At 56.0% G+C, this 108944-nt stretch carries 103 protein-coding genes and 2 tRNA genes (1 of these 105 only partly in view); 31 read left to right on the top strand and 74 right to left on the bottom strand.

Annotated elements, in window-relative coordinates:
• Window positions 1-160: 160 nt before the first annotated feature.
• The 3 genes from KBX14_RS02180 to KBX14_RS02170 form a co-directional block, all read right to left on the bottom strand.
• A tRNA-Pro gene (locus KBX14_RS02180) sits at window positions 161-234 on the bottom strand.
• A gap of 74 nt (window positions 235-308) precedes the next feature.
• On the bottom strand, window positions 309-674 hold the full coding sequence (locus KBX14_RS02175; protein WP_070362495.1) for a YchJ family protein: 366 nt from the start codon (window positions 672-674) through the stop codon (window positions 309-311).
• Between the two features lies 1 nt (window position 675).
• A complete protein-coding gene (locus tag KBX14_RS02170) occupies window positions 676-1848 on the bottom strand; it encodes an alpha/beta fold hydrolase (protein ID WP_256041759.1) in 1173 nt (390 codons plus the stop codon).
• Window positions 1849-2006: 158 nt separating this feature from the next.
• Between KBX14_RS02170 and secA2 the strand changes: the two genes are divergently transcribed.
• From secA2 to KBX14_RS02145, 5 genes are all read left to right on the top strand, one after another.
• Window positions 2007-4298: an accessory Sec system translocase SecA2 gene (gene secA2, locus KBX14_RS02165; protein WP_256041758.1), complete on the top strand. Its 2292-nt coding sequence runs from the start codon at window positions 2007-2009 to the stop codon at window positions 4296-4298.
• 117 nt (window positions 4299-4415) lie between these two features.
• On the top strand, window positions 4416-4847 hold the full coding sequence (gene odhI / locus KBX14_RS02160; RefSeq protein WP_070362492.1) for an oxoglutarate dehydrogenase inhibitor Odhl: 432 nt from the start codon (window positions 4416-4418) through the stop codon (window positions 4845-4847).
• Window positions 4848-4896: 49 nt separating this feature from the next.
• Window positions 4897-5640, top strand: coding sequence for a MerR family transcriptional regulator (locus KBX14_RS02155; protein ID WP_370687045.1), 744 nt, complete (start codon window positions 4897-4899; stop codon window positions 5638-5640).
• On the top strand, window positions 5615-6217 hold the full coding sequence (locus KBX14_RS02150; RefSeq protein ID WP_256041757.1) for a bifunctional nuclease domain-containing protein: 603 nt from the start codon (window positions 5615-5617) through the stop codon (window positions 6215-6217). The genes KBX14_RS02155 and KBX14_RS02150 overlap by 26 nt, the downstream gene beginning before the upstream one ends.
• 124 nt (window positions 6218-6341) lie before the next feature.
• Window positions 6342-6917: a MerR family transcriptional regulator gene (locus tag KBX14_RS02145; RefSeq protein ID WP_070362489.1), complete on the top strand. Its 576-nt coding sequence runs from the start codon at window positions 6342-6344 to the stop codon at window positions 6915-6917.
• An 84-nt stretch (window positions 6918-7001) separates the two neighbouring features.
• Here KBX14_RS02145 and KBX14_RS02140 read toward each other — a convergent pair whose 3' ends face one another.
• The 6 genes from KBX14_RS02140 to gndA are packed head-to-tail and all read right to left on the bottom strand — an operon-like array spanning window position 7002 to window position 14592.
• The gene (locus KBX14_RS02140; protein ID WP_256041756.1) at window positions 7002-8393 is read right to left on the bottom strand and encodes a hypothetical protein; all 1392 of its coding nucleotides are present in this window, start codon (window positions 8391-8393) and stop codon (window positions 7002-7004) included.
• Window positions 8394-8444: 51 nt separating this feature from the next.
• The gene (locus tag KBX14_RS02135) at window positions 8445-9311 is read right to left on the bottom strand and encodes a 3-methyladenine DNA glycosylase (protein WP_256041755.1); all 867 of its coding nucleotides are present in this window, start codon (window positions 9309-9311) and stop codon (window positions 8445-8447) included.
• The gene (locus KBX14_RS02130; protein ID WP_071572636.1) at window positions 9308-10360 is read right to left on the bottom strand and encodes a hemolysin family protein; all 1053 of its coding nucleotides are present in this window, start codon (window positions 10358-10360) and stop codon (window positions 9308-9310) included. Before KBX14_RS02130 ends, KBX14_RS02135 begins: the two co-directional genes overlap by 4 nt.
• Complete coding sequence (locus KBX14_RS02125) at window positions 10357-11751, bottom strand: hemolysin family protein (protein ID WP_256041754.1); 1395 nt, start codon at window positions 11749-11751, stop codon at window positions 10357-10359. The genes KBX14_RS02130 and KBX14_RS02125 overlap by 4 nt, the downstream gene beginning before the upstream one ends.
• Window positions 11752-11754: 3 nt before the next feature.
• Window positions 11755-13062, bottom strand: a complete 1308-nt coding sequence (locus KBX14_RS02120; protein ID WP_256041753.1) for a DEAD/DEAH box helicase — start codon at window positions 13060-13062, stop codon at window positions 11755-11757.
• Window positions 13063-13107: 45 nt separating this feature from the next.
• Complete coding sequence (gene gndA, locus KBX14_RS02115) at window positions 13108-14592, bottom strand: NADP-dependent phosphogluconate dehydrogenase (RefSeq protein ID WP_070362483.1); 1485 nt, start codon at window positions 14590-14592, stop codon at window positions 13108-13110.
• Between the two features lie 36 nt (window positions 14593-14628).
• Between gndA and KBX14_RS02110 the strand changes: the two genes are divergently transcribed.
• Complete coding sequence (locus tag KBX14_RS02110) at window positions 14629-15051, top strand: PaaI family thioesterase (RefSeq protein WP_070362482.1); 423 nt, start codon at window positions 14629-14631, stop codon at window positions 15049-15051.
• On the opposite strand, the gene KBX14_RS02105 is transcribed toward KBX14_RS02110, so the two are convergent.
• Together KBX14_RS02105 and KBX14_RS02100 are read right to left on the bottom strand one after the other, a co-directional pair.
• Window positions 15048-16121, bottom strand: a complete 1074-nt coding sequence (locus KBX14_RS02105; RefSeq protein ID WP_070362481.1) for a magnesium and cobalt transport protein CorA — start codon at window positions 16119-16121, stop codon at window positions 15048-15050. The two genes, KBX14_RS02110 and KBX14_RS02105, sit on opposite strands and share 4 nt — an antisense overlap.
• Window positions 16122-16263: 142 nt before the next feature.
• Window positions 16264-17601, bottom strand: coding sequence for an NAD(P)/FAD-dependent oxidoreductase (locus KBX14_RS02100; RefSeq protein ID WP_256000175.1), 1338 nt, complete (start codon window positions 17599-17601; stop codon window positions 16264-16266).
• A 135-nt stretch (window positions 17602-17736) separates the two neighbouring features.
• Between KBX14_RS02100 and KBX14_RS02095 the strand changes: the two genes are divergently transcribed.
• Complete coding sequence (locus KBX14_RS02095; RefSeq protein ID WP_256041752.1) at window positions 17737-19065, top strand: class I SAM-dependent methyltransferase; 1329 nt, start codon at window positions 17737-17739, stop codon at window positions 19063-19065.
• A gap of 129 nt (window positions 19066-19194) precedes the next feature.
• Here KBX14_RS02095 and KBX14_RS02090 read toward each other — a convergent pair whose 3' ends face one another.
• Together KBX14_RS02090 and KBX14_RS02085 are read right to left on the bottom strand one after the other, a co-directional pair.
• Window positions 19195-19905: a YceI family protein gene (locus KBX14_RS02090; protein ID WP_070477145.1), complete on the bottom strand. Its 711-nt coding sequence runs from the start codon at window positions 19903-19905 to the stop codon at window positions 19195-19197.
• A gap of 6 nt (window positions 19906-19911) precedes the next feature.
• Window positions 19912-20259, bottom strand: a complete 348-nt coding sequence (locus tag KBX14_RS02085) for a hypothetical protein (protein WP_071572633.1) — start codon at window positions 20257-20259, stop codon at window positions 19912-19914.
• A 128-nt stretch (window positions 20260-20387) separates the two neighbouring features.
• Here KBX14_RS02085 and KBX14_RS02080 point away from each other — a divergent pair, with 128 nt between their 5' ends.
• Window positions 20388-20765, top strand: a complete 378-nt coding sequence (locus tag KBX14_RS02080; RefSeq protein WP_070477143.1) for an RNA polymerase-binding protein RbpA — start codon at window positions 20388-20390, stop codon at window positions 20763-20765.
• A 76-nt stretch (window positions 20766-20841) separates the two neighbouring features.
• Here the strand turns inward: KBX14_RS02080 and KBX14_RS02075 are convergent, their stop codons facing one another.
• From KBX14_RS02075 to pdxS, 14 genes are all read right to left on the bottom strand, one after another.
• Window positions 20842-21714 carry a polyprenol monophosphomannose synthase gene (locus KBX14_RS02075; protein ID WP_256041751.1) on the bottom strand — a complete coding sequence of 291 codons (873 nt, stop codon included), beginning with the start codon at window positions 21712-21714 and terminating at the stop codon, window positions 20842-20844.
• Window positions 21668-23296: an apolipoprotein N-acyltransferase gene (lnt, locus tag KBX14_RS02070; RefSeq protein WP_256041750.1), complete on the bottom strand. Its 1629-nt coding sequence runs from the start codon at window positions 23294-23296 to the stop codon at window positions 21668-21670. Before lnt ends, KBX14_RS02075 begins: the two co-directional genes overlap by 47 nt.
• The gene (locus KBX14_RS02065) at window positions 23293-23832 is read right to left on the bottom strand and encodes an FxsA family protein (protein WP_070363522.1); all 540 of its coding nucleotides are present in this window, start codon (window positions 23830-23832) and stop codon (window positions 23293-23295) included. Before KBX14_RS02065 ends, lnt begins: the two co-directional genes overlap by 4 nt.
• Before the next feature lie 27 nt (window positions 23833-23859).
• Entirely contained in the window at window positions 23860-25074 is a 1215-nt protein-coding gene (locus KBX14_RS02060) for a lipase family protein (protein WP_256041749.1), read from the bottom strand.
• A gap of 12 nt (window positions 25075-25086) precedes the next feature.
• Window positions 25087-26226: a Xaa-Pro peptidase family protein gene (locus KBX14_RS02055; protein WP_070362475.1), complete on the bottom strand. Its 1140-nt coding sequence runs from the start codon at window positions 26224-26226 to the stop codon at window positions 25087-25089.
• 30 nt (window positions 26227-26256) lie between these two features.
• On the bottom strand, window positions 26257-29031 hold the full coding sequence (locus KBX14_RS02050; RefSeq protein ID WP_256041748.1) for an RNA helicase: 2775 nt from the start codon (window positions 29029-29031) through the stop codon (window positions 26257-26259).
• Window positions 29032-29035: 4 nt separating this feature from the next.
• Window positions 29036-29953, bottom strand: a complete 918-nt coding sequence (tatC, locus tag KBX14_RS02045) for a twin-arginine translocase subunit TatC (RefSeq protein ID WP_256041747.1) — start codon at window positions 29951-29953, stop codon at window positions 29036-29038.
• Between the two features lie 115 nt (window positions 29954-30068).
• Entirely contained in the window at window positions 30069-30359 is a 291-nt protein-coding gene (gene tatA, locus KBX14_RS02040) for a Sec-independent protein translocase subunit TatA (protein WP_070362472.1), read from the bottom strand.
• 36 nt (window positions 30360-30395) lie between these two features.
• On the bottom strand, window positions 30396-31337 hold the full coding sequence (locus KBX14_RS02035; RefSeq protein WP_256041746.1) for a YafY family protein: 942 nt from the start codon (window positions 31335-31337) through the stop codon (window positions 30396-30398).
• Entirely contained in the window at window positions 31334-32290 is a 957-nt protein-coding gene (locus KBX14_RS02030) for a YafY family protein (protein ID WP_256041745.1), read from the bottom strand. The genes KBX14_RS02035 and KBX14_RS02030 overlap by 4 nt, the downstream gene beginning before the upstream one ends.
• Complete coding sequence (gene pafA, locus KBX14_RS02025; RefSeq protein WP_070362469.1) at window positions 32280-33695, bottom strand: Pup--protein ligase; 1416 nt, start codon at window positions 33693-33695, stop codon at window positions 32280-32282. Before pafA ends, KBX14_RS02030 begins: the two co-directional genes overlap by 11 nt.
• Window positions 33692-33877 carry a ubiquitin-like protein Pup gene (locus KBX14_RS02020; protein WP_252930888.1) on the bottom strand — a complete coding sequence of 62 codons (186 nt, stop codon included), beginning with the start codon at window positions 33875-33877 and terminating at the stop codon, window positions 33692-33694. Before KBX14_RS02020 ends, pafA begins: the two co-directional genes overlap by 4 nt.
• Window positions 33870-35381 (bottom strand): depupylase/deamidase Dop, encoded by a 1512-nt coding sequence (gene dop, locus KBX14_RS02015; RefSeq protein ID WP_256041744.1) that lies wholly within the window; start codon window positions 35379-35381, stop codon window positions 33870-33872. Before dop ends, KBX14_RS02020 begins: the two co-directional genes overlap by 8 nt.
• A 41-nt stretch (window positions 35382-35422) precedes the next feature.
• Entirely contained in the window at window positions 35423-36307 is an 885-nt protein-coding gene (pdxS, locus tag KBX14_RS02010; protein ID WP_369822092.1) for a pyridoxal 5'-phosphate synthase lyase subunit PdxS, read from the bottom strand.
• A gap of 10 nt (window positions 36308-36317) precedes the next feature.
• On the opposite strand from pdxS, the gene KBX14_RS02005 reads away from it, so the two are divergent.
• On the top strand, window positions 36318-37751 hold the full coding sequence (locus KBX14_RS02005; protein WP_256041743.1) for a PLP-dependent aminotransferase family protein: 1434 nt from the start codon (window positions 36318-36320) through the stop codon (window positions 37749-37751).
• On the opposite strand, the gene arc is transcribed toward KBX14_RS02005, so the two are convergent.
• From arc to KBX14_RS01990, 3 genes are read right to left on the bottom strand one after another with little or no spacing between them, the layout of a single operon-like run.
• The gene (gene arc / locus KBX14_RS02000; RefSeq protein WP_256020417.1) at window positions 37740-39257 is read right to left on the bottom strand and encodes a proteasome ATPase; all 1518 of its coding nucleotides are present in this window, start codon (window positions 39255-39257) and stop codon (window positions 37740-37742) included. The genes KBX14_RS02005 and arc overlap by 12 nt on opposite strands.
• 10 nt (window positions 39258-39267) lie before the next feature.
• A complete protein-coding gene (locus KBX14_RS01995) occupies window positions 39268-40101 on the bottom strand; it encodes a tRNA (adenine-N1)-methyltransferase (RefSeq protein WP_070477125.1) in 834 nt (277 codons plus the stop codon).
• Window positions 40102-40116: 15 nt separating this feature from the next.
• The gene (locus tag KBX14_RS01990) at window positions 40117-41361 is read right to left on the bottom strand and encodes a M18 family aminopeptidase (protein ID WP_256020415.1); all 1245 of its coding nucleotides are present in this window, start codon (window positions 41359-41361) and stop codon (window positions 40117-40119) included.
• A gap of 44 nt (window positions 41362-41405) precedes the next feature.
• Here KBX14_RS01990 and KBX14_RS01985 point away from each other — a divergent pair, with 44 nt between their 5' ends.
• On the top strand, window positions 41406-42215 hold the full coding sequence (locus KBX14_RS01985) for a RecB family exonuclease (RefSeq protein ID WP_070976926.1): 810 nt from the start codon (window positions 41406-41408) through the stop codon (window positions 42213-42215).
• Between the two features lie 29 nt (window positions 42216-42244).
• Here KBX14_RS01985 and KBX14_RS01980 read toward each other — a convergent pair whose 3' ends face one another.
• The 9 genes from KBX14_RS01980 to KBX14_RS01940 form a co-directional block, all read right to left on the bottom strand.
• Complete coding sequence (locus KBX14_RS01980; RefSeq protein ID WP_070976923.1) at window positions 42245-43936, bottom strand: formate--tetrahydrofolate ligase; 1692 nt, start codon at window positions 43934-43936, stop codon at window positions 42245-42247.
• Window positions 43937-43951: 15 nt separating this feature from the next.
• A complete protein-coding gene (locus KBX14_RS01975) occupies window positions 43952-45265 on the bottom strand; it encodes an anaerobic C4-dicarboxylate transporter (protein WP_070362460.1) in 1314 nt (437 codons plus the stop codon).
• Between the two features lie 104 nt (window positions 45266-45369).
• Complete coding sequence (gene aspA / locus KBX14_RS01970; protein WP_070362459.1) at window positions 45370-46791, bottom strand: aspartate ammonia-lyase; 1422 nt, start codon at window positions 46789-46791, stop codon at window positions 45370-45372.
• 101 nt (window positions 46792-46892) lie between these two features.
• The gene (gene hisG, locus KBX14_RS01965) at window positions 46893-47741 is read right to left on the bottom strand and encodes an ATP phosphoribosyltransferase (RefSeq protein WP_070362458.1); all 849 of its coding nucleotides are present in this window, start codon (window positions 47739-47741) and stop codon (window positions 46893-46895) included.
• A 12-nt stretch (window positions 47742-47753) separates the two neighbouring features.
• Entirely contained in the window at window positions 47754-48017 is a 264-nt protein-coding gene (locus tag KBX14_RS01960) for a phosphoribosyl-ATP diphosphatase (RefSeq protein ID WP_252930882.1), read from the bottom strand.
• Between the two features lie 41 nt (window positions 48018-48058).
• Window positions 48059-48727: an HAD family phosphatase gene (locus KBX14_RS01955; protein WP_246814877.1), complete on the bottom strand. Its 669-nt coding sequence runs from the start codon at window positions 48725-48727 to the stop codon at window positions 48059-48061.
• Window positions 48720-49103: a hypothetical protein gene (locus KBX14_RS01950; protein WP_070477117.1), complete on the bottom strand. Its 384-nt coding sequence runs from the start codon at window positions 49101-49103 to the stop codon at window positions 48720-48722. Before KBX14_RS01950 ends, KBX14_RS01955 begins: the two co-directional genes overlap by 8 nt.
• On the bottom strand, window positions 49096-50325 hold the full coding sequence (gene mshC / locus KBX14_RS01945; protein WP_256020411.1) for a cysteine--1-D-myo-inosityl 2-amino-2-deoxy-alpha-D-glucopyranoside ligase: 1230 nt from the start codon (window positions 50323-50325) through the stop codon (window positions 49096-49098). The genes KBX14_RS01950 and mshC overlap by 8 nt, the downstream gene beginning before the upstream one ends.
• 64 nt (window positions 50326-50389) lie before the next feature.
• A complete protein-coding gene (locus tag KBX14_RS01940) occupies window positions 50390-51247 on the bottom strand; it encodes an undecaprenyl-diphosphate phosphatase (protein WP_256041742.1) in 858 nt (285 codons plus the stop codon).
• Between KBX14_RS01940 and KBX14_RS01935 the strand changes: the two genes are divergently transcribed.
• The 5 genes from KBX14_RS01935 to KBX14_RS01915 all read left to right on the top strand — a co-directional run bounded on the left by KBX14_RS01935 (window position 51246) and on the right by KBX14_RS01915 (window position 54950).
• Complete coding sequence (locus KBX14_RS01935; protein ID WP_256041741.1) at window positions 51246-52328, top strand: YncE family protein; 1083 nt, start codon at window positions 51246-51248, stop codon at window positions 52326-52328. The genes KBX14_RS01940 and KBX14_RS01935 overlap by 2 nt on opposite strands.
• A 2-nt stretch (window positions 52329-52330) precedes the next feature.
• On the top strand, window positions 52331-53440 hold the full coding sequence (locus KBX14_RS01930; RefSeq protein WP_256041740.1) for a quinone-dependent dihydroorotate dehydrogenase: 1110 nt from the start codon (window positions 52331-52333) through the stop codon (window positions 53438-53440).
• A gap of 107 nt (window positions 53441-53547) precedes the next feature.
• Window positions 53548-53633 (top strand) — tRNA-Leu (locus KBX14_RS01925).
• 68 nt (window positions 53634-53701) lie between these two features.
• Complete coding sequence (locus KBX14_RS01920; protein WP_070363517.1) at window positions 53702-54358, top strand: TVP38/TMEM64 family protein; 657 nt, start codon at window positions 53702-53704, stop codon at window positions 54356-54358.
• Window positions 54359-54401: 43 nt separating this feature from the next.
• Window positions 54402-54950: a MarR family transcriptional regulator gene (locus tag KBX14_RS01915; protein ID WP_070362453.1), complete on the top strand. Its 549-nt coding sequence runs from the start codon at window positions 54402-54404 to the stop codon at window positions 54948-54950.
• Here KBX14_RS01915 and KBX14_RS01910 read toward each other — a convergent pair.
• From KBX14_RS01910 to KBX14_RS01900, 3 genes are read right to left on the bottom strand one after another with little or no spacing between them, the layout of a single operon-like run.
• Window positions 54928-56133 carry an SPFH domain-containing protein gene (locus KBX14_RS01910; protein WP_176754853.1) on the bottom strand — a complete coding sequence of 402 codons (1206 nt, stop codon included), beginning with the start codon at window positions 56131-56133 and terminating at the stop codon, window positions 54928-54930. The genes KBX14_RS01915 and KBX14_RS01910 overlap by 23 nt on opposite strands.
• A complete protein-coding gene (locus tag KBX14_RS01905; RefSeq protein WP_070977209.1) occupies window positions 56133-56564 on the bottom strand; it encodes an NfeD family protein in 432 nt (143 codons plus the stop codon). The genes KBX14_RS01910 and KBX14_RS01905 overlap by 1 nt, the downstream gene beginning before the upstream one ends.
• Before the next feature lie 26 nt (window positions 56565-56590).
• Complete coding sequence (locus tag KBX14_RS01900; RefSeq protein WP_256041739.1) at window positions 56591-57436, bottom strand: DUF3097 domain-containing protein; 846 nt, start codon at window positions 57434-57436, stop codon at window positions 56591-56593.
• Between the two features lie 33 nt (window positions 57437-57469).
• Here KBX14_RS01900 and KBX14_RS01895 point away from each other — a divergent pair, with 33 nt between their 5' ends.
• Window positions 57470-58219: a hypothetical protein gene (locus KBX14_RS01895; RefSeq protein WP_070362450.1), complete on the top strand. Its 750-nt coding sequence runs from the start codon at window positions 57470-57472 to the stop codon at window positions 58217-58219.
• Here the strand turns inward: KBX14_RS01895 and KBX14_RS01890 are convergent.
• The 3 genes from KBX14_RS01890 to KBX14_RS01880 all read right to left on the bottom strand — a co-directional run bounded on the left by KBX14_RS01890 (window position 58209) and on the right by KBX14_RS01880 (window position 61861).
• A complete protein-coding gene (locus KBX14_RS01890; RefSeq protein WP_256041738.1) occupies window positions 58209-59261 on the bottom strand; it encodes a ferrochelatase in 1053 nt (350 codons plus the stop codon). The two genes, KBX14_RS01895 and KBX14_RS01890, sit on opposite strands and share 11 nt — an antisense overlap.
• Before the next feature lie 19 nt (window positions 59262-59280).
• Window positions 59281-60828, bottom strand: coding sequence for an NlpC/P60 family protein (locus tag KBX14_RS01885; protein WP_256041737.1), 1548 nt, complete (start codon window positions 60826-60828; stop codon window positions 59281-59283).
• Between the two features lie 547 nt (window positions 60829-61375).
• Window positions 61376-61861 (bottom strand): DUF6676 family protein, encoded by a 486-nt coding sequence (locus KBX14_RS01880; RefSeq protein WP_256000198.1) that lies wholly within the window; start codon window positions 61859-61861, stop codon window positions 61376-61378.
• A 288-nt stretch (window positions 61862-62149) separates the two neighbouring features.
• Between KBX14_RS01880 and acnA the strand changes: the two genes are divergently transcribed.
• The 5 genes from acnA to KBX14_RS01855 all read left to right on the top strand — a co-directional run bounded on the left by acnA (window position 62150) and on the right by KBX14_RS01855 (window position 68054).
• Entirely contained in the window at window positions 62150-64930 is a 2781-nt protein-coding gene (gene acnA / locus KBX14_RS01875) for an aconitate hydratase AcnA (RefSeq protein ID WP_256008161.1), read from the top strand.
• Between the two features lie 113 nt (window positions 64931-65043).
• Entirely contained in the window at window positions 65044-65607 is a 564-nt protein-coding gene (locus KBX14_RS01870; RefSeq protein WP_070362446.1) for a TetR/AcrR family transcriptional regulator, read from the top strand.
• Between the two features lie 26 nt (window positions 65608-65633).
• A complete protein-coding gene (locus KBX14_RS01865; RefSeq protein WP_070362445.1) occupies window positions 65634-66362 on the top strand; it encodes a glutamine amidotransferase in 729 nt (242 codons plus the stop codon).
• A gap of 39 nt (window positions 66363-66401) precedes the next feature.
• Window positions 66402-66671 carry an ACT domain-containing protein gene (locus tag KBX14_RS01860; protein ID WP_070362444.1) on the top strand — a complete coding sequence of 90 codons (270 nt, stop codon included), beginning with the start codon at window positions 66402-66404 and terminating at the stop codon, window positions 66669-66671.
• Between the two features lie 12 nt (window positions 66672-66683).
• A complete protein-coding gene (locus tag KBX14_RS01855; protein WP_256000199.1) occupies window positions 66684-68054 on the top strand; it encodes a PFL family protein in 1371 nt (456 codons plus the stop codon).
• A gap of 18 nt (window positions 68055-68072) precedes the next feature.
• Here KBX14_RS01855 and KBX14_RS01850 read toward each other — a convergent pair whose 3' ends face one another.
• The 9 genes from KBX14_RS01850 to KBX14_RS01810 are packed head-to-tail and all read right to left on the bottom strand — an operon-like array spanning window position 68073 to window position 76251.
• Window positions 68073-68321: a PLD nuclease N-terminal domain-containing protein gene (locus KBX14_RS01850; protein ID WP_143000871.1), complete on the bottom strand. Its 249-nt coding sequence runs from the start codon at window positions 68319-68321 to the stop codon at window positions 68073-68075.
• A 24-nt stretch (window positions 68322-68345) separates the two neighbouring features.
• Window positions 68346-69974: an ABC-F family ATP-binding cassette domain-containing protein gene (locus tag KBX14_RS01845; RefSeq protein WP_070362442.1), complete on the bottom strand. Its 1629-nt coding sequence runs from the start codon at window positions 69972-69974 to the stop codon at window positions 68346-68348.
• Between the two features lie 44 nt (window positions 69975-70018).
• Entirely contained in the window at window positions 70019-70411 is a 393-nt protein-coding gene (locus tag KBX14_RS01840; RefSeq protein ID WP_070362441.1) for a metal-sulfur cluster assembly factor, read from the bottom strand.
• Window positions 70412-70423: 12 nt separating this feature from the next.
• Window positions 70424-70867, bottom strand: a complete 444-nt coding sequence (gene sufU, locus KBX14_RS01835) for a Fe-S cluster assembly sulfur transfer protein SufU (protein WP_070362440.1) — start codon at window positions 70865-70867, stop codon at window positions 70424-70426.
• 3 nt (window positions 70868-70870) lie between these two features.
• Window positions 70871-72142 carry a cysteine desulfurase gene (locus KBX14_RS01830; RefSeq protein ID WP_252930870.1) on the bottom strand — a complete coding sequence of 424 codons (1272 nt, stop codon included), beginning with the start codon at window positions 72140-72142 and terminating at the stop codon, window positions 70871-70873.
• Entirely contained in the window at window positions 72142-72897 is a 756-nt protein-coding gene (gene sufC / locus KBX14_RS01825; protein ID WP_070362438.1) for a Fe-S cluster assembly ATPase SufC, read from the bottom strand. The genes KBX14_RS01830 and sufC overlap by 1 nt, the downstream gene beginning before the upstream one ends.
• A gap of 23 nt (window positions 72898-72920) precedes the next feature.
• Window positions 72921-74093: a Fe-S cluster assembly protein SufD gene (sufD, locus tag KBX14_RS01820; RefSeq protein ID WP_070362437.1), complete on the bottom strand. Its 1173-nt coding sequence runs from the start codon at window positions 74091-74093 to the stop codon at window positions 72921-72923.
• 5 nt (window positions 74094-74098) lie between these two features.
• Window positions 74099-75544: a Fe-S cluster assembly protein SufB gene (sufB, locus tag KBX14_RS01815; protein ID WP_070362436.1), complete on the bottom strand. Its 1446-nt coding sequence runs from the start codon at window positions 75542-75544 to the stop codon at window positions 74099-74101.
• Window positions 75544-76251: a helix-turn-helix domain-containing protein gene (locus KBX14_RS01810; protein WP_256041736.1), complete on the bottom strand. Its 708-nt coding sequence runs from the start codon at window positions 76249-76251 to the stop codon at window positions 75544-75546. The genes sufB and KBX14_RS01810 overlap by 1 nt, the downstream gene beginning before the upstream one ends.
• A 138-nt stretch (window positions 76252-76389) precedes the next feature.
• On the opposite strand from KBX14_RS01810, the gene mptB reads away from it, so the two are divergent.
• The 5 genes from mptB to KBX14_RS01785 all read left to right on the top strand — a co-directional run bounded on the left by mptB (window position 76390) and on the right by KBX14_RS01785 (window position 81640).
• Window positions 76390-78039 carry a polyprenol phosphomannose-dependent alpha 1,6 mannosyltransferase MptB gene (gene mptB, locus KBX14_RS01805; RefSeq protein ID WP_370687040.1) on the top strand — a complete coding sequence of 550 codons (1650 nt, stop codon included), beginning with the start codon at window positions 76390-76392 and terminating at the stop codon, window positions 78037-78039.
• 6 nt (window positions 78040-78045) lie between these two features.
• Window positions 78046-78978: an ABC transporter ATP-binding protein gene (locus KBX14_RS01800; protein WP_070477084.1), complete on the top strand. Its 933-nt coding sequence runs from the start codon at window positions 78046-78048 to the stop codon at window positions 78976-78978.
• Window positions 78979-78980: 2 nt separating this feature from the next.
• A complete protein-coding gene (locus tag KBX14_RS01795; RefSeq protein WP_369822163.1) occupies window positions 78981-79742 on the top strand; it encodes an ABC transporter permease in 762 nt (253 codons plus the stop codon).
• 70 nt (window positions 79743-79812) lie between these two features.
• Window positions 79813-80760 carry a heme A synthase gene (locus KBX14_RS01790; RefSeq protein ID WP_256000202.1) on the top strand — a complete coding sequence of 316 codons (948 nt, stop codon included), beginning with the start codon at window positions 79813-79815 and terminating at the stop codon, window positions 80758-80760.
• A 28-nt stretch (window positions 80761-80788) separates the two neighbouring features.
• Window positions 80789-81640: a hypothetical protein gene (locus KBX14_RS01785; RefSeq protein WP_256041735.1), complete on the top strand. Its 852-nt coding sequence runs from the start codon at window positions 80789-80791 to the stop codon at window positions 81638-81640.
• On the opposite strand, the gene KBX14_RS01780 is transcribed toward KBX14_RS01785, so the two are convergent.
• Window positions 81637-82551, bottom strand: coding sequence for a heme o synthase (locus tag KBX14_RS01780; protein WP_071572606.1), 915 nt, complete (start codon window positions 82549-82551; stop codon window positions 81637-81639). The genes KBX14_RS01785 and KBX14_RS01780 overlap by 4 nt on opposite strands.
• 305 nt (window positions 82552-82856) lie before the next feature.
• On the opposite strand from KBX14_RS01780, the gene tkt reads away from it, so the two are divergent.
• The 5 genes from tkt (at window position 82857) to pgl (ending at window position 89366) form a co-directional block, all read left to right on the top strand.
• Complete coding sequence (gene tkt / locus KBX14_RS01775) at window positions 82857-84959, top strand: transketolase (protein ID WP_256041734.1); 2103 nt, start codon at window positions 82857-82859, stop codon at window positions 84957-84959.
• A 69-nt stretch (window positions 84960-85028) separates the two neighbouring features.
• Window positions 85029-86114: a transaldolase gene (gene tal, locus KBX14_RS01770; protein WP_256041733.1), complete on the top strand. Its 1086-nt coding sequence runs from the start codon at window positions 85029-85031 to the stop codon at window positions 86112-86114.
• Window positions 86115-86126: 12 nt separating this feature from the next.
• Window positions 86127-87665 carry a glucose-6-phosphate dehydrogenase gene (gene zwf / locus KBX14_RS01765; RefSeq protein WP_070362428.1) on the top strand — a complete coding sequence of 513 codons (1539 nt, stop codon included), beginning with the start codon at window positions 86127-86129 and terminating at the stop codon, window positions 87663-87665.
• Between the two features lie 32 nt (window positions 87666-87697).
• Entirely contained in the window at window positions 87698-88612 is a 915-nt protein-coding gene (locus KBX14_RS01760; protein WP_070362427.1) for a glucose-6-phosphate dehydrogenase assembly protein OpcA, read from the top strand.
• A gap of 25 nt (window positions 88613-88637) precedes the next feature.
• On the top strand, window positions 88638-89366 hold the full coding sequence (gene pgl, locus KBX14_RS01755; RefSeq protein WP_256041732.1) for a 6-phosphogluconolactonase: 729 nt from the start codon (window positions 88638-88640) through the stop codon (window positions 89364-89366).
• Window positions 89367-89445: 79 nt separating this feature from the next.
• Here pgl and secG read toward each other — a convergent pair whose 3' ends face one another.
• From secG to metK, 19 genes are all read right to left on the bottom strand, one after another.
• Window positions 89446-89682 carry a preprotein translocase subunit SecG gene (gene secG, locus KBX14_RS01750; protein ID WP_070362425.1) on the bottom strand — a complete coding sequence of 79 codons (237 nt, stop codon included), beginning with the start codon at window positions 89680-89682 and terminating at the stop codon, window positions 89446-89448.
• A gap of 113 nt (window positions 89683-89795) precedes the next feature.
• Window positions 89796-90578 (bottom strand): triose-phosphate isomerase, encoded by a 783-nt coding sequence (gene tpiA / locus KBX14_RS01745; protein ID WP_070976872.1) that lies wholly within the window; start codon window positions 90576-90578, stop codon window positions 89796-89798.
• Window positions 90579-90602: 24 nt separating this feature from the next.
• On the bottom strand, window positions 90603-91820 hold the full coding sequence (gene pgk, locus KBX14_RS01740; RefSeq protein ID WP_070362423.1) for a phosphoglycerate kinase: 1218 nt from the start codon (window positions 91818-91820) through the stop codon (window positions 90603-90605).
• Window positions 91821-91925: 105 nt separating this feature from the next.
• Window positions 91926-92939, bottom strand: coding sequence for a type I glyceraldehyde-3-phosphate dehydrogenase (gene gap / locus KBX14_RS01735; RefSeq protein WP_070976869.1), 1014 nt, complete (start codon window positions 92937-92939; stop codon window positions 91926-91928).
• A 381-nt stretch (window positions 92940-93320) separates the two neighbouring features.
• A complete protein-coding gene (gene whiA, locus KBX14_RS01730) occupies window positions 93321-94295 on the bottom strand; it encodes a DNA-binding protein WhiA (protein WP_070362421.1) in 975 nt (324 codons plus the stop codon).
• Window positions 94296-94342: 47 nt separating this feature from the next.
• Window positions 94343-95311, bottom strand: a complete 969-nt coding sequence (gene yvcK / locus KBX14_RS01725; protein WP_070976866.1) for a uridine diphosphate-N-acetylglucosamine-binding protein YvcK — start codon at window positions 95309-95311, stop codon at window positions 94343-94345.
• Window positions 95312-95348: 37 nt separating this feature from the next.
• On the bottom strand, window positions 95349-96239 hold the full coding sequence (gene rapZ, locus KBX14_RS01720; protein ID WP_070477070.1) for an RNase adapter RapZ: 891 nt from the start codon (window positions 96237-96239) through the stop codon (window positions 95349-95351).
• 13 nt (window positions 96240-96252) lie between these two features.
• Entirely contained in the window at window positions 96253-98328 is a 2076-nt protein-coding gene (gene uvrC / locus KBX14_RS01715) for an excinuclease ABC subunit UvrC (RefSeq protein WP_256008153.1), read from the bottom strand.
• A 15-nt stretch (window positions 98329-98343) separates the two neighbouring features.
• The gene (locus KBX14_RS01710) at window positions 98344-98877 is read right to left on the bottom strand and encodes a PH domain-containing protein (RefSeq protein ID WP_256041731.1); all 534 of its coding nucleotides are present in this window, start codon (window positions 98875-98877) and stop codon (window positions 98344-98346) included.
• 45 nt (window positions 98878-98922) lie between these two features.
• Window positions 98923-99411: a 6,7-dimethyl-8-ribityllumazine synthase gene (ribH, locus tag KBX14_RS01705; RefSeq protein WP_256041730.1), complete on the bottom strand. Its 489-nt coding sequence runs from the start codon at window positions 99409-99411 to the stop codon at window positions 98923-98925.
• Window positions 99412-100680 (bottom strand): bifunctional 3,4-dihydroxy-2-butanone-4-phosphate synthase/GTP cyclohydrolase II, encoded by a 1269-nt coding sequence (locus KBX14_RS01700; protein WP_070977199.1) that lies wholly within the window; start codon window positions 100678-100680, stop codon window positions 99412-99414. It lies immediately after the preceding gene.
• An 11-nt stretch (window positions 100681-100691) separates the two neighbouring features.
• The gene (locus KBX14_RS01695; protein ID WP_070362415.1) at window positions 100692-101279 is read right to left on the bottom strand and encodes a riboflavin synthase; all 588 of its coding nucleotides are present in this window, start codon (window positions 101277-101279) and stop codon (window positions 100692-100694) included.
• Window positions 101279-102241 carry a bifunctional diaminohydroxyphosphoribosylaminopyrimidine deaminase/5-amino-6-(5-phosphoribosylamino)uracil reductase RibD gene (gene ribD / locus KBX14_RS01690; protein WP_370687046.1) on the bottom strand — a complete coding sequence of 321 codons (963 nt, stop codon included), beginning with the start codon at window positions 102239-102241 and terminating at the stop codon, window positions 101279-101281. Before ribD ends, KBX14_RS01695 begins: the two co-directional genes overlap by 1 nt.
• A complete protein-coding gene (gene rpe / locus KBX14_RS01685) occupies window positions 102241-102906 on the bottom strand; it encodes a ribulose-phosphate 3-epimerase (RefSeq protein ID WP_256041728.1) in 666 nt (221 codons plus the stop codon). Before rpe ends, ribD begins: the two co-directional genes overlap by 1 nt.
• A gap of 4 nt (window positions 102907-102910) precedes the next feature.
• Entirely contained in the window at window positions 102911-104365 is a 1455-nt protein-coding gene (locus KBX14_RS01680; RefSeq protein WP_256041727.1) for an RsmB/NOP family class I SAM-dependent RNA methyltransferase, read from the bottom strand.
• The gene (fmt, locus tag KBX14_RS01675; RefSeq protein ID WP_070362411.1) at window positions 104362-105294 is read right to left on the bottom strand and encodes a methionyl-tRNA formyltransferase; all 933 of its coding nucleotides are present in this window, start codon (window positions 105292-105294) and stop codon (window positions 104362-104364) included. Before fmt ends, KBX14_RS01680 begins: the two co-directional genes overlap by 4 nt.
• The gene (gene def / locus KBX14_RS01670; protein WP_070477062.1) at window positions 105294-105794 is read right to left on the bottom strand and encodes a peptide deformylase; all 501 of its coding nucleotides are present in this window, start codon (window positions 105792-105794) and stop codon (window positions 105294-105296) included. The genes fmt and def overlap by 1 nt, the downstream gene beginning before the upstream one ends.
• A gap of 42 nt (window positions 105795-105836) precedes the next feature.
• Window positions 105837-107846 (bottom strand): primosomal protein N', encoded by a 2010-nt coding sequence (locus KBX14_RS01665; RefSeq protein ID WP_256041726.1) that lies wholly within the window; start codon window positions 107844-107846, stop codon window positions 105837-105839.
• Between the two features lie 11 nt (window positions 107847-107857).
• Window positions 107858-108944, bottom strand: partial view of a methionine adenosyltransferase gene (metK, locus tag KBX14_RS01660; RefSeq protein WP_070477058.1) — the 3' portion only. It continues 140 nt past the right edge of the window; only the last 1087 of its 1227 coding nucleotides appear in the window; the start codon falls outside the window, past its right edge; it ends in the stop codon at window positions 107858-107860.

The raw sequence follows: 108944 nt of genomic DNA, 5'->3' as shown, positions 1-108944 counted from the left end.
GCTGGACGCAGCTAAACACACACAAAATGTCCCTTATCGCGACACGCCGTAAAAACACACAAAATGTCCCTTAAGCCCTGCAACTGAGTAGCTTACGAAAACTAAAACCCCGCTCAATCAGGAGTTTCGCCTGGTCAAGCGGGGTTTTTGTTGATAGTTGTCGGACTGACAGGATTTGAACCTGCGACCCCCACACCCCCAGTGTGGTGCGCTACCAAACTGCGCCACAGCCCGTTGCCTTCATCCGGCGAATACCGGAACAGCTCCGATAGTTTAGCGCACAGTTACTACAACTATGAAACCAGCTGTTAGAAGGCAGTGCCGTTGAGGTACACCCATGCGCCGCCCTCGCGAATGAAACGGGAATGTTCCCGCTGGGTGCCACTCGGGTGAAGGGCCTCGAAGCGGACCTCTCCGTAGGTATCCGTTGAGCCACCTTGTTCGGAGTGAAGAACTCGCAGCGCAATATATGGTTCGCCACCTGGTGGAAGCTCCAACGACGCCGGTCGAGTGCTCGAAGCCCAGGTGCGCAGCAAGTAATCCGCATCGCCGACGACGAACGCACTGTAGCGTGCCCGCATGAGCGATTCTGCTGTGGGAGCAGGTTTGCCTGCGTGCAGGGCGCCGCAGCACAGGGGATATGGGCGGTCGAGGCCACATGGGCAGCGTTTCACGTCAGCGCACCACGTCGATGGTTGTCTGCACCGAGGCACTGTGAACGTAGCCGTCGACGGTTGAGCGTTTGCCGGCCTCCATGAGCGTCTGGGCCTCGGCGTCGCTGAGGTCGCCGAATAACGTGATGTCACGTGTGAAGTGCCCCTCGCCGAGATGCGTGACCTCCACGCGCACGTCGTTGAGCGCAAGACCTTTCGCGGCGGAACGAATTGCCTGGGAACAAGATACTGCCAACGCGGACATGTACAAGCCTGTCGACGTCACGCCCTGGCCCTTGCCGCCAGCATTCTTAGCCCGGTCAGTTGCGATCGCACGATTAGAGGTGCGAACTACGTCACCATACTTCGTCCCGCGGGCTGAGTAGGAGACTGCGTTGGAGTCGCCGGTGGCATCCGGGACAAATTCGGGGGTGATGTATTGCATGACCCACGAGCCGATAATGTCGGCCGCACGCTGTGCGGTGCCTTGGCGCGTCAATAAATGATCGGCCTTGTCCAGCGCCATGAGTGACTTCGGGTAGCGGGTGAGGCTAAAAATCGACTGGGCGTTATCAATGCCTACCGTCACATCGATAGGCGAGTGGACCAGCAATAGTGGCTTGCGTAGTTTCGGCAGGTATTCTTCGGGATTCGTGTCGGCGAGATCCACAAGGAAGTCGCGTGAAATGATGAGCTCCCTGCCACCGAGGATGACAGGGACATAGCCGTCGCGGTCCGCGTCACCAATCTTGTCCGCATAGTGCAACACCGAGTGAGCAGGGTCGAACGGCGCACCGACTGTCGCTACGGCTTTGAGCGTCTTTTTGAGATCGGGATGGGTCGCCGCTTTCAGTGCTGCAGCGCCCCCGAGCGAGTGGCCCATGATGAGCTGTGGCGCTTTGAACTCTTTGGCTAACCACTTTGCTGCAGCCACGATATCGTCAACGTTTTGTGAGAACGAAGTATCGGCGAATTCACCCTCAGATTGTCCGAGACCAGGAAAATCAAATCTGAGCGTTGCAATGCCGAACTCTGTTAACCGCTTGGAGATTCGCGAAGCACCAGGAGTATGTCTGGACCCCGCAAAACAGTGTGCGAAAATCGCGTAGGCTTTCGCCGGCCCGTCAGGCCGGTCAATCGTTCCGGCTATCATCTTGCCCGTCGACGACGGCACCTTCACGTTCAGCGATAGCATGTGGGCTTTCCTCCTGAGAACGGGGACGCATTCGGTGGTCTTTGTTTGAACAAGGATAGAGTACATTGACGTGAACGAGTGAGAAGCACTTACCATGTAGGCCAGGTAGTGCGAGAGGCAAAAGGCCACTTTTGCCGTGACGAAAGGTCGTATGAGGAATGGCTGCATTTGGCTGGTTTTGGAAAGCAATGGGTGCAACGTCCGAACGCAACAACAAGAAGTCGAAGGGGATCGTGGCGAAAGCCCACGAGCTCATCGCCGAGTTCGAAGCTCTTGACGACGCCGCGCTGAGCGCCGCTGTGCGTGACACCGTGCGTGACGGAGAGGTCGTCGACAAGCCTCGCTTCCTCGCAATTCTGTCGGTTGCCGCCACTCGAACCCTTGGGATGAACCCGTTCGACGTTCAAAACCAGGCGGTTTTGCGCCTACTCGAAGGCGATGTAATTCAGATGGCCACCGGCGAGGGCAAAACGCTCGTTGGAGCTATCGCTGCGACCGGTTTTGCGCTCACTGGTAAGCGGGTGCACCTCATCACTGTGAATAACTATCTCGCTGAGCGCGATGCCACGTGGATGCGGCCGCTTGTCGAGTTCTTCGGGCTCAGCGTTGCCGCTGTAACGGAATCGACGCCACGTGAACAGCGCGTAGAGGCATATCGATGCGACGTCGTCTATGCCCCGGTGACCGAGATCGGCTTTGATCACCTTCGTGACAATCAGATCACGCACCGCTCTCAAACCGTTCAGCTACCAGCCGAGGTCGCTCTTGTCGATGAGGCCGATAGCGTCCTTGTCGACGAAGCCCTCGTCCCGCTCATCCTGGCTGGTTCTGAAGGTACGCAGCAGCCCACAGGCAAGATCACCGAAGCGGTCTCGCACCTTGACGAAGAGAAGGACTACGAAACTGATGCCGATGGTCGCAATGTCTTCCTTACCGAGGAGGGGGCGAAGAAAGTTGAACGTTTGCTCGGCATCGACTCGCTCTATTCCGATGAACACATTGGCACTACGCTTGTCCGGGTCAACCTTGCATTACACGCTCGAGCACTGCTGATCCGCGACGTGCACTACATCGTTGAGGACGGCAAGGTGGCACTTGTCGACGCCTCCCGCGGCCGCGTCGCTGAACTGCAGCGTTGGCCTGACGGATTGCAGGCAGCAGTCGAGGCAAAAGAGGGGCTGAAGGTCTCCGAGGGGGGCCGAATTCTCGACTCGATCACGCTGCAAGCACTTATGCGTCGCTATCCGACGGTCTGTGGCATGACTGGTACCGCCGTAGAAGCCACCGATCAATTGCGTTCATTTTACGACCTGCACGTATCTGTTATTGACCGCGCAAATCCGTTGCAGCGATTTGATGAAGCCGACCGGATCTACGCAACGATGGAGGAGAAGAACCAAGCGATCGTCGAAGAGATCGCGCTGCTCCACATGAACGGTCAACCTGTTCTTGTAGGGACTCATGACGTTGCAGAGTCTGAGGCTCTCGCAGAGGCATTGAACGAGCGTGGGATCAGCGTGAACGTGCTCAACGCGAAGAATGACGCTGAGGAAGCACGCATTGTGGCTGAGGCTGGAGATTTAGGGCGGGTGACCGTGTCTACACAAATGGCAGGCCGCGGTACCGATATTCGTCTAGGTGGCGCTGACGAAGGAGATCACGACAAGGTTGCGAACCTGGGCGGTCTCGCCGTTATCGGTACAGCACGCCACCGCACAGCGCGGCTCGACAATCAATTGCGCGGACGTGCAGGGCGTCAGGGCGACCCTGGCCTGAGCCTGTTCTTTGTCTCCCTGGAAGACGACATTGTTGTTACCGGGGGAGAGGATGAGCGCATCACCGTACATCCCGACGCGTCGGGACGGATCGAATCCTCGCGTGCACAGCAGTTTGTTGACCACTGCCAACGCGTTACAGAGGGCCAGCTGCTAGAGATTCACTCGCAAACGTGGAAATACAACAAGCTCATCTCGGATCACCGTACAATCCTTGATGAGCGGCGAGCGTCATTGCTCGATACCGACGCGGCGTGGCGTGAGCTTAGCGAACGAGCACCGGAGCGCGCCACCGAGCTGGATGCCATCGATGCTGACAAACTACGGCAGGCAGCTCGGGAGATAATGCTCTACCACCTGGACCATGAGTGGTCTGAGTATCTCGCGCTCATGGACGATGTTCGCGAATCTATCCACCTGCGCGCCATCGCCCGTGAAACGCCAATCGACGAATACCATCGAATCGCCATTCGTGAATTTAAAGAACTAGCGAATCGTGCCGTAGATCAGGCCGTCGATACTTTCAGGAAGGTTGTGATTGATAACGATGGAGCACACCTCGAAGATGCTGGTTGGAAGCGTCCGAGTGCGACGTGGACCTACATGGTGTCGGATAATCCGTTGGCGGGTTCGGGGAACTCGGTGATCTCCGGGATTGGAAATATTTTCCGTTAATCCTCATGTTGAGGTTCAGAGCGTTACACTAGAACCGCAACAGCACGCTGACCCACAATTGGGTAATATTGCGATTTAGAATTTATTGACTTTCAAAAACACCGTCAGGAGTTTGGAATGGCCGAAAACAAAGATGCAGACATCGTCCAGGTCGAAACGACCTCCGTCTTTCGCGCTGACCTTTTGAAGGAGATGGAGAACGGCGCTGCTGCAGCCAACGATAACGTCACCAGCACGGAGAATTTGCCGGATGGTGTTGCGTTGCTCGTGGTGAAGCGCGGACCGAACGCTGGTGCAAGGTTCCTGTTGGACCAGGACGCAACCACCGCAGGTCGCCATCCTGAGGCCGACATTTTCCTTGATGACGTCACGGTGTCCCGCCGTCACGCTGAGTTCCGCCGCGATGGTGACTCTTTCGAAGTCGTTGACGTGGGATCACTGAACGGCACTTATGTGAACCGAGAGCCAAAGGACTCGCAGGTGCTCTCCTCCGGGGATGAGATTCAGATTGGTAAATTCCGCCTGGTCTTTATCGCCGACGAAAAATAGTATTGTCCGTTTGTCTGCCCCTGCCCATTAGAAGAGATTAATCATCACCGTGAGTGCAATACGTCGAGCTGCTACAGAGCAAATGGGAGCCACCGTCGCCCCGTCAGGGACAAAGACCATGTCTATTGGTGTTGTCCTGAAACAGTTGCGGGAGGAGTTCCCTGATGTGACTGTGTCGAAGATTCGCTTTCTTGAGTCCGAAGGCCTGATCACTCCACAGCGCACTGCGTCCGGATACCGGCGCTTTACAAGTGATGATGTCGAGCGACTTCGCTACATCTTGGTTACCCAGCGAGACAATTACCTTCCTTTAAAGGTGATCCGCGAGCAGCTCGAGGCCATGGATTCCGGTCAGGTCACCGCGATCATGAGCGCGAGCGAAGCTGATCCACTAGTTTCTCCAGATAGCTTCCGCGCACCAACTTCGACGCACTTGAGCGACCGAGACGTTGCCGAGCAGGCTCAAGCAGACCAAAAACTTGTCGATGAGTTCGTGCGTGATGGATTGATCGTTCCTGATGTGGCTGGTCATTTCACCGCCGACGACGTCCGCGTGGTTACTGCAGCCATGGCTCTAGCGGAATTCGGTTTGGATTCTCGCCACCTCAAGACGCTGCGGACTATGGCTCGTCGCCAGGCTGATCTCATCTCTCAAGTAACGGAACCCGTTGCGAAGTCCGGTAAGGAAAATTCAGCACAGCAGGCGGAAGAACTTGGACAGCAGCTTTCTGCCCTGGTCGTATCACTGCATGCTTCGCTGCTCAAGAATGAGCTGCGAAATTCCGGGCGCTGAGATGCGGTCGCTGAATTTGCTCGGGGTCTACCCGGTCGGCCCGGAACACTTTCTGTGCGCGTTGCTGCACACACCAGAGCAGAATCTATTCCTGCCAATTTGGCGTTCGCCATTTTCTGGAGGCAAACTGGCCGCGCTCATTGATGATGTAGGCCCCCTGAACCCGAGTATTTACGAAACGTATTTGGAAACGTTAAAGGATCTCGGCGCTCAAGTGCAGGCCGTGCGCATTGCGAGCTATTACGAAGGCGTGTTTCATGCCGAGGTGTTGCTGAGTACTGGCAGCAAAGTAGACACGAGCATGTCCGACGCGCTGCTTTTGGCTTGGACAGGGGATATTGCTCTCGAGGTTGACCCTCAGGTTTTGCGGCAAGCCGGCATACGGATTTCCGCGGCAGATGCGAAAGGTATCTTTGACCTTGATCTTCCCGTTGTCGAAGGGGACGCTGAAGACGGAAGTGTTTCCGCAAGCGGTGACCCAGAAGCAGACCGCAATTTTGAGCAGCTGATGAAGAGCCTTGGCGCGGATGATCTTTTTACTTCCGATGATGAAGATGGAGACGGGGCTGCCAACTAAACCTCCCTCAATGTAAAGTAAAGGTTGAGACTTCGGCGTGTCGGCCCGAGCTGATAGAGTCAAATGCCTAAGCTATCGGTACAAATACTGTTAGCCGAGACAATAGAAAACGGGAGTATGGAAAATGAGCGATCTGCAACAAGAGCTTGAACTTTCCGCAGTGGAAGGGCCTGTTCAGGAAACGCTGTTTGATATCGGGCCTTCTGACGAAGTGGGGTACCGAGTTCCGATTGCATGCCAGGTAGCAGGCATCACGTACCGCCAGCTCGATTACTGGGCGCGCACTGACTTGGTGAAGCCTTCAATCCGTGGCGCAAAGGGCTCCGGCTCCCAGCGTCTCTACTCCTTCAAGGACATTCTGGTTTTGAAGATCGTGAAAGGTCTCTTGGATACCGGGATCTCGCTGCAGAACATTCGCCTTGCCGTGGATAAGCTCCGTAACCGGGGTGTGAATGACATCGCCGAGATCACGTTGGTTTCTGATGGCGCTACGGTGTACGAGTGCCGTAGCAACGAGGAGGTCATTGACCTTCTCGGCGGCGGCCAGGGTGTCTTTGGTATCGCGGTCCCGCAGATTATGAAGGATCTGACTGGCACAATTGCTGACTTCCCAGCAGAAACCATCAATCCCGAACTCAATGACCCTCAGCCTGCCGGGTTCGATGAACTCGCAGATCGTCGCCGTCGTAAATCTTCCTAGAGAGTTCTGAAAGGCTGCAGCCCCGCCGTTTACTCCCCGGCGGGGCTGCAGCCTTTCGTACTGCTGTGGGTCTAGCGCAAGTGGTTAGTCCACAACGGCGGTCAGAGCGGCACTGACCTGCTCAGCGGATGGAGCCTCTTTCACCACGGATGCGACATCTGTCACAGCCGTATCTGCAGGGCTATCGCCTACACGAACGACGTCAAGCTTGATTCGCTCACCGAGCCGGTCCTGCAGTGCTGCTGCCGCCTGTGGTGAACCATCATCATCGGCGGTGCCGGTGGTAATCAACACGATGCGAATATCGCGATCGAGCTCACGCATGGCATCGGCGGCAGCGAAGAGCGCTTCACGAGTCTGCGGAGCACCACCGGTGCCAAGCAAGCTGGCGGTGTATGCGACGTCCTCGGCATCACTGGTCATAGCAATGTTGCTGCGCCAACCCTTCGTTACACCAGGGTTCAGTGGGGAAGAGTAGTTCCAAAGCGCTACTTGATGGCCAGATTCGGTGACACGGTATGCAGCATCGCGTATCGCGGTGTCGACTGCTGGCTTGAAAGGCTGCATCGCATCTGACGTATCGTACAGGAATAACGTGTCCAGAGCTTGCTGTTGGTTTTCGGAACCAACTTCTTTCTGTTCCTTTTCTGTTTCATCGACCGGAATTTCTGCCACCTGGGACCAAACCTGATCAGGGACATCAACCACCTGTGATTTGCTATCAGTTTTCAGCGTTGACGCCGCGTACTTCATGAGGTCCTGCCCGGCGCGAGACTTATTCTCATCGACGTTATCAGTACTGTTCAGCGGGATACCGACGTAGTTCAAAACTGCATCTAGCGATGTGAAAACCCGGTCACCGGATGCTTGCTCAATTGCTGCTGCGTATAGACTCTGTTCATCTTGTATTGACTCTATATCTTCCACTGCCTGCTGTTGTAGGACATCTACGGCGCCTGCCTCATCTTTGGCAAGCAATGACGCAACAGCAACAGAGGCATCCGAGCGTTCAGGCAACACAAATCGCACTGACTCCAGCTTAAGTGTCGCTGGATCAGTAGAAGTTTGCCCCTCCACGCCGAGGGGTGCTGCGTAAACAATCTGTGGGTCAGGTACCGCCGCCGAGCGTTTTGCGTTCCTAAGTACGGCGTCTGGGTTCGCGGTTTCCGGAGCGAGAAAGATAGCTGCGTCCTCGACCTTATCGACGAGCTCTGCCTGCACACAGTAGTCCCGCACAACACGGTGCGACTCGTTGTACGCGGCTACGATCGCTTCACCGACCGATCGTTCCGTAGACGCTACTGGCAGTGAGAGTTCTCCAGACACGCACTGTGCTTCAGAAGCATCATCGGACTGTTCTGGCTTCAGCTTCATCATCAAAATGGCACTCAAGATCACAGCGAACGCGACCAGAATGACCAGGATCGCTCCACCGGACAAGCGATAGTTACTCTTGCCATCAGAATGTCGGCCCATGCCAATACCGTCCTTACTTCGTGTACAACCCGTCTAGCGTTGTCACACAGTCTATCGCCCTAGAACTACGTCGAGGAGAGCGACGAGCCGGGAGCGTAATTCTTCTCCACGTGCGCTGAGCGCTCGTTGGCGCTGCACATACATGGCTTTTCCCTCAGTAGTCTCCACAGGAACGATGTCGAAGCCGAGTTCCCGGCAGTCGTACGGGGATGCCTCCATATCGAGGCGACGCGCGTCCTTGGCCAATTCGAAACAGTCAAGGAGAAGCTCGCCAGGGACCAATGGGCCAAGTTTCAAAGCCCACTTAAACAGATCCATGGTGGTGTGCACACAGCCTGGTTGTTCCCTCGATACCTGGTCTTCCCTCCGCAACGCCACAACGTTGAGGGGGCGAGCTGGGGGAGTAAAGAAACGAAACGCGTCGAAGTGGCTGCATCGAAGCTGATGAGATTCAACAACTGAGTTCGTGCCGTCTGCTCCGAGACGAAGCGGAAGATCATGGCGAGGGTGTTCCTCGCGATACAACATTGCCCATTCATGCAAACCGAAGCAGTCAAAGTGCGCCGAACGAGAGGCTGTCGCGCGAAGTAGTTCGTCAATTTCCCGAACGTCTTGTTCACGGTGCGCAAGAAACGACGCGATGTCTGCACACACGTGTCTGCTGTCTACAACTTGGTAGTTGCGCCATGAGGCTTGAGGAAGCGTAGAGGCGTCGAGAAGCACTGTATTTGCGCCAGGATGCCACTTCTTAAGGTGTGTGGGGCGGAAACTGTAGTAGTCGAACAGGAAGTCCCACACCGGGTGCTTCTGTGCGCGACGACGGCGAGCTAGGTGTGGCTCGACGAATCCGGCCGCACGTTCCTCATGCGACGCGATTCGAGCCTCGTATTCGGCTGACTCCAGGAACGTGCGAATCATGAATTCTCGTGGGTCCAGTCTGCGACCGTGCCCACGTACTCCTCAATGACGTCCTCAAGAGCAAGTACGCCAACGAGGCGACCTTGATCGCGGACCTGAGCCATGTGTGCAGAGCGACGGTGCAGCGACGTCAGCGCACTATCCAGCGACTCAGAGCCATCAATCACCATCAATGGGCGGATGCGGCTCACCGGTACCAGTGGATCATCCTCATCGGACTCCATCAGGTCCAAAATGTCCTTCACGTGAATATATCCAACGAGAATGCCGGAAGGCCTAGCAACGGGGAAGCGCGAATATCCGGTTTCACGTACAGCTTGCTCGATTATCGAAAGCGCGACGCCCTCAGGGTAAAAGGGGATGGTTGTCAGACGATCGAGCGGGATCATTACCTCTTTGAGGTTCCGCGACTCAGAGCGCAGCGCCTTTGAAAGGCGAGCTGTTTCCTCAGCGTCAAGAAGACCCTCTTCGCGTGATTCACGAATCATGTTTGCCAGCTGTTTCTGGTCCACAGTGGATGAAAGCTCATCGCGCTGTTCAATACCAAACAGAGCCAGCGTCTTACGCGCTACCCAGTTCAAGAAGCGAATAAACGGCCCCGTGGCCTTCATCCAAAGCGTCATAGCGGGGGTAAGCCAAACAGCAGTTGACTCTGGTCCGGCAATCGCAATGTTCTTCGGCACCATCTCGCCGAACAAAATATGCAAGAAGGAGATGAACGCCAGCGCAATCACGAAGGAAACAGGATGCAGCCACTCACCCGGCAACCCCATCGCGAGAAACGGAACTTCAACATAGTGTGCAACCGCAGGCTCAGCGACCTTACCGAGCACGAGCGACGCGATGGTGATGCCCAGTTGGGCACCTGCGAGGTAAATCGAGAGGTGTTCCGTCGCGTACAGCACGCCAGTAACATTTGTCTTGCCTTGTGCCTGCATTGACTCCAATCGATCGCGCCTGGAGGACACGAGTGCGAACTCGGACGCAACGAAGAACGCGTTGAGCGTCAGCAGGACCAAAATGAGAAGGAATGCTACCCAAATATTCACTGTGCTGACCTCCTCTGAAACTCGATTGCTTCCTCTGGAGAAATCGGACTCAAAATTGCCCTGTCGATCCTGCGATCATCCATTGTGGAAACCCTTGCGAGCCAGTGGCCAGCGCTGCCTGTTTCAAACTGTTCCTGGAAATCAGCTGTACCGGAGGGGAGCACTACTTTGTCGCCAACTGTCGGGATATGTCCAAGTGCTGACATAATCAGTCCTCCAAGAGTTTCGTAAGGCCCCTCGGGTGCAACATAACCGAGCTCCTCCTGCAGTTCATCGAGCCGCACCAAACCAGAAATCTCCCACGACGTTCCGACGTGCAAAAAGTCTCGCTCGGATTCGCGGTCGTCGTACTCGTCGTACACCTCACCGAGGATCTCCTCGACTACGTCCTCAATCGTGACCAGACCTTGCGTTCCGCCGAACTCATCCGCAACCAACACTACCTGTGAGCCCGCGGAGCGAACCCGGTTGAGCACCGCATCGCCGTCAAGCGTCCCGGGGATAAACGGAACTGGCTTGGCCAGCGTTGACAGCTTGGTGGTTGCACGCTGCTTCTTATCTACAGAAAAGGCGTCTTTGATGTGGACCACGCCTATTGTGTCGTCCAAGTCACCGCGACGGACGGGGAAGCGCGAATGGCCTGTCTCACGTGCAAACGCAATCAAATCCGCTACGGTGTCCTCGGCGTCAAGCGCATTAATGGTTGAACGTGGCGTCATCACGGCTTCGGCGGTGGTCTCTCCGAACTGCAGCGATCTGTCGATCACCGCTGCGGTATCTGCGTCAAGGTCTCCAGACTCCATCGAGTTTCGGACCACCGCACCCAGCTCTTGGCCAGAACGAGCGGAGGCTAGCTCATCTGCTGGCTCAATCCCGAGTTTTCGCACAACCCAGTTCGCCGACGAATTGAGCCACTTAATAAACCAACTGGCGGAGGTGTTGAACGCATTAACCGGAGGTACCACGACCCGCGCAGTCTTCAGCGGATCCGTAATCGCCATGTTCTTTGGAACAAGTTCGCCAAAAACCATCGAGAGCAATGTCGCAATCGCCAATGCAAGGATCAGCGCTACTGTCGTTGAGGCCGCTTCACTCAGACCAACGAGCTCAAGCAGGGGAGTGAAGAACTTGCCCAACACCGGCTCGGCGAGGAAGCCAGCTGCGAGCGTCGTCACGGTAATACCGAGTTGCGCGCCTGACAACACGAACGAAAGGTTCGCGTGGTCTCGAGCGACGGCTTTCGCCGTGCGGTCGCCGACCTCCCGGACGTGCTCATCGATAGTTGAGCGCTCGAGTCCTGTCATTGCAAACTCGATTGCAACGAACAGGCCCGTTGAGGCCGTCAACAAGATGAAGCCCAAAAGAGCAAAGATTGAAATGACTATATCCATCGACTATGACCGAGGCGTCCGACGCCTACCGCTCCTTCCCGTCGACCGTCGTCGTTGAGCATTCGTACTGGGGCGTTTCGAACGCCTGGTTGCGTTGTGGTTCTTTCGCTGATGTGGTGGCTGGCCACCAGGCGGTGGCAGGGGCTTCCCAGACGGCTGCCGAGCTCCGGTGATCTCAACGACCTCAGGTGTGAGCTCCTGCGCCCGGACTTCGGTCGCTCGCACTCCAGCTTTGTTGAGGAGCGAGCGAACCTCCTTACGCTGTTCATCCATGACCAACGTAACAACGTTGCCCTCAGTGCCCGCACGCGCTGTACGCCCCGCGCGGTGCAAGTATGCCTTGTGTTCTGCAGGCGGGTCGATGTGGACAACGAGTGAGACTCCCGAAACGTCGATTCCGCGTGCTGCGATGTCCGTCGCAACTAAGACTGGAGTTGAACCATCAGCGAACCCCTCTAGTGCGCGAGTTCGAGCACCTTGACCTTTGTCACCGTGAATTCCCTGCGCGTGAACTCCGGCGCGACGAAGCTTCTTCACCTGCCTGTCCACACCATGCTTCGTGCGCATAAACATGATCGTCTTGCCTTCGCGTGCGGCGATTTCCAGCACTCGAGCATTGCGCGACTCGCGGCTGCCACACAACAGGACGAAGTGTTTCATGGTCTTTACAGCTGACTTCGCTGGAGCTGTGGAGTGCGTAACCGGATTATGCATGTACCTGTCAACGATTCTCTGTACATCGCCATCGAGCGTTGCAGAAAACAGTAACTTCTGGGAATCCTTTGGCGCTCGGTCGACAAGCTTGATGACCTGAGGCATGAAGCCCATGTCGGCCATCTGGTCGGCTTCATCAAGCGTGACGATCTCCAGAGCCCGAAAATCGAGGACGCCACGCTGCAATAGATCCTCTGCACGGCCCGGTGTCGCCACCAAGAGGTCGACTGGTGCCGCCAAAGCGCGGATCTGCGTATTGATATTGACGCCACCAACTACATCTAGCACGCGAAGGCCTTGTGCGCTCGCGGGGCTGTTCAATCGCTGTTGAATCTGGCTTGCCAATTCACGCGTCGGTGCGAGCACAAGTCCACGGGGCCGTCCAGGCTGACTTGGCGCACCACTAAGACGCGCCAACATCGGCAAACCAAACGTAAAAGTCTTGCCGGAGCCGGTCGGACCACGCCCAAGCACGTCTCTGCCTGCTAGGGCATCAGGAATAGCCGCTTCCTGAATTGGAAACGGCCGAGTAATTCCTTCTGCGTTGAGCGCGCGCACCAGGGGGTGGGGAAGGCCGAGATCGGCAAAACTTTTCATTGCAAACACCCTAGTGCCTTTTGCGGTCAGGTGCTATCGCCACGCTTAGTAACGAAGCTCCTTGCGGTCGCCAGACCACGCGATATGGAACGTGCCGTCCATATCGACGCGCTTGTAGGTGTGCGCACCGAAGAAATCACGTTGTCCCTGAATCAGCGCCGCAGGCAAGCGGTCTGCACGCAAGGAATCGTAGTAGGAGAGCGAGGACGCGAATACCGGAACCGGAAGCCCGAGCTGCGTAGCCGTTATGACGACGCGACGCCACGCATCAATGACGCCGCCCTCCAGCTCATTGCGGAAGTAAGGGTCGAGCAACAGTGATGGCAGCTCAGGGTTTTTCTCATACGCCTCGGTGATGCGGTCGAGGAACTTCGCGCGGATAATGCAGCCACCACGCCAAATCTTCGCCAGCTCACCAGGCTTCAGACCCCAGTCGTACTCCTCGGAACCCGCAGCAATTTCATCAAAGCCTTGCGCGTACGCAACGAGCTTTGAGGCGTACAGAGCACGCCGGACATCCTCGACGAACTGCGCCTTGTCCAGACCAAGGTCAGCGAACGAAGCTTCTACGCCACTAGGGAGGTTGGCCTCCAAGGCCGCGGTGCGTTGCGCAGTAGAAGAAGAAAGCGCACGAGCAAACACTGCTTCGCCGATGCCAGTGACTGGGACGCCCAAGTCTAGGGCCTCCTTCACAGTCCAGCGACCCGTGCCCTTCTGGCCAGCCGCGTCCACAACGACGTCGACAAACGGTTTGCCTGTTTGCTCATCGACTTGCTTCAGTACCTCAGCGGTGATCTCGATCAGGTAGGAATCCAGGTCACCCTCATTCCACTCGGAGAAGATTTCAGCGATCTCCGCCGGCTCCAACCCAGCTGCGTAGCGAAGCAAATGGTATGCCTCGCCGATGACCTGCATATCGGCGTACTCGATGCCGTTATGCACCATCTTGACGAAGTGTCCGGCACCATTTGGGCCAATGTGGGTCACGCACGGAACGCCATCGACTTTCGCGGCAATATCCTCAAGGAGTGGGCCAAGCGCCTCCCATGACTCGACAGGACCACCAGGCATGATCGAAGGACCAAGCAGTGCACCTTCCTCGCCGCCAGAGATACCTGCGCCGACGAAGTGGCGCCCCTTTTCAGCGACTTCTTTCTCACGGCGGATCGTATCGGTGAACAACGAGTTACCGCCATCGATGATGATATCGCCCTCATCCATCGCTTCGACGAGCTGATTGATCACTGCATCCGTAGCCTTGCCAGCCTGGACCATGATGACAGCACGGCGTGGACGCTCCAGCGAGGCAACAAAGTCCTCAATCGTTTCAGATGGGATAAACGAGCCCTCATCCCCGTGCTCGGCCATTACGGCGCGAGTCTTCTCAGGGGACCGGTTGTAGATAGCAACCGTATGTCCGTTGCGGGCGAAATTACGTGCTAGGTTCGAACCCATCACCGCCATACCGACAACGCCGATCTGGGCGAGATGAGTCTGGGACTGATTCGTATCATGCTCGGTGGTAGTCATGCAGACAATACTACGCTGCTGAGAGGAAAGAACGGAATGAGTTTTCTATTCGAAAAAGTTGATCGCGAGCTCAACGAGGAAGAATTGCGGACCCTCAACGAATACAACAACGGTTACGCCAACACGATCGGAATGGTGATCACGGCGTGTAGCCCAGAGTGCGTAACTGCACATATAGACGTCGGACCCCAGCATCTTCAGCCTGCCGGGATCGTCAACGGGGGAGTCTATGCCGGTCTCGCAGAGACGGTAGGTTCCGTTGCAGCGATGGCGACAGCTGGCAGACCTGCTGTCGGCATGAACAACAACACCGACCTCCTACGAAGCGTCCGTGACGGGCGAATCGAAGCATCCGCGCGCCCAGTTCATGTCGGGCGGCGAACCCACCTCTGGCGCATCGAAATGCATCACGAAGGCAAGTTAGTGGCCCTGACGAATCTGAAGCTCCTCGTACCCTAAAGCCAGCGGTTCTTCCTGAACCACCAATACATCAGTGCCATGGTCAGGATCATTACGCCGAGCACCACCGGGTAGGAGTACTTCCAAGCCAATTCCGGCATATTCTCGAAATTCATGCCATAAACACCGGCAATCATGGTCGGGGCCGCAGCCATACCAACTACTGCAGATATCGTACGCATATCGGAGTTCTGTTGCATCGAAACCTTCGCAACCGAGGCGTCAAGCAGGGAGGAAAGGCGTTCATCGAAGCCTGAGAGGTGGTCACTCACGATCGTCGCGTTGTCCTGCACGTCACGGAAGTAAGATCTGAGCGCTTTCCGCATCAGATCACGGTTGTTGGTCAACCCATTCTTTAACGCCGGTGCAAGTGGATCGATCGCGTGGCGCATCTCCAAGATCTCACGTTTGTAGTTGTAAATCTTGTCAATGTTAATGTCTCGCCGAGGCGTAAACACTTCGTTTTCCAGCTCATCGACGTCGCGGCTCAGGTTGTCTGCGACCTTCAAATAGTTATCGACGATGTAGTCGGACACCACCCATGCGACGGCACTTGGGCCAAGCACCGCAAGCTCCTCCTCGCTCTCTAGTTTGCCAGTCAAATCAGGCAGTGGTGCGCCGTGCCGGATTGTGATCGCAAAGTTCGGACCGGTCACAATTTGGACTTCACCAGTGGAAATGATTTCACGGGCATCCGCAACCTCCTCATCGTCGCGGTAATACACCGAGCGCACGACCATGAACAGCTGCTCATCGTAGCGCTCAACCTTTGGCCTCTGGTGGGCATCGACTACGTCGTCAACGATCAGATCGTCAATGTCGAAAAACGACGAGATCTTGGTCATCTGCTCATCTGTCGGACCTTTCAACGAGACCCACACAAACGCGTTATCGTGCTCCCGTGCGACCTGCAGTGCCTGTGGAATCCGATAGTTGCCAGGGACGCGCTTGCCGTCGACAAATACTTTGCAAAAGTCGATCGAGCGTTCCAGAGGGACCTTCACCGGTATGCGCGATGGTTGAAGCGTGCTTTTCGACGACTTCCTCGACAACGGGATCCTTGGTGGCATAGTGGCCCCCTTTACTACCTGCGTCGCGCCAATCAAGGGCGAGGGATATAACAACGCTCGAGATACTACGCCCTTCGAGAACGGAACACGAACGCGCCTCTCCAACCGTATACAAAGGGGAGAGGCGCGTCAGCAGAGTCATTTAGTTCTCTGCGTTTTCGGAGCTCGCGTGGCGTTGGCCGGGTGTCGTCGGAAGGTTGTATCGCTTCGAGCTCAAAGCGTTGTAAACCCACGTCAACGCTGTGACAGTGCGGTTGCGCAGTCCAGTGAGGAATGAGACGTGGACGTAGAGCCACATCAACCAACCCAAGAATCCAGCGATTTCGACCTTGCCCATCTTCACGACAGCGTTAAAGCGAGTGACGATAGCCATCGATCCCTTGTCAAAGTAGGAGAATGGCTCGCGCTGTTCCGGCGTAATCTCGTCTTCAACCTGTGCCTTCAAGATCTTTCCGACATATTCACCGGACTGGATTGCAACCTGGGCGACGCCTGGCAAGCGGTCGCGGCTCATCATGTCGCCCACGATGAATACATTCGACAGTTCGCCAACGGACAGGTCGGCGTTCACCGGCACCTTGCCGTTACGTTCAGCCTCTACACCAGCTTGCTCGGCGACCTGCTTGCCCAGCGGGGAAGCCTGGACACCAGCAGACCAAATCTTCGTTGGAGTGTAGACAGTGGTCTCTTCGTCGGTCTTGGTGTTCTTGTACGTGACGCTCTCAGCGTCGACGTTAGTCACAATGGCATTTAAGATGACAGTAACGCCTGCCTTCTCCAACTCGCGCTGCGCCTTCCGGCCAAGACGCTTTCCAAATGGTGGCAGAACCTGTGGCATGCCGTCGATAAGAAGGATCTTGGTCTGATCTGGTGAGAACGAGTACTGGCCTCCAGCAAATGCGCGGTGCGCCAACTCGGCGATCTGTCCAGCGAGCTCAACACCAGTTGGACCGGCGCCGACGAGCACAAAAGTGAGCAACCGTTCGCGTTCTTCAGCGGAAGTAGCTAGCTCAGCTTTCTCGAAGGCATCAAGAATGCGCGCGCGCACCTCGAGCGCGTCATCGGCTGTTTTCAAACCAGGTGCGAACTCCGCAAAGTGATCGTTGCCGAAGTAGGACTGGCCTGCACCCGCTGCGAGGATCAATGAGTCGTAGGCATACTGTGACGACGCACCATCATCGGAAGCAGTGACGATCTGATTCGCGGTATCGATCTCGTCAACATTGCCGCGCACAACGCGAACGTTGTCCTGGCTTGCCAAAATCTGGCGAACCGAAGAGGCAATTTCGCCGACAGACAGAAGACCGGTCGCTACCTGATAGAGCAGAGGGGCGAAGATGAAGTGGTTTGTGCGGTTAATAATCGTAATGTCTACGTCTGCATCCGCGAGTGCATGAGCAGCGTTAATGCCACCAAACCCCGCACCTACGATCACGACGTGATGGCGGTTTCCAGCGGGGCGGTATGGTGTCTGAGTCATAAAAGTGTCGCTCCTTGGGAAAGCTGTTTGAATTTTCTTCCCTTTATAGTACGCCCATAATGTTAGAACGGTATGGTTTTGGAGATGAAGCGTCGAAAACTCCGCTGAAAGTTTGACCAAGTAAGGTGGGGAAGCGTGCCGATTCCTGAACCAGTACCAACGCATTTACACACTGTTGACGCCACAAAGTGGCCACGGCTAGTGCAGCCGTTGGATGGGTTTGCTCTGAAAACTCGCGCCAGGCTTGCAGAGGCCGAGTTTGCTCGAGCCTGTGACGCCACGGGTGTAACGCTTTCTGGTGACGACGCCGACATTCTCGTGAACCATGAGCGGCTTTTTGAACGAATCGCGGCTGCTGGCTGGACAGGCCTGGCAGAGGGGTACATGGCAGGCGAGTGGTCAGTGACCTCATCGGATGTACTTGTTGAAGTCATTGCGAAGCTGCTGGGGCAGGGCTACGTACCCCGCCGTACATCGTGGAAGCCACGGCCGGAAACTGTTGGAGCGATGCTGCCGAGTTCTCTCGTACAGCACTTTTCGGGCGATCGTGTGAGTGCTTTCCAGGGTCATTTCGCTACAGGTGTCGCAACTACCGAGCGCAAACTGACCAAGTCCTACCCGGAGCAGCGTGCCAAACAGCGTGGCGCGAAGCGCCGCTATATCGATGTGACCACCTACGAAGCACCGCTCGATGCGGATCGAGCCGACTTGGGCGATATACAGGCGCGGAGCGCTCAGCAGTTGCTGGACCTAGTCGGTGCAGGGCGCGGTACGAGATTGCTCGAGTATCCGAACTCGGGAGGTGCTGTGGCTCTGGCCGCGATAGGGCGCGGAGTGGTGGTTGATACTCTCGCAATTAGCCATGACAGTGCCGCTCATCTTCGGGAATACCTCATTCTTAATGGCGCTGCGAACGATGTGCGCGTTGCCGTGGGCAAACTTGGTGACGCTCAATGGGCCCAGCAGCATGGGCCGTATGATGCAATCGTTTCATTTAGTCAGCTTGAATCATGTCCGAAACGCGATAAAGTGCAGTACCTTCGCGCGATGGACCGCATGCTACTTCCAGGCGGGCGTATCGGTGTGCAATCGGTGATGGCACGTCGCGTGCAATCAAAATCCGTGAACCGAGCGTGTCGGAGTGCGCTTCAGGTGCTTGGTGCGTATGTATGGCCAGGTATGGAGTATCAATATGAAGTCGATTTTCTGAAGCTAGTTGAACAGCAAACGCATCTCCAAGCGATCAGTATTAGCCGTGCGCCGGAACATCTTCGGTTGTCGATTCGTTTGCAGCGTCAAATGTTTGAAGGGCGGCTCCGTGAAGCCGCGGCCGATGGCTATGACGAAGTATTTCGCCGACTATGGCTCTGGCAGTTTGCGGTTCGCGAAGCAGTTGCATCCGTAGGGGGCTTGGATCTGGCGCAGGCGGTATTGGTACGGAAGCACCGGGGTGGGCGCCGATAAGAAGCAAGGGTCAAGTGTCTTAGTTGACATAATGTACATTATCGGACATTTCCACAACTTTGCATATAGATAGCGGAAGCCCGCCCAATAACGTAACGTGACGTAATTGGGCGGGTAATTCTGGACAGTCTACTTGGTCATATTGAGGCGAATATTGAGTAGCCCGCTCTCGGCAATCTTCGCTGCGACAAATTCAGGCGTCTCAACGCCGTAGTCAGCTCTATCAAACGGTACATCGCCCGCGACGATGAGATGGCTGCCAGACAGGGCTACGTCAAAAGGTGCTGTGACGCGATTCGTCTCGCCATGGATGGTCAAGTCTCCGACCACGTTCACGGTTCCAGCGGAACCGTCTGATGGAACCTTGGATAGATCAATCGGCTCGGTGATCGTGAAGCTTGACGTCGGGTATTGATCCGTGTGAAGAATCTTCCGGCGTACGTTGTTGTCTCGAACATCGCTGTCTGTAGTCAAATTCGTCATGTCGACTACGATTTCGCCAGATTGCAGTACACCCGACTCAATATGTACTTCGCCTTCAACGCCTGTCGTCGATCCTGAGGTCGTCTTTGCTTCACCAGGAAGAACTTCATCGAACGTGAACCCAACGGACGTCGAGTTGACGCCAGGACGCTTTTGGATCTTCCAAACGCCGTTGATGTCAGTGTCCGCCGGTTTAAGTCGGTCTGTATCAATTCCTTCTGTCTTGACTCCACCGCCACCAAACATGTTGAGCAGCAATGGGATCATCGCGATCAGGACCGCGAGCACCGCAATTCCCGCAACAATGACCATCAAGAGCTTCTTCTTGCGGTCGCTGGGAGCTTGCACTTCCTTCATGGGTACTTACCTCAACTTCTCAACTGTTCGCGCTAATTCAATTAATTCGTCACACATGTTACGTAATTCATCCGGGTTTGCACCTTCATCCACAGCTGTCCGGATATCTTCCGCTGTACAACGCAAAACGAAAAGGTTGTCGCGGAGCATAGACACAGTTTCCGGTTTAAGGATGGCTGCCCCTTCATCAATCGCAGTGCCGGCTACAAAGTTACGCTGTTCATACGCGCGCTGCTTGCATGACTGGCTGCAATATTTTCGGCGGCGTCCTCTTCCCTGCTGCCGCGCCATTTCTTTGCCACACCACTGACACGTAGGCGATTCGCTCTTCGCGTACACATCACTTTCTGGCATACGGGTCAGCCTAATACACACCTTGAACGGAATGCATGTCCGGTTCAATACTGCGGGAACAAAATCTAAAAGGTGAACGTTATAATAGGGCGACTGCATTTAAATGTGTTTAGAAGGGACAATTGAGTATGGCTGATCGTGTTCTTCGCGGAAGTCGAATGGGCGCTGTGAGCTACGAGACGGACCGAGACCATGATCTCGCGCCTCGGCAGCAAGCGCGATACCGCACTCCGAACGGCGAGATTTTCGAAGTGCCGTTCGCAGATGATGCAGAGATTCCAGAGGAATGGATGTGCAAGAACGGCCAGCTCGGCACCCTTATGGAAGGCGAAGGCGTCGAGTCGAAGCCGACGAAGCCACCCCGTACTCACTGGGATATGCTTCGCGAACGCCGTACTATCGAAGAGCTCGACGTGCTGCTTGAAGAGCGCCTTGAACAGCTGCGGAAACGTCGTCGCGCTGCTGCGCGCTTGGCGAAAGAACAAGCAGCAGAAAACAAGAAGTAAGAGCTAGTTATAGCCCGAAGGCGGGAGGCCACAAATTTTGTAGCCTCTCGCCTTTCGTCTAACTGTCAACGCGAAGCTACTTCCGCTTCGAAGCGATGAATTCCTTGGCAACCTCTACGACGTCGCCCGCGAGCTGAGGCAGGTGGTTCGCCTTGCGCAGCAGCTCGTTTGCTTTAGAGCGCCTGGCCTCATAGCTGAGCATTCGGAATCCCTCTTTTGCCATCTCCCGTGCGGTGCCAAACTTTTCGGTGGCACCCCACTTGGTGACTTCCCAGAGGGAAGTTGTCGCGAAGCTTGCGTCTAGCTTAGATTCGCCCAGCGTGCGGTCCTCGAATGTGATCGGTACTTCGCGAACGTCGAAACCGGCAAGCTCGGCCTTGTGCGCCATATCGACCTGGAAAATATAGCCCTTGTTGGACAACTCCTGGAGGTCGATGGTCTCGAGGACCTCGCGTCGAAAAGCGCGGTAACCTGCGGTCATGTCGCGAACATCGCCACCCAGTGCAAGGGCAACATAGGCGTTTCCCAGCTTGGAAAGCAAGTAGCGCTGCTTCGGCCAATTTTTAACTTCCCCGCCGTCTACATACCGCGAACCGATTACGACGTCTGCGCCGCTTTCGATCTCCTCCAACAAGCGGTGAAGCTCCTCAGGTGCATGCGAGCCATCGGCGTCCATCTGGCAGATAACCTCATAGTCACGCTCGAGTCCCCAGTTGAAACCGTCGCGGTACGCGGCGAGTAGCCCTTCCTTGCCAGCACGGTGCAGGACGTGCAGGCGATCGTTCGTTTCTGCCAGTTCGTCTGCCTTCTGCCCCGTTCCGTCAGGAGAATTGTCGTCGACAATAAGGATGTCTACATCATCGTTTGCATCGAAAACCCGACCGACAATGAGGGGAAGATTCTCAATCTCGTTGTACGTCGGGATGATCACTAATGTCGAATTCGCCACGGTGGCTGCTCCTTTTCCAGCAACGTTTCTCGCCGTTGTTCAAATGTTGTCTAGCATACTCCCTGGGTCGGCGGACTGCTGCACCGAGTATGAGCATGAACCCAAGCCAAACGAACGCAGCCTCGAGGTAGTCCCCAAAACGCACAGCAAATGTCCGCGTTGTATGTAGTGGCAGGCGTTCAATCAGGTGGTTAGCTTCAAAGATAGAAGTTTCTTGGCTCACCGTTCCATCAGGGTGCACGATTGCTGACACACCTGAAGTAGCTGCAACAACTACTGCCCTATCCGTTTCAATGGCCCGCAGCCTGCTCATTGCCAGCTGCTGATAGGTCATATCGCTAAACCCGAAAGTCGCATTATTCGTTGGTGTAGTGAGAATTTGCGCACCATTATTAATTGCCATCCGGTACGCCGGGTCTTCCGCCACTTCATAGCATGTGGCAACCCCAACAGGGATGCCTCCCATGTGGACGACACCTGGGCCATTACCGGGCTTGAAATCGCTGGCGAGGTCCACGAGGTCCGTGATTTTCCGGAAGAAGTCGCGCATTGGCATGTACTCGCCAAACGGCTGCAAAAAGCGTTTATGATGCGTCTCGCCTGGCCCTGTTTCCGGGTCAAACACGACCATCGTGTTGCGCGCACCGACCTCGTCGCGCGTCAGCGTCCCCACCAGCACCGGTGCCCCTACTGCGCTCACAGCGCGTTCGATTGACGACGCCGCCAAAGGATCTTGAAACGGGTTCACGTCCGACGAGTTCTCCGGCCAAATAACGAGGTCAAGCTTTTCACCTTGTTTTTGGGCATCATTCGCTGCGCGAACAGTTTCATCGACGTGATTTTGTAACACGGCTCTGCGCTGAGCGTTGAAGTCAAGCCCGAGGCGCGGCACATTGCCTTGAATCGCTGCGACCAGTACGGAGTTGCCCTGTGCCGTCTGAGCCTCTGTCCCCTCGCCATCGAAACTCGGGCTGATAAGTCCTCCGAGCCCGATCGGGAGCGCGAAACCTAACGCAGCTACCCTGCGGGTTCTCCCACGCGTGATGAGAAACGTCACGAGGCTTACACCAGCGAGACAGGCGGCGAGAGAAACTAGCGCTGGACCACCAATTGAAGATAGCCACACCAGAGGCCCATTGACCTGCCCCCATGCCAGCCGGACCCAGGAAAATCCGCCGAATGGAAGCGACGAGCGGAGGAACTCCACCGCGATATACACAAATGGAAAAGCAAGGAACCCATACTGGCAACGGGCAATGCGGACGCCAACCGCGCCAGTGATAAGCGCTGAGAGCGCCAGCGTGATAGCGAGCGCCACGTAGGGCATCGCGCCGACGAATGCTCCGATCCAGGGCAGGAGGATCAAGTAGCACGTGGCGGCATGGGCAAACCCGAGCAAGCAGCCAAATGCTGCACTTGGCGATGGCTTCGCTGCTGTAGCAAAACGTTGCCACGGCATCAGAGCGAGGTAGAACGCACCAACGCCGAGTACTGCGAGGAACCAGTACCCGAACGGCTCATAGGAGAACGCAACCGCAACGCCGGAAAGTACCGCGAGGACAAGTCGGAGTGACGCATTCACGACCGTGGTCCCTCTTCCCCACCTTCTGATCGGCGTTTGTGCTCTTCGTAGAGCCAGTCTTCAATTTCATCCGTGTCAATGACGGGGTGCTCATCGTCGCTGGCCCCACGCTCAGGAGTTGGCCGCGTGAACGAGCCGTAGGAAGCAGAGTTTCGGGACATCGGCGTCGATTCGTACATCCTGATTCCAACATTTTCCACGCGTTGCCGCAGAGAGCGTGAAAGGTGGTTTCGGAGTATCGAGCGAGTAGGGCTGAAGACCAAGAAGAACCCCAGGATTGAAGAAACGAAGCCCGGGATAATGCAAAAAGCCCAGCCAACCATGAGAAGCGCAGAGTCGCCTGCTAGCTTCCCTACAGATGTTTTGCCACGTGCCGCCTTTGCGAGTTCGCCGCGGAGCGTGAGCGTCGCCAGTGCACCGCCTAGCACCATCAGCGCGAAGATTGCCAGCAAAGCCCAGCCAACGCCGATTGACTTCGCGACAAGGAAAAACGCCAGCGCTTCTACGAGGAAATACGTCAAAATGTAGATTGGCATGCCGACCATCTTAGCCGGACTACACGGTTACTTGCCTGAGGATTCTAGCTGGCTTAATAGCCACAGGACGTCCTTTCGGAGGTGCTGGAAGTATGGGGCGAAGTGGTTGATGCCAGTTCTTCCCGGAAGCTTGGGAAGTTTTCGCATTTGAACGGGCATATCCCACCTCTCCCCTAGTTCGGCGACCACTTGCCACGGGACGATGTCGTCGTGCTTACTGCCCCACAGTCTGAGTGGGATATCGAGTGGTGTACGAGTACCTAATGCTTGATCGTCGAGCGCTGCGGCTGTTTTCGGAAGATCCTCGAGGAGCGTAGACATTGGGATACCTGCTGCCGTCCAGTGTACGGTGCTTGCCCAAGCATGTCGGAGGACCGCGCCCACTGCACAGATGTTCGCATCAAGGATGACAGCGGACATACCAACGGGGCTGAGGTGGGGCATCAGCTCTTCCGTGATCTCTGGGTCGGATGCTAGAAGGGCGGCGACTGCGTAAAGAATCATGATGGACGGAAGCGTCCCATCGATGCGGTCGAGCATCGCAAGCAGATCTGCAGGTGGTGCTCCGACGACTGCGGCACGCAGATGTAGTTCCGGCGCGTACTCGGGTTGCTCTAACCATGAAGCTGCGGCGCCCCCGCCCTGAGAAAAACCCCAGAGACCAAGCTTTTCGACGCTGCAGCCTAGGCCTACGCTGGCGCGAACTGCATCGGCGAGTGCGTGGGCTGCTGCGCGGTGGAAGCAATAGAGCTGCACATTGTCTTCGGGATCTCGTGGATAGTCCGTCAACACGACATTCGCTCCCGCGGCGAGCAACATGTTGATCGCAGGCTGCTCGTAGGCAGCGATAAGGTCCAGTGGTTTGCGTCGAAGTCGAAGTCCCACTGTGCAGGAGTAAGAAGGGTCACATGCCGGGGCAACGCCTTGGGTGGAGGGGGCGAACGCGACGGTTGGACGCTGTCCATTGCCATGCCAGGGACGCTTGCTGAGGAACACCGCGCCGGTAGCAGACATCACGCGTTCCCGCTCGTCGGTCGTGGTGTATTCAATTCTGAATGCGTTGGCACGATTGAGCCTGTACTGCAGCCCTATAGGACGAATCGGCGTTGCTTGCAGCAGTGTGCCAGGACTAGCGCCGACTGCCCAAGTTGCTTTGCCGTACTCCGCATCTGTGAGCGGATGTGAATGTGAGAGGTCAACGCTAAGCGGCAGCAGTGTGCGAAGAGTTAAGCCGAACTCCATGTATGTGCTTTCCTAGATCTTCGGAGTGTCTCGTGGGTGGGGCTGCAAGGTCTTTGGCCTGGTGTTCAGCGCGTGTGCACCGTCTGCCTGGAGATGCACTATGTCCTCGATACGCATTCCCCAGCTGTCTGGTTTGTAAATTCCTGGTTCGATGGAAAAGACCATTCCTTCATCTAGGACGAGATCATTGCCGGTGACCAGGAACGGCGGTTCGTGGCCAGCCAACCCAATGCCGTGCCCGATTCGGTGCGTAAACCACTCGCCGTACCCGTGCTCGGAGATAATGTTCCTCGCAACCGCGTCGAGCTCTTCTGCTCGCATTCCAGGCCGAGCGGCGTCGCAAGCTGCCTGTTGCGCTTGCAAAAGCACTTCGTAGGCATCGAGCTGCTCTTGGCAGCCCGGTGCTCCTTCGACAAGATACGTTCGCGTGCAGTCGGAGTGGTAGCCGCTCGCGATCGTCCCTCCGATATCGACGACGACGATGTCCCCTGCTTCAATGATTCGATCGGAGAAGTCGTGATGAGGGTTTGCGCCGTTGGGGCCAGAACCGACAATGATGAAGTCTACTGCAGTGTGCTCCTCCATGATCGCCGTGTGCAGTGCGTCAGCCACAGCGCGCTCGGTAATACCTGGGGTAAGTAGCGAGGGAACGAGGGCATGAACGCGGTCGATTGCTTCGGCGGCCTGAGCCAATTGCGCAATCTCGTCATCATCCTTGACCATAAACAGACTAGACAATGCGTCCTGCGCAAGACAGGTCTTGAATGGGTATCGCTGCAAAGCCAGCACGTGATCCGCGGTGAGCGTGCTGCCCAGGCCAATGATCGGAGGCGTTGCGCTGTCGGCAGGCGATGCGATGAGTTTATAAACAATTTCATAGGGGTCTTCGCCATCGCGCCACCCAATGGGGATGAGCGCCGGGTCGTCTGAGGGGAAGGAGCCAGCGTCGGTGCTGGGGAGGACAACGGTAGCGTTTCCTTCATCGGTGAGCACGATAGCGGAGAGCCTCTCGTGCGTATCGATTTGTGTACCGGTCAGGTATTCAAATTCCGGGCCAGGGCCGATGATCACGGCGCGCAGGTGATTTGCCGCAAGAAATTTGCAGGCTGCTGCGCGTCGACGTTCAAATGTATCGCTTCCGAAGAAAGTCATACGCCCATCGTAGGCGCACTAGTACTCGCACTAGTTCCCGATTGCTACTACACCGCGTCGAATAGCTTCTATCGCGCGGTTCGCATTGTTGCGAATCTCATCGCTGTAGCCGACCTTCTTCACCTGTTCTAGCAGGTCGATCACCTGCCGGCACCATCGGACAAAGTCGCCCGCGGTCAGTTCCGCGCCAGATTCTGCCGCGGCTGCAAGCGCGTACCCAAGCGGTGCGCCGGCGGTCCATTGGTGCAACGCGAGTGAGAAATGTGGGTCTGGCATTCTGGTGAGTGGAAGCTTGTGACGCTGCTCATCGGAAACGAGTTCGCCGTACACACGCATCGTTTCATTCATTGCGTGGGCCATTGGCTCTGTAGCGGCCTCCGGGGAGCCTCCCGTGGTACGGCGGTTCTCAAACACGACCATCGACGCGACACCGGCGAGCTCGGCGGGGTCCAACTCGTCCCAGATCCCGCGTTTTAGGCACTGCGCAACGAGGAGGTCCGAAACATTGTGCAGCTTTGCTAAACGCTCGCCCTCATCAGTGACTTGGAATTCTCCTTCCACGAGCTCCACGTAGTCGAGTTCTTGCAGCAGCCCGATCAGGCGCTCGAATGTTCTGCCAAGTGTGTCGGTGGCGTTGTCTACTTGCCTGCTCAGCCGGTCAAGTGCGCGCTGCTCACGGGCAAGCTTCTCGCCTACTCGGGCCAGCATTTCGCGGTCCGTGGCCGGCCATGAGTGGACGGGGTGCGCATGAAGCTGCTCGCGAAGTTTGGTGACGGATTTTGGAGTTCGATACCGGGCCTTCTCACGCAGTCGCTTTGGTGCATGCACCGGAGCGTGGCGGAGCTGGCTTGCGATCTTTTTCGCAAATTTGCGTGGTTGGTCCCGCGTATGCCGTGGAACTTTCATTCGCCCTACGACGAGTGGAGTGTTCTTGAAAAAATCAGCGTTGATGCGGCTCGACCAGCCACGCTCGGTGGTGACCCAGGGGCGCGGATCGTCGTGTCTGCCGGCGGGCTGAACCACGACCGCGAGCTCCGGTTGACGTTTACCAGGAAGCGCGATGATCTCGCCGACTTCCAGTCGGGCCAGCACGCGGGCGACCTCGGTGTGCCGGTTGTCGAGCGCGTCTCTGCGTGCTTTCTTCTCCTCCACGCTGAGAGCATGTCGGATGTCCAAGTACTCCAACAGGTCCTCAATCGCGTGATCTGATGGTGGCGCGTACGAAGAGATATCGCGGGATAATTGGGCGCGAAGTCGAGCAACTTTGCCTTCCAGCCGCTCTAGGTCCCTCACCTCGCCAACCACGGATCGGTCGGTTTGGAACTGAGCAAATGACTGCTCGATAAGTCGAATGGAGTCGTCGAAACCATTCATGGCAAGCATGTTGATAGCCATGTTGTAGCCGGGAGCAAATGGTGAAATGAGTGGATACGTTCTTGTCGACGCCAATCCAGCTACATACTGCGGGTCCATCGCTGGCGCCCACTGCACAACAGCGTTGCCGAGCACATCGATCCCTCGCCGACCGGCGCGCCCCGTGAGCTGGGTGTACTGCCCTGGTGTGAGGTCTACGTGGCCCTCGCCGTTGAACTTGACCAACTTCTCCAGCACGACGGTTCGGGCCGGCATGTTGATGCCCAGGGCCAGCGTTTCGGTCGCAAACACCACCCGGACGAGCCCTTCCACAAATAACTGCTCGACGATGTGCTTGAACGCGGGCAATAGCCCTGCGTGGTGCGAAGCGAACCCCCTCAGCCACGCGCTGCGAAGCTGCCGGTAGTTCAGTACTTTGAGATCCTCTTCCGGGATGCCTTCAACACCCGCGTCGATGATCTCGGCGGCACGTGCACGTTCCTCTTCTGTCGTGAGTTCCTTCCGCGAACGGAGGCATTGGTAGAGAGCGCCATCGCATCCCGCTCGAGAGAAGATGAACACAATTGCCGGAAGCATCTCTAGCCCATCGAGCACCTCGACAACTCCCGGCCGCCCAACCGGACGGTAGCGGTCTTGTTGGCGCGTCCTCCCATGGCGACGTCCACTCGAGCGGGCACGGAACCCGCGACCTTCATGAAAGTCGTCCGCGCCTTCTTCCGTCGTTCGAGACTCGATACGGGCGATCTGATGCGCCAAAGCCCTGTTAAGTTCGGGCTCGGAGGATGGGTTGGCAGGTTCGAACAATGGAAGGACCTTCTTGCCAACCATCATGTACTGACTTAACGGAACCGGACGGTCTTCGGAAACAATCACGGTCGTATCGCCACGAACAGTGTTGAGCCATTCACCGAACTCTTCCGAGTTCGACACAGTCGCCGAAAGCCCAACGATCTGGACGGAGTCGTCCAAGTTGAGAATGATCTCCTCCCAAACAGGTCCACGTTCCGGGTCTGCGAGGAAGTGGATTTCATCCATTACCACGTGGGTTAGTCGGTCCAGGCGAGGTGCTTCCGCGTACACCATGTTTCGGAGTACCTCTGTCGTCATCACGACGATGTCCGCCGAACCGTTGATGCTCACGTCGCCTGTCAGCAGTCCAACGGATTCTTCGCCGTATGCAGCGACGAAGTCGTGGTACTTCTGATTGCTCAGCGCCTTAATTGGTGTGGTGTAAAAGCACTTTGTGCCTCGCGAGAGCGCCAGCGCAACGGCGAACTCACCGACTACGGTTTTCCCGGATCCCGTTGGGGCGCAGACGAGCACGCCCCGATCGTCTTCGAGTGCCTGGCAAGCTTCAATTTGGAATGGGTCGAGCGGAAAATCCTTCGAGGCTTGAAACTGTGCGAGAAACGAGTCAGAGGAAGCGGACATGCCCCTACAGTACGTCGTTGAATGGATCCTCGGTAAACGTGTGCACGGGCTTTGGCTTCTCGACGGCCGCTACGTCACCAATCGGTGCTGCCTTTTCGATGGGCGAAGCTGCGTCGATAGGTCCTGAGGACTCGTCGTCGGCGAGGTCGAGCCAGTCCGGTCTGTTCCTGGCGTGGCGCTTGTCATTGATCCTGCAGAACTGGAATGCGCACTCGACGAGGAGTGTGATGGAGAGCGCCAGCGCGACCATCGAGAACGGGTCCTGGCCGGGTGTCATAAACGCCGCAAAGATAAAGATCCCAACGATGATGATCCGGCGCTTATCTTTTACCTGTTCATAACGAATGATGCCCGCGACGTTGAGCATCACGATGATGAGGGGGACTTCGAAGCTCACACCAAAGACGACGATGAGCCCGAGCAAAAAGTTATAGTAGCTTCCACCAGACAGTGCGCCAATCTGCACCTCGCTGCCCATCGTCATCAGGAAGTACAGTCCTTTGTCCAAAACAAAGTACGCAAGCATCGCCCCGGCCACGAAGAGCAGTACCGCAAGCGTCACAAACGTGAATGTGTACTGTTTTTCATTCTTGTGGAGCCCCGGCGTGATGAATCGCCAAATTTGGGTCAGCCACACTGGTGATGCCATGACGAGCCCAGCGAGCGCGCCTACCTTCAGCCGCAGCATGAACATTTCGAAGGGGCCCGTCGCTAAGAGACGACAATTGCCATCACCGGTGAAGTCTGCTCGAAGCTCAGTCGGGAGGTTGCAGTACGGGCCTCGAATGATTTCGCCGAGTGGGTACCAGTGAAAAGGCGCAGACTGATACCAAATGAATCCCACAACGGTGCCGACGCACACTGCGACGAGCGAGACGATGACGCGGCGTCGTAGCTCTTTCAGGTGTTCAACGAGCGTCATCTCGCCGGTAGCATTCTTTGGCTTCCGACGAAATCGACGACCTGCCTTTTGTGCAGGCGGAACTTGCTGTTGCCCCACTGAACTACGACCTCCAAGAATTCCTTAACAACAAACGCTACTGGCGGTGCTGGTTCTCAGGCGCGTCCCAAAAGCTTTGCTGAGCGTTAGGGCCTGTTTGCTGCTGTGGATTCGATGGAGGAGCGATTTCTTTAGGTTCCTGGCTCTGCGCAGGCTGCTGCGGAGTAGCTTGCGTCTCGTCGTCGTTGCGCAGCTCCTTGACTTCAGACTTGAAGATACGGGCGGAGCGACCCATCGAACGTGCCAAGTCGGGAAGCTTGTTTGCCCCGAACAATAGCAGCACGATGGCCAAAATAATGAGGATTTCCATCCAACCTAAATTCGGCATTGGATTCCTTTCACACTGCTTGGGTAGAGTCCTCCGCTATTCTAATGCCTCTAAGCCGGAAAACGCACGACGGCGTGCCTCATCAGCCAGCTCTGGCGGACCGATGAGTTCGATGCGGTCTCCTTGGCTAAGGCAGAAACGGATAAGCCAGTCCGCGGACCCGTAGACCATGGTTGCCTCAATCCGTCCGTCATCATAGGCCTCACCGATTTCGATTTCCCAGTAGTCCGCAAGCCATGTCGCATCGGAAGATACGAGTAGGTTAGCGATGTTTTCGGAGTCGAAGCCAAACGGGTCGGAGCCATCGAACGTCTTGCCTACCGCAGAACGGTCGGCTGGAACTTCGGTCAACCGAGCTTCACGAATTCGGTCAGTTCGGAAGCTCTTCTCCTCTCCTCCATCCAGCGCCGTGAAATAGGTGTGACCACCTTGGTGAAAGAACCGAATACCGGTCAACTGGCGCTCACGAAGCGTATCGGAGGAAGGCGAAAAGTATGTCACCTGCACTTGAACGCCTTGCTGCAAACCACTTTGAAGTATCCCCAGGATGGATTCTTGATCGCTTTGCTCCCCATCCGCGTCAAGCACGGAGGTACTGCCAACTACAGCTCGCAACTTCTCTGCTGCAGAACTCAGCGCCGCTTGGTCGAGCAGGCCTGGCATGGTCTCGAATGAGTCGAGCAGTAGTAACAATGTGTTTGCCTCGGTTGGTGTGAGACGCAAGGGCCGACTCAAACCTTGGTCGTCAATGACGGTCACCTCGGTCCACGAATGTTTGAGATCAATCATCTCCCCGGGGCCATTGCCAACTCCCGACAAATGGAGCATCGCCAAGTCGCTTTTCACCTGTTCCGCGTCAGTTCCGATGTCCCGCGCTATTTCCATTGGTGAACGATCTGGGTGCTGCGACAGGTATGACAACAGGTTTAAAAGCCGTGCCAGACGCACCTGGCGTTCGACTGCAGTGTTTTGCTTCATGCTTCAACTCGTTCCTGTCCTCGAAGCTGTTTGCGCAAGAGCGCAGATACCTCTTCGTGGATATCGGGCGGCGTAATTGAGCGCACATGCGGAGCAAGGCTCGCGAGAGTGCGCACGAGCCAGTCGCGTTCGACCCCACTGACAGCTATCCGGTCCAGACCCGCTGCAGCGCCCTCTGAGCGCTCTCCTTGCAGCGATAGCTCCTCGCCTACACCAGCCGAAATTTCCACCACGGCATCGACGAGCGGGCCACGCAGTACGTTCTGAAGTACGTCACGCGGGTCCTTGGTGGCGTCGTGAAACGATGTCTGATTCTTCGACTTCCTGATGTTGCTCACCTTCATCAGTCTGAAGACGCGCTCTTGGCCGCGATCGCAGTCCCAACCAACAAGGTAAGTCTTGTTATTGAGAGGTACGACGCTCCAAGGGTCGAACGTTCGGCGCTGGATCGACGCACCTGGAGCTGGCTGAAAATCGAACGTCATGCGGGTCTTGGTGCGTGCGCAAGCCAAGGCCGCCTTGAGCACATCCGGGTCGAGGTTGATGATGTCGTTGTCGACGAACGCAATGGTTGGACTATCAAACATCCTGGTCACACCAGATGCCGCGATCTTTGTCCAACCGGATCGCGCAAACGCGCCTAGGCGTCCCGCCTGGCTGAGATCAACTACGAGGCCAAGCGCCGTTGCCTCCTCAACAGTGAGGTTGAGCGGCTCGAGTTCGTACTTATCGTGTTCGATCCATGCCTCGCCTGCTCGAGTTTCTGCGGGCACGCCAACACGGCGAAGGTCGTCGACGTCGCGCTTAATCAGTTTCTCCAGGGCCTCTGGAGTTCGATCAGCGTATCCGTCGACGTGCTTGGCAATCCACTGCTGTGTCCTCGGACGCGGTGACCCCAGTAACGCGAACGCCAAGTTCAGCTGCCGGGAAGTCATTACATCACTACGTGTCATGATGCTCCTGTTGGTGGTTGTCCACGATGTATTGGATCAAAGCGTCGACGTCTGCGTTCTCGGTTTCGAAGGGATCGAGAAGCTTGAGCGTTCGAGGCTCTGGACGGTTTACTTTCAGGTGCACCCAGTCGACGTTGTGCTCCGCGTTGTAGTCCCGAGCAGCTGAGAGGAACCTGCCCCGCAGCGCGGCGCGAGTCGTGGCAGGAGGCTGCTCAGCAGCCATTCGAATGTCCGCGTCGGTAGTCCAACGCGCCGCGAGGCCTTTGCGTTGCAGCAGGTAGAACAGACCACGCTCCGGGTTGATGTCGTGATAGGTCAAATCAATCTGTGCCAATTTCGGATGTGACCAGTCCGTGTCTAGTTTTTCACGAACTTGCTCTAAGAGCTTGTGTTTGATCACCCAGTCGATCTCTGTGTCAACCGCAGAGAAATCCTGCGTCTCGATTGCAGTCAGCACTCTTTGCCATAGCTCCACTACCCGACTGAGTTCCTCGTTTGAGGTTCCCTCGTCTGGCCGTTGTGTCAGCCATTTTGTGGCGGCGTCAAGAATCTGTTGCTGCACCGCGAGTGCTGTAACAGTTGAACCATCTTTACAAGTAAGGAGCGTTTGGCCAGTCGGGTCGAGCGCAATCGCTCGAATATGCTTGATCGGATCTTCGAGCTCCACGTTCGGCATCGGGAAGCCAGCCTCAAGCATCTCAATGACCAGCTGCGTCGCGCCTACCTTGAGTGCGAACGTAGTTTCCGACATGTTGGAGTCACCGACGATGACGTGCATTCGGCGGAATCGATGAGAATCTCCGTGTGGCTCATCTCGAGTGTTAATGATGGGACGCGTGCGCGTGGTGGCAGATGAAACCCCTTCCCACACCTGGTCGGCGCGCTGAGACAGCACAAACTTGCCCTTATTGATCATTCCTGCGCCACATATTAGCTGTCTCGTAATCAAAAAAGGCAGGAGCTGCTTGCTAAATGACTTCAGGACGATTTCGCGACTCACCAGATAATTCTCGTGTGCACCGTAAGAGTTGCCCTGTGAGTCGACGTTGTTCTTAAACAGGTACACCTGGGCCGGAGTCCCCTCCTGCGCAAGGGCTTCCTCTGCATGCAGCGCAAGCTGGTGGTAGAGCATCTCGCCGGCCTTGTCGTACTGCAAGAGCTGCATCAGCGAGTCGCATTCTGGCGTCGCGATTTCAGGGTGCGCACCTACGTCGAGATAGAGCCGAGAGCCATTCTGGGTGAAGATATTCGACGACCGATAGCGCGAAACTACCGGCCGGAACAAGTAGCGCGAAAGCTCTTCCGGGCCAAGGATGGATTGCCCATGTGCGTAGGCGGCGAGCCCAAACTCCGTCTCTACCCCCATGATTCGGCGCGCATACAACGCAGGGTGTTCGGAACTCATTGGCCACCTTTTTGAACGAATGAACGCACAAACTCCTCAGCGTTTGTGTCAAGCAAGGCATCAATCTCATCGAGTAAATCGTCAGTGCCTGTCACCTCGACCTGGGCTTGGGCGTTGCTGCCTTCTTCATTCTGCGGTTCCGGGGTGTCTCCTCCACCGAACATTTGTTGCTGCTTAGACATGCTTATACCCTAGCGCGTTTAGCAGCTCCGATGCCGTTGTAGCGCGGTTGATGATTTGGGCAGTTTGCTCATACGTCCAGCCATTGACATCGTCGAGCGGCACGCGGACCATTCGATCCTCAATCCTGAAAACGATGGACTGCCAACTCGATGCCGCGATCTCTTCCCCAAACTTTTCGGTTACCTTGCCACGGAAGTATGCGCGGGAGTTTCTCGGCGGGTTCTTTGCTGCGTGAGCAATCTCCTCATCGCCTACTAGCGTCCGTATCGATCCTTTTCGGACGAGTGCGTGATACAGCGATTTCGCAGGATCTATGTCAGCGTACTGGATGTCGATCATTTTCAACTTTGGGTCGTCCGCGGCTACTCCTCGGTCCATGAACGAGCGCACAAGCGCCCACTTGGCCGTCCAATCAAGGCGATCCGCGGTGCGCAGTGGGTCGACTGCGAGATCATCGAGCACTTCAGCCCAAAGAGCGAGCACTCGCTTATCGACGTCCCCTTCGTTTGGCAGCCCCTGCACCCGATCTCGGATTTCCCGGAGCACCTCGATTGCTGTGCAGCGCCTACCGTTGGCAAGAAGTAGTTTGTGTGTGCACGTTGGGTCGTGGGAGATGCGTTGCAGCTCAGCAACCGGGTCCTGGATGGTGAGGTCCGAGAAGTCCACTCCAGCTTCGATTGCGTCGAGCACGAGTTTGGTCATGCCCATCTTCAAGAAGTTGGAGTACTGGCTCATGTTGGCGTCACCGATGATGACGTGGAGGCGTCGAAACTGTGTAGCGTCAGCGTGTGGTTCGTCGCGCGTGTTGATGATGCCTCGGTTCAGTGTCGTTTCGAGTGAGATTTCCTGCTCGAAGTAGTCTGCGCGCTGTGAAATCTGGAAACCGGCATGTTCACTTTCGCGCCCGATGCCGACTCGTCCGGCGCCAACGATGACCTGCCGAGTGACGAAGAACGGAATGAGCCCCTCTACCACCGCTGCGAAGTCAGTGTGGCGTGAGTACTGGTAGTTTTCGTGACTACCGTACGACTGGCCCTTGCCATCGACGTTGTTCTTGTAGAACTTAATGGGTGGGCATGGTGAAGCGCCGTCAAGCACCGAAATACCTTCGTCCCAGAGATCGCGGATGTCGTCCATGGACTGCCGCAGGTAGAGATCACCAGCGGCGTCGTACAGCATGGCATCCCAGGCGTTATCAACTTCCGGGGAGGAGTATTCAGGATGGCCGTGGTCGACGTAATACCGAGCACCGTTAGTAGTCACCACATTAGCCACGCCAATCGCGTTTGGGTCGACAACAGGAACCGTCCGATAGCGTTGGAGGTCGTATCCGCGAGCATCCTTCAGCGGGTGTTCCTCCGCGTAGTCCCATCGGCTTCGAGCACTCGTATGCATCGCAGCGTATGCCACGACAGCATGCGTCGAGGTTATGAGCGGGCTGAGCGTCGGGTCGCTCGGAGTCGTGATGCCATACTCAGTTTCTGTTCCCATGAAACGTCCCATGGCTCACGACTGTACCGCGACGCTACCTCCCGTGCTGGCATTTACCAGCCGCGCTCAGCCAAGCGATGCGGCGCAGGCAGATCGCTTACGTTAATGCCAACCATTGCCTCGCCAAGGCCGCGTGAAGCTGCTGTGACTTCGGCGATGTCTTGCCAGTTGCGGGTTGCACGAACGACAGCTTCCGCGCGCTTCTCTGGATGCTCGGACTTAAAGATACCCGAGCCAACGAAGACGCCGTCAGCGCCAAGCTGCATCATCAGAGCTGCGTCAGCTGGTGTTGCAACGCCACCAGCGGTGAACAGGGCAACGGGAAGCTCGCCGTGTTCAGCAACGTACTTCACCAGATCATATGGGGCTTGCAGCTCTTTCGCCGCGACGTAGAGCTCATCTGGGTTAGACGCTACCGTAGCCTGCAGCTGTGCGATTTGGGCTTTGATAGTGCGGATATGTTTCGTGGCCTCGGAGACATCACCAGTACCAGCCTCGCCTTTGGAACGAATCATGGACGCGCCTTCATTGATGCGGCGAAGTGCTTCACCCAAGTTTGTCGCACCGCACACGAAGGGGGTGTCGAATGCGTTCTTATCGATGTGGTTGACATAGTCAGCTGGGCTGAGCACCTCGGACTCATCGATGTAATCGATTTTGAGATGCTCCAAGATCGCGGCCTCGACCGTGTGTCCGATGCGCGCCTTTGCCATGACTGGAATTTCCACCGCGTCGAGGATCTCTTCGATGAGGTCGGGGTCGGACATACGCGCCACCCCTCCCTGGGCACGGATGTCTGCCGGGACTCGCTCAAGTGCCATGACGGCAACGGCGCCGGCATTCTCCGCAATCTTCGCCTGCTCTGCGGTCACGACGTCCATAATGACGCCGCCGCGCAAGCTGTTGGTCAACTCTGCATGTTTCGAAAAATCAGTCATGGGTTCCATCATGCGGTACGATCTGGACGATTACGAGGTCCAGTTTTACAGCAATATTTTGTACCAGTTGGTGAGTATGTTCTTTCCAGTCTCGCGTAACGCATCACTTTCACTTCCTGCCCAAATCGCAGCGCAAATCCGAACCGCGGTTGCCGAAGGCACACTGCGACCCGGAGACACCATCGCATCTACCCGCGAGCTTGCTGCCCAACTCGGCGTATCGCGTGGGACCGTGGTCAGCGCGTTCGATCAGCTCATCAGCGAAGGCTATCTGGATACCACGCAGGGAGCACCAACAAGGATTCATCCTGAGCTCCGAGTACCGAAGCAGTCGATACAACGGAGGCAAAGAGCATCCAACGAGGCGTCAACACCTGCAGTACTTTCGCTGGTCCCAACATCAGGTATCGACGGCATGATCCGCCCGGCAGCCTGGCACCGTGCATGGCGCGAAGCCTCATATTGCGTGCCGAAACAGGCCGACCCACAAGGCGAGCCGAAACTACGGACTGCAATCGCCGAGCACCTGCGAGTAGCTCGTGGGCTTCACGTTGCTCCGGAGGCGGTCATCGTCACCGGTGGGACCCGCGAAGGACTGCTGCTCACGCTGATGTCTATTGGCAACAGCGTCCGAGTTGGTGTTGAAACTTCGGAGTCTAGCGGGCTTCGTTCCGTGATCGCTCTCGCAGGCCATGCGACGGTGCCCTGCCAATGTGACGACGAAGGCGTCTTAGTCTCGCAGCTTCCGTGCGACATCGACGCACTGCTCATCACGCCAGCACACGTGCCGCCGTTTGGCGGTGTCATGACAGTACGCCGACGCGTTGAGTTACTCGAATGGGCCTCGGCAACGGGTACGTTGCTCATCGAGGATGATTTCAACACAGAACTGCGCTATCGAACGGCTCCCCAACCGACACTGAGTGCTCTACCTAACTCAGGCAATGTGCTCACGCTCGGTACTTTCACAACGCTGCTGCACAAGCAACTTTCCGCCGGCTACATCGTTACCACACCGGATACGTTTTCCTCGGTGCAAGAGACCCGGGAAGTGCTAGGAATGCCGGTGTCGACAGTTACCCAACACGCGATCGCGCACCTACTGACTGATGGCACCGTCCGGAAAAGCACCAAAGCGTTTCACACTAGGCTTGCGAAGCGGCGTCGACAGGTAACCCCACTCCTCGAGCGTATTGCCGAAGCCAGTGGTGCGAGCAACGCCACCATGAGCAACACGAGTAGCGCTGACATTATCGTTGAGTTTTCTCATCAACGCGATCTGCAGCGCTTCAGGGAGCAGCTGAAACGCGTCGGCTGCGTTTGCGCGACCGGTGATTCAACTGGCGCTGGTGAAGACTGTTTTGCACTGCTCAGTTTCTCAACGCTGAGCGACCAAGACTTTGATGCCGCAACGCGCTCCCTCGCTGAGTTTCTAGGATGCTGACCTAGCGACGACCTCCACAGCGACCACTTGCTTGCCATGTCGACCGGCTAGGCGCGACCAAGTGTCTGGGTCGGCAGTATTTGGCAGGTCTTCATTTTCCTGCTGCTCCGCGCGAACCGCCGCACGCAGGTGCTCCGCAGTAACGCCGGTATCTGACTCGCCGGAAATAGCATCCTTGATAGCAAGCTTTTTGGCGCGGCTGACAATGTTCGCGATCATCGCACCAGACACAAAGTCAGAGTAGTGCAACGTCTCCTCAGAACCATCAATCAACCGGAGACGGACGAAAGGCCGCGGCGCAAACAACTCCTCGACGGCAATCTGTGAAAGCTCCTCGATAGGAACTGCGTGAGGGACGTCAGGGCGTAAGTAGCGGCCGAAGATATCGAGGGCCTCAGCTTTAGTCGGGCGTGAAATCCGCACCTTGATATCGAGGCGTCCAGGTCGGAGAATCGCAGGGTCAATGAGCTCTTCCCTATTCGTCGCGCCGATGACGATGACGTTCGAAATATCTTCTACGCCGTCAATCTCTGTGAGCAGCTGCGGCACAACTGTCGTTTCCATATCGGAGGACACCCCCGAACCGCGGGTACGGAAGATCGACTCCATCTCATCGAAGAAAATGATCACGGGGCGACCTTCCGAGGCGAGCTCCCTCGCACGCTCGAAAATCAGCCGGATTCTACGCTCGGTCTCTCCCACGAACTTATTCAGCAGCTCGGGGCCCTTCACGTTGATGAAGTGCGCCGACGCACTATGACCAAGCCGGTGCGCCAACGAATTCGCGACCGCTTTCGCAATCAGCGTCTTACCGCACCCGGGCGGGCCGTACAGTAGCAGGCCCTTCGGGGGCTTCAAGTCATACTGCTGGTAAAGGTGAGGGTGGGCGAACGGCAGCTCAACCGCATCGTGGATGAGCTCAATCTGTTCTTGGAGCCCGCCGATGTCCTCATACGTCACATCGGGTACTTCTTCGAGTGAAAGCTGGTTCACCTCGGTCTTTGCAATGCGCTCAAACGCGAACTGTGCGCGCACATCAGTAAGCAACGTGTCACCGGCACGGCTTTCACGTTGTAGCTCGTCTGTAAGCCGTACGACGTGCTCCGTTCCCTGGATGTCTTGCACAATAGCGCGACCGGCGTCCAGCTTTTCAACGAGCGTAGCTAGCTGGCCCACAGCAGGATATTGGCAGACCTCGAGTACCACGCTGCCATCGCCAAGCCTCACCAGCGACCCCGGCTTCACTCGGTCGATCGCGATCGTTGGCGCGACCTTGACACGCATGTGCCGACCGCTTGTAAAGACTTCAGCGTCTGTTCCATTGCCAGTGGACGCAAGGAACAGGCCGTACGTCGAAGCTGGGTCGCCGAGGGACTCGACCTGTTCGTAGAGCTCTTGCAGCTTGTCCCGACTGGTTTTGAGCATGTCCGCAAGCTGTGCATTGCGCGCGCGGAGCTGCTGGTTGTCGCGTGTGAGTACCTGGACTTCGGGCAAGCGTTCAGTCATACAAGGAATCTTAGCGACGCGCGCGCCGTTGCGGACGAGGTGGTGTCACTCCGTCCGCGAGTCGGCGCGTCCACACGAGAAATGCAGTGTGCGCGTTCATACGGTGTTCTGGCCGAGTTGCCAGACCTTCGACCTTCCATTCACGCAGCAGGGTTTCCCATGCGCGAGGTTCCGTAAAGCACTTTGCCTCGCGGATGCCCTCCATAATGTTCATCAGCTGCGGGACGGTTGCCACGTAGGTCATGAAAACGCCACCGGGGATCAACACATTCTTGACGGTGTCGATGAAGTGCCACGGCTCAACCATGTCCAAGATCACGCGGTCAACTGGTCCACCAAGGTCCTCTTGAGTGACCTCACCGAAATCTCCCAGACGTGGTGTCCACCAATCAGGGCGACCGTTGAAGTAGTCCTCTACGTTGTCTTTCGCGAACTTCAGATGATCATCGCGGATCTCGTAGGAAAACACATGACCATCGGGGCCGACAGCACGCAAGAGCGACATCGTGAGAGCACCGGAACCTGCGCCGGCCTCCAACACGCGCGCACCCATAAAAATGTCACCCTCGACAAGAATCTGAGCGGCATCCTTTGGATAAATGACCGCGGCGCCACGTGGCATGGATAACACGTGATCAACAAGCAGGTGCCTGAAACAGAGATAGTCCGCACCCAAGGTGGACTTCACCACCGAGCCTTCGTGCGCGCCGATGATGTCGTCGTGGCTGACAATCCCCTTATGTGAGTGAAACTGCCCTCCTTCAACGAGTTGGATGGTGAAGTGGCGACGCTTTGCGTCCGTGAGTTGGACTTTATCGCCAACGCGAAATGGACCTGAATACATGTTGTTCAGTATGCCTTACACTCGTGCGTCCGTGTAAAAGGCGTGGAGCGCCTGTACAAACCACTTCATATCCTCTACCCCACACATTTCACGGGCGGAGTGCATCGAGAGCAACGGAACACCAACATCCACGGTAGGGATGCCAAGGCGCGTCGCGGCGATAGGTCCGATCGTCGAACCGCAAGGGACGTCGTTGTTTCCGACGAACACCTGGTTCGGCACACACGCCGCCTCGCAAGCGCGAAGCCACGTTGCCTCAGTTTCCGCGTCGGAGGCGTAACGCTGATTTGCGTTCACCTTCAGGACAGGCCCGGCGTTCAGCAAGGGGCGGTGCGAAGGATCGTGCTTTGTTGCATAGTTCGGGTGCACCGCGTGAGCCGCGTCGGCTGAGATCATCGAAGACCTAGCGCAGAGGCTCAGGAAGTCATTGACCCCCAGCCCGGACGCGATTCGTCGTAGGAATCGCTCGAGTAGTGGGCCTGCTGCGCCCGTCGGTGAGTTTGAACCGACCTCTTCGTGGTTGAACGCGACGAGAACCAATACATCGGAATGTGTTGCCTCACGTTGGGCTTCAATCAGCGCTTCTAGGCTCGCCCACACACTGGTAAGGTTGTCAAGCCGACCAGCCATCAGCATGTTACCAATCACTGCACCAGGCTGCGTATCTACCGTAATCAGCTCGTGCGCAGCAATTGACTCGCCACCCAACCCAATTTGCTCACTGATGACTTCCAAGAGCGGACGATCCACGCCGAGCACCGGCTGCGTGTGTTGTTGGCGCTCAACCGGAGGCGTATCCGCTCGGTACAAGTGAATTGCGAGGTTCGGGACCCGAGCAATCGGACCAGAATTTACCAAGTGGGTCTTCCCACTCGCGTCCACCACACGCCCCGCAAAGGCAAGGTCACGGTCGAACCAACTCTGCAAAATCGGCCCGCCGTAGACCTCAACTGCCACCTGATGTATCCCCTCTCCCTCAACGTCAGGCCTCGGCTTCACCATAAGCCCCGGGGAATCCGTATGTGACCCAACAATCCGAAATCGGCTGGTCTCGGAGTCAAACTCTTCGGGTATCCACCACGCTATGACTGCCCCTCCTTCGACGGCCACATGGCCACCCGGAGTTGTGGGAGATGCAGTGGAGCTGGCGTCGTCAAGAAATCCTTTGCCTACGAGCAACGAGCGAACTTGGTTAGCTGCGTGGAACGCGCTCGGGCTCGCACTAAGAAATCGAAGAAACGAATCAATCGATGTAGTCATACGTGCGAGTCTAGCTCGAGAGAAACCACTAGGATAGGACGAATATGAAAGCGAAACCGTTAGCCCTGTCCCCCTCGCGCGCGTCCGACTACCAGCAGTGCCCACTGCTCTACAGGCTGCGAGCGATCGACAAAATCGAAGAACCCAAAACTGAACCCCAGGTCAAAGGCACCCTCGTGCATGCCGTCCTCGAGGAACTGTTTGGGATGGAACGCGAACAACGCACCTACCCTGCGGCGGTGAAACTCATCGTCCCCGCATGGCAGAAGATGTGCGAACAGGACCCCAGCGTTGCAGACCCCATCGAGGACGAACAACTGCTTTTTATCGACGCCCGCACGCTCCTACGCGGATATTTCCAGATGGAAAACCCACTTGGCTTTGACTCACACAAGCAAGAAATGTATGTCAATACTGTGCTGCCCAACGGTGTGCCCGTGCGAGGCTTCATCGACCGCGTTGACGTCGCGCCAACTGGTGAAATCAGGGTCGTTGACTACAAGACCGGCAAGAAACCACAGCCAAGGTTCTCACACGACGCGAAGTTCCAGATGCGCTTCTACGCACTGGTGTACTGGCGGCTTTTCAACGAAATACCTGATCAACTGCGGCTCATGTACCTCAAGGTGGCAGATTCACTCTTCCTTACCCCTTCAAGTGAAGAACTCGAGTACTTCGAGCGCGACCTCGGTGAACTTTGGGCCAAAATTACCCGTGACGGTGAATCCGGACAGTTCCGACCAAAACGTTCCAGGCTCTGTGATTGGTGTGCGTTTCAGGCGTACTGCCCGGAGTTCGGAGGGACGCCACCGCAGTACCCTGGGTGGCCGGGGTCCGCGGCGGATGTGGAGTAAACACCGCGACGGACCACTGCAGGCTAAAACTAGAATAGCCCCTTGATGTTGCCACTCGAATCGACATCAATGTTGTTGGCTGCTGGTTTTTTCGGCAGGCCAGGCATTGTCATCACAGCACCAGTGAGTGCTAGTACGAATCCGGCACCCGTACGCGGAATGAGCTGACGCACATGCAACGTGTGGCCCTCGGGCGCTCCGAGGCGAGAGGGGTCGTCGCTAAACGAGTACTGCGTTTTCGAGATACATACCGGTAGGGCATCTGCGCCACTCGCACGCAAGTTCTCGAGGTCTTTCCGCGCCGCATCCGAGTATTGAACATCTGCCGCGCGGTATACCTCGCGGGCAATCGTCTCGATTGACTGCTCGACGCCTTCCTCCGGGTTGTACAGCGACGAAGAAGCACCGTCGACCAGGTTGTCAAGGACCGTCTTTGCCAGCTTCTCGGCGCCTTTACCGCCATGCGCCCATACCTCGGCCTCTTCCAGTGCAACACCGAAATCCTTTGCCCACTTTGCCATCCAAGCGCGTTCGCGATCCGTGTCAGAAGTGAACAGGTTGAGCGCCACGACAGGGCGGACACCAAATTTACGAAGGTTTTCGACGTGCCGCTCAAGGTTCACAATGCCCTTCGCCAGCGCATCAATATTTTCAGCCTTGAGATCGGAGCGGTCAACACCACCGTTGTACTTGATAGAACGGATAGTGGCGACCACTACCGCGCCAGCCACGTCGAGGTCACCGTAATGTGACTTGATATCGAAGAACTTTTCCGCGCCGAGATCAGCCCCGAATCCCGCTTCCGTAAAGACGTAGTCAGCACACTTCTGTGCTGTCTTCGTGGCAATCAAGGTGTTGCAACCATGGGCAATGTTTGCAAACGGACCGCCATGGATAAATGCAGGAGTGCCACCCATGGTCTGCACAAGGTTCGGCTTCAATGCGTCTTTTAGCAGCGCTGTCATAGCCCCGGCTGCATTAAGCTCACCCGCAGTCACCGGCTTGCGATCGTAGGTAAAACCGACAGTGATTTGTGCCAGGCGTTCGTGGAGGTCGTCAAGGTCGTTCGCAAGACCGAGGATTGCCATAATTTCCGAAGCCGCAGTAATCGTAAATCCAGTCTCCGTCGGTACTCCGTGGGCTGGTCCCCCCAGACCAGTTACTACGTTTCGCAGGGAACGATCGTTGACGTCCAAGCACCGCTGCCACGTAATACGCCGCGGGTCGATATTCAACTCGTTGCCCTGGTGAATGTGGTTGTCGATCATCGCAGCCAACGTATTGTTCGCACTGGTAATCGCGTGGAAGTCCCCAGTGAAGTGGAGGTTAATGTTCTCCATCGGAACCACCTGCGAGTAGCCACCACCTGCCGCGCCGCCCTTCAAACCCATCACAGGGCCGAGAGAAGGTTCCCGCAAAGCAACAATGGCGTTCTTGCCGAGGTTTGTAAACGCATCAGTTAAGCCAATCAGTGTGGTGGATTTCCCCTCCCCCGCTGGGGTTGGGGAAACACCTGTGACAAGAATGATCTTGCCTTGCTTATCGTCCTTGACAAGCGAGGGGTCGACCTTGGCCATGTACTTGCCATATGGAATCAGCGCATCTTCGGAAATACCGGCCTTGAACGCAATAGTGGAGATCGGTTCAAGCGTATGCGCTTGAGCGATCTCCACATCAGTTAGAACTTCGGACTTGGGGCTGTCGTGATGTTGTGTAGACATGCCCCTAGTTTAGCTTTAAATCAGCACCGCCCCAATGAGGTAGCCGAGAATTACCGAGACTGCGATGCAGACGATACCCGGCAGAATGAATGGGTGGTCGAAGACGTACTTGCCGATTCGGGTCGAGCCTGTATCGTCCATCTCCACTGCTGCAAGCAGGGTTGGGTACGTCGGAAGCACGAACAGTGCGGACACTGCTGGGAATGCTGCAACAGCGGTGAGCGGGCTGACGCCAATTGCGAGAGCAGCTGGGATAAGTGCCTTCGCGGTGGCAGCCTGCGAGTAGAGCAGAGATGCGGCGAAGAACAGAACGACTGCGAGCAGCCATGGCTGTGCCGTCAGGACGTCACCAGCAATGTTTTGAATGTCCTCAATGTAGTGGTTAATAAAGGTCGTACCCAGCCATGCAACACCAAGCACACACACAGAAGCAGACATGCCGGAACGGAACACCTGGGTGTTCAAGACCTCAGCTGCGCGAGACTTCGTAATAAGCAGGATCGCAGCGGCAGCGGAAAGCATGATCGCCATGATTGCCTCGTTACGAGGGACGGTTGGGTTCTCGATGAGACCGATCTGATCGGAGATGATCGTCGCGTAGAACATAACGATGACAATCGCGACAAGGAAGATCCACACGGAGGCCTTTGCGCCATCCTTCGGCTTGTAGCTGTCTTCGGTGGTGCTCGACTTTGCTACGAGACCGTCTGCGAGGCGACGCTGGTACACCTCGTCGTCAACGAGGTCCTTACCAAGCTTGTTCGAAACCCAAGCGGTTGGGAAAATCGCGAGGAAGGTCGCAGGAATCATGACGCCGAGCAACTGCAGGTAGCCGACGCCCAGAGGCTCAAGCACGGAGGCCATAAAGACGACTGCTGCCGAAATCGGGGAAGCCACGATTGCCATCTGCGATGCGATGACTGCGACCGAAAGCGGGCGGGATGGGCGAACTTCGCCCTCCTTAGCAACCTCAACGATAACTGGAAGAGTGGAAAAAGCGGTGTGGCCAGTGCCTGCCAGCACGGTCATCAACCAAGTAACGATTGGCGCGTACACCGTGACGCGCTTTGGATTGCGGCGTAGGAACTTCTCAGCGAGGTACACGAGATAGTCCATGCCCCCCGCCAGCTGCATTGCAGAAATAGCAGCGATCACACACATGATGATGCCGATGACATCAAAGGGGATGTCATCGGCGGTTACGGACATACCAGTGAGTCCGAGAAGCAAAACGCCAAGGCCACCGGCAAAACCGATAGCAATGGAACCCATCCGGGCGCCGAGAACAATGGCGCCGAACAGGATGATGAGTTGTATCACAAGTAACACAGGAACTCCCCTGATTCGGTCGAATTAGTATTCGCTTCCATTATCGCACTAAGAGGCGATAACTACCGAATCAGGGGAGTGTGAGATTTACTACTTTTGGTTGATTAGTCCTCGTCGAAAAATTCGCCGCGGTACTCTGGGTGCATCAAGTTGTCCTTGCCCAGCACAACCTTCAGCTCCTCCTCCGTGAGCAGGCCACGCTCGAGAACAAGATCACGAACGCTCTTACCCGTAGCAGCAGCTTCCTTACCGATGACGTCACCATTGTGGTGGCCGATCACTGGGTTCAGGTATGTGATGATGCCGATGGAGTTGTTCACAAAGGCCTCACACACATCCTTGTTAGCGGTGATGCCAACGATGCACTTCTCACGCAGCGTACGGACTGCGTTGGTGAGGAGACGGATGGAATTGAACAGGGCCTCGGCAACTACCGGCTCCATGACATTGAGCTGGAGCTGGCCAGCCTCAGATGCGGTCAGGACGGCAACGTCGTTGCCGAAGACCTTGAAGCACACCTGGTTTACAACCTCAGGGATGACAGGGTTCACCTTCGCAGGCATGATCGAAGAGCCAGCCTGCATTTCCGGCAGGTTGATCTCGTTCAGGCCAGCACGTGGGCCGGAGGACAGCAGGCGCAGGTCGTTACATACCTTAGAGATCTTCATCGCGGCGCGCTTCAGTGCGGAGTGCATCCATACGTAGTCGCCGGTATCGGACGTTGCCTCAATCAGGTTCGGTGCGCCCTTGATATCCAGCTTGGTGACTTCCGCGAGAGCCTCAACGATCTTCTGACGGTAGCCGTCTGGAGTGTTGAGCTCGGTACCAATTGCGGTTGCACCGAGGTTGACGGTCAGCAGTGCTTGTGCTGCGGACTTGATGACGTCCAGTTCCTCCTCAAGCAGTGCGCCGAAGCCAGTGAATTCCTGGCCGAGCGTCATCGGGACTGCGTCCTGGAGCTGGGTGCGCCCCATCTTGATGATGTCGTCGAACTCTTCACCCTTAGCGTTGAGCGCCTTGGTGAGCTCCTCAAGCTCGGTCAGCAGGCCCTGGACGGCGTAGTACACACCGAGGCGAAGGCCGGTCGGGTATGCGTCGTTGGTGGACTGGGACATGTTGACGTCATCATTCGGGTTGATGATGTCGTAGCTACCCTTTTCTTCACCGAGGATCTCAAGAGCGAGGTTTGCGACAACCTCGTTGGTGTTCATGTTCAGGGACGTGCCAGCGCCACCTTGGAACTGGTCGATTGGGAACTGGTCCATGCAGCGACCGTTGTCGAGGATCTCGTCGCAGGCCTTGACGATGGCGTCCGCCTTCTTCTTTGGCAGAACGTGGAGGCGGTTGTTGGCCAGTGCGGTGGCTTTCTTTACTTCCACCATGCCACGAATGAACTCTGGCAGGTCATTGATGGTCTGGCCGGAGATCGGGAAGTTGTGGACGGCACGCAGGGTGTGGATGCCGTAGTAGACGTCGGAGGGCACTTCGAGTGTGCCAAGCAGATCTTCTTCAATTCGATTACTCATGCCACTGATTGTACGCAAATTCGACGCTATACAACTTTTGGGCCACCTAGTCACCCCAATAATAGGGATAGGGGTGACTTATCGGTGATTAATTGAAAATCCTATAGGCGTGCAATGCGCAGCTGAGTGGCCAAAATGGCTTCCGCGCCAATTTCAGAGAGAGCGTCCATAACCGCATTCGCTTGGGTTCGCGGAACCATAGCGCGCACCGCGACCCAGTTGTCGCGCGACAGCGGCGAGACAGTCGGCCCCGTCATGCCTGGTGTAAGTTCGCTGGCTTTGTCGAGGTCATCTCTGCAAATGTTGTAATCGAGCATCAGGAAGTTCTCTGCGTTCAAGATGCCGCGGATACGCTGAAGCACTACCTCATGTTCGTTTGCTAGCGTTACGCCCTTACGCTTGATGACGACGGCTTCGCTGGCAAGAATGGGCTCCCCAAATGGTGCCAGCCCATGTTGTCGTAGCGTCGTACCAGTGGATACGACGTCAGCAATAACGTCCGCGACGCCCAACTTGATCGAAATCTCAACAGCGCCGTCAAGCTCAATGACTTCCTTCGGAGTGATGCCGAGCCCGTCAAGATAGTCAATCACGAGGTGCGGGTATGAAGTTGCTATCCGCTTACCTTCCAAATCAGGCACCGCCCACGTTTCAGACTGCGGGGCAGCAAACCGGAATGTCGATGCACCAAAGCTCAACGGAAGTACTTCTTCTACTTCGGCATGGGAATTGAGTGCCAAATCTCGCCCAGTGATACCCAGGTCAAGGTGGCCTTGAGCAACGTAAATAGCGATGTCGTTTGGGCGCAGGAAGAAGAACTCAATACCGTTTTCTTCATCCCAGATATTCAGGGCTTTTGACGTGCCCCTCCCCTTGTAACCGGCCTCTTTGAGAATCTGGAGCGCCTTCTCTGACAAAGAGCCTTTATTTGGAACCGCAAACTTAATCATCAGGCGAAATCCTTAGAGGTATTTATAGATGTCATCAGGGGTAAGACCTCGTTGCAGCATCATTACCTGGGTCCAGTACATCAGCTGGCTCATTTCCTCCGCCAGCTCCTCGTCAGACTGATACTCGGCAGCGATCCACACTTCACCAGCTTCTTCGATGATTTTCTTGCCGATGAAATGGGCGCCCTTCTCTAACGCTTGCACCGTGCTTGAGTCAGAGCGCTTGGAGTCGGCAGTTTCAGTGAGCTGAGCAAAAAGTTGATCGAAGTCCTTCACGCACAACACCTTAGCGGAAACAGAAGAGCTTTGAGCGCGGTTTATGGCGCGGAATACCACCTTGCAACATCATGAAGTGTCGCAGACTGTAAATCGCTGAAGGTGATTCTTGTGGCCGGCTTCGGGACATAGTCGGCCAAGCCGAGCACCCGTGCACCTGCCCTAATCGCTGCTTGCATTCCCGCCTGAGAGTCTTCAACTGCGATACAGCGCGACGGCTCAGCACCAACCAATTGCGCTGCTTTCAGATACATATCCGGAGCTGGTTTTGGGTTGGATACCTCATCTCCAGTCACGGTTGCTTGAAAGTAATCGTTTCCGATGAAGTCAATGCAGGTTTGAGCGAGCGCGCGTTCCGTGTTCGTCGCAATGGCCATCGGAATGCCATGGTCCCGCAGTATGTCAAGGACGTGGCGTATTCCCGGGTTCAGCTCAATACCTTGCCCTAGGAGTTGCTGCATCCGTTCTTGCATCCACCGCTTCAGCCGCTCTGTATCTCCGGGCTGCAAGGAATACCCGGTCCAAGTAGTGATGATGCTCAACGCTGTGGGGAAACTGACGCCCTCCGCTTTTCGACGCTCCTCCGCAGAAAGCCTCTTGCCCAAAAACTCAGACAGCTCAAAGGTTGCTTGCGCCCAAAGCGGCTCGGTATTGATGAGCGTCCCATCCATATCCCACAGCACAGCTTGGGGAGCGCGAACCCTACTCACGATTGAACAGCTCCTGGACGACGGATGGATCCGCGCCAATCTGTGCCGAGACCTTCGCGAAAATTCCCTCGATGTCCGACATCTCCTCTGGCTCGAGCACGGCATATTGATGCTTAGCGTTGAACTCTTCAAGATTAGCAATGAGGCCCGTGTAGAGGTCGCTGATGGTGGCGTCGTCAACCGGCTGCGCGACGAGCGACGCAGTGTCGAGAAAAATCTCGAGGATTTCACGGAGCTCAGGTAATACGGCAGGGTCAAATGGGGCTTCCCAGAGTTCGAGGTCCTGCTCTTGCAAATATTCACCGGATGCAAACACCCTCAAATCCTCGATGAACTCGTCGACATCGGATTGGAATGTGGATCGGAGACTACTCATCGTTGCTGCCTACCTTTACACCGAGTAAGCCTTCGATAGCTTGTCGAAGTAACCCGTTGTAATCGCCTTTGGCGGCGTCGATAATTTGAATCGCAGTTGGTGTGTCGAGGTCGTCAGCAAGGGCCTGGCGCAAATCTTGAATTGTTTGCTCCACGCGAGACTGCTGATCTGTCTGAGAAAGAATTGTGTGCCACGACTTGAGTCGATGCTCTGCTTGATCGAGTGCCTCGTAGGAGAAATCGCGGTCTTGGCGATAGTGGCCGGAGAAGACGGCAAGGCGAATCGCAGACGCTGAGTGTCCCTCTTCTGTTAGCTTGTGCACAAAGACGAGATTGCCGAGAGATTTCGACATCTTCACTCCCTCAAGCGCGATCATTCCCGCGTGCACGTAGTGGTGTGCCATCCGTTGTTCTCCAGTCGCAGCCTCAGCATGCGCGGCAGAAAACTCGTGATGTGGAAACGCTAGGTCCGAGCCTCCGCCTTGGATTGCAAACGGTACGCCGAGACGGTTCGCAGCGATGGCAGAGCACTCGACGTGCCAACCTGGGCGGCCGGGGCCGAAGGGAGAATCCCACGCGGGCTCCCCTTCCCTGTGTCCACGCCACACCAGCGCATCGAGTGAGTCTCGTTTCCCCTCACGGTCAGGGTCTCCCCCGCGCTCGGCAAAGAAATGCTCCATCTGCTCGCGCGTCATGTTTGACTCGTATCCAAACTGTTTGGTTGCGGTGATATCAGCGTAAATATCACCGTGGTCTAGGCGGTACGCTGCGCCGACGTCGAGCAAGCGCTGCACCATCTCAATGACCTCATCGACGGTCTCCATCGCGCCAACATAGTCCTGAGGCGGGATGACGGAGAGCACTTCCATGTCGCTGCGGAAAAGGTTGATCTGTTCCGTTCCCAGCTCGCGCCAATCGACGCCGTCTCGCTCCGCGCGCTCGAACAATGGATCGTCGACATCGGTGATGTTCTGCACGTAATGAACGTCGTGGCCGTTAGCAAGGAGCTGACGATAGACGAGATCAAAGGAGAGGTACGTAGCTGCGTGTCCAAGGTGAGTGGAGTCGTATGGGGTGATGCCGCAGACGTACATCCCCACCTTCCCCGAGTGATGGGCAGCTGTGTTAACGGGCTTTACCACCCTATCTGCGGTGTCATACAGAGACAGCGGCACCGGAGTACCAGAGACAGCAGGGACAACAGGTTGTGGCCAAGAATGCATAGTGACCACCATACCGCGGCACGCTCATGATGCGCGGTTACCGGCGTTCAAAGGCAAGCATTGCCTACACCGGCTGCATAGCTCCGGTAGCCAGCAGCACCATCACGATGATGCCAAGAGGTATGCGGTACGCAGCAAACCAGGAGAATGAGTGGTGCGAAACAAACTTCAGCAGCCAAGCAATGGAAATATATCCCAAAACAAATGCGATAGCGCTTCCGACGAGCAACTGCAGACCTGTTGCTGCTTGCCCTGCTAGCGGGTCAAACGCATCCGGTAGTGAGAAGATGCCTGATGCGAGCACAGCCGGGATAGCTAAGAGGAACGAAAAACGAGTTGCTACTTCCCGCTCAAGGTTCAAAAAGAGACCGCCCGAAATAGTGCCGCCTGAACGCGAAACACCCGGAATGAGAGCTAAACACTGCCACAGGCCCATCACGATGGCATCTTTTACTGTCAGCTGCTCGAAGCTACGCTTTTTCGTCCCGCGCTTTTCCGCCAAGATGAACACGAACGAAAACAAAATGAGAACCGTTGCAGTAATCCAAAGGTTACGGAAGTTCTCACGGATCAAGTCTTTCAGAGCAAAGCCAAGCACCCCGACTGGAATAGTGCCAGCGATGACCATCCACCCCATCCGGTAATCGAACCCGCGCTTCGTCTTATCAAACAGTCCGACACACCATCCAGAGAGGAACCTCCAAATATCCTTCGCAAAGAAGACCAGCACAGCGAGTTCGGTGCCGAGCTGAATGACAGCGGTAAAACTCGCGCCAGCGTCCTCGCCCCACAAAAGCTCGGACACAATGCGGAGGTGGCCTGACGATGAGACTGGAAGGAACTCGGTTAAGCCTTGGACGACCGAGAGGACAATCACTTGAGCCCATGTCATTGACTCTGCTAACTGAGAGGCGGCAATCATGTTGGAAAACCTTACCCGTGCGGAGAAAAATCCCCACATGCGTACAGCATTGATAAGGTTGACCTCCGTGAGAACAAAACGAAAAGTCGCCTTAATGCTGCCCATTATGGCCGTAGCTTTGGCTGTTGCGGCGTGTACTCCTGATGTCGTTGACCCAAATGACGCCATAAGTATGGGTAGCGCTGAACCAGTTGCGTCACCCCCTTCGGCACATCCTGACGGCCAGTTGCTTCAATTTGGCACCATCGTCGATGTGGATCAAACGAACGACTTGATTGGTGTGCGCACCCCGGATGCGCTTTACGTTGGGACCAGCGCACAATTCGAAGAAAACCGAGTAGAAGAGTTCAAGTTGGAGGATGCTTGCGGTGAAGTCTCGGCAAACGCTGGTCAGTTTGCGGTAGGGTGCGGAGATTTCATTGCCATCATTAACAAAGAGGGGCTTCAAAAAGTTGCTACCGACCACCCGGTGACTGTGGCAACAGTCGCCTCGGACGGCAGTGTTTTAGCCGGAAGCGACAGTGCGAAGTCAGTGTGGTTGTATAGCAACGGTGAGCTCAAAAAGGAGTTTTCTGTCGCGCGCGAAACTGACCAGCTGCAGGCTGTTCCGGTAGATGGTGGTGCCGATTCCGTTGTGCGCGTGAACACATTTGACACCACCATTCAGGACCTTGATTGGGGCACAGGACGTCAGGGGGCAACGTTGCGTGCTGGGCTTGGCGTCGGCAAGGTTGCTGCTGGAGAGCACGGTATGGTGCTCGCTGCGGACGCGACGGGTAACCAGCTACTCGTGTACACCACCAATGAAGTCATCCGTCTCCAGCAGAGTGTGCCGGTGCCCTCCGGAGCGTGGGACGTCGCGTGGGATAGCGCTAATAAGCTTGCGTGGGTGACTTCAACCGAAAGGAACCTGGCGACTGCCTATGACATTTCCCACGGCGTCCCCGTTGAACGTGCTCAGGTCAGTACAGTTCCAGATGCACAAAGTATTGCAGCGCTCTCTGACGGAACACTCATTATCGGATCTGCGTCAGGTAGTGGCCTGCAAATAGTTTCCACTGAAAGCATTGAGGCCAAATAGAAATGAATCAACGCAATTTGTACGACACGGTATATGGGCTCGCACTTCGGGGAATGTTTACAATTCCGCCTGAGCGCATCCACGACATCATCATGGGCGGACTGAAAACCCTACAACGCCTAACTCCCCTCACCCGAGCTATGACTCGTGTCGTACGTGTCGACGGCCCGCTTCTCGAGCAGACGTTGTTCGGCGTGCGTTTCCCCGCCCCGGTGGGTCTCGCTGCAGGATTCGATAAGAACGCGGAAGCTCCGGACACGTGGTCGGCGATCGGTTTCGGTTATGCGGAATTAGGAACTGTGACCCCGAAGGCGCAGCCCGGAAACGAACGTCCACGGCTCTATCGCTTGCCGAAGGACAAAGCGATCCTCAACCGAATGGGCTTCAACAACGATGGCGCGCTGAGCATTGCAGAGCGTCTCCGAGCCCGGAAGACTCCTGAGATCGTTGGAATCAACATCGGGAAAAATAAGCTCTCCGAGGACGCAGTTGGCGACTACCGAGCTACCGCGACTGTGCTCGGCCCTCTGGCGGACTACCTTGTGGTCAATGTTTCTTCCCCAAACACCCCTGGGCTTCGCAACCTTCAGTCAGTTGAATCGTTGAGGCCAATCCTTGACGTGGTTACTACGGCAACTACGACGCCTGTGCTGGTAAAAATTGCTCCTGATCTCAGCGACGAGGATATCGATGCAGTTGCAGATCTGGCCGTCGAATTGAACCTTGCCGGCATCGTGGCGACCAATACGACCATCTCCCGCGAAGGCCTTCGAACCGATGCTGCCGAAGTGGAAGCCATGGGGGCGGGTGGTATTTCCGGCGCGCCGCTCAACAGCCGCGCGCTGGAGGTTTTGCGGCGTCTCCATGCGCGAGTCGGCGACCAACTCGTACTGGTCAGTTCCGGTGGCATTTCGACACCAGAGCAGGCATGGGAGCGTATTACATCCGGCGCAAGCCTTCTCCAGGGGTATACGCCGTTTATTTACGGTGGTCCGGGGTGGATCTACCGAATTCACAAGGACTTACAGAAGCAGCTTAAAGCCCATGGACTTTCCAATATTACAGATGCTGTTGGCTCCGAACTCCCCTGGATCGCCTTGAACTCCGACTAGCTTGGTGGCCTACGTTTGGGCACTTGTACTGGCGATTTGCATCTTGAATCAACGTCACTCTATAGTAGTGCAAGTGCCCAGCCGAGAGGTTGAAAGCAAAACACCCAGCCCGGGTGGCGGAATGGCAGACGCGCTAGCTTGAGGTGCTAGTGTCCTATTAACGGACGTGGGGGTTCAAGTCCCCCTCCGGGCACAATGACCGGCTTCCTCCAGGAAGCCGGTTTTTTGTTTAGGCCGCACTTAAAGACGAAGGGCAAACGGATGCGCCAACAGTCACCACTACGCGTGATGGTCATTTTGGTACTTCTCGCAATTGCACTGTGGGTGTGGCGCTTCTTTGAAATACCTTCGCTGTCGACGTTTCGCGAGTGGGCTGATAGTACGGGAGCCTGGTTCCCAGTCGTTTTCTGGTTGCTCTACGTACTCATCACACAGTTCCCGATCCCCCGTACGTTGCTCACCATTTCCTCCGGTGTTCTGTTCGGTGGTTGGTTTGGGATTCTGCTCGCTATCACCGCAACGACGGCCTCAGCAGGTCTTTCGCTAACTGTTGTGCGGTTTCTTTTACGTGACTGGGTTGAGAGCAAAATTTCTCACCCCAAGCTTCACATGATTAATGAACGGTTGGAACAGCGCGGTTGGCTGGCTGTAATGAGCCTGCGACTCATCCCCGGTATCCCTTTCTCGGTCATGAACTACGCTTCAGCGCTAAGTAGAGTCCGGCTTTTGCCGTTCATGGGGGCAACGCTCATCGGCTCGGCTCCTAACACGATTCTCGTTGCATTGTTCGGAGACACGTTGAGCGGAGATGCAAACCCAGTACTTCTCGGCGCAGTGTTTGCATTATCGGTTCTTGGCGTGACAGGACTGATTATCGACGCGCGCCACCCGGCGAAGCCGCGTCGAATAGAAGAGTAAAGGCTCGAGCGTGTACTTTCTTGAAGCACGCTAGTATGTACGCATGATTGCTGTGCATGCACGTTACCGTGGTCGCGAAAAAGGTCGCGCCGCGTTCGTCGAGTCCTCGGCTCACGCGCTCTCGACGCTTCCGGGTGTTTCGCCGTTCGAAGTCATTGGCGTTGAGGATATCCGCACAACAGTGGATGGGCCGGAGACGGCACTTAACCTCATTATGGCGCTGCTGTCAGATGGTAATTGGGCTGTCGGCCTGGGAATCACGCGCAGGCGACGTGCAGAGTTTGCCGCCACTGAGGCTGTCGGCACACGTGCAGCGCAAGTGAAAGTTATCACGGATGCTCATGCGCCTGACACCGAGGCAGAAGACATCTCAGCGACGTTTGCCCTGCTGGCGCACATTCTGCATAAGCGAACGTTTGAAGGCCGCGAAGCCACATCGCTCGTGCGCTCTGGGCTCAACCAAAATGAAGCCGCAGCGCAACTAGGTATTTCTAAACAGGCAATGAGCCAGCGCCTGCAGGCCGCCGGGTGGCAGGCCGAGCAGGCTGGCTGGAAACTCGCGCTACACCTTATGCGTCGCGCGAGTCATTAGATTCAATTGCCCGGTGTTCGCCCTTTTGGGCAACTTGCGGCGTTTCGGTTGGGGTAGAGACTTCGTCGAATGCGCTTGTTGGATCCGGGTCGTCGACGTGCTTGTTCGCGACGGCACGCGCCTCTGCAAGTGCCCGAGCAAGTTCGGGATCAGTGGAGGTATCAAACCACTGGTCCGTGCTGTCGTCTTCGCCGGCCATAGCGCGCGTTTGTGAATCTGCACGCTGGGGTTCGTAGCGGAACACTCCGTCGCTGTCCTTGCCAGCGAACGCCTTGGCGAACTGCTCCAAAGAATCGCCAAAGCTGTTCGGAATCATCCACATCGTTGATGCTTCATTGGCCGCGATCTTAGGCAGCTTCTCCAGGTACTGGTACGCAAGCATCTCCGGCGTCACCTCTGAGGACTTGATCGCCGCGTTGACTTTCTGAATGGCTCGCGCTTCACCTTGCGACTCAAGATATTTCGCCGCACGCTCGCCTTCCGCGCGTAGAATCATCGCCTGGCGCTCAGCTTCAGCCGCGAGAATAGCAGCGTGCTTCTCGCCTTCAGCAGAGAGGATTCGTGCCTGCTTTTCACCTTCGGCAGTCTTGATGTCCGACTCGCGCTTACCTTCGGCGGTAAGGATCATGGCGCGCTTTTCGCGGTCGGCTTTCATCTGCATTTCCATCGATTGCTGAATAGATGGTGGCGGATCAATCGCTTTCAGCTCAACGCGGCTAATACGCAGTCCCCACTTGGCGGTAGCAGCGTCAAGCTCACCCCTCAGACGCCTGTTAATAGTTTCTCTCGAGGTTAGCGTTTCCTCAAGTGTCATCCCGCCGACGACATCACGCAACGTCGCGACGGATATTTGCTCAACACCTACCAAGTAATTATCGACGCCGTAAATAGCCTTTGCCGGATCGTTAATCTGAAACGTCACCACAATATCAATTGCGACGGTGAGGTTGTCCTGCGTAATTACTGCTTGCGGAGGAAACGAAACGACCCTCTCGCGCGTATCAACGCGCGCTCTAACACGATCAATAAACGGCACCAGTAGTGTTAGCCCACCGGAAACGGTCCGTGTATAGGACCCCAGACGTTCAATAACTGCTGACTCACCTTGCGGGATTAGCTTCACAGATGCGAGCAGCACCGCGATTACCAAGATGAGCAGCAGCCCCAGTATTACCAAGGCCATTATGGCGACTCCTTCCATACGACGGCGATTGGGCCGTCAATATCTGAAACGATGACTGTGGAACCAGACTTAATGGTGTGGCTTGGATCAATTGCTCTCGCGGACCAAAGCGATCCGTCCAGTTGAATCTGACCGCTGCTCGGCGTGATCTCCTCAACCACTTGTGCACTCGCGCCAATGAGTGATTGGCCAAGCTCCCCCACCGCAGATGGGCGGCGCAAGCGCCTGTGCAAGTAAGGCCGGAGGAGGAACCAGAAACCGGCCGAAGCAACTACAAACGCCCCGATTTCAACCCCCAAAGGCACCCCGGCAAGCGCAATAGCAGACGTAGTAAGCGCCCCTGCTGCAATCATGAGGAACGTGAACTCCCCTACGGCGAGTTCAGCAACTGCGAATGCTACGGCAATGCCTAGCCAAATAAGACTACCCACGGCTTCACTATACAAAAACGATTCGGTCAGCAGTCGGATTTCTTAAGCTGCGGATTGGTGACAAAATCCACGAGTCGCTCAACTGCGCCGATAAGGGTGGAATCAAGATCTCGGTATGTCTCGACAGCATCGTAGACACGCCGCCAGCCATCCTTCGGGCTGCCCCACCCGGCACGTTGGCAAACCCCTGTCTTCCAATCCTCTCCGTAAGGCACCTTTGGCCAGTTCTTCAACCCAACTCGTTCCGGCTTTACGGCTTCCCAAATGTCGATGTATGGGTGGCCTGTGACAAGTACGTGTGGGCCTACCCCCTCGACGAGGCGGGACTCTTTTGTGCCGTCGATGAGGTGGTCAGCAAGCACACCGATGCGTCGCCCCGGTCCCGGGTGGAACTCCTCCAGCCTGTCGCTCAAGTTGTCAAGCCCCTCAAGATACTCAACGACGACACCTTCGACTTTGAGGTCGTGCCCCCATACCTTCTGTACGATAGCGGCGTCGTGAATACCTTCCACCCAAATACGGCTAGGCTGCGCAACTTTCGCTTTCGCGTTAACTACTTCTCGTGAACCGGAGTTTGAGCGGGTGCTCGATTCCTGCTGCGGAGCGACATAGCGGTGTAAGGAGACTCGCTGTCCCTCTACTTCGAAGGCTCCGGGAAGCATCTTAAAAAGGCGTTGTTGTCCGTGCCTGTCCTCGAGACGAACGAAATCACCGTCGTACGTACGCTCAAAACCAACTACGGCTCCCACGAATTCGTCGCCCACAATCTCGACGATGATGCCTGGCTCTGCGGGGATGCTGGGATACTTGGGCTTCTTGTTGCGCGAATGCCCTTGGAAAATATCTCCGCTGTAACGATTATCCGGTGTCATAGTGGCACTAGTCTATCGGTTACCATCAGACGAATGAATCTTCGCGCGCATGTTTACTCGCCACTGCAAAACACTGCGGTGTGGATCGCAGCGTGGTTGTATCACGTGACGTCGACAGACGAAACGCTCGCAGCACTTGACGAGCTCGGTGGAGGCCACCATTATGGCACCGGTGGGGGCGTAGAATTGCTCACCGAAATTCGCAGGGTAGCTAATCTTGAGTCCCGCGAGCCGGTCGTGCGGCTAGTCCTAGGTGGAGCGGGCGACACTCCTGCTCTGTGGGCTCATACAGCAGCGGCGGAAGCAATGACGGATGCAGGAGCCTTGATCATCATCGGGGCAGAAGGGCTCTATCACATTCTCATTCCGAGCTTCGAAACAGACGGCGTGCACTGGCGTTGGTTCGAGGATTATCGACGCCCACCCGAACCAGACTGGCTATCTCCTGGTGAGGCCGACCAAATGCTGAGAAGCGCAACAGATCAAGCTGCGATGATGATTGAGGCCGTCGCCCAGCCCAACGAAACGCTGTCCTCACCCCGACTGACGGTCGGCCATATCACCGATTTCTATGACACCCCAGGATTGCCAATTGCCACCACGCCAAGGGCAGCGCAGATTTTTGCGCGCGCGGATAGAGTCTCGGCGATCGTTGAGACGGTGACAGATCGGCTGGGAGATCACTCTTTTGATCAGCACTTGCTCGTATTGGGAAGGAGCATCCGAAGAGCGCGAACAGCAGGCGTTGCGGAAGCCGTTCGCGATTTTCGGGCTACTCGGTAACGCGCGGACGAATCGGAGCGCAGCAATCAGTGTGGCAAGGAACACCATTTTCGGTGCAGCCCTGCACCGAAATCGTGGACAGCGTAGGAGGCGTCGTGCCGCGGCTAATGCATTCTGCAATGTCAACGATCATCGATGCGAACCGCGGCTCGAGACCGATAGTCGGGACCCTGGTGAATTCAACGCCGAGCTTGTCGCACTCAGCCTTCAATTCGGTATCGAGATCCCACACAACCTCCATATGGTCAGTCAAGAACCCGATCGGCACGCAAACGATGTGAGTGACTCCCTGTTGATGGAGCTCCTTGACGCGGTCGATAATATCGGGCTCTAGCCACGGAGTCTGCGGGTTGCCGGAACGCGATTGCCAAACGTTTTCGTAAGTCTCTACTCCTGCATGCTCGGCGACGAGGCGCGAAGCCTCAAGGACCTGTCGCGAGTAAAGATGTGCGTCCTCGTGGCCGCCAGCGGCGGCATCTGCAGCTGTGGGAATTGAGTGCGCCGAGAAGAGGATCCGGGTCGTTCGCAAAGCCTTGTCATCAAGTGACTCCATTGCTTGCTTCAACGAATCACCCATGAGCCGGACAAACGTTGGGTGCCCGTAGAACTGCCACAGTTTTGTGAAATGCAGCTCAGGGTGTGTCTGGTGCAACCGAGCAATATCCTCATCATACTGACGGCAAGCGGAGTAACCGCCCCAAGCGCTCGTAGCGAAAACAAGGATGTTCCGATGCCCAGCTTCTGAGATTTCGCGTGCGGTATCTTCCGCGAAAGGATGCCAATTCCGATTTCCGAAATAGACCGGAAGATTATGCCCCCGCCTACTCAGCTCGGCACGAAGCTGCTCGATGATTTCTAGATTTTGGCCATTAATTGGGCTCACTCCACCGAAGTGGAAATAGTGCTCACCAACTACTTTCAACCGCTCTTTCGGGATGCCCCTGCCGCGTGTGACATTTTCGAGGAATGGAATTACTTCGTCCTCCCCTTCTGGTCCACCGAAAGAGAGCACGAGCAACGCATCGAAATTTTTGAATGCCATGGGGAATGATTCTAATGAACTAAAGCAGACGGACTGCATTCGCTGACATACCAGACCAACGAACTGGAGCAATCTGAACATTCTGGCCAGCTTGGGGAGCCTCGATCATCATGCCGTCGCCGAGGTAAATTGCCACGTGCTGACTGCCGCCAGGGCCCCAGAACAAGAGATCGCCACGTTGTGCTTCACTCGGCGCAACTGGAGTTCCTCGCTGGTACTGGTAGCCCGTGTAGTGCGGCAGCGAAATTCCTACGCCAGCAAAGGCGTAGAGTACAAGCCCAGAGCAATCGAATCCAGACATGCTCCCGCCATTCACACCCACGGTTGGACCATTCGCGTCACCACCGCCCCAAACATACGGCGTACCGATCATCGCTTCGGCACGTGCGATTACTGTCTCTACAGACGAGGAATTTGCCGACGGTGCTAAGGCAGACCGAACTTCATTCGTAATCGACTCGAAAGTGCCAACTGCAGGAACGACCTGCGACAGATCGGAAGTAGCAGAGTCAGGCTGACCAGCGGAGGAATCAGCAGCCAGAACACTATTTAGCCCCTGTGCGAAAGCAGCAATGACGTCACTTGTGCTCGAGCCTCCATAGGGGTTCGCTGTTTCGCTGTGATCAGGCTGAGAGGAACCAACGAGGGCTTCAGAAGCGACGATGGTTGCCGCTTGGGTCAGCAAGTCAGTGACATCGCTCCCCTCGGAGTACTCGAGCCGCGGCGTATCTGCCTGGTTGGAGACCTCCACATATCCACCTGTACGCTGCGCCGTATTCACGGCTTGTACTAGTGCTTGTTCATTTGAAACCTCAGCTCCGGGGGCAATTTCGTTCATTCGTTCTTCGACGGCGTCAAGAAGCTCAGGCGAAACCTCATACGTTTCAGCTGGAGTCTCCTGAACCTCAGCTGACTGCGGCGCAGGGTTATTTGAGATGCCACGTTCCTGCGCGACGTCGCTCTCGATGCTGTTCAACTCCGCAGATGCAGCCTCGCGCTGCTCAATGACATCGTCTAGTTGTGAAGACAGAGAGGCAAGCTCATCACGCGTAGCGGATTCTGCGGCCGCAGCTTCGTCCGCAGCCTGCTGCGCAACTTCACTGGCCTGGCGCTGCAGAGATTCATCGTTCGCAGCCTCGAGGCGTGCTTGCTCAACTTCGGCGAGCTTTTGCTGTTTTTCCTCGCTTCGTTGGCGGAGAAAGAGTGAACGGTCAAGTACATCCTTTTGCGATTGCTCTCCACCGAGTGCCTGAATCGGGCTTCCACCAGCGGAGTTGCGATACTGCGACCGAGTCACTGCGGATAGCTCAGCACGAGCTTTCTCAACTGCCGCCTGCGATTCCTCCAGACGACGCTTCGCCTCCTCAGCACCGCGGCGTGCCTGCTCAGAACGAGACTGAGCATCATGGAGGTCTACAAAAGCACGATTTGCCGCTTCCCGCAGCTGACCAATTTTCAGGTCTAGTTCGGCGATCTCAGCTTGCGATGCTGAAAGCTTGGCTACTAGAGCAGACGCAGTTGACTGCGCTGCGGGAGCAGCAACAGCAGGGCCCACAGGAGAGCTCAATGAAAAAGCCAACGCGAAACTGGTTGAACAAGCAAGGGTGCTGGACCAAACCTGGCGAGCACGCGTTCGCGTGCTCTTCGACGGGGTAACCACGAAGGTGCTCCTCACGCCGCACCCAACATCAACTCATGCAAAGTCTCACGCCGGGCAAGCAAGCGAGTGACTAGCTCGCTGTCAGGCAAACCCGACCTGTGAAGACTCCGCGTGCTGAGACGAGTACGGCTCTGTTAAATCGACTACTGAAAACAACCTCACGGTTGTGTACGACGCAAACATAGACGTGGTTTGACTGGACCACACGTGTCAAAAGTCAGTGCAACTTCCTTGACTAGAGGAAAGCTCTGGCACGTTTGCAACACACCTCAGCTCATGAGGCAACAAACAAACCATACGACACTTAACTGATTTGTTACACAAACTTTATCTTCAGTAACAGAAGTTAAGGATTTTCACTTGACGACGAGAGCTCTAACCTTGGATTATGTAGGCACAAAAGTGGCAGTGTGATTATTGTCACTTAAAAGTCGCTAATCGAAACGTCAAGGCTCTACGCCTGACGCCAATTCTGGATAGCGGTGGCTCCACACGTGACGATGAGGACTACTGCAACCGCAATCAATACCGAAATCCAATCAAGCTGCCTAGAGGATGCCTCTTGCAGAAACTGCGCCACCCCATCTTCGTAGCTTGAGGCCCGTACAGAGGCGAGCTGGCCAGCCTCGATTGAGGACCGTGGAAACTTTTCTGATGTAGCAATGGCGACATCGGGCGTTCGGATATAGATAGTTTCGATTCCGGTGGCAAGATTGAGGTCTTGCGCCAGATCTCTTAACTCAGGAAGGCGGGGAGGCGTCGAGTCGAGAAAAACGAGCCCCACATTAAGGCCAGAATGATCATGCGCGCTCGACAAGGTGGAAGATAGTGACTGTTCCAGGCTGCCGGTGCCTTCATTGGCAGTCTCGAATGCGATACCGTCAATATTGAGCTGATCTACAAGGCTATCGAATCGTGGGTCTGGATTTTGGTATTGCATGTCGCGGCTACATTCCTCTGTGGTCGATGGGCCCCTCATTCTATCCTGTATGGCGATAATCACCTTGTACTCCCCCGTACAGTTCGCCTTAACTGCGGAGATTGTTGGGTTGTGCCCCAAATGGGGGGTTTAGCTCCATTTTTTCTCAAATCTTCCCTGTTGGACAACAAACATTACATCCGTACTGTTATCATTGCTACGCATAGGCGGTTAATCGCATATCTTTGAGGTTGACCGTTTGGACCTTGTTCCAATTTATCTGGTTTACGACGAGAAACGGAGCTTACTGTGACCGAAAGCAAGAACTCCTTTAACGCCAAGAAGTCGCTTCAGGTCGGCGAGAAGTCTTATGACTACTTCGCACTTGATGCGGTTGAAGGCATGGAGAAACTTCCATACTCCCTCAAGGTTCTTGGTGAAAACCTCCTCCGCACTGAGGATGGCAAGAACGTGACCAAGAAACACATCGAGGCTATTGCGAACTGGGATCCAGATGCCGAGCCATCTGTAGAAATTCAGTTCACCCCTGCCCGCGTCCTTATGCAGGACTTTACCGGTGTTCCTTGTGTCGTGGACCTGGCCACCATGCGTGAGGCAGTTTCCACACTCGGCGGTGATCCTGATCAGGTCAACCCGCTGAACCCAGCCGAGATGGTCATCGACCACTCTGTGATCATCGAGGCGTTCGGTTCCACCAACGCTCTCGACAAGAACGTCGCAATCGAGTACCAACGCAACGAGGAGCGCTACCAGTTCCTGCGTTGGGGTGCTGAGAACTTCTCGAACTTCCGCGTTGTGCCACCGGGGACCGGTATCGTTCACCAGGTCAACATTGAGTACCTCTCCCGTGTTGTATTCGATAACGATGGCGTTGCATACCCAGACACCTGTATTGGTACCGACTCCCACACCACCATGGAAAATGGCCTTGGCATCCTGGGCTGGGGCGTTGGCGGTATTGAGGCTGAGGCTGCAATGCTTGGCCAGCCAGTTTCGATGTTGATCCCACGCGTTGTCGGATTCAAGCTCACCGGTGAGATTCCTGCCGGCGTCACCGCTACCGATGTTGTGTTGACGATTACCGAGATGCTGCGCGAGCATGGCGTGGTTCAGAAGTTCGTCGAGTTCTACGGCAATGGTGTAAAGCAGATCCCGCTTGCAAACCGTGCGACGATCGGCAACATGTCGCCTGAGTTCGGCTCCACCTGTGCGATCTTCCCAATCGATGAAGAGACCATCAACTATCTGCACCTCACCGGTCGTTCCCAGGAGGACATCGACCGTGTGGAGGCATACGCGAAGGCTCAGGGCATGTGGCTTGAGCAGGACGCTCCAGAGGCGAAGTACTCCGAATACTTGGAGCTTGATCTCTCAACGGTCGTTCCGTCTATCGCTGGCCCGAAGCGTCCGCAGGACCGCATCCTCCTGTCCGAATCCAAGGACACCTTCCGTAAGCAGCTGCCGGACTACAACGATGCTGGCAACGAGACCTTTGAGCCAGTTCGTGCGGCGAAGGTTGAGACAGTTGACTTCAATCAGTCCTGGCCTGCAAATGGAGAATCTGCAGCGGTCGGCGCAGAGGGTCGTGCTTCGAAGCCCGTTATCGTTGAGTCGCCGCAGGGTGGCGAGTACACCCTGGATCACGGCATGGTTGCGATTGCAGCTATTACTTCCTGCACCAACACTTCCAACCCATCGGTCATGGTTGGCGCTGCTCTGCTCGCACGCAAGGCTGCGGAAAAGGGTCTGAAGGCGAAGCCATGGGTTAAGACAATCATGGCACCGGGTTCCCAGGTTGTCGACGGCTACTACGAACGCGCCGATCTCTGGAAGGATCTCGAGGCTGTTGGCTTCTACCTCACCGGCTTCGGCTGTGCATCCTGCATCGGTAACTCTGGTCCTCTGCCAACAGAGGTCTCCGACGCTATCAACGAGTACGACCTGACCGCGACCGCAGTCCTGTCTGGCAACCGTAACTTCGAGGGCCGCATTTCTCCTGACGTCAAGATGAACTACTTGGCTTCGCCTCTGCTCGTCATCGCCTACTCCATCGCTGGCACGATGGACTTCGATTTCGAGACCCAGCCACTCGGCCAGGACCAGGATGGCAACGACGTCTTCCTGAAGGATGTATGGCCATCAACTGAGGAGATTGAATCCACCATTGCTGGCACAATCTCCCGTGAGATGTACGAGGCTGACTACGCCGACGTCTTCAAAGGTGACAAGCAGTGGCAGGATCTGGATATCCCAACCGGCAAGACATTCGAGTGGAACGACGATTCCACGTACATCCGCAAGGCCCCGTACTTTGATGGAATGCCAGCTGAGCCAAACGACGTTTCGGACATCGATGGTGCTCGCGTCCTTGCCAAGTTGGGTGACTCTGTAACGACGGACCACATCTCCCCTGCTTCGTCCATCAAGCCAGGTACGCCGGCAGCAAACTACCTCGATGCAAACGGCGTCAAGCGCCAGGACTACAACTCCTTCGGCTCACGTCGTGGTAACCACGAGGTCATGGTTCGCGGTACCTTTGCCAACATCCGTCTCCGCAACGAGCTTGTTGAAGACGCTGGTGGCTACACTCGCGACTTCACCCAGGAAGGTGCACCGCAGGCATTCATCTACGATGCTGCACAGAACTACCAGGCCGCTGGTATTCCGCTTGTCGTCCTGGCAGGCAAGGAATACGGCACTGGTTCTTCCCGCGACTGGGCCGCAAAGGGCACGAAGCTGCTCGGCGTCCGCGCTGTCATCGCTGAGTCCTTCGAGCGTATTCACCGTTCGAACCTCATCGGCATGGGCGTGCTTCCACTGCAGTTCCCAGAAGGAAAGTCTCACGCATCGCTCGGGCTCGACGGTACAGAGACGATCTCCATTAGCGGCATCACAGCGTTCAATGAGAACGGAACGATCCCTGAGACCGTCCGTGTATCCGCAACGAAGGATTCCGGCGAGACCGTAGAATTCGACGCTGTAGTCCGCGTAGATACACCAGGTGAGGCTGAATACTACCGTCACGGCGGTATTTTGCAGTACGTTCTTCGCCAGATGGTCAAGAACTAACACCGTAGTTACGTAACACGCTTGAGGGGTCTCCGCGGTATGTGGTGACCCCTTAAGTCTTTCTTTTTCTCCAATGCAATTATTAAGTAGCTCGAAAGGTTGGGCGCCTGACTATGCCGATCATTAGTGATGCAGAGCTCGCGCGGCGTCGCAAAGAAATCTTGGATGCGTCGAGAGCATGCTTCGCCAAGTATGGGTTTGAAGGAGCTACCGTAGCTCGTTTGGAAAAGGCCACTGGCAAAACGCGTGGTGCTATTTTTCATCACTTCGTAGACAAGGAAACGTTGTTTCTCGCCATCGCCAGCGAGGACGCTGAACGCCAAGCTGAGGTAGTTAGCCGACAGGGGCTCGTAGAAGTTATGCACGACCTCTTGCAACATCCGGAAGAAAATGACTGGTTCGTGACGCGTTCTGAGATTGTTCGAAAGCTCCGCACGGATCCTGCATTTGAGGCTCGGTGGAGGAAGCACCAGGAAGTACTTGATGAGGCCGTGCGGAAAAGGCTGGAATCGAATACGGCGATGCGGCAAGATGTGCCAATTGAAGTAATGCAGACCTATCTAGAGACAGTTCTGGAAGGGTTCATAATCAAATTGGCCGCAGGTGAGCCACCAGAGCAGCTGGAAGCAATGCTAGACGTTGTCGAGCAGTCTGTTCGATCTTCAGTTTCTAGCTAGCTACCGGGCGATATAGACTGTTCGTCATGTCTAAGTTGCTTATGGTGTCGCTGCGAAATGGTGAGATCGGTGCTGACGTTGCTCACGCCGAGTACAACGACGTACTCAAAGCGACGAAGATGGATCAGACAGCTATAGAGCTCTGTCATATCTCTGACGAGCACGCCCAGCTGAAGTCACTGGATTCAGTTGAAGGCGTGATCGTTGGAGGCTGCTCTTTAAACGTTTCAGATGCACATACCTCAGCGTGGGCGCAGCATGTAGATGCTGTGCTCACTGAGGTTGTGGAATCTGGAAAACCCGTGTTCTTCGTTTGTTTCGGAACGAGCTGGCTGGTGCACTACCTCGGAGGAAACATCGTTCACACGCATCCAGAGGACTCTGGCCCGACACAGGTCTCGCTCTCAGACGCCGGTAAACGTGACGTACTGCTTCAGGGGTTCCCCGGAAATTTCACAGCGCTGACCGGACATACCGAGAATCCTGACGAGTCCACCCTCCCGCCCTCACTTGAGATATTGGCAGTTGGGAATAGTTGTCCGGTTCAGATGATTCGGTACGGTGATCATGTTTGGGCGACGCAATTTCATGCGGAGATGGATGCCAAAGCAATGCAGACTCGAATGGACTTCTTCGCTAACTATGGGTACTTCTCTCCGGAAGACTACGACAAGATCGTAAAGGGGCTGCCTCTTCACGATGTTTCGTGGGCAAACAGAATTTTACAATCATTTACGCAATACTGCGTGGGTTGAGTAGGAACAACTTGTTTCTGGTAGCTAGAATTCCTACTTATGCATGCAATCATCACAACCACAGGTAAAGACCGTGTAGGCATCATCGCAGGAGTTGCGATCGCCGCGGCTGAGGTAAACCTCAATATCGTAGACGTTTCCCAAACTCTCATGGATGACTTCTTCACCATGATCATGCGTGTGGAACTTCCCGAAGGCGATGTAAACATGGAATCACTGCAAACTCACCTTTCAGCAGCTGGTGAATCTTTGGGGGTCATTGTTCGGATCCAGTCCGAGGACCTTTTCACCGCCATGAACGAAATCTAGGGAGGGGTTGCTGTGGCTGTTGATTTTGATTTCAAGTCCCAACACATTCTTGACGTCATCAAGATGATTGAGGACTACCGGCTGGACATTCGTACTGTAACAATGGGAATCTCACTCATCGGTTGTACACGTCCCACTATGGATGCAACGTGCCAGGCGGTCTACGACAGAGTGACGACGAAGGCAGCCCGTCTGGTAGAAGTTTGCCAGGACATTGAACGCGAACTCGGTATTCCCATTGTGAACAAGCGAGTCTCCGTTTCTCCCATTGCTTTGGTCGCAGCTGGGGTGGACGGCAATCCGGTCGACATTGCAAAAGCGCTTGACAAAGCGGCGGGTGAGCTGGGAGTCAACTTCGTAGGTGGTTACTCGGCGCTCGTTGAAAAGGGGGCAACCACCTCTGATATGCGTCTCATCGAGTCCATTCCGGAGGCATTGACCGTCACGGAGAACGTGTGTGGCTCGGTGAACATCGCTACTTCCCGTGCTGGTATCAACATGGATGCTGTCGCGAAGATGGGGCGCGTCGTGAAAGAGGCAGCGGAGCTGACCAAAGACCGTTCTTCGATTGCGTGCGCAAAGCTTGTTGTGTTCGCAAATGCTGTGGGTGATAACCCATTTATGGCCGGAGCGTTCCATGGCATTGAGGAGCCTGACGCGGTTGTTTCAGTTGGTGTATCAGGCCCTGGTGTCGTCGACAATGCGATCCAGCGGCTCGGAAAAGCCAGCTTGAACGAGGTAGCTGAAGAGATCAAGAAGGCTGCGTTCAAGATCACCCGCGCAGGCCAGCTGGTTGGCAACCTTGCTTCAGAACGTCTCGGAGTGCCATTTGGCATCGTCGATCTCTCCTTGGCACCGACCGCTGAAGTTGGTGACTCCGTTGCGCATATCCTCGAACACATGGGGCTAGAGCAGGTTGGCACGCACGGCACGACGGCTGCGCTCGCGCTTCTTAACGACGCCGTCAAAAAAGGCGGCATGATGGCCTGCTCCCGTGTCGGAGGGCTTTCTGGATCCTTTATTCCGGTTTCGGAAGATAAGGGCATGATCGACGCGGTCCGCGCTGGATCCATCAGTATGGACAAGCTCGAAGCGATGACGTCGATCTGCTCTGTCGGGTTTGACATGATCGCCATCCCCGGCGACACCTCGGCGGAAACGATCGCGGGGATGATCGCTGATGAGGCTGCAATCGGCGTCATGAACCATAAGACCACCGCAGCGCGCCTCATCCCCGTACCGGGCACCAAGCCGGGCGACGAGGTGAACTTCGGTGGCCTCCTCGGCTACGCCCCTGTAATCGAGGTAGGTACAAAACAAAATACGGAGTTTATTCAGCGCGGTGGCTTCATCCCTGCGCCGGTCCACGGGTTCCGGAATTAAACACCCCAGCGGTGGGGCTTACTTCCTCCCGAAGAGGAAGTAAGCAATCCATCCAAACATATTCACGCCGCCCACGGCAGGGCCCCATACCCACTTCGAGCCGCGGATTTTCCGGTTATCAGTCCTGGCCAAATGAACTAGCGCCGTAATTTTGCCCAGTAAATCGATGGAGGCGAGCGATGCAATGAGCCTGCGCTCCTGCGCGGACATGCCGCTCCAGCTATTACGTACGTCAAGTAACAGTGTTTCGAATCGTGTCGTATTCACGACCTCCACGTTACACTGAGTCGACTACGCCAATTCGACGATCTCCATATACTCGTCGCTCCACAGGTCTTCATCGCCTTCAGGCATGATGATCACTCGCTCTGGCTCGAGTGCTTCGACAGCTCCAGGGTCGTGCGTGACGAGAACGACAGCGCCGGTATAGGTTTTCAGCGCATCCAATACTTGCTGTCGGGACTGCGGATCCAAGTTGTTTGTCGGCTCGTCAAGAAGAAGGACATTTGCGCGCGAGGAAACGAGCGTTGCCAGCGCTAACCTCGTTTTCTCACCACCAGACAGTGTTCCAGCTGGCTGGTCTAGCTTGTCTCCCGAGAACATGAACGCCCCGAGTAGACCGCGTAGATCCTGCTGCCCTGCATCGGGGCAGGCTTCGATCGTGTTCTCCCAGACTGTTTTGTTACCGTCGATCGTGTCGTGCTCCTGGGCGAAGTACCCGATCTTGAGGCCATGCCCTGACACGATTCCGCCTTCCCCATCCGTGCGTTCAACGCCAGCAAGTAACTTGAGCAGCGTCGTCTTGCCTGCACCATTGGTGCCAAGCACTACAACTCGGGATCCTTTATCAACAGCTAGATCGACGCCAGCGAACACTTCGAGGGAGCCATACATTTTGGTAAGGCCCTTGCCAAACAAGGGTGTCTTGCCGCATGGTGCTGGCTTCGGAAAGGAAATAGACGCTACTTTATCCGCTACACGAATGTCATCAAGCTCACCCATCATGCGCTCAGCGCGAGCAAGCATCTGTTTAGCAGCTGCAGCCTTCGTCGCCTTCGCTCCGAGTTTGGCCGCTTGTTTTTGCAGTGCGGAAGCTTTCTTTTCCGCATTAGCGCGTTCACGGCGGCGTCGTGCTTCATCGAGTGCCCTGGCATCCTGGTACTTCTTGAAGCCCATGTTGTAGACATCAGCCTCAGCGCGCACTGCATCAAGGAACCAAATCTTATTGCATACTGCCTCAAGCAACTCAACATCGTGCGAAATCATGATCAAGCCACCATCGTGCTTGCTCAAGAACGAACGCAGCCATGTAATAGAGTCCGCGTCGAGGTGGTTAGTGGGCTCGTCGAGAAGCAGTGTGGTTTGGGACTTTCCAGAACCCGCCCGAGAGGCGAAAAGGATCTGTGCCAACTCCACGCGACGGCGTTGACCACCGCTGAGGGTACTGAGCTGTTGGTCGAGCACTCGTGCTGGAAGCCCGAGGTTGTCACATATCTGCGCAGCCTCTGCGTTCGCCTCGTAACCGCCTAGCGCGTGGTACTGCTCTTCGAGCCGGGAAAACTTCTCGATTGCTTTATCACGGGTCGCACCATCTGACTCTTCCATGATGGAACGCTGCCGATCCATCGAGCGTTGGATCTGATCAAGGCCTCGCGCCGAAAGAACGCGATCTCGGGCACTCTGCTCGATATTGCCTTCTTTGGAGTCTTGTGGCAGGTATCCGATCTCGCCAGTACGAGTAACCGTGCCCGCGTAGGGTTCTGTTTCTCCTGCGAGGATTCGCATCGTAGTGGTCTTCCCGGCACCATTTCGGCCGACGAGACCGATCCTGTCACCAGGTTGAACACGGAGATGCTGCCCAGGCGCTTCGAGAAGCGTCCGGGCTCCTACACGGACTTCGAGATCATTAGTAACAATCACAAAGGGTTACTCTACAAGGCCGCGTGAGTAGACGAAAACGTGGTCTAAACAGCGAAACCTAGTGCACGCAACTGCTCGCGCCCTTCTTCCGTAATCATCTGCGGTCCCCATGGTGGCATCCACACCCAATTGATGACGACTTCATCACACACAGTATTCGTCGTGATAGCGTGATCAGCTTGTTCTTCGATGACATCGGTAAGCGGGCAAGCCGGCGAAGTCAACGTCATGTTGACGACTGCTCGGTGGACATTATCGTTAGTTTCTACCCACACGTCATAGACAAGTCCAAGGTCAACAACATTGATACCCAACTCGGGGTCAATGACGTCGTGTAGGTACTCCTCTACTTCACCACAGATTTTGAGCTGTTCCTCGGTCTGTGCTGGCCGCTCGTCGCCATCGCCAAGGTTCGAAGTGTGATCGTTATCCACCATATTTTCGCCTTTCTATTTGTCTAACGCCTCGGACGTGGCGGCTTCAAATGCTTTCCAGCCCAACAACGCACACTTGACGCGAGCTGGGAACTTAGAAACACCTGCGAACGCAATGCCATCGCCGATGGCTTCCGGATCCCCTTCTTTGGTCCCGCGAGAGGTGATCATTTCCTCAAACGAGTGCAACTTTTCCATCGCATCCGCAACAGGTAGCCCCACCAGTTCTTCTGTCATCACACTGGTTGAGGCTTGGGAGATCGAGCAACCTTGAGCATCGTAAGAGACGTCTTCAACCGTCTTTCCGTCGGCAGACAGGTGCACACGCAGCGTCAGCTCATCACCGCAAGATGGGTTGACGTGGTGTACCTCCGCTTCGTACGGTTCGCGCAGCCCCTTATGCCGTGGGTTCTTGTAATGGTCCAAGATCACTTCTTGGTACATAGACTCTAGGTTCATCGTCTAGGAATCCTCCTCGACTCCGAAGAAGCGGCGCGCTTCGCGAATGGCTTCAACCAAGGCGTCTACTTCCTCTTTGGTGTTGTACAGGTAGAAACTTGCTCGAGAGGTTGCCTGCACCTCGAGTTCTCTGTGAGCGGGCCACGCGCAGTGGTGGCCGGTGCGGATAGCAACACCGTGAGCATCAAGCACCTGTCCTAAATCATGCGGATGCACGCCATCGACGGTAAAAGCGATCGCACCGCCGCGCTGTTCAGCCACCGCAGGACCAGCGATAACTAATCCTGGAATCTCTTGCATTCGTTCCAGGGCATACTCCGTCAACATATGCTCGTGGCGTTGGACATTTTCCATTCCGATGGATTCCAAGAACTCGACGGCAGCACCAAGGCCAACGACCTGGCTTGTCATCTGCGTGCCAGCTTCGAACCGTTGGGGCGTCGGCGCATACGTCGAAGAGTCCATCTTGACGATCTCGATCATGGATCCACCTGTCAAAAATGGTGGAAGTTCCCTGAAGATCGACTTTCTCGCGTATACGGCGCCCACACCAGAAGGTCCACACATCTTATGCCCTGAGAACGCTGCAAAGTCGACGTCAAGCTCGTGAAAGTTAACAGGCATATGCGGAACAGATTGGCACGCATCAAGGACCGTGAGTGCTCCTACTGCGCGAGCACGCCTCACGATTTCATCGACGTCCGCTACTGCACCAGTTACGTTTGATTGGTGCGTGAACGCAACAACTTTTACAGTATCGTCGAGTTCCAAGCTGTCAAGGTCGATGCGTCCATCAGCAGTCATCGAGTACCACTTGAGCGTTGCTCCAGTGCGGCGGGCCAGTTCTTGCCAAGGCACGAGGTTCGCGTGGTGCTCCAGTTCAGTGACAACAATCGTGTCTCCGCGTTTGATCTGGTGCTTACCGGCACGATCATCACCAAGAACATATGCGACGAGGTTCAGAGCCTCAGTAGCGTTCTTCGTGAATGCAATCTCCTCCCCGTCAGCACCAACAAAGTTAGCGATACGCTCACGGGCAGTTTCATAAGCGTCTGTCGCCTCCTCAGCCAGTTGGTAGGAGCCACGATGGACTGGTGCAAATGTGTTCAGGACGAATTCTTGCTCAGCGTTCCACACAGACTGCGGACGCTGGGACGTAGCCCCGGAGTCCAAATAGACGAGGGGCTTCCCATCGCGCACGGTCCGACTCAGGATCGGGAACTCTGCGCGAATCGCGTCTGTGTTCAGTGTTCCATCGGAATGTAAGTATCCCATTAGATGAACTTTTCGTATCCCTCTGCCTCGAGAACATCAGCCAACGAGGCGTCGCCAGTCTGGATGACCTTGCCATCCGAGAAGATGTGAATGAAGTCAGGCTTCACATACTCCAGGATCCGCTTGTAGTGGGTGATCATTAGGACACCGCCGTTGGTTTCTTCCTGGTAGCGGTTGATCCCCTCGGATACGATTCGCAGCGCATCGACGTCAAGGCCGGAGTCCGTTTCGTCCATCACAGCAAACTTCGGCTTGAGCAACGACAACTGCATGACCTCATGTCGCTTCTTCTCACCGCCAGAAAAGCCTTCGTTGACCGAACGCTCAGTGAAGGAAGAGTCCATCTTCAACAAGTCGCGAGCATCATTGAGTTCACGAACCCAATCGCGAAGCTTCGGCGCTTCCCCACGAACAGCAGTCACAGCAGAGCGCATAAAGTTCGAAGAAGAGACGCCCGGCACCTCAACTGGGTACTGCATTGCCAGGAAGAGTCCGGCGCGAGCGCGTTCGTCGATATCCATCTCGAGGATGTTCTCACCATCGAGGAGTACTTCGCCTTCAGTAACTTCGTAGCGTGGATGACCAGCGAGCGTGTAGGCAAGCGTGGACTTACCGGAACCATTCGGCCCCATGATGGCGTGAGTCTCTCCGCCCTTAATAGTGAGGTTTACGCCCTTGAGAATCGGCGTTGGCTCTTGACCTTCCTCGGTCGGCAGGACGTTTGCGTGGAGGTTCTTGATTTCCAGGGTAGACATTGTTTTACTGATTCCTTTTCGTTTTACTGGTTCGTTTGCTCGAGCTCTCCGGCCACACGTGCAACGAGTTCTTCACGGAGGTCTTCGAGCGGGACCTGATTGAGGACCTCGTTAAAGAATCCGCGAATGATCAAGCGCGTGGCTTCGTCCTCAGGGATGCCCCTGGACCGGAGATAAAACACTTGCTCGTCATCGAACCGACCAACGGTTGCGGCATGGCCGGCTCCAGCGATTTCACCAGTCTCGATCTCGAGGTTTGGAATTGCGTCAGCGCGAGCACCATCCGTCAAGACCAGGTTCCGGTTCGTTTCATATGTATCTGTGCCGTGCGCGCCTGCGCGAATCAGCACATCACCGACCCAGCAGGTTCGTGCTTCTGGCAGATCCGACGCCTTGTCGCCTTGCAACGCACCCTTGTACAGCACGTTCGACCGGCAGTTCGGAACGCTGTGGTCGACCAGCATACGGTTTTCGATGTACTGACCCGCGTCCGCAAAGTAAACGCCGTTGAGCTCGACGTCTGCCCCCGGAGCTTGGAACTTTACGCGTGGGGTGATGCGCACGATCTCGCCACCGAAAGCTGCGACGTTGTGGCGCAGTACCGAATCGCGCTCCATCAAGATGGACTGTTGACCAATGTGTACTGCGTCCAAGTCCCAGTCCGTATCTACGACTGCGCGTACGTGCGCGCCTGCGCCGATATGCCAATTGACGTTGTCTGCATGCACACCTGTGCCGGTGTACTTGACAACGATGTCAGCCTCTGCATGGGTCCCAACTTCAAAAAGGATCGTTGCAAAGGATGTCACGTCGGCGCCGGCACCAGTGATGGTGACGGTGATGGGCTTGGACAACTTGCTGTTACCAGGCACGGTAATCAAGGTGCCGGTTTTCGCGCTCGACCATGCTTGTGCAGCAACGCGGTCTACGGGCGCGCCGGCTACTTTGAGCTGATCGTCAGCTGCGTCAAGCTCCGTGACGACGACCTCATCTGGCGCATCAATCGTGATCTGGGCGTCAGCCTGTTGCGGGAACTCCCCGTTGTGCAGACCTCGGATGCGGCGAAGTGGAATGAACCGCCAGACTTCGTCACGTCCACGTGGAACGGGAAAATCCTCAACATTGAACGACGAAAACAGATCTCCCTTGTTGTTGTGAGGAGTTGCATTCGATACGGGATTAATCGTTGAAGTCATGGTGATTAGCCCACTGATCCTTCCATTTGCAATTCAATCAGACGGTTGAGCTCCAGGGCGTACTCCATCGGGAGCTCCTTGGCAATAGGCTCGACGAAGCCACGGACAATCATCGCCATAGCTTCTTCTTCGGCAATACCGCGGGACATCAGGTAGAACAGCTGCTCTTCAGAGACCTTGGAGACTTTCGCCTCGTGTCCGAGCGTAACCCGATCGTTCCTAATGTCGTTGTACGGGTAAGTGTCAGAACGAGAAATGTCATCGACAAGCAACGCGTCGCACTCAACGTTCGAGGCGGAATCATGCGCGTTTGCGTTGATCTGTACCAGGCCACGGTAGGCCGCGCGTCCGCCACTGCGCGCAACTGACTTTGAAACGATTGAACTCGAGGTGTGCGGAGCCATGTGTGTCATCTTGGCACCGGTGTCCTGGAACTGTCCTTCACCAGCAAATGCGACGGAAAGCACTTCGCCACGGGCATACTCGCCAGTCATCCAGACTGCTGGGTACTTCATCGTCACCTTTGAACCGATATTGCCGTCGACCCACTCCATCACTGCGCCCTCTTCGGCCTTAGCGCGCTTGGTGACGAGGTTGTAAACGTTGTTCGACCAGTTCTGGATCGTGGTGTACCGGCAGCGGCCACCTTTCTTCACGATGATTTCAACGACCGCGGAGTGAAGCGAGTCGGACTTGTAAATCGGGGCGGTGCATCCTTCTACGTAGTGGACGTAGGCGTCCTCATCAACGATGATGAGCGTGCGCTCGAACTGGCCCATGTTCTCGGTATTAATACGGAAGTATGCCTGGAGCGGGATATCGACGTGGACGCCCGGCGGAACATAGATAAACGAACCGCCTGACCATACTGCCGTATTCAGAGCTGAGAACTTGTTATCGCCAGCGGGGATGACCGAGCCGAAGTACTCCTTAAAGATGTCCTCGTGCTCGCGAAGCGCGGTGTCAGTGTCTACGAAGATGACACCCTTCTTTTCGAGATCCTCACGAATCTGGTGGTAGACAACCTCAGATTCGTACTGCGCAGCAACACCAGCGACTAGGCGCTGCTTTTCTGCCTCAGGAATGCCAAGCTTGTCGTACGTATTCTTAATGTCTTCAGGAAGGTCATCCCAGCTCGTAGCTGGTTGCTCCGTAGAGCGGACATAGTACTTAATGTTGTCAAAGTCGATGCCACTCAGGTCTGCGCCCCAAGTCGGCAGTGGCTTCTTTTCAAAAATGTCCAAAGCCTTGAGGCGCTGTTCCAGCATCCATTCTGGCTCTTCCTTAATGCCAGAAATGTCCTTGACTACCCCAGCGTTAAGACCACGCTTTGCTGCCTGCCCGGCAGCGTCTGGGTCGTGCCACCCGTAGTTGTAGCTACCGATTGACTCGATAATCTCTTCGTCGTTCATTGGTTTCTCTAAACCGGGTGCGGGATTAGCTTTCGTCATTATTTTCCGCTCCTTTCAGATACGTTATTTTTCGGCCCGTGAACAGCAGCGAGTGGAATGTTTGTTGTGCAGACACCATTGCCCTCTGTAATGGAGGCAAGTGGTTGGATGTGTCGGCCTACGATCTTAGCGATCATTTCTTGCTCTGCTTCGCAAATTTCGGAATGCGCAGACGCTACTTGTGACACCGGGCAGTGATGCTGACAAATTTGAATTCCAGTTCCTGCCTGAGTCACCGAGGCAACATAGCCGTGACGCTCTAAAACGGACACGACTTCGAGCACGACTGATTCAAGGTCGCCACTGCTTGATCGCTCCGAAATCGGCTCCACTTCTTCAAGGATGCGTTCAATCCTAGTTTTGGCGAACGCTTTGACTGCTTCATGGCCGCCAAGTTCTTCAAGAGCTTCGATTGCATCAAGCGCCATATTCTCATAGTTGCTACCGAAGCTTTCTCGGCCTTCTTCCGTCAAGCAGTAGTGCTTCGCGGGACGGCCTCGCGGTGGCTCTTCTCCAGCAACCGGCAGTGGCTCACACGTCTCAATGAGTCCAGCCTCAGTGAGCTTATCCAGGTGCCGACGGATACCGGCAGCTGAAATTCCAGTTTGCTCACCAAGTGTTGATGCAGTCACCGGTCCGCTTTTCAGCAAGAGCGCCATCACTCGCTTGCGAGTGCCACCGTCAACTGACCGCGCTTGGTTCAGCACTGGCTCACCTCGCTTCGATCTGCTTTGATCTCTGACTTTCCAACCGATTGGCTGTACACCGACCGGCCTTTACACAACACTACTGTGTCCTAATTCAATGTGCACGTTTAACCCGGTCGTTCGGCTACAATCTTGCCTGTGTTGTTCCAGGATTCACCGATAAAGTCTTTGCTTGATGCGTTTCCTCGCATCGGCAAGCCTGGATCACGGTCGGCTGGGCTCCACCGAGTCTCTAAAGAGGTTTGGCGAGGACAAGACTTTCGTTCAACCAACTACGCTGAGCAGAACCGGTTCGCCGTACTTAGATGGCTGGGTTTGGTCGGCACACTTCTCATTGGCTTGGGAGGCCTCGGGGGCGGGGCCTTGCCGGTCGTCGATAATCCTTGGTTCTCTCTGCCTGGCGGGGCCTTGCTTGGCCGAATGATGCAAGCGTCGTCTTCCATAGTTCTGTTCGGAGTAGGACTCTTGGTCTCCGCTTGGCTGTGTATGGGCCCCTTCGTTGGCGTAAGTGGCCAGAGGCCCCGCGTTTCGACGCCGCTTCTCATGCGAACATTCGTTGTATGGGTTGCTCCTCTGGTGATTACCGCTCCCCTCTTTACCCAAGACATCTATTCATACTTAGCTAATGGTGCAATTGTCCGGTTTGGTCTTGACCCGTACTCCGCTGGACCAGTCGAGCTTCTCGGGCCAGAACACCATCTAGCGCGCTCGGTCCCGTTTATTTGGGCGCATTCTCCAAGCCCCTACGGGCCTGTCGCGTTAGGTATTGCAGCGGCAATTTCTCGTATTACTGCTGACTCTATTGTGCTCGGGGTGATTGCGCACCGCGTCGTATCACTCGTCGGAGTGCTCGCCGCAGCGTGGGGGATCCGAAAGATTGCCGGCCGCTGTGGCGTACCAGAGACTGCCGCACTGTGGCTCGGGGTGCTCAATCCGCTAACGATTCTGCATCTCATTGGTGGCATCCATAATGAAGCGATCATGCTCGGATTGGTGTTAGTCGGGTTTGAGCTAGGACTTCGCGGGGCCGACAGGTTGAGGACCATCAGTTCAGCGCAAGCGTGGGGTTACCTGGCTCTCTCCGCGATCACCATTACCTGCGGAGGACTAGTCAAAGTGACAGGCTTTCTCGGTCTCGGTTTTATAGGCATGGCAATCGCTCGTGTGCTTGGGCAACGCCAGCGCAAAGCTACAGCCCTTAGCATCGCGGTGCTTTTTCAGACAGTTATTCTCATTGTCACTACTGCCGCCGTTTCACTTATAACAAGCATTGGGCTCGGATGGGTCACTGGTCAAGGCGGAGCAGCATCGATTCGTAGCTGGCTCTCGATCTCAACAGACGTGGGCGTAATCAGCGGCTTTCTAGGAATGCTGCTTGGTCTCGGCGACCACATTGACGCAGTTCTCATTGTCACCCGCGGGATTGGAGTGGCCATCGCGGTGGCGTTTCTGGTTCGCCTACTGTGGGCTACGTTGCGGGGAGCCATTCACCCTGCAGGTGGACTTGGCGTCGCAACGCTCGTGCTTGTTATATTCTTCCCAGTTGTACACCCTTGGTACCCTCTGTGGGCTATTTATCCCCTTGCTGCATGGGAAAATAGGTTCTTTTTCCGCGCCGGGGTGGCTGTGTACTCTGCTGTATTTAGTTTTCTGGTACTACCGCGTGGTCTCGGCCTGCAAGCAAAGACAGTTTTCACTATTTACGGTGTCGCAGCCTGTTGTTTTGTCGTATTTGTTGGGCTCAGTTTCCTGTTGTATCGGCGCTTTGGTGCCGGCAGGCTACACTAGCTATCCATGAACGCGCCTGTTCTTTCAGTTGACAATGTGAAGAAAACTTTTGGGGACGTTACTGCTGTAGATGGAGCATCGTTTGCCGCAAAAGAAGGAACCGTGCTGGCTTTGCTCGGTCCGAATGGAGCCGGCAAGACAACGACCATCGAGATGTGTGAAGGATTCACCCGGCCAACCTCAGGGACAATCACGGTACTAGGCGAAAACCCTGCAACCCACCCTCAGCGTGTGCGCGACCGAATTGGGATCATGCTGCAGGGTGGCGGATCATATTCGGGCGTCAAAGTCAGAGAAATGCTGAAGCTTTCGGCTTCATACAACGCAAATCCTCACGACCCTGAGTGGCTCATGGCCCTCCTAGGGCTCGAGGGAGTCGCCAATACCACGTATCGACGCCTCTCCGGAGGGCAAAAGCAACGCTTGTCCCTGGCGCTTGCACTTATAGGTCGTCCGGAGCTGGTTTTTCTTGATGAGCCAACCGCTGGCATGGACGCACAGTCACGCAACGCTGTGTGGGATATTGTTTCTGCACTAAAACGTGACGGAACCACGATCGTCCTGACTACGCACCTGATGGACGAGGCGGAGTCGCTCGCCGATGACATTGTGATCATGGATCATGGAAAGGTTGTCGCCGAAGGTTCACCGGCGGACCTGACCAGCGGATCATTTGAGCAGCAAATCACGTTTGGTACGGCGCAACCACTCGACCTCGAGAAGCTGAAGCAGCACGTGGCTTTGTGTCAGATCGATACAGCTGTGGCCCAAGTTCGCCCAATGCGCTACGTAGTCAACGGTTCGGTTTCTCCTGAACTCGTCGCCTGTATTACCGAAGAAGCACTTCGCCAATCCGTGCTGATTCGGGATATGCAAGTAAGCCACATGGCGTTGGAAGAAGTGTTTTTGAACATCACCGGTAAGGAATTAAGGAGCTAGCGGTGCACATCAAGGAAGGAACCTTTACGCCCGCCCCGCAACGGTCTTCGAAGTTTGCGATGGCCAGCGCTCAGGGACTCATCGAAAGCAAGCTGATGCTCCGTCACGGCGAACAGTTGGTGCTCAGCATCTTCATCCCGGCAGCGTTGCTCATCGCATCAGTATATTTGCCTGTTTTTGGGGATGACTACAGCCTCGACACCCTGGTGCCGATGGTGTTTGCCGTCGCGGCGACCAGCTCTGGATTTACGGGCCAGGCGATTTCGCTCGCCTTTGACCGCCGATACGGTGCGCTGAAGCGGACCGGTGCTTCCGGAGTCCCACCGTGGACGATCATCGTCGGAAAAATCCTTGGCGTGGTCGCGATGGTCTGCGTCCAGATTGCGGTGCTAGGAGCTGTTGCAGGTTTCCTTGGCTGGCGCCCCTCAGTCGTTGGCGCGGTGCTTGGTGCCTGCGTCTTGTTCCTGGGGGTTGCTTGCTTTACTTCCTTGGGCTTGCTCATGGGCGGCTCGCTAAGTTCCGAGATGGTCCTTGCCATTTCGAATTTAATGTGGGTGATCATGATGGGAATCGTGGGTTGGGTCGTCTATTCTGGCGACCTTAGCCACGCTGGTTGGTGGAACCTAGTACCCACGGTTTCGCTGGCAGCTGGTATTTCTGATGCACTCGCGCTGACTGCGAATGGTCCTGCGTTGCTTAGCTTGCTAGCGTGGCTCATCGTCGGCGTTGGCTCAAGCGTTCGCTTCTTCCGTTTCGATGATTAAGGCCATGCGCTCATCGACTAAGATTCGAGCCTGAATAGTCGAACGTGTTTTATACGTCCAAGGAAAGTGCATGACTTTACAACAGACCGGTGCGCCGATGACGCATCAGGATAAAAAGCAAGCCCCCAGTCTGAAGTTGCAACGAACTCTAGCCATGATTCTCTTGCTCTGCCAAGGCGGGATCACCGTAACAGGGTCGTTGGTGCGAGTGACCGGTTCGGGGCTTGGTTGCAATACGTGGCCACTTTGCCATGAAGGTTCGCTTGTCCCCGTCGCTGGTGCCGCACCTTGGATTCACCAAGCCATTGAGTTTGGAAACCGCCTGCTTGCTTTCGTGGTCGCGGCTGCCGCGATCGCCGTGCTTTGGGCTGTCTACCGCGCATCCCGCGGTCGAGATGCCCAATTCTTGGCATGGTTCTCCCTCGCCGGCGTCGTTGTCCAGGCGATTATCGGCGGTATTTCTGTTCGCCTTGATTTGCAGTGGTGGGCGGTCGCCGTGCACTTCTTGCCTTCGATGGTGCTTGTGTGGGTCGCAGCATTGCTGTACATGCGTTTGGCGGAAGACGAGTCCACGGTTGCTCAAGACCGCTACCCCGGGCACATCCGAGTGATCGCCGTGATCGCTGCCGTTGCGTTGAGCTGTGTACTTGTGACAGGAACGATGGTGACAGGGTCCGGCCCGCACTCGGGTGACGCAAGCGTCGGTATGGAAGGTCGGCTTGCGATTGACACAGCGTTGTTGGCATATATTCACGCAGGGTGTATGTACGCGTATCTACTTCTTACAGTGATCACATTTTTCCTGCTACGTAGAGCGAAGGCCCCGCATGCAGCGCAGAAAACTTCCTGGATTCTTCTTGGACTCATCGTGGTCCAGTGGGCAGTAGGTCTAAGCCAGTACTACATGGGCGTGCCGCGTTGGACGGTTCCGATCCATATTGGGCTGTCTTCTCTAGTTGTAGCGTTCACGGCGTTCTTGTACGCGCACGCTGTGCGTCGTGAGTTGCTGTATCGCTAGACGCGAACACCATGTAGCCTGAGAAAGTATGAAAGCGATTGAGTTCGACGCGCAGCAGGTGCGTTGCATTGATATCGCTTCACCGTTCCCCAGCGATAGAGAACTTCTAATCGAAGTCCTCTACGCTGGGTTTTTTCTTCACGACGCCTCCTTCGGTAACCAAGGATGCGGTCGTGTCCTGAAAGACCCCCTCGACGAGGTTGCGCCAGGAACTGTGGTTGCGTGGAGCGATGCCACCGGCCCCATCGCCGAGCAGGTTGTCGTTGACCGAAGCCGGGTAGTCGCTGTATCGGACGTGATCGCCCCACACGTTGGTGCTTCAATGTTGCGGCCCGGAATGGCCGCAAGTTATTCGCTATTCGAAATTTTGAAGCTTGTGCAAGGTGAAGCTGTCGTCGTCACGAATGCAGGTTCCGCAATTGGGTTGTACATGATCGCAATCGCTCGAGAGAAGGACATCATCGTGTATGCCGTTTCGGAAAGCGAGGAAGGCCGAGTAGCAGCAGATGAGGCTGGAGCCACAGCCGTATTCAGTGGCCAGCCAGGTACTGCTGCACAGATCAAAGCGCTCAATGATGGGATCGGGGTGGATGCAGTTGTGCTGGCACGCTCTGACTTCAAAAATGGCTTTGCGCACGAAGTTGGGCGCAGCTCTGCGCGTACGTGTTGCTATGAGGACTTGGCGTCGATACGAATGGATGCCAACGGCTTCCGTAAGCATGCACAGACCGTTACCAGAGTGCTCGAAGAAACACGATGGGAACCGCCAGTTCACGTGTGTGAATCGATAGATGACGCCAGCTCGCTACTGGGTTCCGAAACTTCGGAGGTTTGTGGCAATGACCTTGGAGCCATCAAGCTCCAAGGATCCACGAGCTAGAAGAAGGTAGCGAATAGTGGAGTCCAACCGAGCACCGCATCAACGGAAAGCCCCAAGAACAACGCCGCAAGATAGTTGTTGGAGAGAATAAACAGCTTGAGCGGTTTCACCTTCTCCCCGCGCTTTACCCCAGCATGCAGCTGTGTGGCAACGGCGAGGAACAATGCACCCGAAATCACCGCGGTTGCAAGATAGATCCACGAGGTGGCGGGAACCAGGAGCAGGGACACCCCGACGGTCCACCATGAGTAAATGAGAATCTGGCGGGTTGTCTCCGCCGGGGAAGCTACCACCGGCAGCATCGGGACATTAGCGCGGGCGTAATCCGCTCGGTACTTCATTGCCAGCGCCCAGGTGTGCGGTGGCGTCCAGAAGAAGATGATCATGAACATCACGATCGCCTGCCACCACGCATCCTTGGAGCCGTCGGTGACATTGTCTCTAATTGCCGCCCAACCGACCATCACGGGCATACAACCTGCTGCGCCGCCCCAGATGACGTTCTGCCAAGTTCGCCTCTTCAGCCACTTTGTATACACATAGATATAGAAGAAGTTGGTCAGAATGATAAAGAACGCCGCGAGCCACGACTTACACAGGAATCCAAGCCAAAGCACACTCGCGACGAGAAGCGCCCAAGCAAATACGGCGGCTTTCTGTTTGGTGACCTTTGCCCGGACAAGTGGCCGTGCACGCGTTCGCCCCATTTTCTGGTCAATGTCGTAGTCGGCGACCATGTTAAATGCATTTGCCGCACCGGCCCCCATCCAACCACCGAACAGCGTTGCAAGAATGAGCCACACGTGCACAGTGCCACGGTCTGCTTGCAACATTGCGGGGATAGCTGCCACTAGAAGAAGTTCAATGACCCTGGGCTTCGTAAGCGCGAAGTATGCCTTGATGGTCTCCAATACTTCTCCTCCACATCAAACTTCAACCGTTCGGCTAGAACTCTTACGCAACATTGGTTCGCGTTCAGGTGTCGAGCATTTCGGCTGATATGGTACCGCAACGCATTACACGATGATCTTTTCAGCCCTCTTATACTTTGACCCTCCCGGTGATGTTAGCCTCCGCTCACCAATTTGTCAGAATTAACGTGGCGGCTACACCCGCGAGTTTTCTTCGCACAACACCGTTGGGTGTCACCACCACAAAGCGAGTTTTACACTAGGCTGGGTCCTGTTCTGTTTCCATAGCATGAATCGAGGATTCTGTGACGCTTTCAGCTGAACTTCAAGCAAAAACTGTACGTAACTATCCCGAAGACTGGACCGACGTGGATACGCGGGCAGTTGATACAGCCCGAATCCTCGCGGCTGACGCCGTGGAAAACTGCGGCTCTGGGCACCCAGGCACCGCGATGTCGCTCGCACCTCTTGCATATACGCTCTACCAGCGGGTGATGAATGTAGACCCCGCTGACCCACATTGGGCAGGGCGCGATCGCTTCGTATTGTCAAACGGCCACTCTTCCCTGACACAGTATGTTCAGCTCTACCTGGGGGGCATGGGACTTGAGCTCAAAGACCTCCAGCAGCTTCGTACCTGGGGTGCTAAGACTCCCGGTCACCCTGAGTACAACCACACGGACCACGTAGAGATTACAACTGGCCCGCTCGGCCAGGGGTTGGCATCAGCAGTTGGTATGGCGATGGCTTCGCGCCGGGAACGTGGCCTGTTTGACCCTGAGGCTCCGGCTGGCGAATCGCCGTTCGATCATTTCATCTACGTCGTGGCTGGAGACGGTTGCCTTCAAGAAGGTGTCACATCGGAGGCTTCATCTCTCGCAGGGACGCAGCAGCTCGGAAACCTGATTGTATTCTGGGATGACAACAGGATTTCGATCGAGGATGATACCCAGATCGCGTTCACTGAAGACGTTATGAAGCGCTACGAGGCCTACGGCTGGCAAACACTAACGGTTGAGTCCGGCGAGGACGTCGTCGCGATTGAGAAAGCGATCAAGGAAGCACAGTCCGACACCAATCGCCCAACGATCATTCAGGTAAAGACGGTCATCGGCTTCCCTGCTCCTACGCTGCAAAACACGGGTGCAGTACACGGCGCAGCTCTCGGTGCGAAAGAAATCGCAGCTGTCAAAAAGATTCTCGGCTTTGATCCGGAGATTCACTTCCCGGAGGAAGAGTCCGTTATCACCCATACTCGAAAGCTCCGGGACCGTGGTGCTGCGAAGCGTAAACAGTGGGACGAGACGTTTGCTGTTTGGGCTGAGGCCAACCCAGAGAAGAAGGCCCTGTTTGACCGATTGACGGCTCGAGAGCTCCCATCCAACTGGTCGCAGGACTTCCCAACTTGGGACGCTGACGAAAAGGGCCTTGCTACCCGTAAGGCTTCTGAAGCAGTAATCCAGGCTGCGGCTGCGGCCCTTCCAGAGCTTTGGGGTGGCTCCGCAGACCTTGCAGGCTCCAATAACACCCTTATCAAGGGGGCTGCATCGTTCGGGCCTCAGGCGATTTCTACCGATATGTTCAGCGCTGAGCCGTACGGTCGCAATTTGCACTTCGGCATCCGCGAACATGCCATGGGCGCGATCATGAACGGCATTGCACTGCACGGCAACACACGAGTTTACGGCGGTACGTTCCTGATCTTCTCCGAGTATCTCTACCCGGCAATTCGCGTCGCAGCACTTTCAGGTATCGACGGCTACTACGTCTTCACGCACGACTCGATCGGCCTGGGCGAAGACGGTCCGACCCACCAGCCGGTTGAAACGCTCACTGCGCTTCGAGCCATCCCGGATATGGCGGTGATCCGACCGGCCGACGCGAATGAAACGTCTGCTGCGTGGAAGTCTGCGCTGGAGGCTACGCCGATGCCGAAGGCACTGGCGCTTTCCCGTCAGAACCTCCCTGTGCTTGAGGGCACAAAGGAAAAGGCATTCGAAGGTGTTGCTCGCGGTGCGTACGTACTCGTGGACTCCTCTACCCCGACGCCTGATTTGATTCTGATGGCTTCTGGCTCGGAAGTGCAGCTTGCTGTTGAGGCTGCGAAGTCCTTGGAAGCCGAAGGTATCGGAACTCGAGTTGTCTCGGTGCCTTGCATGGAGTGGTTTACGCAGCAATCGCCGGAGTACATTGAATCGGTACTTCCTGCAGAGGTTCGAGCAAGGGTCTCTGTCGAGGCCGGTCTGTCCATGCCATGGCATCGTTTTGTAGGCGACGCCGGTCAGTGTGTTTCCTTGGAGCACTTTGGTGCCTCCGCACCAGGTCCAGAGCTCTTCGAGCGGTTCGGCTTTACAGCAGACAACGTTGCAGCAGCCGGACGCGCGTCTGTAGCAGCGGTGCAGCGATAGTTGAAGAGTTGTCCTGGTCAAGCCCTCCCCTAGCTTGGCCAGGCCCATTTTTTAGAAAGGAATCTGAGCATGAACACAGTTGAAAGGCTTCGGGAGCTCGGCACGTCCACTTGGCTGGATGATCTCTCTCGCCAGCGCATCGCCACTGGCAATCTAGAAGCAGTCAAACGTGAGAAGTCGGTCGTTGGCGTGACAACCAACCCTGCAATTTTTGCTTCAGCAATGTCGACTGGAAGCGCGTACGACGAGCAAATCCAACAGTTGAGAGCGTCAGGTGCCAGCCCCGACGAGGCGGTTTACGCGATGAGCATTGACGACGTCCGCGACGCGTGCGACATCTTCCGGGACATCTACGATGCGACCGACGGCCTTGATGGTCGCGTTTCCATCGAGGTTGACCCCCGCTATGCTCACGACGAAGCGAAGACGATCGCTCAAGCGAAAGAGCTGTGGGCACGCGTGGGTAAATCGAATGCAATGATCAAGATTCCAGCCACAGACGCCTCGTTGCCAGCAGTCACAGCAGCACTGGCAGCTGGTATTTCAGTGAATGTCACGCTGATCTTCTCTGTGGAGCGCTACCGCGAGGTCATTCGCGCGTACAAGGAAGGTATTCGGCAGGCTGCAGCCAACGGCCACGATGTCTCAACCATTCATTCTGTTGCCTCATTCTTCGTGTCTCGCATGGACACCGAAGTCGATGCTCGCCTTGAGCAAATTGCTACTTCTGAAGCACTTGCGTTGCGAGGCAAAGCAGGCGTGGCAAACGCTCAACTGGCATACCGCTTGTTCCTTGAGGAATTTTCTTCGTTGGATGACCTTCCAGCTGGTGCCAACGTTCAACGCCCGCTGTGGGCCTCGACTGGTGTAAAGAACCCTGAGTACCCTGCCACGTTGTATGTGTCTGAGCTGGCTGGCCCAAACACGGTCAACACCATGCCGGAATCAACTATCGACGCCACCCTGGCTAGCGACAGTCTTCACGGCGATACTTTGTCTGCCAGTGCTGACGACGCGCAGAAGACGTTTGACGCTATCACCGCTGCAGGGATCGACTTGTCTGATGTCGTGCGAGTCCTCGAGCAGGAGGGCGTCGATAAGTTTGTTGATGCGTGGCAAGAATTGCTAAATTCCATGTCGGAAAAGCTGCAATAAAAAGGAGTACATGTGAGTGACGAGAGCACGCATTGGGTGAACCCGCTTCGGTCCCCCGAGGATAAGCGGCTTCCCCGCATTGCGGGTCCGTCTGGGATGGTGATCTTCGGTGTAACTGGAGATCTAGCTCGGAAAAAGCTCCTGCCGGCAATTTACGACCTCGCGAACCGGGGTCTCCTCCCACCGGGCTTTGCTCTCGTCGGGTTTGGGCGTCGAAACTGGTCTAAACAAGATTTTGAGGACTATGTGCGTGAAGCCGTTGAAGCATCTTCCCGCACCGCGTTTAATACGAACGTTTGGGACCGGCTCGCAGAAGGTATGCAGTTCGTCTCGGGCTCGTTTAATGACGACGCCGCGTTCGACGCCCTAGCCAATACACTGCGCTCGACCGATGAAACACGGGGGACGAACGGAAACTGGGCCTTTTACCTTTCTGTGCCGCCCGAGCACTTTTCGAGCGTTGTCCACCAGCTGGACCGCAGTGGAATGGCACAGCCTCAAGACCACGGCTGGCGCCGAGTGATCATCGAGAAGCCATTCGGGCATGATCTGGAATCCGCCAAAGAGCTAAACCGAGTAGTGAATTCAGTGTTCCCGGAGCGATCCGTATTCCGAATCGATCACTATCTCGGCAAAGAAACCGTGCAGAACATTATGGCTCTGCGTTTCGCAAACCAGATGTTTGAACCAGTGTGGAATTCGCACTACATCGACCACGTACAAATCACGATGGCTGAAGATATTGGGCTCGGTGGCCGCGCGGGCTATTACGACGGTATTGGTGCAGCACGAGACGTCATCCAAAACCACCTGATTCAGCTGCTTGCCTTGATCGCTATGGAGGAGCCGACGTCGTTCTCCCCGGGGCGTCTTCGTGCGGAGAAACTCAAGGTCCTCCGCGCTACGACTCCCGTCGAGCCGTTCGATGAGACAACCGCACGCGGGCAATACGTAGCGGGCTGGCAAGGTTCTGAACGCGTAATCGGGCTCCGGGAGGAGTCCGGGTTTGACCCCAACTCTGCAACCGAAACCTATGCGGCCTGTACGTTAGAGATAAACTCGCGTCGCTGGGCAGGTGTTCCTTTCTACCTTCGCACTGGTAAGCGCCTCGGGCGTCGAGTGACTGAGATTGCCCTGGTCTTTAAGCGTCCTCCGTACCAGCCGTTCGAAGACGATCAGACAAAACTGCTTACGAACAATGCAGTCGTTATCCGCGTGCAGCCGGACGAAGGCGTGCTGATGCGCTTTGGTTCCAAGGTGCCTGGAACTGCATTTGAAGTTAGGGATGTCAACATGGATTTCTCGTACGCGGAGGCATTTACGGAACAGTCTCCCGAAGCATACGAGCGGCTCATCCTCGATGCACTACTCGACGAATCTAGCTTGTTTCCAACCAATGCGGAAGTCGAGCGGAGCTGGGAAATCCTCGATCCAATTCTCAACTACTGGGAGTCGCACGGACATCCAGATGAATATCGTGCGGGCACTTGGGGGCCCGCATCAGCAGACGCGATGCTGGCCAAGGACGGCCGCCAATGGCGTCGTCCATAATGTGTGCAAACAACGAACGTGAGGCTTAATCCTTGATTGTCACTCTTCCCGACACGACCACCCGCGATGTGTCCACAGCGCTCCTAGAGGCTCGTGAAAATTATTCGTTGGCGACCGGGCGCGTGCTCACGCTCTTGGTTGCTGCACATGCGGAGGATGATGTCGATTCTATTCTGGAGACGGTCCGGAACGCGACCATGGAGCACCCGGCTCGAGTTCTCGTCTTGTTGCTCGACTGCCAGAGCGAGCAAACCTGGATGGATGCAGAGGTAATCGTCGCGGCGGACGCTGGCGCCTCTGAGATGGTTGTCATGACTCTCCACGGTGAACTTACGCAGCATCTTGACGCGGTGGTCACCCCGCTGTTGCTGCCCGATACCCCTATCGTTGCTTGGTGGCCCACAACTGTGCCAGATGTTCCTGCAGAAGCAGAGCTGGGTAATATCGCGCACCGCAGAATCACGAATGCGTGGCGCACTATGGGGGCAGAATGCATAGAGCAGCTGGCTAAGGCGTACGTCCCAGGTGATTCGGACATGATGTGGTCTAAAATCACGCCATGGCGCGGCGTTGTCGCCTCAGCTTTCGACCGCTATAAACAGCAACCACGCCGGATCTTGCTCAGCGGTATTACCGAGCATCCAAGCGTACAAATCGCAGCCTCTTGGCTCGATGCCTGCTTTGGCGTTGAGGTAACTGTGCAAAACGTAGCAGGCGCCGACGCCATTCCTGGCTCCCCAATCCAACACCTATCGCTGGACTGCGAACAAGGCTCTGTGCAGGTACAAATTGTTGATGAGCACACCGTGCGAGTTTCCGTACCGGGATACCCTGATGCGTTTGTTGCACTGAGTGCTCGCTCGGACGCAGAATGCCTCGCTGAGGAGCTACGCCACCTCGATCCTGACGCCATGTATGCTCGGGCATTGTTACATAACCTCCCTTAACTTCGCACCGAAAGAGGGTCGACGGATGTCCAACACAGTCAAGACCAAAAAATTTGCAGACCTCGAACAGCTTATCGACGTCTCCACCTCCGCATTCCAAACGTTGATTTCAGAGATCCACAGCTCCCCTACCGGTGGTGTAAACGGCGACGGAACCGCACGTGTTGTGCTTACTGGCGGAACAGCCGGAATCCGGTTCCTTGCAGCCCTAGTTTCATCAGATACCGACTGGTCCAGGGTGAAGCTATTCTTTGGCGACGAGCGCAACGTAGCCGTCAGCCATCCTGATTCGAATGAAGGCCAGGCCCGGGCAGCGTTGCTCGATCATATAGATATCCCAGAAGGAAACATTTTCGGGTATGGGTTGGACGGAGGGACGATGGAGCCCGCTGTCACTCGTTATGAAGCGCACCTGAAAGTTGAGGCGCCTGAGGGGTTCGACCTCCATCTACTGGGAATGGGCGGTGAAGGCCACATTAATTCGCTATTCCCACATACGCCTGCTGTGAGAGAGGACGCCGCTCTGGTTGTTGCTGTGACGGATTCACCAAAACCACCTGCGGAACGTGTTTCGTTGACACTACCTGCTGTTCGGAAAGCACAAAAGGTCTGGCTTCTTGTTTCTGGTGCAGAGAAGGCAGAAGCTGCGTCCGCAGTTGCAAACCGGGCAGAGTATCTTGACTGGCCAGCGGCCGGTGCTGTCGGCAAGGAAGAAACGATCTTGTGGGTCACCGAGGACGCGGCACCACGTTAGATTCCCGCAGATTCGGATTTCCGACCAACGAAAAGGCCCGCCGGAAGCTTATTGCTCCAGGCGGGCCTTTTGCTAGCGGCTAGGCAGCAAAAGTCTGAATAAGATTCAGGCCCACGATGCATACAAGCCAGATGAGCGTAATGATAACCGTGTAACGGTCGAGGTTCTTCTCCACGATAGTGGAGCCGGACAGGTTAGCCTGCACGCCACCACCGAACAGGCTCGAAAGCCCGCCTCCCTTGCCTTTGTGAAGCAGCACGAACACTGTCATCAAGACCGCAGCGATTACGAGCACGATCTCAAGAGCCAACGTCATGGTGGTAAATCCTCACTATAAAACCTACATTGATGTAACTCGGACCAGACTACACGAAGTCACCGAATGGTGTTATTCGACGCGCTCTGGTCCGAGCGACATATCTTGCAAATCTACTGTACTGCCTGGGCAGCCGCAGCAGCCAATTTCGCGAAATCCTGGCCGTCAAGAGACGCACCTCCGACAAGACCACCGTCAACATCAGGCTGAGCGATGATCTCACCGACAGTTTCCGTCTTTACGGATCCGCCGTACAAAATACGGATGCCATCAGCAACCGCATCACCGGCCAAGTCACGGATCAGGCCGCGAATAGCCTGACACACTTCCTGCGCATCGGAGGCAGAGGCAACCTTGCCAGTGCCGATAGCCCATACCGGCTCATATGCAATGACGGTCTTCTCCAACTCCTCGTTGCTCAAACCGTCCAGGGATTTCTTCGTCTGCTCTACGACGTAGTCGACATGGGTGCCTTGTTCGCGAATGTCTAGCGGCTCACCGACACACACGATTGGGTTCATGCCGTGCTCAAGTGCCTTCTTTGCCTTGCGGGAAACTAGCTCATCGTCCTCACCGTGGTACTCACGGCGTTCTGAGTGGCCGACAACTACCCACGTACAGCCAAGCTTCTCCAGCATTGTGGCCGAAACTTCACCAGTGTAGGCACCAGCATCGTGTGCTGACACGTCCTGTGCACCATACGTGATCTGCAGCTTGTCGCCTTCAACGAGAGTCTGGATAGAACGAAGGTCGGTAAACGGCACGGTCAATGCAACGTCCACGAACTCATAGCCGTCCTTCGGGAAGGCGAACGCCAGCTTCTGGGCCGAAGCGATTGCTTCGAGATGGTCGTGGTTCATCTTCCAGTTACCAGCAATCAGTGGTTTGCGAGACATATTCATACTCCTTTTCAACAACGACTACTGTCCAAGTACAGCAACGCCGGGCAGCTCTTTGCCCTCGATCAGCTCGAGCGATGCGCCACCGCCCGTAGAGATGTGGGAGAATCCAGCCTCATCGAGGCCCAGAATGCGAACAGATGCTGCGGAATCGCCGCCACCGACCACCGTGAAGGACCCGTTGTCCTTCGTAGCAGCGATCATTGCTTCAGCAACGGCTTTTGTGCCAGAGGCGAACGCTGGAAACTCGAAGACGCCCATTGGCCCGTTCCAGAACACGGTCTTCGAGCTCTTCAGCGCCTCACCATAACGCGCGGCAGTCTTCGGGCCAATGTCGAGAGACATCCAGCCTTCCGGAATAGCATCGGCCGCGACGGTCTGCTTCTCTGCATCCTTTGCAAACTCAGACGCTGCGATCAGGTCCTCAGGCAATAGCAGCTTGTCGCCGAAACGGCCGATGAGGTCCTTGCAGGTCTCAATCATGTCTTCCTGCAACAAAGAGTTTTGAACGTTGTAGCCCTGTGCAGCCAGGAAGGTGTAGCACATGCCGCCACCGATAATTACCTTGTCGGCCTTCGCCGCAAGTGCCTCGATGACTCCCAACTTGTCGGAAACCTTCGAACCGCCAAGCACAACAACGTATGGATGATCTGGAGCATCCTTCACCTTGCTCAGAGTCTTGACTTCCTTCTCGACGAGGTAACCAGCGTAGGCAGGAAGCTTCTTAGCAACGTCGTAGACGGAGGTTTGAGCGCGGTGTACTACACCGAAACCGTCAGAAACAAACGCGCCGTTGTCCGCAGCTAGTGCTACAAGCTCAGCTGCGAACTCAGTGCGCTCAGCCTCGTCCTTCGAGGTCTCGCGTGGGTCAAAGCGTACATTCTCGAGAAGCAGAATCTCGCCACCGGTAAGCCCATTTGCCCGCTCATGTGCATCCTCACCAGAAACATCACCGGCGAGCGCTACGAACTGACCTAGGCGCTCACTTAGGGCTTCAGCCACTGGCTTCAAGGAGAACTTAGGGTTCACTTCCCCCTTTGGGCGGCCGAGGTGAGCCATGACAATGACTTTCGCGCCACCTTCCAAGAGCGCCTTCAAAGTTGGCAGTGATGCGTCGATACGACCAGCATCGGTAATATTGCCGTCCTCATCAAGCGGAACGTTGAAGTCAGAACGGACCAGGATGTGGCGATCTTCGACGCCTTCATCCAGAAGCTGTTGCAGCGTTTTCATTGTCATGGGACTCTCCTCAGTTGACTGTTGTTTGCAGTAGTTTTCTTTTCAAACAGTAGCGAAAGAAATGGCCCGAAGTGTGCGTACTGCACACCCGGGCCGTTCTAGGTCTTATGCCAAGTTATCCGCGACGTGCTTCGTCATGCGGACAAACTGAGAGGTGTAGGACCACTCGTTGTCGTACCAAGCAATCAGCTTGACCAGGTTGCCGTCGATGACGCGGGTCATCCCAGCATCGAAGATGGAACCATGGGTGTTGCCGATGATGTCGGAGGAAACGATTGGATCCTCGGTGTACTCAAGCGCCTTGCCAAACTCTGGGTCCTGAGCAGCCTTCTTGATTGCTGCGTTCACCTCATCAACGGTGACGTCCTTGTTCAGCTCGACGGTCAGGTCGGTTGCGGAACCGGTGATCGTTGGCACGCGCATTGCGAAGCCATCCAGCTTACCCTCAAGTGCAGGCAGAACCAGGGCAACTGCCTTAGCAGCACCCGTCGTCGTTGGGACGATGTTCTGAGCTGCTGCACGGGCACGACGCAGGTCCTTGTGAGGTGCGTCCTGAATGCGCTGGTCGCCAGTGTAAGCGTGAATGGTGGTCATCAGACCGGACTTGATGCCGAACTGCTCTTCCAGAATCTTCGCGACTGGTGCAAGGGAGTTCGTGGTGCAAGATGCAGCGGAGATAATCTGCTGATCATTGCTGTAGTCGGTGTGGTTGACGCCCCAGACGTAGGTGCCATCGACGTTCTTACCCGGTGCGGAGATGATGACCTTCTTAGCGCCAGCCTCGATGTGAGCCTTTGCGTCATTGCCATCGGTGAAGCGGCCGGTGCAATCAAGGACGATGTCGACGTTTGCGTCGCCCCATGCGAGCTTGGATGGGTCCTTCTCTTCGGTAACCTCGATGCGGTGACCATCAACGGTGATGGAGGACTCGTCGTACTCAACGTCGCGGCCGAGCTGGCCATACGCTGTGTCGTACTTGACAAGGTGGGCCAAAGTCTTGTTGTCGGTCAGGTCATTAATCTTCACGACCTCAAGGTCGCTCGAGTACTGATCCAGGATGATGCGGAATGCCGAGCGGCCGATACGACCAAAGCCATTAATGCCAATACGAATAGTCACAGTCTTTACTCCTCTATGTCGGAAATTGTTGAGACTTGCTGATGGGCCGGTACCAATCTCTTTCCGTTCTCGGTGAGCTCCTTGGTTCAGCCCGTTGCTCATCAGTTTAGCGAGAGATTTCAACATGTGCATGGCCACGATGCCGCAAGAGACGCCCTAAAGGTGCATCACCAAAGAGACGGCGAAACCGGGGGTATCGTCTCATAATTTCACCAAGCATGAATGTCTGTTTACCGCCAAAGCCACACCTAATGCGACTCAAACAACGACAAAGGTAATCTCTTTTACCCCCGCGGGGCGTATCTGGCGAAACTGCTTGTGCGCTATCCCCCGAAATTGTGATGTTGCACACAGGGCGGTCTGGGAGCGCCCCAGAACGCTCTATGTTGCCTTCGTGTCTTTACCGCGAGTGTTCGCTATACCGAGCTCAGCAGCCCGCTTGTCAGCAAGGGACAACAGCCGACGAATTCGCCCAGCGACCGCATCCTTCGTCATCTGTGGGTCAGCCAACCGGCCAAGTTCTTCAAGCGAGGCTTGCCGGTGCTCAACACGCAGGTATCCGGCTTCGGCGAGATGCTCAGGCACATCGTCGCCGAGGATCTCCATCGCACGTTCCACACGCTGAGCGGCTACCGTCGCAGCATGTACGCTTCTGCGGGTGTTGGCGTCGTCAAAAGTTGCCAACCGTTGACCGCCACGCATCTGCGCTTGCTTCTCCCGAAGTTTTGCGTCCCACTCCAGGCGAGCAAGAGGCGCACCCATTCGACTGAGAAGCACCCCTATCGTCTCCGCATCACGGACATGTACACGCTCAACACCGCGAGTCTCCCGCATTCTGATGTGGCACCCAAGACGACGCGCTAACCCCACTAGGGCAAGCCCAGCTTCCTCGCATGGGCACTCGACCTCTAAAGCGGCAGTTCGGCCCGGCTCTGTGAGCGCTCCCCTAGCGAGGAACGCACCCCGCCACGCGGCTTCAACTTCAGCAATTTCTCCCGAAACGATTTGCGGGGGCATACCTACCACGAGATGACCAGACTGCGTCCGAAGATTTAGACGCCGATACAGCGCTTCAACACCAGTATCTAGACGTACTTCGTATTTCGTTTCCTTTGTCGCCGAGCCAGGTGAAACCACGGCGAACTTTGGTGAGCTCATGAAAAGAGTTTCAAGAATCAGGATTAAGCGACGTGCCACCGCCTCTTCCGCGAAATCCGCAATCATAGTTACCCCGTGGATTGAGGCGTCAAGTTTTCCTGCAAACCGAACTAACGCGGATGCCTCGGCGGCCGCGGCAGACTTCGCTCCTATTGGAGTTCGAAGCAGCTCTTCTTTGGTTTTGGCGGTCAGCGACACCGAGTGATCCTTTCTACAAAAACATCGGTGGATTAGTGTAGCGCACGTTATGCGTGAAAATCACGAACGAGAGATAGCAGCTCATGTGCAAGCTTGCGTGGATCATGCCGGTTTGTGTTGCGGTACTGATCATCAACTTCATGAATATCTCGGAACAATACAGTTGCACCCACGCGATCCGCGGCTCGCCCGAGATGAACGCGTTCGCCCTCCGTCGGGCTAATTGAGTTATCAGCCAGGAACACATCAACATGCAGGTTCGGAGCGTGCTGCTCGAAGACATGAATATGGCGTTCCGTGCTAAATCCCGGTGTCTCTCCTGCCTCCGGAGAAAGATTCAGCACTACAACTACCAACGCGGACGTCTCATTCAACGCGCGGACAATGTCCGGAACGAGTAGATGCGGAATCACCGACGAAAACCACGATCCAGGCCCGATTGTCACCACTTCTGCGTCCATGATCGCCTGCACTGCTTCGTCGGTTGCGGGAGGATTGTGGGGCAAAAGGCGGACGCGTCGCACAGTTCCGGGTGTGGTGGCAACGGCAACTTGACCGCGAACAGAACGCAAAACACGGGGGTCGTCGTCTAACCCCGCGACATCGGCCTCAATGTCGAGAGGCATAGGACTCATAGGAACAACCCTGCCCTGTGCGCCTGTCCATGAGCCGATGACGTCCAACGCTTGCTGAATATCGCCGAGTTCCTCGCTTAGTCCGGCAAGGAGCAGATTGCCAACTGCGTGCCCTGCCATCGCTCCATTTCCGCCAAATCGGTGTTGTAATGTATCTCTCCACAGAGCGCCATCTTCGTCATCCGCGGTCAGGGCTGAGAGCGCCATCCGCAGGTCACCAGGCGGAATGATATCCATCTCACGGCGTAGCCGACCGGATGAGCCTCCGTCGTCAGCAACTGTTACCACGGCGTGGATGGCTCGAGCCTCAGCCGCCCGCGCCGCCAATAGTGTTTGGTATAAACCGTGCCCTCCCCCAAGGCAAGTAAATGCAGGTCCCATAATTTAATCAGTGCTTCTTTCCAACGATAAAGAGCAGCTAGTTGCGTTCCAAGTCACGGTGCAAGACGTTGACGTCCACGTCATCGGACTCCCGAAGCCTGCGTACAATCTCCTCCGAAATTGCGACTGACCGGTGGTGCCCGCCAGTACAGCCGATCCCAACAGTGATAAAGTCCTTACCTTCATGACGGTAGCCCTTGAGCATATCCTTCAGCATTGTCAAGAAGTTATCGACGAATGCCTTCGCTCCAGGCTGCGACAGAACATAGTCTGCGACTGGTGCATCGATACCTCGAAACTCCCGAAGCTCGGGGATCCAAAACGGATTTGGCAAAAACCGTACGTCCAACACTAAATCCGCATCACGAGGGGTCCCGTGTTTAAACCCAAACGACTCCACGGTGACGTGCTGTTTCGGTGCAGAGAGGTCGCCAACAGAGGCCTCAATCGACCGACGCAGGTCGTGAACTGAGAGGTGTGTCGTATCAATAATGAGATCTGCACGCTCCCGAACCGGGGCGATCTCCTTTCGCTCCCGTTCGATCCCCTCTTTCAGCGTGTCATTGCCCTGCAACGGGTGCGTACGTCGCACACTGTCGAATCGGCGGATAAGGACTTCATCGCGGGCGTCGAGAAATAAGATGAACGGAGATAGGCCTTTTGCCTCAATCGCCTCAATCGTCTCCATTAACGAGCCATTGAACATCCTGGCACGTACATCAGTGACTACAGCAAGATGGTCAACGGGGGAATCGTCCGCAGTTGACATCTCGACAAGATCGAGAATGAGCTGCGGAGGCAGATTCTGGGAAACGAAGTATCCCTTATCTTCAAAAACTTTCGCGGCAGTCGACAAACCACCACCAGAAAGCCCGGTGATTATCACAGGGCGACGAGATTCGGATGCAGGTAATAAAGGCGAAGTCATAGGCCCATACTAGCTAGGCTTCGATGTCCTTGTGTAGGTGCTCGTAAATCGTCTCTGCCAACTTCGGCCCGACCCCCGCTACCTCCTGCAATTGCTCAAGCGAAGCCTTGCGAATCTGTTTGACACTGCCGAAATGCTTCACCAGTTCTTTTCGCCGAGCAGGCCCCAGCCCCGGTACGTTGTCCAGTACTGATGCTCTCATCCGTTTCGAACGCTGCTGTCTGTGATAGGTGATCGCGAAGCGGTGAGCCTCGTCTCGTATCTGTTGCAGCAGGTACATACCCTCGCAGTTTCTGGGCAAAATGATTGGTTCATCGTCATCGGCAACCCAGATCTCTTCCAGTCGCTTTGCCAGCCCGATGAGCTGCACATCCACGATGCCAAGCTCATCGAATACTGCCTGTGCTGCGTTTACCTGTGGTTTTCCGCCGTCGACGATAAACAGTTGTGGTGGATAGGCAAATCGTTGATTGCCAGTGGAAGCAACCTCACTCGCCTCCTCCGCAAACATCATCTTGCTTACTTCTTCGTCGGGATTGGCGAGTTTGTCCTCGTGGTAGCGCTTAAACCTCCGTCGAGTGACCTCAGCTATCGACCCAACATCATCGGAGCGCCCATCGCCGGCTGCTTCTTTGATTTGGTATCGCCGGTAATCGTTCTTCTTCGGCAGACCATCTTCAAACACGACCAGCGACGCCACAACGTCTGTGCCCTGAATATGAGAAATGTCGGTGCACTCAATTCGTAACGGAGCTTCATCCATGCCAAGCGCCGACTGAATATCCTGCAATGCCTGTGAACGGGCAGTGAGATCGCCTACGCGTTTCAGCTTGTGCTGATGGAGTGCTTCAGCGGCATTGCGGTGGACTGTCTCCAGCAACGCCGCTTTGTCGCCACGTTGCGGCACGCGGATGTCAACCTGCGCACCTCGAAGCTGTGTCAATAGCGTAGAGACGTCGGCCAACTCTTCTGGAAGTTCCGCAACAAGGATTTCACGCGGCACCGGAATACTCGGCACCGCTTCGCGATGCGATTGCTTATCGACGCCCCTTCGTCGGAATTGCTCTGTAATTTGCAGGTCTTCTTTTCGCTCCTGGGCGTCACGCTCAACGGCATCTGAGTAGTACTGAACCAGAAAGTCCTGCATCAGTGTGGGAACTGCAGGGTCCTTTTCCCCCTCTTCTAACCGGTCCAAACTGCCGGGTTCGTCGCCGGTCTTCTCAACGACCCAGCCTCGCTGGGCACGAATGCGACCACCACGAACGTTAAAGATTTGCACAGCTGCTTCCAGCTCATCGCTGTCCATAGCAATGATGTCAGCATCCGTATCACTGCTGAGCACTACGGCTTGGCGCTCCATCACTTTGTCCAGTGCGCCAAGGTCATCGCGAAGACGCGCTGCCTTTTCAAACTCGAGTTGTTCTGCCGCAGTAGCCATTTGCTGCTTGAGGGATCTGACAACGTGCTCTGTTCGTCCGCCCATAAACGAGAGGAACCCGGCAACAATCTCGTCATATTCCTGTTGATCAACACGTTGTACGCACGGTGCCGAACACTTATCGATGTAGCCCAACAGGCATGGTCTCCCGAGCGACTCATGTCGATTAAACACACCGTTCGAACAGGTACGAATCGGAAACACTCTCGTCAATAGATCAAGCGTTTCGCGTACGGCCCACGCGTGCGAGAACGGCCCAAAGTAGCGGACACCTTTTCGTTTCGGCCCCCGGTAGAAGAATGCCCGGGGGTAGCGCTCTTTCACGCTCACAGCGAGCATGGGATACGTCTTGTCATCCCGGTACATGACGTTGAACCAGGGATCGAATTTCTTGATCCACGTGTACTCAAGCTGCAGCGCCTCAACTTCGCTCGCTACAACCGTCCACTCCACGGAGCTGGCGGTAAATACCATCTGGCGCGTTCGCGGATGGAGCTGCGCCGGTGGCTGGAAATAGTTGCTGAGTCGAGCTCGCAGGTTCTTCGCCTTACCGACGTAGACGACGCGACCATGAGGGTCGCGAAACTTATAAACACCTGGGTCGGTGGGGATCGTCCCTGGAGCCGGACGGTAGGAAGTGGGATCAGCCAAAACGCTCCGCGCTCCCTATTCTGACGGCATGTACTTAGCTTCGAGCTCGCGGAACTCCGCAACTGCCTGCAACGCTAGCTCTTTATCTGCAGCCTGAATCGCCCACAGTGGAACGTACTCAAAGTCCGGAAGCTCTAGCCTGGCCATTCGGGCGCCCTTTGGGAACGAAAGCCCGTAGATAACTAGCCAGGGGTAAAATCGCATCCCGATAATGTTGGCTACCTCGACACCATCCTCATTGACCTGGACGCACGGCCGCGTCAACACGAGCCAGGTCAGAATCGAGAGGATGATACCGACTCCAACGAAAGCAAACTTGTCGAGCCACGTAATTGTGAGGCCCGAAAATTCCACGTCAACGACGGCGGCCATGAAGATGTGCACGGCCATCAGCACAAGAATGCATACAGCTGCGACTTTCTTCAGAAATGGGGACCGAATCGTCAGCTCCCACGGCTTAGTCGAGATCGAAGCGTGTGGGTCTAGTGCGTTGAGGTATGCAAGCTCCGCTTCATCAATCTTGCGTGCAACCGACTGTTCTTCGCTCACTACTCTTTACTCCTCGCTGCCGTAGCACACGCTACGTTCTTTCAGTTATGAATGTTTCTTCGGGGTCGCTCGGACTTTTTCAAGCTCGATGAGGGCACCGATTGCTGCCTGCACGGCTTCCGCGCCCTTGTCTTCCTTCGCGTCCTCTCCACCAGCACGCTCGTAGGCCTGGTCTTCTTCTTCGACGGTGAGTACTCCGTTTCCGACGGGCGTTGATTCGTCGAGTGCGATGCGGGTCAACCCTGCGGTCACCGAGTCACAAACGTACTCAAAGTGCGCCGTCTCACCTCGAATTACGCACCCTAGCGCTACGACAGCGTCGTAACGCTGAGCACAGGCCTGCACCACAACCGGCAATTCTAACGCGCCAGCGACGGTAAATTCCACATACTTAGCACCCATTTCTCGGACAGTCGAGATCGCCCGGTCCCGGAGACGCTCCACGATTTTCTGGTTCCACAGTGTCGAAACAATGGCGACTGTATAGCCCTCGCCACTTATCGTCTGCGCATCAGGTGCACCGACACTTGCCATCTAATCGTCCTCCTGCTCAGTCCACGAAGCAGCCAACGGGAGATCATGCCCCATGCGCAACTGCTTGGTTCGTAAATACCGGATGTTCTCGTGAGTAGGCACAATTTCGATTCGAGCCCGCTCTTTCACGATCGGACCGAAGCCGCTGAGCGCTTCCACCTTTTCCGGATTATTGGATAACAGTGTAAACGAAATGATACCAAGGTCTTTCAAAATCTGTCCGGCAACCGAATACTCGCGGGCATCGACGGGCAGCCCCTGCTCAAGGTTGGCATCAACGGTGTCAAGGCCCTGGTCTTGCAGGCGATAGGCCTCGAGCTTGGCGAGGAGTCCGATACCGCGCCCCTCGTGCCCGCGAACATACACGAGCACACCACAACCCTTTTCTTGAATCCGACGCATCGACTCGTGGAGCTGCGGACCACAGTCGCACCGCTTCGACGCAAAGGCATCCCCCGTCAAGCACTCGGAGTGAACCCGCACAAGTACATCGTCACAGTTCGCGACGTCCCCGACTACCAATGCGATGTGCTCGGAACCATCGATGCGATTGCGATAACCGTACGCGGCAAACGTACCGAACTCGGTCGGCAACTTGGTTTCGACAGTGCGCTCGACTGTCATCTCATGGCGGCGTCGATAAGCAATAAGCTGCTCGATGGAGATCATCTTGAGACCGTGCCGGTCGCTGAACTTGCGCAGTTCATCAAACCGCGCCATATCCGTCGGATCCTCCTCGGACACGATTTCACACAACACACCGCACGGAGTAAGTCCTGCCAAGCGCGCGAGATCGATTGAGGCCTCGGTATGTCCATCCCGCGTGAGCACCCCTCCCTTGCGTGCGCGCAGAGGCACGATATGGCCCGGACGAGTGAAGTCATGCGGCCCATACTTCGTATCGACGAGGCGTCGAATAGTCTCAGCTCTCGATGTTGCGGAAATACCTGTCGATCCTGTCGCTGCATCGACAGTGACCGTGTACGCGGTGCCGCGGGCGTCCTCATTATGAGCAACCATGGGCGGCAGTTGGAGCTCATCCGCACGCTCGTCCTCGAGCGGGACGCAAATGTATCCGGAGGTGTAGCGCACCATAAACGCTACGAGTTCCGGGGTGGCGAACTCGGCGGCAAAAATAAGATCCCCCTCGTTCTCCCTATCCTCGTTGTCAACAACAACGACTGCTTCACCGCGAGCAATAGCTGCTACTGCATCTTCGACGGTGTCTAGCTGCGAATTACGTCCAACGGAGTCCTGAGGAGCATTCATGGAACCCAATGTTAGTGCCTCACCATGTTCTCAACGTATTTGGCAATGATATCGACTTCGATGTTGACCGAATCGCCTGATTTCCATGAACCTGCGGTCGTCGCCTGTAGGGTCGCAGGGATGAGCGAGACTTCAAACCAACCATCTCCTACTGCAGAGACGGTCAACGAGATCCCGCTGATCGTGATAGAGCCCTTTTCCACCACGTACTTTCGTACTTTTTCAGGGAGCGAAAACCGCAGTACGTCCCAGTGCTCACCAGGCGAGCGATGTTGAAGTGTCGCCACTGCATCGACGTGCCCCTGCACAATGTGACCACCAAGTCGGTCTCCCACTGCTAGTGCGCGCTCAAGATTGACCAGGGTTGCTTCCTTGTATTCACCGATACGGGAACGACGCAAAGTTTCAAGCATGACGTCTGCAGTAAAAGAATTTTCTGTGGCCTCAACTACTGTGAGACACACCCCGTCGACAGCAATCGAGTCTCCAAGTTCCACTCCTGCAAGTACGGTCTCTGCGCCGATACGGATCCGAACTGCGTCGTCGAGTGGCTCGATTGACGCCACCGAACCAACTTCCTCAACCAGTCCTGTAAACACTATGCAGTCTCCATTTCTATCAATACGTCCTCGCCAAGTTGGTGCACGTCGCAGATCTTAAATTCGAATGCGTCGCCTATCGTACGCGCCAGTGCAGCGTCCAGCACCGAGCGACCTTGGCCTAGCAGTTTTGGCGCAATATATGCTTGCACCCGGTCGACAACACCGCGGGTAAAGAAGCTGCTGAGGAGATTCGCTCCACCCTCAACAAGTACGTCACGGCAGCCAAGTTCCCAAAGTTCTGCGCATGCTGCCTCAGGGGTCGGATACTGCAAAAAGCCTAGCTCGCGTAAGTTTCCTTCGGGCACTTCTCTCGTGCCGATTACAACGCGGCGAGGCTGGTGCGGATACAGGCTTCCATCCGGTCTACGCGCGGTGAGCGAAGGATTGTCAGTGATCGCGGTTCCGGTCCCAACGATGATGGCGTCGCGTTGAGCGCGGTCACGGTGCACGAACTGGCGCGCCTCAGGTCCGGTAATCCACTTGCTGGAGCCGTCAATCGCTGCGGTGAACCCATCCAACGTCATCGCAAACTTCGCGGTCACGCTGACCCGATTGTGGCGTATGGAGGAAATCCAAGGCTGAAGGGCTTCAACGCGGTAAGGCTCGAAGCGGACGTCGATACCCGCGGCTTCAAGCCGCTGAGCACCGCCTGTAGCGAGAGGATTCGGGTCAGCCGTGAGATACACAACCTTGGCAACACCCGCAGAAATCAGTGCCTCTGTGCACGGGCCAGTTCGTCCAGTGTGGTTACACGGCTCCAACGTGACAACGGCTGTAGCGCCTTCTGCACGAGCTCCTGCCTTACGAAGTGCTTGAACCTCCGCATGTGGCCCGCCGACGGGGGCCGTCGCGCCGGTGGCGACTAGAACTCCGTCTGAGCTATACAACGCACATCCAACTGGTGGATTGGGACTCGTAGTCCCGCGGACTGCATCCCCTGCTGCGATAGCTGCTTCGATCACGCGACGCCAGCCGCTTCCTTTGCCATCCGACGCAGCGTATCTACTGCCTCAGCGGGATTATCTGCGCCGAATACTGCGGATCCAGCCACGAAGGCGTCCACACCGGCCTCGGCCGCCTGAGCAATTGTGGAGTTGGCGATGCCACCATCGATCCCAATTACCGTGGACAAGCCAGCAGCGCGAATGCGGTCACGCAGGGTAAACACCTTCGAGAGCACTTCCGGCATGAACTTCTGTCCGCCAAAACCGGGCTCCACACTCATCACGAGCACTTCCTCGAAATGCTCAAGATCGTCGAGGTATGGCTCGATTGGTGTGCCCGGTTTAATAGCAAATCCCGCCTGCACGCCTAATTCACGGCACTGCTTCGCAGCAGCGACGTGGTCGTTCGTTGCCTCGACGTGGAAAATCATTCGATCACCACCAGCGTTGGCATAGGTCTCGAACCACCGCTCCGGTTCCTCGATCATGAGGTGCATGTCGAGAAACTGGTCGGTCACCCCGTTGACAGCTTTCGTCACATCCGGACCGAAGGAAAGGTTCGGCACAAAATGACCGTCCATGATGTCTACGTGGAGCATGTCGGCGTTCGGTACTTTCTCAACATCTTCGCCGAGAGCTGCATAGTTCGCGGCAAGGATGGACGGCGCAATATAAATCATGCCTCTACCCTAGTGTTTTCTTGCGAAGAACTGCGAAGAACATCGCGTCAGTTCCGTGGCGGTGTGGCCACATCTGCACACTACGATGTGGCCCGACGTTTTCCATTGGCGCAACAAGTTGCTGTGCGTCGCACTCCTCGACTTTGCCAGTGGCCAGCACAGCGTCAACGATGCCTCTGGTCTCCCGAATATCTGGCGAACATGTCGAGTACACGATTACGCCACCAGGTTTTGTCGCAGTAATGGCTGTGTTGAGCAGCTTGAGCTGTAGCTGGGTGAGCGAAGCGATATCTGACTCGTGCTTCGTCCAGCGTGCTTCAGGCCGACGCCTCAACGATCCGAGGCCGGAACAGGGGGCGTCGACAAGCACTCGGTCGTATCCAGACTCGAGCTCAATGGTTGTCGCGTCCCCTGTGCGAACACTGACCGGCAAACCTTTCGTCGCCTTCTGCACAAGCTCCGCACGGTGAGGCGCAACCTCGACTGCATCAACGCGTGCACCATCAATTGCCGCCAAGGAACCGATGAATGCAGCCTTGCCACCCGGGCCTGCGCAGAGGTCCAACCAGCGTCCCTGGTCGTCAGCGACGGTCGCTTGGACAAGCGCCCGCGCAATCAACTGAGAGCCTTCGTCTTGTACCGCGGCGAAACCATCGCGTACCGGTTGCAGCTCACCTGGGTTCCCCTCAGGCAAATACACGGCATACGGGGAGTACTTGCCAATGTCGCCACCAGTGATGAGTGCCAACTCCTCCGCGGAGATCTCGCCGGGTCGTGCGACAAGATGCACGATGGGACGCTCCGAGTCAGCTTCGAGGGCCTCGGCCAGCTCCGGATCATCTGCTTCAACCCCTAACGCCGTTGCAAAAGAACGAGCAATCCAAGCAGGGTGCGCGTGCTCGAACGCGATGCGCTCCAGTGGCTCATTGGGCTTGCAGGTGTCAATCCAGTGCTTCGAGGGTTGCCGACTCATCGTTCGCAGCACCGCATTAACAAAACCTTTCGCACCCTGTTTCCCAGCGCCGATAACCAAGCGCACAGAAGTATCAACCGCGGCATGCTGCCCGACTCTGGTGTACAGCAACTGGTAAGCGCCTAATCGCAGAGCTGCGCGTACCTCAGCATCGAGATCAGCAATAGCGCGGCTCGAGCACTCCTGAAGAACTGCATCAATCACTCCGAGCGATCGCAGTGCTCCATACGTCAGCTCCGTGGCAAATGCAGCATCCTTGCCGCGCACCTTGTGTTCACGGAGTATTCCTGGCAAGACCAAGTTCGCGAACGCCCCGTCTATGTCGACGCGCATCAGCGTCGACCACGCTGCCTCACGAGCAGGGTCACCAATATCAACCTTTGGCACTTGCTGGTTGGTTCGCTTTTGCGCAACCTTCGCCGTCTTCTTGCTTACCGCGGCAGGCTTACGACGCCCCGCAGACCGGGATCGGAACCCTCCGCTCATACAAACTTCACCCCTGCCTCAATAGTCTCGGTTGCGAGCCCGCGCCCCCACGCATCTGCAGCCATACGCTTCTTCCCAGGCGGTTGTATCTCTTGCAAGATCACATCGACTGTCCCAGTCCCAACTCGCACCCGATTCTTTTCGACGGCCACTTCGCCCGCGCCAAGCGTATCCGAGTCACCAATCGACACCGGCCCGATTTTGACACGCTGCTCACCGAGCATTGTCCACGCACCAGGTCCTGGCGTGTATGCGCGGATCGTACGATCAACTACTTCGGCGTCACAATCCCACTGAATCCGAGCATCCTTGCTCTGAATTTTCGGGGCATATGTGCCATCCACGGGCTGGGGTTCCGGTACTATGCTGCCACTGGCGAGACCATCCATCGTGGCAACAAGCAAGTCAGCACCCTTGTACGCAAGCCTGGTCAAGAGATCGTCCGCGGTATCGGTAGGCAAAATCGCTTCCTCAAACGTAGCCAGAACTGGACCTGTATCGAGTCCCTCATCGATGCGGAATGTCGTGGCACCGGTCGTCGTCAATCCCGACAAGATTGCAGCCTGGACTGGAGCCGCTCCCCGGAGCTCAGGCAAAAGCGAGAAGTGGAGGTTCACCCACCCGTGCTGAGGCAAGTCGAGCAGCTCAGGCGGAACAAGGTTGCCGTACGCTACGACGGGAATCGCATCTGGAGCAATCGCACGTAGACGTTCGACGATTTCTGCATTACCACGCAATGTCTTCGGCTCAAGTACTTCAATGCCATGCTCAAGCGCAACTTTCTTAACGGGCGACGGGTGAAGCGTCCGCCCCCTCCCCTTCGGCGCGTCAGGGCGCGTGAGCACCGCAACTACTTCATGCTCTGAATGAAGCAACGCCTCCAGCGCCACGACTGCAGGTTCTGGCGTCCCAGCAAACACAATACGCATTACCGTTCCTTCCACCACGTTGATGTTCGAACTTGTGACATAGCTTGTTTCTTTTCTTCCGCAGACAGACGCTCCAAGAACACAACGCCGTCAAGGTGGTCAGTCTCGTGCTGAATGCACCGCGCGAGGAGTCCTGTTCCCAGGATCGACAACGGATGTCCCTCTGCGTCGACACCGTTGCAGACTACGGAGCGATATCGCTCCACATCGGCCCTAACACCGGGAATGGACAGACACCCTTCAGTACCCAGCTGACTATCCCCAGAAAGCGGCGACCACGACGGGTTCACAATGTGTCCCCGAAGCCCCTGGCAATCGAAGACGAACACCCTCTGGCTGTGGCCAATCTGATTTGCAGCCAAGCCAACACCACCTGCGTTATCCATTGTGTCGAACATGTCATTGACCAGCGTGCGAATCCGAGCGCCAAACTCAGTAACCTCTTGAGCTACTTCATTGAGCACAGGATCCCCGAGCAATCGAAGCCTGCGAACTGTCATGGATCGATAGTCTACCCACCTCTCGGCTCCACGGGCGCAACACTATCCAATATGCAGAGGGTCAACCTGCACCCGCAGCGGTAAATCCTGCTTGCGCGTCGCTCTACTGATCACTCCAGCCCGTAAAGCACGACCTAGCTCATTCCGTTCTTGCACTGCGCACCTCACCAGCATGCGCTGCGCAGGGCCGAACTGCTGCTCGTCCCAAGTGCCAGGTAATGAGACCCCGCTCGGTAAGTCGACAGGCCCCAATAACTCAGCAGCTAAAGGAAGCGTCGTATGTGCGAAAAAATCTTCCAAAGCGACACGTGGTGCGTCCACCACTGCTACGTGAGCAGCTGGCGGAAACGAAACCTCTCTTCGATGTCCAAGCTCAAGCGCCGCATAGCCGGACGGATCCCAGCGCAGGAAGAACTGCACAACCGCAATTCCCGGATCAGCGGTCACGACGACCTCCCCGCCGCGTTCATGGGGCTCAACCAGCGCTGCAGCCGCTATCCATCTCGAATATGTCTCTTCAGCCGCTCGCAAGTCTGGACGTTGCAGCAGCGCCCACGCATCCATCAGCACCGCTGCTCCGTACCCGCCTTCCACTACGGGTTCCGCGCCGGGCGTGGCTACAACAAGCTGTGCCTGAGGCTCAACCTCAGCGAGTACCTTCTCGCCCGAGGAGTTCCGCACACGAACATGAGGAAATGCTCGGCCAAGCTCCTCTGCTGTCCGGTCTGTGCCCAATACCACTGCGCGCAGCTTTCGCGAACCACATGCAACACAACGATAAGACGGATCTATGCGGCCACACCACCGGCAGGTTGGTGCGGAGGCATCCCCACTTTGTGGCAACTCGAGCGGTCCATTGCACGCACGACACCGCGATGGGGTGCGGCAATCACCGCAAGCCAGCGCACGAATGTATCCAGCACGAGGCACCTGAAACAGCACCGGGCGATTACGCTCAAGAGCCCGCTTTGCTGCTTGGAACGCCGCAGAAGGAAGCCTTGCTTGCCTTGCACGTGGGTCACGTTCTAGTGCGATGTCGGAATCCCCCGCTGCATAGATCCGCGGCATCCGCTCTCGAATCGTGCCTTTCGACGCCTCCAACCCATGCATCCAACCCGATTCGACCAGCATTTGGGTTTCTACAGTTCTTGCGACACCACCGATGATTAAAGGGACGTGCTCAAGCGCGGAGCGCGTCGTCAAGACCTCGCGAGCATGCACATACGGCTCACGCGGATCAACAAGATTGTCGTTGCCGTCATCCATGAGCACAAGCAGTCGAAGATCCTGTACCGGCGCAAACGCGGCAGAGCGAGTCCCCACCACGATTCGGGCCTGCCCATGCAATGCCGAAAGATATCGTGAATACCTTGCCTGCGGACCCTGTGCAGAAGTGAGCGTGCTTATCTGCCGAGGCCCGACCACCTTCTTCAACTGTGCTTCGAGGCTATCTACATCTCGCTGGTCCGGTACGACGATGAGTGCTCCGCCACCGTCAAGCGCGACTTTTGCAGCCAAAGCAGCAACAGGACCTGCCCACGGAGCACCTGGTGCAACCTGCCACGCTGCTCGCACTAGCTTTCTGGCAAGCACAGCATCGACGAATGATTCACCGTATTGATATGTACTCCATCCCGAAAGATCTGGCTCGGTGGCCTCACCAAGCTCCGCCCAAGATGTAGAAGTGTCTGTCTCTTCAGCTTTCTTATGCCGAGGAGGGATCGCTGAGCGATAGATATCAGACCTGACGCCGGCATAGCGCTCAGCGAGTGCGTCGACAAGCTGGCGTAACTGGATTGGAGCGACAACCTCCGATGAAATCACGCGCTCGAGGAACCGCAAGTTACCTACATGCTCAGGGGCCTCCGTCCGGCCAAGAATCAACCCATCAACAAGTCGACCAGCGAACCGCACCCGCACCCGCGTTCCCGGCTGCGCATCTTCTGACTGCTCCTCAGCTACGTAGTAGTCAAAGGTGCGGTCTAGATGTGCCAACCCAAGCTGGGGTAGCACCTTGGCGACAGGAAGGAAGGTTGCGGGCTGCTTCGACATTCAGCCGGGCCTTATACCCCTGCTGCAGCGCGCAGGTCATCTACCTTGTCCAAACGCTCCCACGGCAAGTCGACATCCGTGCGTCCAAAGTGACCGTACGCAGCCGTTTGGGCATAAATTGGGCGAAGCAAGTCAAGTTCTTTGATGATTGCGGCCGGACGAAGGTCAAAGACCTTCTCCACAGCCTGCTGAATTGACTCGTTCGTCTGTCCTTCAGCTGCGGTGCCAAACGTCTCAACGTAGAGGCCAACCGGGGTTGCTCGCCCAATCGCGTACGCTACCTGCACCTCGACGCGGTCTGCTAAACCAGCTGCACAAATATTCTTGGCAACCCAACGAGTTGCGTACGCAGCAGAGCGGTCAACCTTTGATGGATCCTTGCCGGAAAACGCACCACCGCCGTGCCGGGCCATGCCACCATATGTGTCTACGATGATCTTTCGCCCAGTCAACCCGGCGTCTCCCATCGGGCCCCCAAGCACAAACGAACCCGAGGGATTAATCAGCAGCTTGGTGTCATCCGTGTAGAACTTCTCTAACCCAGCGTCAGCGATTACCCACTCGAGCACATGGGTGCGGAGCGCGTTCTCGAGTTCCTCTCCGACGAAGTCCGGGTCGTGTTGCGTGGAAATAACCACGGTATCCAGTGCCACTGGGGTGTCGCCGTCGTAAGCGAACGTCACCTGAGTCTTACCGTCCGGGCGCAAGCCCACAACGGTGCCCATCTTTCTCACCTCGGTCAAGCGTCGCGCAAGTCGGTGCGCAAGCGCAATTGGTAGCGGCATGTACTCTTCGGTTTCATTCGTAGCGTAACCAAACATCAGCCCCTGATCACCAGCACCTGTTTGGTTGAGCGCTTCGATGGTGTCGTTCTCGCGCGACTCCTGAGAAAAACTAACGCCGTCCGAAATTTCAGCAGACTGATCGCCGATGGCGATGTTCACTCCACATGTACGGCCATCAAAGCCCACCTCCGACGAAGAAAACCCGATTCCGACCAACTTGTCGCGGACAATCTTGGCGATGTTTGAGTAAGCCTCGGTTTGTACCTCACCCACCACGTGCACCTGACCGGTCGTCACTAAGGTTTCTACAGCG

Source organism: Corynebacterium sp. CCUG 61414, assembly GCF_024453945.1.
Classification (GTDB): Bacteria; Actinomycetota; Actinomycetes; order Mycobacteriales; family Mycobacteriaceae; genus Corynebacterium; species Corynebacterium pseudogenitalium.
Note: the sequence above shows the minus strand (reverse complement) of the source record. Positions and strands in the feature narration are given on the sequence as shown.

What these genes read in the sequence shown, in the direction of transcription:
- KBX14_RS02170 (WP_256041759.1), bottom strand. Translation starts at nt 1,848, where the DNA reads ATGCTATCGCTGAACGTGAAGGTGCCGTCGTCGACGGGCAAGATGATA.
- secA2 (WP_256041758.1), top strand. Translation starts at nt 2,007, where the DNA reads ATGGCTGCATTTGGCTGGTTTTGGAAAGCAATGGGTGCAACGTCCGAA.
- odhI (WP_070362492.1), top strand. Translation starts at nt 4,416, where the DNA reads ATGGCCGAAAACAAAGATGCAGACATCGTCCAGGTCGAAACGACCTCC.
- KBX14_RS02150 (WP_256041757.1), top strand. Translation starts at nt 5,615, where the DNA reads ATGAGCTGCGAAATTCCGGGCGCTGAGATGCGGTCGCTGAATTTGCTC.
- KBX14_RS02145 (WP_070362489.1), top strand. Translation starts at nt 6,342, where the DNA reads ATGAGCGATCTGCAACAAGAGCTTGAACTTTCCGCAGTGGAAGGGCCT.
- KBX14_RS02140 (WP_256041756.1), bottom strand. Translation starts at nt 8,393, where the DNA reads ATGGGCCGACATTCTGATGGCAAGAGTAACTATCGCTTGTCCGGTGGA.
- KBX14_RS02135 (WP_256041755.1), bottom strand. Translation starts at nt 9,311, where the DNA reads ATGATTCGCACGTTCCTGGAGTCAGCCGAATACGAGGCTCGAATCGCG.
- KBX14_RS02125 (WP_256041754.1), bottom strand. Translation starts at nt 11,751, where the DNA reads ATGGATATAGTCATTTCAATCTTTGCTCTTTTGGGCTTCATCTTGTTG.
- KBX14_RS02120 (WP_256041753.1), bottom strand. Translation starts at nt 13,062, where the DNA reads ATGAAAAGTTTTGCCGATCTCGGCCTTCCCCACCCCCTGGTGCGCGCG.
- gndA (WP_070362483.1), bottom strand. Translation starts at nt 14,592, where the DNA reads ATGACTACCACCGAGCATGATACGAATCAGTCCCAGACTCATCTCGCC.
- KBX14_RS02110 (WP_070362482.1), top strand. Translation starts at nt 14,629, where the DNA reads ATGAGTTTTCTATTCGAAAAAGTTGATCGCGAGCTCAACGAGGAAGAA.
- KBX14_RS02105 (WP_070362481.1), bottom strand. Translation starts at nt 16,121, where the DNA reads ATGCCACCAAGGATCCCGTTGTCGAGGAAGTCGTCGAAAAGCACGCTT.
- KBX14_RS02100 (WP_256000175.1), bottom strand. Translation starts at nt 17,601, where the DNA reads ATGACTCAGACACCATACCGCCCCGCTGGAAACCGCCATCACGTCGTG.
- KBX14_RS02090 (WP_070477145.1), bottom strand. Translation starts at nt 19,905, where the DNA reads ATGAAGGAAGTGCAAGCTCCCAGCGACCGCAAGAAGAAGCTCTTGATG.
- KBX14_RS02085 (WP_071572633.1), bottom strand. Translation starts at nt 20,259, where the DNA reads ATGCCAGAAAGTGATGTGTACGCGAAGAGCGAATCGCCTACGTGTCAG.
- KBX14_RS02080 (WP_070477143.1), top strand. Translation starts at nt 20,388, where the DNA reads ATGGCTGATCGTGTTCTTCGCGGAAGTCGAATGGGCGCTGTGAGCTAC.
- KBX14_RS02065 (WP_070363522.1), bottom strand. Translation starts at nt 23,832, where the DNA reads ATGCCAATCTACATTTTGACGTATTTCCTCGTAGAAGCGCTGGCGTTT.
- KBX14_RS02060 (WP_256041749.1), bottom strand. Translation starts at nt 25,074, where the DNA reads ATGGAGTTCGGCTTAACTCTTCGCACACTGCTGCCGCTTAGCGTTGAC.
- KBX14_RS02055 (WP_070362475.1), bottom strand. Translation starts at nt 26,226, where the DNA reads ATGACTTTCTTCGGAAGCGATACATTTGAACGTCGACGCGCAGCAGCC.
- KBX14_RS02050 (WP_256041748.1), bottom strand. Translation starts at nt 29,031, where the DNA reads ATGTCCGCTTCCTCTGACTCGTTTCTCGCACAGTTTCAAGCCTCGAAG.
- tatC (WP_256041747.1), bottom strand. Translation starts at nt 29,953, where the DNA reads ATGACGCTCGTTGAACACCTGAAAGAGCTACGACGCCGCGTCATCGTC.
- tatA (WP_070362472.1), bottom strand. Translation starts at nt 30,359, where the DNA reads ATGCCGAATTTAGGTTGGATGGAAATCCTCATTATTTTGGCCATCGTG.
- KBX14_RS02035 (WP_256041746.1), bottom strand. Translation starts at nt 31,337, where the DNA reads ATGAAGCAAAACACTGCAGTCGAACGCCAGGTGCGTCTGGCACGGCTT.
- KBX14_RS02030 (WP_256041745.1), bottom strand. Translation starts at nt 32,290, where the DNA reads ATGACACGTAGTGATGTAATGACTTCCCGGCAGCTGAACTTGGCGTTC.
- pafA (WP_070362469.1), bottom strand. Translation starts at nt 33,695, where the DNA reads ATGAGTTCCGAACACCCTGCGTTGTATGCGCGCCGAATCATGGGGGTA.
- KBX14_RS02020 (WP_252930888.1), bottom strand. Translation starts at nt 33,877, where the DNA reads ATGTCTAAGCAGCAACAAATGTTCGGTGGAGGAGACACCCCGGAACCG.
- dop (WP_256041744.1), bottom strand. Translation starts at nt 35,381, where the DNA reads ATGGGACGTTTCATGGGAACAGAAACTGAGTATGGCATCACGACTCCG.
- pdxS (WP_369822092.1), bottom strand. Translation starts at nt 36,307, where the DNA reads ATGACTGATTTTTCGAAACATGCAGAGTTGACCAACAGCTTGCGCGGC.
- KBX14_RS02005 (WP_256041743.1), top strand. Translation starts at nt 36,318, where the DNA reads ATGCGGTACGATCTGGACGATTACGAGGTCCAGTTTTACAGCAATATT.
- arc (WP_256020417.1), bottom strand. Translation starts at nt 39,257, where the DNA reads ATGACTGAACGCTTGCCCGAAGTCCAGGTACTCACACGCGACAACCAG.
- KBX14_RS01995 (WP_070477125.1), bottom strand. Translation starts at nt 40,101, where the DNA reads ATGTATTCAGGTCCATTTCGCGTTGGCGATAAAGTCCAACTCACGGAC.
- KBX14_RS01990 (WP_256020415.1), bottom strand. Translation starts at nt 41,361, where the DNA reads ATGACTACATCGATTGATTCGTTTCTTCGATTTCTTAGTGCGAGCCCG.
- KBX14_RS01985 (WP_070976926.1), top strand. Translation starts at nt 41,406, where the DNA reads ATGAAAGCGAAACCGTTAGCCCTGTCCCCCTCGCGCGCGTCCGACTAC.
- KBX14_RS01980 (WP_070976923.1), bottom strand. Translation starts at nt 43,936, where the DNA reads ATGTCTACACAACATCACGACAGCCCCAAGTCCGAAGTTCTAACTGAT.
- aspA (WP_070362459.1), bottom strand. Translation starts at nt 46,791, where the DNA reads ATGAGTAATCGAATTGAAGAAGATCTGCTTGGCACACTCGAAGTGCCC.
- hisG (WP_070362458.1), bottom strand. Translation starts at nt 47,741, where the DNA reads ATGATTAAGTTTGCGGTTCCAAATAAAGGCTCTTTGTCAGAGAAGGCG.
- KBX14_RS01950 (WP_070477117.1), bottom strand. Translation starts at nt 49,103, where the DNA reads ATGAGTAGTCTCCGATCCACATTCCAATCCGATGTCGACGAGTTCATC.
- mshC (WP_256020411.1), bottom strand. Translation starts at nt 50,325, where the DNA reads ATGCATTCTTGGCCACAACCTGTTGTCCCTGCTGTCTCTGGTACTCCG.
- KBX14_RS01935 (WP_256041741.1), top strand. Translation starts at nt 51,246, where the DNA reads ATGTTGGAAAACCTTACCCGTGCGGAGAAAAATCCCCACATGCGTACA.
- KBX14_RS01940 (WP_256041742.1), bottom strand. Translation starts at nt 51,247, where the DNA reads ATGATTGCCGCCTCTCAGTTAGCAGAGTCAATGACATGGGCTCAAGTG.
- KBX14_RS01930 (WP_256041740.1), top strand. Translation starts at nt 52,331, where the DNA reads ATGAATCAACGCAATTTGTACGACACGGTATATGGGCTCGCACTTCGG.
- KBX14_RS01920 (WP_070363517.1), top strand. Translation starts at nt 53,702, where the DNA reads ATGCGCCAACAGTCACCACTACGCGTGATGGTCATTTTGGTACTTCTC.
- KBX14_RS01915 (WP_070362453.1), top strand. Translation starts at nt 54,402, where the DNA reads ATGATTGCTGTGCATGCACGTTACCGTGGTCGCGAAAAAGGTCGCGCC.
- KBX14_RS01910 (WP_176754853.1), bottom strand. Translation starts at nt 56,133, where the DNA reads ATGGCCTTGGTAATACTGGGGCTGCTGCTCATCTTGGTAATCGCGGTG.
- KBX14_RS01900 (WP_256041739.1), bottom strand. Translation starts at nt 57,436, where the DNA reads ATGACACCGGATAATCGTTACAGCGGAGATATTTTCCAAGGGCATTCG.
- KBX14_RS01895 (WP_070362450.1), top strand. Translation starts at nt 57,470, where the DNA reads ATGAATCTTCGCGCGCATGTTTACTCGCCACTGCAAAACACTGCGGTG.
- KBX14_RS01890 (WP_256041738.1), bottom strand. Translation starts at nt 59,261, where the DNA reads ATGGCATTCAAAAATTTCGATGCGTTGCTCGTGCTCTCTTTCGGTGGA.
- KBX14_RS01880 (WP_256000198.1), bottom strand. Translation starts at nt 61,861, where the DNA reads ATGCAATACCAAAATCCAGACCCACGATTCGATAGCCTTGTAGATCAG.
- KBX14_RS01870 (WP_070362446.1), top strand. Translation starts at nt 65,044, where the DNA reads ATGCCGATCATTAGTGATGCAGAGCTCGCGCGGCGTCGCAAAGAAATC.
- KBX14_RS01865 (WP_070362445.1), top strand. Translation starts at nt 65,634, where the DNA reads ATGTCTAAGTTGCTTATGGTGTCGCTGCGAAATGGTGAGATCGGTGCT.
- KBX14_RS01860 (WP_070362444.1), top strand. Translation starts at nt 66,402, where the DNA reads ATGCATGCAATCATCACAACCACAGGTAAAGACCGTGTAGGCATCATC.
- KBX14_RS01840 (WP_070362441.1), bottom strand. Translation starts at nt 70,411, where the DNA reads ATGGTGGATAACGATCACACTTCGAACCTTGGCGATGGCGACGAGCGG.
- sufU (WP_070362440.1), bottom strand. Translation starts at nt 70,867, where the DNA reads ATGAACCTAGAGTCTATGTACCAAGAAGTGATCTTGGACCATTACAAG.
- KBX14_RS01830 (WP_252930870.1), bottom strand. Translation starts at nt 72,142, where the DNA reads ATGGGATACTTACATTCCGATGGAACACTGAACACAGACGCGATTCGC.
- sufC (WP_070362438.1), bottom strand. Translation starts at nt 72,897, where the DNA reads ATGTCTACCCTGGAAATCAAGAACCTCCACGCAAACGTCCTGCCGACC.
- sufD (WP_070362437.1), bottom strand. Translation starts at nt 74,093, where the DNA reads ATGACTTCAACGATTAATCCCGTATCGAATGCAACTCCTCACAACAAC.
- sufB (WP_070362436.1), bottom strand. Translation starts at nt 75,544, where the DNA reads ATGACGAAAGCTAATCCCGCACCCGGTTTAGAGAAACCAATGAACGAC.
- KBX14_RS01800 (WP_070477084.1), top strand. Translation starts at nt 78,046, where the DNA reads ATGAACGCGCCTGTTCTTTCAGTTGACAATGTGAAGAAAACTTTTGGG.
- KBX14_RS01790 (WP_256000202.1), top strand. Translation starts at nt 79,813, where the DNA reads ATGACTTTACAACAGACCGGTGCGCCGATGACGCATCAGGATAAAAAG.
- KBX14_RS01785 (WP_256041735.1), top strand. Translation starts at nt 80,789, where the DNA reads ATGAAAGCGATTGAGTTCGACGCGCAGCAGGTGCGTTGCATTGATATC.
- tal (WP_256041733.1), top strand. Translation starts at nt 85,029, where the DNA reads ATGAACACAGTTGAAAGGCTTCGGGAGCTCGGCACGTCCACTTGGCTG.
- pgl (WP_256041732.1), top strand. Translation starts at nt 88,638, where the DNA reads ATGTCCAACACAGTCAAGACCAAAAAATTTGCAGACCTCGAACAGCTT.
- secG (WP_070362425.1), bottom strand. Translation starts at nt 89,682, where the DNA reads ATGACGTTGGCTCTTGAGATCGTGCTCGTAATCGCTGCGGTCTTGATG.
- tpiA (WP_070976872.1), bottom strand. Translation starts at nt 90,578, where the DNA reads ATGTCTCGCAAACCACTGATTGCTGGTAACTGGAAGATGAACCACGAC.
- pgk (WP_070362423.1), bottom strand. Translation starts at nt 91,820, where the DNA reads ATGACAATGAAAACGCTGCAACAGCTTCTGGATGAAGGCGTCGAAGAT.
- yvcK (WP_070976866.1), bottom strand. Translation starts at nt 95,311, where the DNA reads ATGGGACCTGCATTTACTTGCCTTGGGGGAGGGCACGGTTTATACCAA.
- rapZ (WP_070477070.1), bottom strand. Translation starts at nt 96,239, where the DNA reads ATGACTTCGCCTTTATTACCTGCATCCGAATCTCGTCGCCCTGTGATA.
- ribH (WP_256041730.1), bottom strand. Translation starts at nt 99,411, where the DNA reads ATGGCAAGTGTCGGTGCACCTGATGCGCAGACGATAAGTGGCGAGGGC.
- KBX14_RS01700 (WP_070977199.1), bottom strand. Translation starts at nt 100,680, where the DNA reads ATGAATGCTCCTCAGGACTCCGTTGGACGTAATTCGCAGCTAGACACC.
- rpe (WP_256041728.1), bottom strand. Translation starts at nt 102,906, where the DNA reads ATGATTTATATTGCGCCGTCCATCCTTGCCGCGAACTATGCAGCTCTC.
- KBX14_RS01680 (WP_256041727.1), bottom strand. Translation starts at nt 104,365, where the DNA reads ATGAGCGGAGGGTTCCGATCCCGGTCTGCGGGGCGTCGTAAGCCTGCC.
- fmt (WP_070362411.1), bottom strand. Translation starts at nt 105,294, where the DNA reads ATGCGTATTGTGTTTGCTGGGACGCCAGAACCTGCAGTCGTGGCGCTG.
- def (WP_070477062.1), bottom strand. Translation starts at nt 105,794, where the DNA reads ATGACAGTTCGCAGGCTTCGATTGCTCGGGGATCCTGTGCTCAATGAA.
- KBX14_RS01665 (WP_256041726.1), bottom strand. Translation starts at nt 107,846, where the DNA reads ATGTCGAAGCAGCCCGCAACCTTCCTTCCTGTCGCCAAGGTGCTACCC.